The organism is Allobranchiibius sp. GilTou38, from assembly GCF_017565325.1.
GTDB lineage: Bacteria > Actinomycetota > Actinomycetes > Actinomycetales > Dermatophilaceae > Allobranchiibius > Allobranchiibius huperziae.
The window spans coordinates 223913-337544 of sequence record NZ_JAGEKN010000005.1; the positions used below are offsets into that span (position 1 = coordinate 223913).

The 113632-nt window shown below is 70.0% G+C and carries 108 protein-coding genes, 3 tRNA genes, 1 other RNA gene and 1 pseudogene (2 of these 113 cut by a window edge); 49 read left to right on the plus strand and 64 right to left on the minus strand.

Annotated elements, in window-relative coordinates; translation table 11 throughout:
- Window positions 1-142: the start of a CGNR zinc finger domain-containing protein gene (locus JOB34_RS04520; RefSeq protein WP_208051586.1), read on the minus strand. Its footprint begins 446 nt before the window's first position; only the first 142 of its 588 coding nucleotides appear in the window; it begins with the start codon at window positions 140-142; its stop codon lies beyond the left edge, outside the window.
- A gap of 106 nt (window positions 143-248) precedes the next feature.
- Between JOB34_RS04520 and JOB34_RS04525 the strand changes: the two genes are divergently transcribed.
- The gene (locus tag JOB34_RS04525; protein ID WP_243757607.1) at window positions 249-1220 is read left to right on the plus strand and encodes a DMT family transporter; all 972 of its coding nucleotides are present in this window, start codon (window positions 249-251) and stop codon (window positions 1218-1220) included.
- Window positions 1221-1224: 4 nt separating this feature from the next.
- A complete protein-coding gene (locus JOB34_RS04530) occupies window positions 1225-2385 on the plus strand; it encodes an NADH-quinone oxidoreductase subunit D (protein WP_208051588.1) in 1161 nt (386 codons plus the stop codon).
- A 57-nt stretch (window positions 2386-2442) separates the two neighbouring features.
- Here the strand turns inward: JOB34_RS04530 and JOB34_RS04535 are convergent, their stop codons facing one another.
- From JOB34_RS04535 to JOB34_RS04570, 8 genes are all read right to left on the minus strand, one after another.
- Window positions 2443-2940 carry a DUF3180 domain-containing protein gene (locus tag JOB34_RS04535; protein WP_208051589.1) on the minus strand — a complete coding sequence of 166 codons (498 nt, stop codon included), beginning with the start codon at window positions 2938-2940 and terminating at the stop codon, window positions 2443-2445.
- Window positions 2937-3839: a 2-amino-4-hydroxy-6-hydroxymethyldihydropteridine diphosphokinase gene (gene folK / locus JOB34_RS04540; protein WP_208051590.1), complete on the minus strand. Its 903-nt coding sequence runs from the start codon at window positions 3837-3839 to the stop codon at window positions 2937-2939. The genes JOB34_RS04535 and folK overlap by 4 nt, the downstream gene beginning before the upstream one ends.
- Window positions 3836-4666 carry a dihydropteroate synthase gene (gene folP / locus JOB34_RS04545; RefSeq protein WP_347813717.1) on the minus strand — a complete coding sequence of 277 codons (831 nt, stop codon included), beginning with the start codon at window positions 4664-4666 and terminating at the stop codon, window positions 3836-3838. The genes folK and folP overlap by 4 nt, the downstream gene beginning before the upstream one ends.
- Window positions 4663-5250, minus strand: a complete 588-nt coding sequence (gene folE / locus JOB34_RS04550; protein WP_179478746.1) for a GTP cyclohydrolase I FolE — start codon at window positions 5248-5250, stop codon at window positions 4663-4665. The genes folP and folE overlap by 4 nt, the downstream gene beginning before the upstream one ends.
- On the minus strand, window positions 5228-7264 hold the full coding sequence (ftsH, locus tag JOB34_RS04555) for an ATP-dependent zinc metalloprotease FtsH (RefSeq protein WP_208051704.1): 2037 nt from the start codon (window positions 7262-7264) through the stop codon (window positions 5228-5230). The genes folE and ftsH overlap by 23 nt, the downstream gene beginning before the upstream one ends.
- 176 nt (window positions 7265-7440) lie before the next feature.
- Window positions 7441-7992 carry a hypoxanthine phosphoribosyltransferase gene (gene hpt / locus JOB34_RS04560; RefSeq protein WP_179478744.1) on the minus strand — a complete coding sequence of 184 codons (552 nt, stop codon included), beginning with the start codon at window positions 7990-7992 and terminating at the stop codon, window positions 7441-7443.
- A gap of 4 nt (window positions 7993-7996) precedes the next feature.
- Window positions 7997-8983, minus strand: coding sequence for a tRNA lysidine(34) synthetase TilS (tilS, locus tag JOB34_RS04565; protein ID WP_208051591.1), 987 nt, complete (start codon window positions 8981-8983; stop codon window positions 7997-7999).
- 18 nt (window positions 8984-9001) lie between these two features.
- On the minus strand, window positions 9002-10054 hold the full coding sequence (locus tag JOB34_RS04570; RefSeq protein WP_208051592.1) for a zinc-dependent metalloprotease: 1053 nt from the start codon (window positions 10052-10054) through the stop codon (window positions 9002-9004).
- A 328-nt stretch (window positions 10055-10382) separates the two neighbouring features.
- On the opposite strand from JOB34_RS04570, the pseudogene JOB34_RS04580 reads away from it, so the two are divergent.
- A pseudogene (locus tag JOB34_RS04580) lies at window positions 10383-12053 on the plus strand (carboxylesterase family protein).
- Window positions 12054-12121: 68 nt separating this feature from the next.
- Here JOB34_RS04580 and JOB34_RS04585 read toward each other — a convergent pair.
- A complete protein-coding gene (locus JOB34_RS04585) occupies window positions 12122-13492 on the minus strand; it encodes an HNH endonuclease signature motif containing protein (RefSeq protein WP_208051595.1) in 1371 nt (456 codons plus the stop codon).
- Window positions 13493-13761: 269 nt separating this feature from the next.
- Complete coding sequence (gene dacB / locus JOB34_RS04590; RefSeq protein ID WP_208051596.1) at window positions 13762-15189, minus strand: D-alanyl-D-alanine carboxypeptidase/D-alanyl-D-alanine-endopeptidase; 1428 nt, start codon at window positions 15187-15189, stop codon at window positions 13762-13764.
- Window positions 15190-15288: 99 nt separating this feature from the next.
- Between dacB and JOB34_RS04595 the strand changes: the two genes are divergently transcribed.
- On the plus strand, window positions 15289-15879 hold the full coding sequence (locus JOB34_RS04595; protein ID WP_208051597.1) for an inorganic diphosphatase: 591 nt from the start codon (window positions 15289-15291) through the stop codon (window positions 15877-15879).
- Between the two features lie 73 nt (window positions 15880-15952).
- Here JOB34_RS04595 and JOB34_RS04600 read toward each other — a convergent pair whose 3' ends face one another.
- Entirely contained in the window at window positions 15953-17263 is a 1311-nt protein-coding gene (locus JOB34_RS04600) for an MFS transporter (RefSeq protein ID WP_347813718.1), read from the minus strand.
- Window positions 17264-17322: 59 nt separating this feature from the next.
- Here JOB34_RS04600 and JOB34_RS04605 point away from each other — a divergent pair, with 59 nt between their 5' ends.
- On the plus strand, window positions 17323-18192 hold the full coding sequence (locus JOB34_RS04605) for an alpha/beta fold hydrolase (RefSeq protein WP_208051598.1): 870 nt from the start codon (window positions 17323-17325) through the stop codon (window positions 18190-18192).
- A 24-nt stretch (window positions 18193-18216) separates the two neighbouring features.
- Here JOB34_RS04605 and JOB34_RS04610 read toward each other — a convergent pair whose 3' ends face one another.
- Window positions 18217-18465, minus strand: coding sequence for a hypothetical protein (locus JOB34_RS04610; RefSeq protein ID WP_179478734.1), 249 nt, complete (start codon window positions 18463-18465; stop codon window positions 18217-18219).
- A gap of 122 nt (window positions 18466-18587) precedes the next feature.
- On the opposite strand from JOB34_RS04610, the gene JOB34_RS18045 reads away from it, so the two are divergent.
- Window positions 18588-19586, plus strand: a complete 999-nt coding sequence (locus JOB34_RS18045; protein WP_347813719.1) for a helix-turn-helix transcriptional regulator — start codon at window positions 18588-18590, stop codon at window positions 19584-19586.
- 151 nt (window positions 19587-19737) lie between these two features.
- Here the strand turns inward: JOB34_RS18045 and JOB34_RS04620 are convergent, their stop codons facing one another.
- Window positions 19738-21189 (minus strand): NAD(P)/FAD-dependent oxidoreductase, encoded by a 1452-nt coding sequence (locus tag JOB34_RS04620; RefSeq protein WP_208051707.1) that lies wholly within the window; start codon window positions 21187-21189, stop codon window positions 19738-19740.
- A gap of 283 nt (window positions 21190-21472) precedes the next feature.
- On the opposite strand from JOB34_RS04620, the gene JOB34_RS04625 reads away from it, so the two are divergent.
- The 7 genes from JOB34_RS04625 to JOB34_RS04655 all read left to right on the plus strand — a co-directional run bounded on the left by JOB34_RS04625 (window position 21473) and on the right by JOB34_RS04655 (window position 28541).
- On the plus strand, window positions 21473-22954 hold the full coding sequence (locus tag JOB34_RS04625) for a DEAD/DEAH box helicase (protein WP_208051599.1): 1482 nt from the start codon (window positions 21473-21475) through the stop codon (window positions 22952-22954).
- Between the two features lie 43 nt (window positions 22955-22997).
- Window positions 22998-24083 carry a beta-eliminating lyase-related protein gene (locus tag JOB34_RS04630; protein WP_208051600.1) on the plus strand — a complete coding sequence of 362 codons (1086 nt, stop codon included), beginning with the start codon at window positions 22998-23000 and terminating at the stop codon, window positions 24081-24083.
- Window positions 24084-24133: 50 nt separating this feature from the next.
- Window positions 24134-24325, plus strand: coding sequence for a hypothetical protein (locus tag JOB34_RS04635; RefSeq protein ID WP_208051601.1), 192 nt, complete (start codon window positions 24134-24136; stop codon window positions 24323-24325).
- 86 nt (window positions 24326-24411) lie between these two features.
- Window positions 24412-25056 carry a molybdopterin-dependent oxidoreductase gene (locus JOB34_RS04640; RefSeq protein ID WP_208051602.1) on the plus strand — a complete coding sequence of 215 codons (645 nt, stop codon included), beginning with the start codon at window positions 24412-24414 and terminating at the stop codon, window positions 25054-25056.
- Window positions 25028-25732: a cytochrome b/b6 domain-containing protein gene (locus JOB34_RS04645; protein WP_208051603.1), complete on the plus strand. Its 705-nt coding sequence runs from the start codon at window positions 25028-25030 to the stop codon at window positions 25730-25732. Before JOB34_RS04640 ends, JOB34_RS04645 begins: the two co-directional genes overlap by 29 nt.
- 259 nt (window positions 25733-25991) lie before the next feature.
- On the plus strand, window positions 25992-27452 hold the full coding sequence (locus JOB34_RS04650) for an HNH endonuclease signature motif containing protein (protein WP_208051604.1): 1461 nt from the start codon (window positions 25992-25994) through the stop codon (window positions 27450-27452).
- 75 nt (window positions 27453-27527) lie between these two features.
- A complete protein-coding gene (locus tag JOB34_RS04655) occupies window positions 27528-28541 on the plus strand; it encodes an NADPH:quinone reductase (protein WP_208051605.1) in 1014 nt (337 codons plus the stop codon).
- Between the two features lie 93 nt (window positions 28542-28634).
- Here JOB34_RS04655 and JOB34_RS04660 read toward each other — a convergent pair whose 3' ends face one another.
- Window positions 28635-29255, minus strand: a complete 621-nt coding sequence (locus tag JOB34_RS04660; RefSeq protein WP_208051606.1) for a hypothetical protein — start codon at window positions 29253-29255, stop codon at window positions 28635-28637.
- A 177-nt stretch (window positions 29256-29432) separates the two neighbouring features.
- Here JOB34_RS04660 and JOB34_RS04665 point away from each other — a divergent pair, with 177 nt between their 5' ends.
- Window positions 29433-29984: a sigma-70 family RNA polymerase sigma factor gene (locus JOB34_RS04665; protein WP_347813720.1), complete on the plus strand. Its 552-nt coding sequence runs from the start codon at window positions 29433-29435 to the stop codon at window positions 29982-29984.
- Window positions 29971-30699: an anti-sigma factor gene (locus tag JOB34_RS04670; RefSeq protein ID WP_208051607.1), complete on the plus strand. Its 729-nt coding sequence runs from the start codon at window positions 29971-29973 to the stop codon at window positions 30697-30699. Before JOB34_RS04665 ends, JOB34_RS04670 begins: the two co-directional genes overlap by 14 nt.
- A 27-nt stretch (window positions 30700-30726) precedes the next feature.
- On the opposite strand, the gene JOB34_RS04675 is transcribed toward JOB34_RS04670, so the two are convergent.
- Window positions 30727-31734, minus strand: coding sequence for a LacI family DNA-binding transcriptional regulator (locus JOB34_RS04675; protein WP_243757608.1), 1008 nt, complete (start codon window positions 31732-31734; stop codon window positions 30727-30729).
- Between the two features lie 100 nt (window positions 31735-31834).
- Between JOB34_RS04675 and JOB34_RS04680 the strand changes: the two genes are divergently transcribed.
- Window positions 31835-32683: a phytanoyl-CoA dioxygenase family protein gene (locus tag JOB34_RS04680; protein WP_208051608.1), complete on the plus strand. Its 849-nt coding sequence runs from the start codon at window positions 31835-31837 to the stop codon at window positions 32681-32683.
- A 15-nt stretch (window positions 32684-32698) separates the two neighbouring features.
- On the opposite strand, the gene JOB34_RS04685 is transcribed toward JOB34_RS04680, so the two are convergent.
- Window positions 32699-34837, minus strand: a complete 2139-nt coding sequence (locus JOB34_RS04685; protein ID WP_208051609.1) for a hypothetical protein — start codon at window positions 34835-34837, stop codon at window positions 32699-32701.
- 217 nt (window positions 34838-35054) lie between these two features.
- Between JOB34_RS04685 and JOB34_RS04690 the strand changes: the two genes are divergently transcribed.
- The 3 genes from JOB34_RS04690 to JOB34_RS04700 all read left to right on the plus strand — a co-directional run bounded on the left by JOB34_RS04690 (window position 35055) and on the right by JOB34_RS04700 (window position 38289).
- A complete protein-coding gene (locus JOB34_RS04690; RefSeq protein ID WP_208051610.1) occupies window positions 35055-35954 on the plus strand; it encodes a LysR family transcriptional regulator in 900 nt (299 codons plus the stop codon).
- 598 nt (window positions 35955-36552) lie between these two features.
- Window positions 36553-37584: a hypothetical protein gene (locus JOB34_RS04695; RefSeq protein WP_208051611.1), complete on the plus strand. Its 1032-nt coding sequence runs from the start codon at window positions 36553-36555 to the stop codon at window positions 37582-37584.
- On the plus strand, window positions 37585-38289 hold the full coding sequence (locus JOB34_RS04700; RefSeq protein ID WP_208051612.1) for a hypothetical protein: 705 nt from the start codon (window positions 37585-37587) through the stop codon (window positions 38287-38289).
- 873 nt (window positions 38290-39162) lie between these two features.
- Here JOB34_RS04700 and JOB34_RS04705 read toward each other — a convergent pair.
- The gene (locus JOB34_RS04705) at window positions 39163-40281 is read right to left on the minus strand and encodes a hypothetical protein (protein ID WP_208051613.1); all 1119 of its coding nucleotides are present in this window, start codon (window positions 40279-40281) and stop codon (window positions 39163-39165) included.
- A gap of 209 nt (window positions 40282-40490) precedes the next feature.
- Here JOB34_RS04705 and JOB34_RS04710 point away from each other — a divergent pair, with 209 nt between their 5' ends.
- Complete coding sequence (locus JOB34_RS04710; protein ID WP_208051614.1) at window positions 40491-41651, plus strand: DNA cytosine methyltransferase; 1161 nt, start codon at window positions 40491-40493, stop codon at window positions 41649-41651.
- Between the two features lie 790 nt (window positions 41652-42441).
- Here the strand turns inward: JOB34_RS04710 and JOB34_RS04715 are convergent.
- The 9 genes from JOB34_RS04715 to JOB34_RS04755 form a co-directional block, all read right to left on the minus strand.
- Window positions 42442-42517, minus strand: a tRNA-Thr gene (locus JOB34_RS04715).
- 91 nt (window positions 42518-42608) lie between these two features.
- Entirely contained in the window at window positions 42609-44138 is a 1530-nt protein-coding gene (locus JOB34_RS04720) for an alpha/beta hydrolase (RefSeq protein ID WP_208051615.1), read from the minus strand.
- A complete protein-coding gene (locus JOB34_RS04725; protein ID WP_179478677.1) occupies window positions 44135-45283 on the minus strand; it encodes a DNA polymerase III subunit delta' in 1149 nt (382 codons plus the stop codon). The genes JOB34_RS04720 and JOB34_RS04725 overlap by 4 nt, the downstream gene beginning before the upstream one ends.
- Entirely contained in the window at window positions 45280-45906 is a 627-nt protein-coding gene (tmk, locus tag JOB34_RS04730) for a dTMP kinase (protein ID WP_208051616.1), read from the minus strand. The genes JOB34_RS04725 and tmk overlap by 4 nt, the downstream gene beginning before the upstream one ends.
- A gap of 33 nt (window positions 45907-45939) precedes the next feature.
- Window positions 45940-46653 carry a hypothetical protein gene (locus JOB34_RS04735; protein WP_208051617.1) on the minus strand — a complete coding sequence of 238 codons (714 nt, stop codon included), beginning with the start codon at window positions 46651-46653 and terminating at the stop codon, window positions 45940-45942.
- A 72-nt stretch (window positions 46654-46725) separates the two neighbouring features.
- Window positions 46726-47745, minus strand: a complete 1020-nt coding sequence (locus JOB34_RS04740; protein ID WP_208051618.1) for an alcohol dehydrogenase — start codon at window positions 47743-47745, stop codon at window positions 46726-46728.
- 77 nt (window positions 47746-47822) lie between these two features.
- On the minus strand, window positions 47823-50609 hold the full coding sequence (gene topA / locus JOB34_RS04745; protein ID WP_208051619.1) for a type I DNA topoisomerase: 2787 nt from the start codon (window positions 50607-50609) through the stop codon (window positions 47823-47825).
- 118 nt (window positions 50610-50727) lie between these two features.
- The gene (locus JOB34_RS04750; RefSeq protein ID WP_208051620.1) at window positions 50728-52221 is read right to left on the minus strand and encodes a methyltransferase; all 1494 of its coding nucleotides are present in this window, start codon (window positions 52219-52221) and stop codon (window positions 50728-50730) included.
- Window positions 52214-52555, minus strand: a complete 342-nt coding sequence (locus JOB34_RS04755) for an STAS domain-containing protein (protein ID WP_179478664.1) — start codon at window positions 52553-52555, stop codon at window positions 52214-52216. Before JOB34_RS04755 ends, JOB34_RS04750 begins: the two co-directional genes overlap by 8 nt.
- Before the next feature lie 247 nt (window positions 52556-52802).
- Here JOB34_RS04755 and JOB34_RS04760 point away from each other — a divergent pair, with 247 nt between their 5' ends.
- Window positions 52803-55037 (plus strand): DEAD/DEAH box helicase, encoded by a 2235-nt coding sequence (locus tag JOB34_RS04760; RefSeq protein ID WP_208051710.1) that lies wholly within the window; start codon window positions 52803-52805, stop codon window positions 55035-55037.
- A 341-nt stretch (window positions 55038-55378) separates the two neighbouring features.
- On the opposite strand, the gene JOB34_RS04770 is transcribed toward JOB34_RS04760, so the two are convergent.
- The 9 genes from JOB34_RS04770 to JOB34_RS04810 all read right to left on the minus strand — a co-directional run bounded on the left by JOB34_RS04770 (window position 55379) and on the right by JOB34_RS04810 (window position 62431).
- Window positions 55379-55744, minus strand: a complete 366-nt coding sequence (locus JOB34_RS04770) for a TadE family type IV pilus minor pilin (protein WP_208051622.1) — start codon at window positions 55742-55744, stop codon at window positions 55379-55381.
- On the minus strand, window positions 55741-55959 hold the full coding sequence (locus tag JOB34_RS04775) for a DUF4244 domain-containing protein (protein ID WP_208051623.1): 219 nt from the start codon (window positions 55957-55959) through the stop codon (window positions 55741-55743). The genes JOB34_RS04770 and JOB34_RS04775 overlap by 4 nt, the downstream gene beginning before the upstream one ends.
- Before the next feature lie 189 nt (window positions 55960-56148).
- Window positions 56149-56715, minus strand: coding sequence for a type II secretion system F family protein (locus JOB34_RS04780; RefSeq protein ID WP_208051624.1), 567 nt, complete (start codon window positions 56713-56715; stop codon window positions 56149-56151).
- A complete protein-coding gene (locus JOB34_RS04785) occupies window positions 56712-57413 on the minus strand; it encodes a type II secretion system F family protein (RefSeq protein ID WP_208051625.1) in 702 nt (233 codons plus the stop codon). Before JOB34_RS04785 ends, JOB34_RS04780 begins: the two co-directional genes overlap by 4 nt.
- Window positions 57410-58543: a TadA family conjugal transfer-associated ATPase gene (locus JOB34_RS04790; protein WP_347813721.1), complete on the minus strand. Its 1134-nt coding sequence runs from the start codon at window positions 58541-58543 to the stop codon at window positions 57410-57412. The genes JOB34_RS04785 and JOB34_RS04790 overlap by 4 nt, the downstream gene beginning before the upstream one ends.
- Window positions 58540-59268 carry a hypothetical protein gene (locus JOB34_RS04795; protein WP_208051626.1) on the minus strand — a complete coding sequence of 243 codons (729 nt, stop codon included), beginning with the start codon at window positions 59266-59268 and terminating at the stop codon, window positions 58540-58542. The genes JOB34_RS04790 and JOB34_RS04795 overlap by 4 nt, the downstream gene beginning before the upstream one ends.
- 568 nt (window positions 59269-59836) lie before the next feature.
- Window positions 59837-60670 (minus strand): Fic family protein, encoded by an 834-nt coding sequence (locus JOB34_RS04800; protein WP_347813722.1) that lies wholly within the window; start codon window positions 60668-60670, stop codon window positions 59837-59839.
- Between the two features lie 94 nt (window positions 60671-60764).
- A complete protein-coding gene (locus tag JOB34_RS04805; protein ID WP_208051628.1) occupies window positions 60765-61238 on the minus strand; it encodes a GNAT family N-acetyltransferase in 474 nt (157 codons plus the stop codon).
- Window positions 61235-62431, minus strand: a complete 1197-nt coding sequence (locus JOB34_RS04810) for a cation:proton antiporter (protein WP_208051629.1) — start codon at window positions 62429-62431, stop codon at window positions 61235-61237. The genes JOB34_RS04805 and JOB34_RS04810 overlap by 4 nt, the downstream gene beginning before the upstream one ends.
- 196 nt (window positions 62432-62627) lie before the next feature.
- Here JOB34_RS04810 and JOB34_RS04815 point away from each other — a divergent pair, with 196 nt between their 5' ends.
- A complete protein-coding gene (locus tag JOB34_RS04815; RefSeq protein ID WP_208051630.1) occupies window positions 62628-63065 on the plus strand; it encodes a phage holin family protein in 438 nt (145 codons plus the stop codon).
- Between the two features lie 29 nt (window positions 63066-63094).
- On the opposite strand, the gene JOB34_RS04820 is transcribed toward JOB34_RS04815, so the two are convergent.
- Both JOB34_RS04820 and nth read right to left on the minus strand, forming a co-directional pair.
- Window positions 63095-63739 (minus strand): CoA pyrophosphatase, encoded by a 645-nt coding sequence (locus JOB34_RS04820; RefSeq protein ID WP_347813723.1) that lies wholly within the window; start codon window positions 63737-63739, stop codon window positions 63095-63097.
- Window positions 63736-64395, minus strand: coding sequence for an endonuclease III (nth, locus tag JOB34_RS04825; RefSeq protein ID WP_208051712.1), 660 nt, complete (start codon window positions 64393-64395; stop codon window positions 63736-63738). Before nth ends, JOB34_RS04820 begins: the two co-directional genes overlap by 4 nt.
- Before the next feature lie 124 nt (window positions 64396-64519).
- Between nth and JOB34_RS04830 the strand changes: the two genes are divergently transcribed.
- A complete protein-coding gene (locus tag JOB34_RS04830; protein ID WP_208051631.1) occupies window positions 64520-65197 on the plus strand; it encodes a Crp/Fnr family transcriptional regulator in 678 nt (225 codons plus the stop codon).
- 18 nt (window positions 65198-65215) lie between these two features.
- Here JOB34_RS04830 and JOB34_RS04835 read toward each other — a convergent pair whose 3' ends face one another.
- Complete coding sequence (locus JOB34_RS04835; RefSeq protein WP_243757611.1) at window positions 65216-65926, minus strand: MBL fold metallo-hydrolase; 711 nt, start codon at window positions 65924-65926, stop codon at window positions 65216-65218.
- Window positions 65927-66088: 162 nt separating this feature from the next.
- On the opposite strand from JOB34_RS04835, the gene JOB34_RS04840 reads away from it, so the two are divergent.
- Entirely contained in the window at window positions 66089-66955 is an 867-nt protein-coding gene (locus JOB34_RS04840) for a GH25 family lysozyme (RefSeq protein WP_208051633.1), read from the plus strand.
- A 3-nt stretch (window positions 66956-66958) separates the two neighbouring features.
- Here the strand turns inward: JOB34_RS04840 and JOB34_RS04845 are convergent, their stop codons facing one another.
- Genes JOB34_RS04845 through JOB34_RS04855 form a run of 3 tightly spaced genes read right to left on the minus strand, consistent with a single transcriptional unit; the run spans window position 66959 to window position 68443 of the window.
- On the minus strand, window positions 66959-67831 hold the full coding sequence (locus JOB34_RS04845; RefSeq protein WP_347813724.1) for an NUDIX hydrolase: 873 nt from the start codon (window positions 67829-67831) through the stop codon (window positions 66959-66961).
- Window positions 67824-68285, minus strand: coding sequence for a RidA family protein (locus JOB34_RS04850; protein ID WP_208051635.1), 462 nt, complete (start codon window positions 68283-68285; stop codon window positions 67824-67826). The genes JOB34_RS04845 and JOB34_RS04850 overlap by 8 nt, the downstream gene beginning before the upstream one ends.
- Window positions 68285-68443 (minus strand): DUF4177 domain-containing protein, encoded by a 159-nt coding sequence (locus JOB34_RS04855; protein ID WP_208051636.1) that lies wholly within the window; start codon window positions 68441-68443, stop codon window positions 68285-68287. Before JOB34_RS04855 ends, JOB34_RS04850 begins: the two co-directional genes overlap by 1 nt.
- A 120-nt stretch (window positions 68444-68563) precedes the next feature.
- Between JOB34_RS04855 and JOB34_RS04860 the strand changes: the two genes are divergently transcribed.
- The 3 genes from JOB34_RS04860 to JOB34_RS04870 are packed head-to-tail and all read left to right on the plus strand — an operon-like array spanning window position 68564 to window position 71465.
- Window positions 68564-69331: an alpha/beta hydrolase gene (locus tag JOB34_RS04860; protein WP_208051637.1), complete on the plus strand. Its 768-nt coding sequence runs from the start codon at window positions 68564-68566 to the stop codon at window positions 69329-69331.
- A complete protein-coding gene (locus JOB34_RS04865) occupies window positions 69328-70302 on the plus strand; it encodes an ArsA-related P-loop ATPase (RefSeq protein ID WP_208051638.1) in 975 nt (324 codons plus the stop codon). The genes JOB34_RS04860 and JOB34_RS04865 overlap by 4 nt, the downstream gene beginning before the upstream one ends.
- Window positions 70302-71465: an ArsA-related P-loop ATPase gene (locus tag JOB34_RS04870; protein ID WP_208051639.1), complete on the plus strand. Its 1164-nt coding sequence runs from the start codon at window positions 70302-70304 to the stop codon at window positions 71463-71465. The genes JOB34_RS04865 and JOB34_RS04870 overlap by 1 nt, the downstream gene beginning before the upstream one ends.
- 37 nt (window positions 71466-71502) lie before the next feature.
- On the opposite strand, the gene JOB34_RS04875 is transcribed toward JOB34_RS04870, so the two are convergent.
- Window positions 71503-71805, minus strand: a complete 303-nt coding sequence (locus tag JOB34_RS04875; RefSeq protein WP_208051640.1) for a WhiB family transcriptional regulator — start codon at window positions 71803-71805, stop codon at window positions 71503-71505.
- A gap of 218 nt (window positions 71806-72023) precedes the next feature.
- Here JOB34_RS04875 and JOB34_RS04880 point away from each other — a divergent pair, with 218 nt between their 5' ends.
- Complete coding sequence (locus tag JOB34_RS04880) at window positions 72024-74375, plus strand: transglycosylase domain-containing protein (protein ID WP_208051641.1); 2352 nt, start codon at window positions 72024-72026, stop codon at window positions 74373-74375.
- A 3-nt stretch (window positions 74376-74378) separates the two neighbouring features.
- On the opposite strand, the gene JOB34_RS04885 is transcribed toward JOB34_RS04880, so the two are convergent.
- On the minus strand, window positions 74379-74834 hold the full coding sequence (locus JOB34_RS04885) for a GatB/YqeY domain-containing protein (protein ID WP_208051642.1): 456 nt from the start codon (window positions 74832-74834) through the stop codon (window positions 74379-74381).
- 43 nt (window positions 74835-74877) lie between these two features.
- Here JOB34_RS04885 and JOB34_RS04890 point away from each other — a divergent pair, with 43 nt between their 5' ends.
- Window positions 74878-75834 (plus strand): metallophosphoesterase, encoded by a 957-nt coding sequence (locus tag JOB34_RS04890; protein WP_208051643.1) that lies wholly within the window; start codon window positions 74878-74880, stop codon window positions 75832-75834.
- 119 nt (window positions 75835-75953) lie between these two features.
- Window positions 75954-76030 (plus strand) — tRNA-Pro (locus tag JOB34_RS04895).
- Between the two features lie 61 nt (window positions 76031-76091).
- Here the strand turns inward: JOB34_RS04895 and JOB34_RS04900 are convergent.
- Together JOB34_RS04900 and JOB34_RS04905 are read right to left on the minus strand one after the other, a co-directional pair.
- Window positions 76092-76979 (minus strand): YegS/Rv2252/BmrU family lipid kinase, encoded by an 888-nt coding sequence (locus JOB34_RS04900; RefSeq protein ID WP_279538842.1) that lies wholly within the window; start codon window positions 76977-76979, stop codon window positions 76092-76094.
- Complete coding sequence (locus JOB34_RS04905) at window positions 76976-78562, minus strand: FAD-binding oxidoreductase (protein ID WP_243757612.1); 1587 nt, start codon at window positions 78560-78562, stop codon at window positions 76976-76978. The genes JOB34_RS04900 and JOB34_RS04905 overlap by 4 nt, the downstream gene beginning before the upstream one ends.
- Before the next feature lie 103 nt (window positions 78563-78665).
- Here JOB34_RS04905 and JOB34_RS04910 point away from each other — a divergent pair, with 103 nt between their 5' ends.
- The 5 genes from JOB34_RS04910 to JOB34_RS04930 all read left to right on the plus strand — a co-directional run bounded on the left by JOB34_RS04910 (window position 78666) and on the right by JOB34_RS04930 (window position 83958).
- Entirely contained in the window at window positions 78666-80186 is a 1521-nt protein-coding gene (locus JOB34_RS04910) for a glycerol-3-phosphate dehydrogenase/oxidase (RefSeq protein ID WP_208051645.1), read from the plus strand.
- Window positions 80187-80294: 108 nt separating this feature from the next.
- On the plus strand, window positions 80295-81164 hold the full coding sequence (locus tag JOB34_RS04915) for an SDR family oxidoreductase (RefSeq protein ID WP_208051646.1): 870 nt from the start codon (window positions 80295-80297) through the stop codon (window positions 81162-81164).
- A gap of 112 nt (window positions 81165-81276) precedes the next feature.
- Window positions 81277-81516 carry a hypothetical protein gene (locus tag JOB34_RS04920; protein WP_179478609.1) on the plus strand — a complete coding sequence of 80 codons (240 nt, stop codon included), beginning with the start codon at window positions 81277-81279 and terminating at the stop codon, window positions 81514-81516.
- 65 nt (window positions 81517-81581) lie between these two features.
- A complete protein-coding gene (locus JOB34_RS04925) occupies window positions 81582-82754 on the plus strand; it encodes a flotillin family protein (protein WP_208051647.1) in 1173 nt (390 codons plus the stop codon).
- 31 nt (window positions 82755-82785) lie between these two features.
- Window positions 82786-83958, plus strand: a complete 1173-nt coding sequence (locus tag JOB34_RS04930) for an acyl-CoA dehydrogenase family protein (protein ID WP_347813725.1) — start codon at window positions 82786-82788, stop codon at window positions 83956-83958.
- Window positions 83959-83966: 8 nt separating this feature from the next.
- On the opposite strand, the gene JOB34_RS04935 is transcribed toward JOB34_RS04930, so the two are convergent.
- The 3 genes from JOB34_RS04935 to JOB34_RS04945 are packed head-to-tail and all read right to left on the minus strand — an operon-like array spanning window position 83967 to window position 88189.
- On the minus strand, window positions 83967-84749 hold the full coding sequence (locus JOB34_RS04935) for an amino acid ABC transporter ATP-binding protein (RefSeq protein ID WP_279538843.1): 783 nt from the start codon (window positions 84747-84749) through the stop codon (window positions 83967-83969).
- Window positions 84746-86227, minus strand: coding sequence for an ABC transporter substrate-binding protein/permease (locus JOB34_RS18050; protein ID WP_347813726.1), 1482 nt, complete (start codon window positions 86225-86227; stop codon window positions 84746-84748). The genes JOB34_RS04935 and JOB34_RS18050 overlap by 4 nt, the downstream gene beginning before the upstream one ends.
- Before the next feature lie 24 nt (window positions 86228-86251).
- Entirely contained in the window at window positions 86252-88189 is a 1938-nt protein-coding gene (locus JOB34_RS04945) for a penicillin-binding transpeptidase domain-containing protein (RefSeq protein WP_208051649.1), read from the minus strand.
- Window positions 88190-88305: 116 nt separating this feature from the next.
- Here JOB34_RS04945 and JOB34_RS04950 point away from each other — a divergent pair, with 116 nt between their 5' ends.
- The 5 genes from JOB34_RS04950 to JOB34_RS04970 all read left to right on the plus strand — a co-directional run bounded on the left by JOB34_RS04950 (window position 88306) and on the right by JOB34_RS04970 (window position 93579).
- Window positions 88306-89484, plus strand: a complete 1179-nt coding sequence (locus JOB34_RS04950) for a histidine kinase (protein ID WP_208051650.1) — start codon at window positions 88306-88308, stop codon at window positions 89482-89484.
- Complete coding sequence (locus tag JOB34_RS04955) at window positions 89481-90128, plus strand: response regulator transcription factor (protein ID WP_208051651.1); 648 nt, start codon at window positions 89481-89483, stop codon at window positions 90126-90128. Before JOB34_RS04950 ends, JOB34_RS04955 begins: the two co-directional genes overlap by 4 nt.
- A 174-nt stretch (window positions 90129-90302) precedes the next feature.
- The gene (locus tag JOB34_RS04960; protein WP_347813727.1) at window positions 90303-91343 is read left to right on the plus strand and encodes an NAD(P)/FAD-dependent oxidoreductase; all 1041 of its coding nucleotides are present in this window, start codon (window positions 90303-90305) and stop codon (window positions 91341-91343) included.
- 56 nt (window positions 91344-91399) lie between these two features.
- Window positions 91400-92182: an ABC transporter ATP-binding protein gene (locus tag JOB34_RS04965; protein WP_208051653.1), complete on the plus strand. Its 783-nt coding sequence runs from the start codon at window positions 91400-91402 to the stop codon at window positions 92180-92182.
- A complete protein-coding gene (locus JOB34_RS04970; protein WP_208051654.1) occupies window positions 92179-93579 on the plus strand; it encodes an ABC transporter permease in 1401 nt (466 codons plus the stop codon). The genes JOB34_RS04965 and JOB34_RS04970 overlap by 4 nt, the downstream gene beginning before the upstream one ends.
- A 44-nt stretch (window positions 93580-93623) precedes the next feature.
- On the opposite strand, the gene JOB34_RS04975 is transcribed toward JOB34_RS04970, so the two are convergent.
- Genes JOB34_RS04975 through JOB34_RS04985 form a run of 3 tightly spaced genes read right to left on the minus strand, consistent with a single transcriptional unit; the run spans window position 93624 to window position 97041 of the window.
- A complete protein-coding gene (locus JOB34_RS04975) occupies window positions 93624-94682 on the minus strand; it encodes an aspartate-semialdehyde dehydrogenase (protein WP_208051655.1) in 1059 nt (352 codons plus the stop codon).
- Window positions 94683-94702: 20 nt separating this feature from the next.
- Window positions 94703-95761: an aspartate-semialdehyde dehydrogenase gene (locus JOB34_RS04980; RefSeq protein ID WP_208051656.1), complete on the minus strand. Its 1059-nt coding sequence runs from the start codon at window positions 95759-95761 to the stop codon at window positions 94703-94705.
- A complete protein-coding gene (locus JOB34_RS04985; protein ID WP_208051657.1) occupies window positions 95758-97041 on the minus strand; it encodes an aspartate kinase in 1284 nt (427 codons plus the stop codon). Before JOB34_RS04985 ends, JOB34_RS04980 begins: the two co-directional genes overlap by 4 nt.
- A gap of 235 nt (window positions 97042-97276) precedes the next feature.
- Here JOB34_RS04985 and JOB34_RS04990 point away from each other — a divergent pair, with 235 nt between their 5' ends.
- On the plus strand, window positions 97277-98023 hold the full coding sequence (locus tag JOB34_RS04990) for a phosphatase PAP2 family protein (protein WP_179478585.1): 747 nt from the start codon (window positions 97277-97279) through the stop codon (window positions 98021-98023).
- On the opposite strand, the gene JOB34_RS04995 is transcribed toward JOB34_RS04990, so the two are convergent.
- Entirely contained in the window at window positions 97987-99552 is a 1566-nt protein-coding gene (locus JOB34_RS04995; RefSeq protein ID WP_208051658.1) for a hypothetical protein, read from the minus strand. The two genes, JOB34_RS04990 and JOB34_RS04995, sit on opposite strands and share 37 nt — an antisense overlap.
- Window positions 99545-100144, minus strand: a complete 600-nt coding sequence (recR, locus tag JOB34_RS05000) for a recombination mediator RecR (RefSeq protein WP_208051659.1) — start codon at window positions 100142-100144, stop codon at window positions 99545-99547. Before recR ends, JOB34_RS04995 begins: the two co-directional genes overlap by 8 nt.
- Before the next feature lie 150 nt (window positions 100145-100294).
- Between recR and JOB34_RS05005 the strand changes: the two genes are divergently transcribed.
- A complete protein-coding gene (locus JOB34_RS05005; protein ID WP_208051660.1) occupies window positions 100295-100516 on the plus strand; it encodes a hypothetical protein in 222 nt (73 codons plus the stop codon).
- On the opposite strand, the gene JOB34_RS05010 is transcribed toward JOB34_RS05005, so the two are convergent.
- From JOB34_RS05010 to arsM, 3 genes are read right to left on the minus strand one after another with little or no spacing between them, the layout of a single operon-like run.
- Entirely contained in the window at window positions 100517-100924 is a 408-nt protein-coding gene (locus tag JOB34_RS05010; protein WP_208051661.1) for a low molecular weight phosphatase family protein, read from the minus strand.
- On the minus strand, window positions 100917-102005 hold the full coding sequence (gene arsB / locus JOB34_RS05015; protein WP_208051662.1) for an ACR3 family arsenite efflux transporter: 1089 nt from the start codon (window positions 102003-102005) through the stop codon (window positions 100917-100919). The genes JOB34_RS05010 and arsB overlap by 8 nt, the downstream gene beginning before the upstream one ends.
- Complete coding sequence (gene arsM, locus JOB34_RS05020; protein ID WP_208051663.1) at window positions 102002-102760, minus strand: arsenite methyltransferase; 759 nt, start codon at window positions 102758-102760, stop codon at window positions 102002-102004. Before arsM ends, arsB begins: the two co-directional genes overlap by 4 nt.
- Before the next feature lie 77 nt (window positions 102761-102837).
- On the opposite strand from arsM, the gene JOB34_RS05025 reads away from it, so the two are divergent.
- Window positions 102838-103188 carry a metalloregulator ArsR/SmtB family transcription factor gene (locus JOB34_RS05025; protein WP_347813728.1) on the plus strand — a complete coding sequence of 117 codons (351 nt, stop codon included), beginning with the start codon at window positions 102838-102840 and terminating at the stop codon, window positions 103186-103188.
- A 10-nt stretch (window positions 103189-103198) separates the two neighbouring features.
- On the opposite strand, the gene JOB34_RS05030 is transcribed toward JOB34_RS05025, so the two are convergent.
- The 6 genes from JOB34_RS05030 to JOB34_RS05055 all read right to left on the minus strand — a co-directional run bounded on the left by JOB34_RS05030 (window position 103199) and on the right by JOB34_RS05055 (window position 108600).
- Window positions 103199-104053, minus strand: a complete 855-nt coding sequence (locus JOB34_RS05030) for a hypothetical protein (protein WP_208051664.1) — start codon at window positions 104051-104053, stop codon at window positions 103199-103201.
- The gene (locus tag JOB34_RS05035; protein WP_208051665.1) at window positions 104050-104373 is read right to left on the minus strand and encodes a helix-turn-helix transcriptional regulator; all 324 of its coding nucleotides are present in this window, start codon (window positions 104371-104373) and stop codon (window positions 104050-104052) included. The genes JOB34_RS05030 and JOB34_RS05035 overlap by 4 nt, the downstream gene beginning before the upstream one ends.
- A gap of 60 nt (window positions 104374-104433) precedes the next feature.
- Window positions 104434-105105: a lysophospholipid acyltransferase family protein gene (locus JOB34_RS05040; protein ID WP_179478565.1), complete on the minus strand. Its 672-nt coding sequence runs from the start codon at window positions 105103-105105 to the stop codon at window positions 104434-104436.
- A gap of 3 nt (window positions 105106-105108) precedes the next feature.
- A complete protein-coding gene (locus JOB34_RS05045) occupies window positions 105109-107364 on the minus strand; it encodes a DNA polymerase III subunit gamma and tau (RefSeq protein WP_208051666.1) in 2256 nt (751 codons plus the stop codon).
- 130 nt (window positions 107365-107494) lie between these two features.
- An RNA gene (gene ffs, locus JOB34_RS05050) (signal recognition particle sRNA small type) lies at window positions 107495-107591 on the minus strand.
- A 7-nt stretch (window positions 107592-107598) separates the two neighbouring features.
- Window positions 107599-108600 (minus strand): helix-turn-helix domain-containing protein, encoded by a 1002-nt coding sequence (locus tag JOB34_RS05055; protein ID WP_208051667.1) that lies wholly within the window; start codon window positions 108598-108600, stop codon window positions 107599-107601.
- A gap of 70 nt (window positions 108601-108670) precedes the next feature.
- Between JOB34_RS05055 and JOB34_RS05060 the strand changes: the two genes are divergently transcribed.
- The 6 genes from JOB34_RS05060 (at window position 108671) to JOB34_RS05085 (ending at window position 113515) form a co-directional block, all read left to right on the plus strand.
- Window positions 108671-109462, plus strand: a complete 792-nt coding sequence (locus tag JOB34_RS05060; RefSeq protein ID WP_208051668.1) for an alpha/beta hydrolase — start codon at window positions 108671-108673, stop codon at window positions 109460-109462.
- Window positions 109459-110013, plus strand: a complete 555-nt coding sequence (locus tag JOB34_RS05065) for a carbonic anhydrase (RefSeq protein ID WP_208051669.1) — start codon at window positions 109459-109461, stop codon at window positions 110011-110013. Before JOB34_RS05060 ends, JOB34_RS05065 begins: the two co-directional genes overlap by 4 nt.
- Window positions 110014-110076: 63 nt before the next feature.
- Window positions 110077-110166: transfer RNA gene (locus tag JOB34_RS05070), tRNA-Ser, on the plus strand.
- Between the two features lie 91 nt (window positions 110167-110257).
- Window positions 110258-110794 carry a hypothetical protein gene (locus tag JOB34_RS05075; RefSeq protein WP_208051670.1) on the plus strand — a complete coding sequence of 179 codons (537 nt, stop codon included), beginning with the start codon at window positions 110258-110260 and terminating at the stop codon, window positions 110792-110794.
- Complete coding sequence (gene speB, locus JOB34_RS05080; protein ID WP_208051671.1) at window positions 110775-111731, plus strand: agmatinase; 957 nt, start codon at window positions 110775-110777, stop codon at window positions 111729-111731. Before JOB34_RS05075 ends, speB begins: the two co-directional genes overlap by 20 nt.
- Window positions 111728-113515, plus strand: coding sequence for a gamma-glutamyltransferase family protein (locus JOB34_RS05085; protein ID WP_208051672.1), 1788 nt, complete (start codon window positions 111728-111730; stop codon window positions 113513-113515). The genes speB and JOB34_RS05085 overlap by 4 nt, the downstream gene beginning before the upstream one ends.
- Before the next feature lie 27 nt (window positions 113516-113542).
- On the opposite strand, the gene JOB34_RS05090 is transcribed toward JOB34_RS05085, so the two are convergent.
- On the minus strand, window positions 113543-113632 hold the end of the coding sequence (locus JOB34_RS05090) for an aldo/keto reductase (RefSeq protein WP_243757613.1). It continues 789 nt past the right edge of the window; the window shows 90 of its 879 coding nt (coding positions 790-879); its start codon lies beyond the right edge, outside the window; its stop codon occupies window positions 113543-113545.

The window sequence follows — 113632 nt, forward strand, 5'->3', positions numbered from 1 at the left end:
CGACGAACTCCTCGAACTCCTGCGGGTCGAGCAGCACGTCGTGTTCGGGGTCGGTCCGCCCGGCCGGACCCGTGGACGCCACGGAGTTCACCAGCGCGACCGCGGAGGTCAACGCATCCTCCGTGTCATGGGTGAACGGCATGTTGACTCCTGATCTGTAGGCCCCGTACGCTCGGATCCAGTCACGAGTCTAAATCATCTTGACTCATTACATGCGATACATGCGATCAGTAACGGAAGGGGCTTCCATGTCGGTCGACGTCGAGACCAATCACACCCTCACGACGACCGGGTCGCCCGCGGGCGCCACGTCGCGCGCCCTGATCATCGCGCTCGCGTCCGCCGCGGCGTTCGGTACGTCCGGACCGTTCGCCAAGGAGCTCTTCACCGCCGGCTGGTCCCCCGCGGCCGCGGTCACCATGCGGATCGGGATCGCCGCTCTGGTGCTCGCGATCCCCACGGCGTATGAGCTGCGGGGTCGCTGGCGCCTGTTGCGCACCAACGCGCGTGCCGTACTGCTCTACGGCCTCTTCGGGGTGGCCGGGTGTCAGTTGTTCTACTTCGTTGCGGTGCAGCACCTCTCGGTCGGCGTCGCGCTGCTGCTGGAGTACCTGTCCCCCACGCTGCTGGTGCTGCTCGCGTGGGCGCGGACCCGGCGGGCGCCCTCGCGCCTGACGCTGGCCGGCGCCGCGGTGGCGCTCCTCGGACTGGTGCTGGTGCTCGACGTCTTCGGATCGGTGAGTGTCGACGCGGTCGGCGTGCTCTTCGGGCTGGCAGCGGCGGTCTGCTCGGCGATGTACTTCATCGTGGCGTCCGACGAGCCGCAGGACGGCCTGTCGCCCCTCGCGCTCTCGGGCGCGGGTATGGCGGTCGGCCTCGTGCCGTTGCTCCTGCTCGGGATGGTGGGCGCGCTGCCGATGCACGCCTCGATGCACTCGGTGCCGCTCGGCCGGTGGCAGGTCAGCGTGCTGGTGCCGGTGCTCGGCATCTCGCTGGTCGCCGCGGCGTTCGCCTACGTCTCGGGCGTTGTCGCCGCGCGGATGCTCGGCACCCGGGTCGCGTCGTTCGTCGCCCTCGCCGAGGTGCTCTTCGCGGTCCTCTTCGCGTGGCTCCTGCTCGGTGAGCTGCCGCTGCCGGTCCAGTTGGCCGGCGGCGCACTGATCGTGCTCGGCGTGGTGCTCGTGCGCGCCGCGGACGGCAGAGGCTCCCTGGCAGACTGAGGCCATGGCCACCCGTGAACTGACCGTCGGTGTCGGCGCGGGTGAGCTCGCGACCGCGGACATGGTCCTCAACATCGGTCCGCAGCACCCCGCAACGCACGGCGTGCTCCGGCTGCGGGTGACCCTCGACGGCGAGCGCATCTCCCGCGCCGAGACCATCGTCGGCTACATGCACCGCGGCGCCGAGAAGCTCTTCGAGGTGCGCGACTACCGCCAGATCATGGTGCTGGCCAACCGGCACGACTGGCTGTCGGCGTTCAGCAGCGAGGTGGGTCTCGCGCTCACCGTCGAGCGGATGCTCGGCATGGAGGTGCCGGTCCGGGCGACCTGGACGCGGACCCTGCTGTCCGAGCTGAACCGGGTGCTCAACCACCTGATGTTCCTGGGTTCCTATCCTTTGGAGCTCGGCGCGATCACCCCGATCTTCTACTCCTTCCGCGAGCGCGAAGAGCTGCAGACGGTGATGGAGGAGATCTCCGGCGGCCGGATGCACTACATGTTCAACCGGGTCGGCGGCCTGCGCGAGGACATCCCGGCCGGGTGGCTGCAGCGCGTCCAGGCCGCGATCGACGGCGTGCGTGCCCGGATGCCCGAGCTGGAGAGCCTCCTGATCGGCAACGAGATCCTGCAGGCCCGCACCCGCGGCGTCGGTGTGCTCACCAGCGAGGCCGTCGCGTCGTACGGCGTCTCCGGACCCATTGCGCGCGCCAGCGGCTTCGACGTCGACCTGCGCCGCGACCAGCCCTACCTGGCGTACGACGAGCTGTTCGCCGCCGACGGCCCGGGCCGGGTCGTCACCCGGCAGGCCGGCGACTGCCTCGCGCGGCTGGAGGTGCTGCTGGAGCAGACCCACGTCAGCCTCGACCTCGCGCAGGCCTGCGTCGAACGACTGCTCGCGATGCCCGCGGGCCCGGTCAACCTCAAGCTGCCGAAGGTGCTGAAGGTGCCCGAGGGCAGCGACTACGTCGCCACGGAGAACCCGCTCGGTTTCAACGGCTACTACCTGGTCTCCCGGGGCGACAAGACGCCGTGGCGGCTGGCGCTGCGGTCTGCGTCGTTCAACAACGTCGCGGTCCTGGCCGAGCTGCTGCCGGGTAATCTGCTGGCCGAAATGGTCGCGATCCTCGGCTCCATGTTCTTCGTCGTCGGCGACATCGACAAGTAGCGGGGCCGCCCGCGTCGACGTGGGCGGAAACGAACGCGTGCTGTCGAGCGCGCGCGCTCAGACGACTTCGCCGGGAGGCCCCTTCGGGGTGCGCCGCTTCTTGTCCTCGTCGTCCTCGGGCAGCTTGCACCACCACTGCACGACCAGGCCGCTCGCCACCAGCGCGACGCACACCACGGTCAGCACGACGGCCAGCAGGAACGAGCCCGGGCCCGTCGTGGTCTGCATCCGCCCGGCATCGACCGCGGCGGTCCCGGCGTACCAGCCGGCGAACGCGGCACCGGCGAGGATGCACGCCTGCGCGGCCACCAGGGTGCTGCGCGACCGCTGCGGTGACGGAGGTCGGGTGGACTCGCCCTTGAGATAGATCCGGATCTCGTTGCCGGCGAAGAGCACCATGGCCGCCATGACGACCACGACTCCCACGGCGATCCAGGAGTTCTGCGGCATCGCGTGACCGTGCGCGTTCCACACGGCGAGGGCGGCGTACGCGACCACGAAGACCACGGCGGCGACACCGAGTGCGTGCTTCCAGGTCAGCTGTCCGGCGTTCACAGCGGATCCCACGCGGGTCCGGGACGGATGCCGTCGAGCGCAGCGGCCGGCAGCCCGTCGATCAGCTCGCGGATGTCCTCGGAGCCGACGGCGGTCCGCAGCTGAGCGGTGCCGTCGACCCGCGACCACGGCACGAGGACGAACGCCCGCTCGTGCGCGCGCGGGTGCGGCAGGGTCAGCTCCTCGGTCTCGAACCGCAGGTCGGAGTCATCCGTGGAGTCTCCGACCTGGATCAGGTCGAGGTCCAACGTCCGGGCACCCCAACGCACTTCGCGCACCCGGCCGTGGTTGCGCTCGATCCTGTGCAGCTCGTCGAGCAGGGTCCATGGCGCGAGGCGGCTGCGTGCGACGACGACCGCGTTCAGGTAGTCCGGCTGCTCCGGGCCGCCGACCGCACCCGTCTCGAGCAGCGGTGAGCACGCCACGACCTCCAGCCCGTCGACCGCCGTGAGAGCGCGTACGGCGTCCGCCATCGTGCCCGCGCGGTCGCCCATGTTGGCGCCGAGCGCGATCACGACCTCCCGGTCGTGCTCCCTGCGCACCGTCACGAACGGGCCGCCGGTCACCTCGTCCACGAACGGCACGCCGGCCGGTGCCTGCGGCTTGCGGATGGTCACCTCGACCGCCTCGACAGCGACCGGTGCGAGCGCGACGGCCGCGATCCGCTCGGCCAGCGTCTCGATCAGGTCGACGCTGTCACCGGTGAGGACGGCGTACGCGCCCTGGGCGATGTCGGCGTAGCTCACGGTGGAGGCCAACTCGTCGTCGGCACCCGCCCTGCGCAGATCGCACTCGAGCACGATGTCGGCGACGAACCGCTGCGGTGCGCGCTTCTCGTGCTCCAGCACCCCGTGACACGCCTCGGCCGCGATCCCGGTCAGCCCGATCCGGTCGCTCATTCGCTCGCCCCCATCGTCTCCAGCACCGCGAGCGCCGCCCGTGCCGCCGCCACGTCGTGCACCCGCACGCCCCACACACCGGCCTGCGCCAGCAGCACCGTCAGAGCGGTCGTCGCCCCTTCGCGCCGGTCCGGCGGCAGCGGGGCGTCGGATCCGACCCGGCCCAGGAACCCCTTGCGCGAGGCTCCTACGAGGACCGGCAGACGCAGTTCCTCGAACGCGGCGATGTCGCGCAGGATCGTCCAGTTCTGCTCAGCCGTCTTCGCGAAGCCCAGGCCGGGGTCGATGACCAGGGCATCGCGGGCGATCCCGGCGGACAGCAGCGCCTCCACCCGGGCGCCGAGCTCGCGGTGTACGTCGGCGACCACGTCGTCGTAGACCGCCCGGTCGGCCATCTGGTGGCTGTGGCCGCGCCAGTGCATGGCCACCATCCCCACCCCGAGGCTCGCGACCGTCGCGGCCATCTCGGGGTCGGCCAGGCCGCCGCTGACGTCATTGACGATGCTCGCCCCTGCCTCGACGGCACGGGCCGCCACCCCGGCGCGCATCGTGTCGATCGAGACGCGTACCCCGTCGGCGGTGAGCTGACGCACGACGGGCACGACCCGGCGCAGCTCCTCCCGCTCGTCCGGGCGGCGCGCACCCGGTCGGGTGGACTCACCACCCACGTCGACCAGGTCTGCGCCCTGTTCGTGCAGTTCGCGGCCGTGACGCACGGCAGCGTCCGCGGCGAACCAGCGGCCGCCGTCGGAGAAGGAGTCGGGGGTGACGTTGACGACCCCCATCACGAGCGGGCGGGTCGCGGGGCGGGCTGGGAGCGCCGTCACCGTCGGTGATCCGGCGCCATCAGGCTGATCGCCTCGGCGCGCGTCGTGGCGTCGCGCAGTTGCCCCCGCACCGCGGAGGTCGTGGTGAGGGCACCGGGTTTGCGGACGCCGCGCATCGACATGCACAGATGCTCGCAGGAGACCACGACGATCACACCCTGCGCGTGCAGATGGGTGACCAGTGCGTCCGCGATCTGGCTGGTGAGCCGCTCCTGCACCTGCGGGCGACGCGCGTACAGATCTACGAGCCGGGCGATCTTCGACAGACCGGGCACCCGGCCGTCCTTCGGCGGGAGGTACCCGACGTGCGCGACACCGTGGAAGGGCAGCAGGTGGTGCTCGCAGGTGCTGTAGACCTCGATGTCGCGGATCAGGACCATCTCGTCGTGAGCCACGTCGAAGGTGCGGCTCAGGACCTCGGCGGGATCCTTACCCAGGCCGGCGAAGATCTCGGCGTACGCGCGGGCCACCCGGTCCGGTGTGTCGAGCAGCCCTTCGCGGTCGGGATCCTCCCCGACCGCGAAGAGCAGCTCACGGACCGCTGCGGCGGCGCGCTGAAGATCAACCCTCGGTGGGGTCGACATACCCACCGTCCGGCACCTCGATGACCGCCTCCGGCGGGTGGGCATCGACCTGCTGGCGATCCTGCTTGTCGAGGTCGACGCCGCGGGCGACCGCCTCGCGCTCGGCCGGAGTCAGGACCGGGGGTCGGTCGCTGACGTTGCGGGCGTCGCTGGACAGCCACACCTGACGGCGCGGTCGCTTGTGCACCGTGGAGAAGAGCTCCGCCAGCGCCTCGGCGTTGAGCGTCTCCTTCTCCAGCAGCTCCAGCACCAACTGGTCCAGCAGGTCGCGGTTGTCGTTCAGCGCGTGCCAGGCCTCGTCGTGCGCGGCCTCGATCAGACGGCGCACCTCCTCGTCGACGACACCCGCGAGGTCCTCGGAATAGTCGCGCTCGTGACCCATGTCGCGGCCGAGGAAGACCTCACCGCCACCGGACCCGAGCTTGATGGCCCCGATGCGCTCGCTCATGCCGAACTGGGTGACCATCTTGCGGGCCAGCCCTGTCGCCTTCTCGATGTCGTTGGAGGCACCGGTGCTGGGGTCGTGGAAGACGATCTCCTCCGCCACCCGGCCACCGAGCGCGTACGCCAGCTGATCGAGCAGTTCGTTGCGGGTGGTGGAGTATTTGTCGTCGGCCGGCAGCACCATCGTGTAACCGAGGGCGCGACCGCGCGGCAGGATCGTGATCTTGCTGACCGGGTCGGTGTAGTTGAGCGCCGACGCGACCAGGGCGTGACCACCCTCGTGGTAGGCGGTGATCTTGCGCTCCTTGGCGCTCATCACCCGGGTCCGCTTCTGCGGACCTGCCATCACGCGGTCGATCGCCTCGTCCAGCGCGCGGTTGTCGATGATCTGCGCGTTGCTGCGGGCGGTCAGCAGCGCCGCCTCGTTGAGGACGTTGGCCAGGTCGGCACCGGAGAAGCCCGGCGTACGACGCGCGACGGTCAGCAGGTCGATGTCGTCGACCATCGGCTTGCCCTTGGCGTGCACCTGCAGGATGTGGTGACGGCCCGCCATGTCGGGGGCCTCCACCGCGATCTGCCGGTCGAAGCGGCCCGGGCGCAGCAGCGCCGGGTCGAGGATGTCCGGGCGGTTGGTCGCGGCGATCAGGATGACGTTGGTCTTGACGTCGAAGCCGTCCATCTCGACCAGCAGCTGGTTCAGGGTCTGCTCACGCTCGTCGTGGCCACCGCCGAGACCCGCACCGCGGTGCCGGCCGACGGCGTCGATCTCGTCGACGAAGATGATCGCCGGGGAGTTCGCCTTGGCCTGCTCGAACAGGTCGCGGACACGGGACGCACCCACACCGACGAACATCTCCACGAAGTCCGAACCGGAGATCGAGTAGAACGGCACACCTGCCTCACCCGCGACGGCGCGCGCCAGCAGCGTCTTACCGGTGCCGGGCGGGCCGTAGAGCAGCACGCCCTTGGGGATCTTCGCCCCGACGTCGAGGAACTTCTTCGGAGCCTGCAGGAAGTCCTTGATCTCCTCCAGCTCTTCGACGGCCTCGTCGGCACCGGCCACGTCGTGGAAGGTGACCTTGGGCATGTCCTTGGTCGCCAGCTTGGCGCGGGATTTGCCGAACTGCATGACCCGCGATCCGCCGCCCTGCATCTGGCTGAGGATCAACCAGAAGAGTCCGAGGACCAGGATGAACGGCAGGATCGACAGCAACAGGCTGACGAAGACGTTCTGCTTGCCGGGGTCGTCGGTGAAGCCCTGGCTCGGCGGGGTCTTCTCCAGCAGCTGGACGAGGTGGCTGCCGCGAGCGCTGACGTAGTTGGACTGCACGCGGGAGGCGTCCTTGACGCCGTCGCCGCTGAATTCGTCGCCCTTCTTCAGGGTGAGGTTGATCGCGTCGGGCGTGAGCTTGGCCGATTCCACCTTGCCGGTGGAGATCAGTGTCTCGGCGCGGGAGGTGTCGATCTGCTGATACCCGCCGACCTTGCCGAACGTGTAGATCATGAATCCGACGACCACGACCAGGACGATCCAGATGCCGGGGTTCTTGACGAGGCGCTTCATAGTCAACATGTGCCGGGGTGGTCCCCGTACCTCCTGCTCATGGGCGCTCGGCGGGCAAGGAGCCCGACAACCGAGGACCGAACGATCCTAAACCGCGCCCGCCCGAAGACTTGACACGGCATCGATACGTCCAACGCACGCTGTGCGTCATACGTTCCGCGGAGTATGCAGGGAATTTCGCCTCAGGAGTACACGTGCGGCGCGAGGGTGCCGATGTCGCGCAGGTTGCGGTAGCGCTCGTCGTAGTCGAGCCCGTAGCCCACGACGAACTCGTTGGGAATGTCGAATCCGACGTAGCGACAGTCGATCGCGACCTTGGCGGCGTCCGGTTTGCGCAGCAGCGTGCAGATCTCCAGGGACGCCGGATCGCGCGAGAGCAGGTTGCTGCGGATCCAGTTGAGGGTGAGGCCGGAGTCGATGATGTCCTCGACGATCAGCACGTGCTTGCCGGAGATGTCGGTGTCCAGATCCTTCAGGATCCGTACGACGCCGGAGGACTTGGTGCCCGATCCGTACGACGACACCGCCATCCAGTCCATCGGCGCTGAGCCGGGCAGCGTGCGCATCAGGTCGGCCATCACCAGGACCGCGCCCTTGAGGACCCCGACGAGCAACAGGTCCTTGTCCTTGTAGTCGGCCCAGATGCGGTCGCCCAGCTCCTGCAGCCTGTCGTGGATCTGAGCCTCCGTGAAGAGCACGTGGTCCAGGTCGGTGCCGGCGTCGGATGCATCCATGGCGCTATTCAACCGGACGGGGCGCGACCTCGATCAGCCGCTCACGTCGAGCCACCCGCAGGCCACCTGGTATGTCTACCGCTCCCTGTCCGCGCCACCGCGTCACCAACTCATCGAGCGACGCCACGTGCACGGCGGCCACATCCGCGGCGGTCGCGCCGGCGCGGGCCATCAGCAGCCGCCAGACGCGCGTGCGCAACGCGTCCGAGAGGGACTCCAGATCCTCTACGTGCCAGGGGGACTCACCGAGGCCCTGCGCTTCGACCGCCGCGAGCGCGTCGAGGTGGTCAGCGTCCTGCCGGGCCAGGATCGCGGTGCGGACCAGGTTGTCGGTCAGGCCCGGTCCGAGGTCGTCCTGCAGGAGCTGCAGCGCGCGGCGGGCCCGGACGCGGGTGAAGCGGGGGTCCTCATTGTGCGGGTCGTCCCACCACGGCAGGTCCAGGGCGGCACAGGCAGCGCGCGTCTGCGCCCTTCCCACGCTCAGGAGGAACGGCCGCCGGAGCGGCCCCGGCCCGTCGGCCGCCATCCCGGCGAGGGCGCGGGTGCCCGACCCGCGTGCCAGCCGCAGCAGCACGGTCTCGGCCTGGTCGTCGCGCGTGTGGCCGAGCAGCAGCCGGGTGGCGTCGTGGCGCAGGAGCGCGGCCCTGAACGCCGCGTGCCGGGCCACGCGGGCCGCCGCCTCAGGGCCGTCACCGTCGGCGGTCGCGACCTCGACGCGGATCACCTCGACCGGGTCGAGGCCCAGCGCATGGCAGTGGTCGGCCGCGCTCCGCACCACCTGGGCCGATTCGGCCTGCAGCCCGTGGTCGACCACCACGGCGCCGGCTCGCAGACCCTGCTTGGGCAGCTCGAACGCCGCCGCTGCCGCCAGCGACAGGGAATCGGCCCCACCGGAGCAGGCGACCAGCACCAGGCTCCCGGCGGGTGCGTCGGCGACGGCTCGTCGTACGGCGAGGCGGGTCGCGGCGACGGCGGGGTGCGGGCCGGGCATCTCGTGCGGGGGACGTGCTCAGCCGTGCACGCGGGCGACCCAGTCGGCGGGTGCCTCGATCTCGCGCGCGCTGGGCAGGGTGTCCGGCGAGGACCACACCGCGTTGAACCCGTCGACGCCGACCTTGTCGATGACCGCGCGACAGAAGACCGCGCCGTCGCGGTACTGGCGCATCTTGGCCTCCAGGCCGAGCAGACGGCGCAGCAGCCGGTCCACGCCGCCGGCACCCTTACGTCGCTGGTCGAACTTGCGGCGGATCTCGGCCACGCTCGGCACGACCTTCGGGCCGACGTCGTCCATCACCACGTCGGCGTGCCCCTCGAGCAGCGACATCACGGCGGTGAGCGAGGCCAACTGTTCGCGCTGCTCGGCCGTGGTGAACAGGTCCATCAGGCCGTTGCCGCCACCTCGCACGGCGTCGGGCAGTGCCTTCAGTGCGTGCTGCAACCGCTCCTGCAGGTCATCCGGGTCGGGCATCAGGTCGGTCATCAACCCGCGGGACCGGTCGATGACGTGCCCGCGCAACCAGGGCACCGCGGTGAACTGCACCCGGTGGGTCTCCTCGTGCAGGCACACCCAACTGCGGAAGTCGGTCGGGTCGACGTTCAGCTCACGCTCGACGGAGACGATGTTGGGCGCGACCAGCAGCAGGCTCGGGCGGCCGCCCGGCGCGAGGTCGAACTGGCCCAGGATCTTGGGTGCCACGAAGCCGAGCAGCGCCCCGATCTGGGCGCCGGTGATCTTCGCGCCGACCGCGATCGCGACGGGCCCGGCGGCCTTCTTGGCCGTGGCCTTCTCCAGCACCGGGGAGAGCAGCGCGGCGGTCGAGTCGACGTTCACGTCGATCCACCCGCCGCGGTCGACCACGTGGACGTCGGACCGGGCGGCCCCGCCGGTGTCCATCCGTGCGGTGTCGGCGACCGGCTGCGAGGCGTTCGCCGCGGCCTGGCGCAGATCCGCGACGACGGCCGCGGCGTCCTTCGCGGTGGTCTCGGGGCCGTCGCTCACCAGCCGTCGACCCGTCGTGCGCGCGAGATCCCAGTCGACGTACGAGCGTCCCGAAGTGGCCATGCCCTCAACCGTATGCCGCGGCTGCGCGGCGCGCGGCCACCCTGCCGGTGTTCGCGTCGGTCGACACGACAGTCCTCGAACGCCGTCGACCGTGCCGAGCGCCGTCACCGACGCGTCGCGTCGCGTCGCCGCGATCCGCTCCTCGGCCACACCACCGACCGCTCCGCTCCGCTCCGCGTGTGATCTTGACCACATCGTGGCGACCGGCGCAGAGTGGCGGGTTGAAAGATCGCTCACCGATCTTTCGCCGGGGGTGGCCGTCGGGCCGTCCCCTTTTTCGGTGCCGACCCGCCCCGAGCCGACACCTTGACCTCGAAGGAGTCACCCCATGAACACTCCAGCACGGTCGGTGCACGCCGCCCTGGCCGGTACGGCTGCGATCGCGGCCGCCGTGGCAATCACGGCAGCAGCTCCCGGTTCGCTGACGCCAGCGGCCACGGCAGCGACCAGTTCGCCCGCGTGCAGCTCGGGCACCCTGGTCCACACGACCAAGGGGGCCGTCTGCGGTACGACGGCCGACGGGGTGACGACGTACGAGGGCATCCCCTACGCCGCGGCGCCGGTGGGGAACCTGCGCTGGAAGGCTCCGGTGCCGCACAAGGCGTGAACCACGACCATCCGGTCGACGACTCCCGTGCAGGAGTGTCCGAGCCCGGGGTTCCCGCCCGGGTCGCCTCCCACGACGAACACCACCGAGGACTGCCTCAACGTCAAGGTGCAGATCCCGGCTGGCGCCAAGCCGGGCGAGCGGCTGCCGGTGATGTACGAGATCCACGGTGGCGGTTTCCTCGGCGAGGCCCGCACGGACGACGGCTCCAACCTGGTGCGCACCGGCAAGGTCGTCTACGTCTTCGTGAACTACCGACTCGGCATCCTGGGGTTCCTCGCCGACAAGGCGCTGGGCGCGCACTCCGGCGACTACGGGATCCAGGATCAGCAGGCGGGGCTGCGCTGGGTGAAGCAGAACATCTCCCGCTTCGGCGGCGACCCGGGCAACGTCACCGTGTTCGGGGAGTCGGCCGGCGGTGCCAGCACCTGCGATCAGGTCGCCTCACCGACCGCGAAGGGCCTCTTCCAGCACGCGATCAGCGTCAGCGGCTACTACAACTACCAGAACAACATCGTGTGGTCGAAGGCCGACTGCAAGTCGACGTACTACACCGAGGCGCAGGCCCAGAGGACCGGCGCGCAGTACGCGAAGAAGGTCGGCTGCGGCGATGTGGCGGACGTCGCCGCGTGCCTGCGCAAGGTCCCGGTCGACAAGCTGGTCTCCGCGGGCGGGCAGTTCGTCGAGCCCACCGCCGGAGGCACGATCGGCCCGATCGTCAACGGCACCACGCTGACCATGTCCCCGGCCAAGGCGTTCGCCACCGGTCACGTCAACAAGGTCGATCTCATCACCGACATCGGGCGGGACGAGTTCAACGGCGGCGTCTACACCAACACCCCCGGACTGCACCCGGTCGTGGCCGAGACGCCGGCCCAGTACCGGCTGCTCGTCCGTGAGCAGTTCGGCGGGCTCGCTGCGACGGTGGAGCGGCTCTACCCGCTGATCCGCTACACCTCGCCGTTCGTGGCCTACCGCACGATCATGGCCGACTCGGCGTCGGTGTGCCCGATGCTGCAGTCGGACGCGAAGGTGTCGCGCTACATCCCGACGTACGCCGACATCGACGACGACGCCGACAATCCGGCCGGCGAGGGACTGACCGAGATCCTCGGCGCCCAGCACAGCGAGACCAACGGACTGGTGCACTTCGACACCTCCAAGCTGGATCCCAACCAGAAGGCCCTGCAGACCCAGCTGCTGCTGGAGTGGACCTACTTCGCCCACACCGGCAACCCGATGGCGGACTACACCCCGGCGTGGCCGCTCTACCGGACGTACTCGAAGCCGGTGATGGAGCTGCGGCCCGCCGGGTCCAGCTCGGTGAGCCCGGCCGCGTCGATCGCATCCCTGCACCAGTGCGGCTTCTGGGACAAGGTCACGCACTACTGATCGCTTGATCGGTTGTAACGCACGCTGACGGCGTTCACATCCGTCGACGGATGTGAACACCGTCAGCGTCATGCGGCGGGTCCTTGGCCGGGTCGGGTGGGCATGAGGCCTGGGGTGAGGTCCCAGGTGACGCCGGTCTTCGTGACGGTGGCGGTCAGCAGGTCGCGGTGCACGATCGTGTGGTGCCTGGCGCACAGCAAGGCTGCGTTAGTCAGTGTTGTCTCGCCGCCGGCCCACCAGGGCCGCACATGATGCGCATCGCACCAGTCCGGTGGCCGGTCGCAACCGGGGAAGGTGCAGTGCTGATCCCGGTGAATGATCGCGGTCCGTAGGCCCCCGGTGAACAGGCGTTTGGCGCGGCCGACGTCCAAGGGTTCGGACTCGGTGCCGAGGACTGCGGGGATGAGATCCGCGTCGCACGCGAGTCGGCGCAGAGTGCCGGCGTCGAGGTGATCGCCGTCGGTAGTGCGCCCAATGCCCGGAAGGTACGTCGGGGCAAATCCGTCTTCGTCCGAACCGTGTTGGCCGAGCTGGCCCGCGTCCCGGAGCCCCTCGTACAGGGTGTTGTAATCCAGGGTGACCAGGATCTTGGCGGTCCCGCCGAACTCCCCGACGGGCCGCGGGCTGGTGCCGTCCAACACGCCGGCCGCGGTGTCGATCAGGCGCACCAAGGCATCCGCGCGCCGCTTGGCCGGGGTCCGGGTGTCGCGCTCGGGCGCACTGGTCGCGGTTTCCAGCAGCGTCCCGGTATTCGGCACGCCGTCAGGGTCGCCCGTGCCGGTGGCACAAGGCTGCGGTGCGGGCGCGGACAGCGCGCGCAGGGCCTGTTTGACCACCGCGGCGTGACCGCTTGAGAGTTCGGCGACGAACCGGGTCAGGCCGGACGGTAGGTCGGCCCAGAAGACCGACTCGCAGTCCTGCTGATGTTCCTCGTCCCGTACCAGCCGTTCGGGGGCGTACTGCCCCAAGATCCGGGTGCTGAACTGCCGCAGCGTCCGACACCCGTGATCCGACAGGCTCAGGTAGCGGCCGAGCAGGTCATCACGGTCCGCGGTCGGCAACCGGGGCAGGATCCGCGGCACTTCCCGCAGTGCCACGTCGGCGACCGGCACACTCGCCGCCCCGTTCGCCAACGCGTCAACCACGACGTGGTTGCGGGGATCGGCACAGTCCACCCCCACCCTCCCGACCCGACGGGTCACGGTCGGTTCCACACCCGCCGCCTGCCGGGCCACCCACGCAGGTGCCCCTGTCGCGGTGGAGTTCGCGACCGTCCCGCGGCCCAGCGCATCCGCGGTCGCCAACGCAGCGACGTTCTCCATCCGGCTGCCCATCCGCAGCATCGACCCGACCACCTCACCCAGCGCCGCTTCGTCCAGCTGCCACAGGGCAACCGGCCACTCCTCCAACGCGGTGGCGAACTCGCCCAGCAAAGCCATCAACCGAGCACCGGCACCCGGCGCAGCAGGCCGATGCGTATCGCTCGTCGACTGCGCCATGACCCCTCCTGCGCCGGTGATGGCACCCCTTGCCATCTACCCTGAATCATACGCCTGTTCGATACACTGCACAAGGGTTGCTGTGGCGAATATCCTTGCAGATAATGATGATTCAAGGAATTTCTATCCACATCCCCCTTGTTGAGGTGCATGCTCCAGGAGTTGTCCACACCCGTCTCTGGACCGCTCGACATGCGCCGCAGTCGGGCCTACGGGCAGCCGCATTCGTGGATGGCGGTGACCACCGTGTCGATGGCCGCCCTGGCCCCCGTGGGTCCCTGCGGCTGCGGACCGTTGCTGATGATCGCGAAGACCAGGAGCCGTCCCTGCACGTCGAGCACGGTGCCGGCGAGCGAGTTCACCGACGGCAGGCTGCCGGTCTTGGCGCGCACCCATCCGGCGCCGTCCCTCGTCGCGGGAGTGCCGTACCGGTTGCCCAGGGTGCCGCTCCAGCCGCCGACGGCCAGCCGGGTGAGCACCGGGGCGAACTGCGGGTCCTTGCCCGAGGTCGCCCCGACCAGCAGATCGCCGAGCAGCCGGGCCGTCAGGGTGGTGCCGTCGGAGAGGCCGCAGACGTCGGCGAGCTTCACTCCGGTCAGATCGAATCCGCCGGCGGCCAGGCGCGCCAACAGCCACCGGGTCAGCGCCGCCTCGGAGTCCGCCCGGGTGCCCGAGCGGTACGCCGCCTGGCGGGCGAGCGACTCGATCATCGCGTTGTCGCTCTCCTGCAGGGCGTAACCGAGCTGGTCGAGCAGCGGCGCCGACTGCACCGAGGCCACGGTGGCCGCGCCGACCGGAGCCGTCGCCGGCGTACCGACGGTCGCCGCGATTCCCTTGGCCCGCAGGGCTGTTGCGAGCGCGGCGGTCGTGCTGGCGTCGGGGTTCGCGACGGCGGGCCCGCTCTCCGCGTGCTGCGTCGACAGCCCGAGCATCGCGATCCGGGTGGTGAAACCCATGTCGAGCAGGTCCTGTCCCCACCCGGGTGCGGTCGCCGGCCCCGGGGCGTACGACGCGTCGTACGCAAGACGCACGGAGTTGAGTCCCTGCTTCTTCAGCCCGGCGGCGATCTGGGTCGCGAGATCCCCGACCCCGGCGCGACCGCACACGGCGTTCGGGTTGCCCGCCTTCGGGTTGAGGCAGGTGTCGCCGCCGGCCACCAGCACCATGGATCCGGGAGCGGCCGAGACGACCTTCGTGGTGAACGTCCCCTCGAGAGGGAGGGTGTGCGAGATCGCCCAGGCGGTCAGCAGCTTGGTCGTCGAGGCGGGCGTCATCGCGGTGCCCGCGCCCTGGTCGTAGAGGTCCGTGCCGGTCGTCGCGTCGCGCACGGTCATGGTGACCTTGGACGTGAGACCGACGGCCTTCTGTGCGGCCTGGATCCGTGCCTTCAAGGAGGCGGCGCCGGGCTCGGGTCCGGTGTCGAAGCCGGCGACGTCGGGTGCGGTCGGCGCGCGTGGCGGTGCGACCGACGGACCGACGGTCGAGTGCCCCGGCACGGGCACGGGCACGGCCGGTCGGGTCGCCGCGGCACGGGTGAGGACGCCGGGCACCACGTCGTACACGTCGAGGGTGGCGTACGCCGCCAACGCGGCCACGACTCCCCCTGCGGCGAGCCCGACCTTGCCGGAACGGCGCATCCTCACCCCCTCGTCACGCAGGCGTTTCGCGATCGGCCCGCGGGTGCGGGAGACTGCCTGCCGCAGACATCATCACACCCGAAGATTCGAGGAAGTCGCATGGAGTTCGACGTCACCATCGAGATCCCCCGTGGCACCCGTAACAAGTACGAGGTCGACCACGAGACGGGGCGCATCCGGCTGGACCGGTTGCTGTTCACCGCGATGAGTTACCCCTCGGACTACGGCTACATCGAGGACACCCTCGGCGAGGACGGCGACCCGCTCGACGCGCTCGTGCTGCTGGACCAGCCGACGTTCCCGGGGTGTGTCGTGCGCGCCCGCGCGATCGGCGTCTTCCGGATGGTCGACGAGGCCGGCGGCGACGACAAGATCCTCTGCGTGCCCGCGGGCGACCCGCGCCAGGACGGCGTCAAGGACCTGAGCGACGTCAGCGACTTCCTGCTGAAGGAGGTGCAGCACTTCTTCGAGACCTACAAGGCGCTCGAGCCCGGCAAGAGCGTCGAGGAGGGTGCGCACTGGATCGGCGTCGAGGAGGCCGACAAGGTCGTCCAGGGTGCGCTCGACAAGGCGAAGGCCGAGGGCGTGACGACCGCGCGCTGGGCGATGCCGGGCCACGCAGCGGGCGAGACCGCGCGCGGCATCGACCGCGCCGGCGACGGCTCGCAGGCGGCCCAGCCCGAGAGCTGACCCGCCGCGACATCGGGGGTACGTGCGCGCTCGATCGGGCGCGCGCGTACCCCCATTTTTTGCAGGTCGGGGTCTAGCGGTGGCGAGCGGGCAAGAGATGCGCCCACCGGTCCACGTCGCCGTGCACGACGGCGCGGGTCTTGCGGCGGTAGCGCACGATCATCGCGATCCCGAGCGCCCACCCCGCGTACTGCACCGACAGCGCACCTTGGAAACCGGCGGTCGTGTACGCCGACGGTCCGCCCGGACAGATCCGGTCCAGCACCAGCCCGACGGCGAAGACCGCGGCCAGTGAGGCTGCGAAACCGCCGACGTTGACGATGCCGGTGGCGCTGCCGATCCGCTCCAGTGGGTTGAAGCTGCGCGCGAGGTCGAAGCCGATCATCGAGCCGGGCGACCCGACGGCGGTCACCGCGACGAGCACGATCAGCAGCCACAGCGGCGCTCGCCCGTGCCACAGCAGCACCGCGGTCCACACCGCGACGATGGCGCCGAGCGCTCCCAGCACCAGCGTGGAGCGCGAGTAGGGGAACCGGCCGAGGTAGATCCCGAGCAGCGGACTGGTGATGAGCGACACGATCACCATCAGCGACAGCAGAAGGCTCGCCGCGCCGGAGCTGAGGCCTTCGCCGCGGGTGAGGAACGGGAATCCCCAGATCATCGTGAAGAGGTTGCTGGAGAACGGCAGCGTGAAGTGGCACCACAGGCCGAGACGGGTGCCCGGCTCACGCCACGACAGACGCACGGCCCGCGCCACCGCACGCAGCTTCAGCTCGGTGCGCTCCGCGGCGGCGTATGGCGTGTCCTTCACCACCAGGACCATCACCACCCCGAGGACGAGGCCGGTGGCCGAGGCGATGAGGAAGCTCGTCTCCCAGCCGTACCCGCGCAGGACGGCCACCAGCGGCGTCGCCGCCGCGAGCGCTCCGAGCTGACCGATGACGCCGGTCATCTGCGTTACCAGGGGTGTTCGCGCCGGCGGTATCCAGAGCGCGACCAGCCGCAGCACGGACACGAAGGTCATGGCGTCGCCCATGCCGACGAAGACCCGCGCGATGATCCCGACCGCGAAGGAGTGCGCGAAGGCGAACGCCAGCTGCGCCAGGCTCATCAGCACCACGCCGATCGACAGCAGCACCTTGGAGCCGACCCGGTCCAGCAGCGCGCCGACCGGCACCTGCATGGCGGCGTACACCCCGAGCTGCACCATCACGAAGGTCGCCAGCTGCGCGGAGCCGATGTGGAAGCGGTGCGCGGCGATCAGCCCGGCGACCCCGAGGGAGCTGCGGTTGAAGACGGCCAGCACGTAGATGGCGAGACCGCCCGCCCACACGGCGTACGCGCGACGTCCGCCGATCGGGTAGCGCAGCGTCGGGTCGGTCACGGGAGCGATTCTCGCAGCGCGTCTTTCCCACGACGCCGTCGAGGCGGTTGGGTGGGGGCATGGACACCTTCACCCATGACGGGTTGACCTTCGACGTCACCGACCGCGGCCCGGCCGACGGCCCGGTGGTGGTGCTGCTGCACGGCTTCCCGCAGGACCGCACCGCCTGGGACGAGGTGACCCCGCTACTGAACGACGCCGGCCTGCGCACCCTGGCGCCGGACCAGCGCGGCTACTCCCCGCGTGCGACCCCGGACGGCCGCTCGTCGTACACGCTGGAGAAGCTGCTCGGCGACACGCTCGCCCTGATCGACGCGAGCGGCGCCCAGCGCGTGCACCTGGTGGGCCACGACTGGGGCGGGGCGGTCGCGTGGGCGATGGCCGGGCGGCATCCCGACCGGCTGGAGTCCCTGACTGTCTGCTCGACCCCGCACCCGAAAGCGATGGCGTGGGCGTTTCGGCACGGCGACCAGGCGCGAAAGAGCCTCTACATGCTCGGCTTCCAGGTGCTGTGGCTCGCCGAACGCCTCACCCACAAGCGGCTCTTCGGCATCTACCGTGCGCTCGGGATGCCCAAGGAGCGCGCCGCGGCGTACGTCGCCCGCTTCCCGACGCCGCAGAGCCTCACCGGCCCGCTCGGCTGGTATCGCGCGATGCCGGCCAGCAAGGCGATGCGCCAGAGCATGCTGCCGGGGAAGAAGAAGGCGCCCTCGAGCGCGCCGCGACCCGACCGGCGGATCACCGTGCCGACGACGTTCGTCTGGGGTGCCCGTGATGCGGCGCTCGGGAGGGCCGCGGCGGAGAAGACGGCCGACTACGTCTCTGCCGACTACCGATTCGTCGAGGTGGACGAGAACCACTGGGTGCCCGAGCTGCAGCCGCAGGTCGTCGCCGACGCCGTCCTCGCGCGGGCCGGCAGCGCGTCCTAGCGGGACGCGTCGAGCCGGCTGGTCCTAGCGGGACGCGCCGGGGTGACGGTTCTTCGGGTCGTGCTCGTCGCCCGGCGTGCCCAGCACCGGCAGCGTCGGCCCAGGGCGCGGACCGCCGCGCCGCCGATCGCGCATCCGCCCGACCCACGCGATCAGCAGGAAGAGGATCACGAAGATCGCAGCGAGGCCGAAGAAGCCCAGTCCGATGCCGATGGCATGACCCGAGCCCTCGTCGAGCTTGGCGGAGTAGGCGGGGAGCGATGCGGTGACCACGAGGTCGATTGTCGCGCATCGGCCTGGGTCCCCTCTGCGAGCCGTCGCGATTCACGGCGACGCGCGAACGTTCCAGGGGAAGCGGAGCACCTGACCCGGCGCTCGATGTCAGTATCGGTGCCATGAGCACGGGGACACAGGTGGATTTCTCGCCGGCGACGGCGCAGGCGTTGCGGCGCGCAGGTCAGCTCATGCGACAGACCGAGCAGGGGGACGTGCACGGCCTGTACGAGGCGGCCCGCGGCGCTCTGATCCATGTGGCCGACGTCGACGCGTGCTACGTCGGCCACTATCGCGGCAGCAACCGGCTGGTGATCCCCTATCTCTACGACCGCGGCAAGCCCGGGGCACCCGACGTCATGTCGTTCGGGGAGTTCGGCCTGTCGCACTGGCTGCGCACCTGGGGCAAGACCTACACGTTCGCGCAGGACAGGGGCCGTCTCGTGCACTCCGGCAAGTCGTTCGGCGAGGACGGCGACCCCAGGACCGTCCAGGATGCGATCGTGGCGCCCTTGCTGGAGCCGGACGGCTCGGTGTCCGGCATGTTGGCCGCCCTCAGCTACACCTCCCGCCACTTCTCGCAGGAGAGCGTGGCTGTCGTGGAATGGCTGGCGCGGCAACTGCGCCGGGCCATCAGTCGGGACGCGGAGGACATCACCGATCTGGATCTGGTGACCACCGGGTCCGAGACCGCACTGGACCGCAGCGCCGACCTGGTGCATGCCATCTCCGATCGGCTGAGGAGGCTGCAGGCGAAGGTCGATCAGTCGACGTCGACCCTGGAGGGCAGCTCGTCGGGCGCGGAGGTGGAACACGTGGCCGATCAGTTGCGCTCGATCAGCTTGCTGTGCGGCCGCTTCGATACCGAGTTGGCACTGTTGGCAACGGAGCCGGGTGCAGCCGCGGGACCGCACGCGCCCCTCACCGACCGCGAGGCGGCCGTCGCGCGGCTGGTCGTGCAGGAGGGCCTGTCCAACTCAGAGATCGCGGCCCGACTCGTCATCAGCGAGAAGACCGTCAAGACGCATCTGTCCCATGTCTTCCAGAAGGTAGGCGTCAGCCAACGTTCGGAGCTGCGATATGTCGCCTCATCCACGGTCCTAGGACTATCCGAGGCGTAAACCTAGGCCTCAGTCCTATGGGTCGGGGCGTGACAGCACTCCAAGATGGAGCCCGGGAAGGCCGCACCGGCCCGAGCCAGGGGGAGCACCCACCGTGTGCCGTAGGGGGAGCGCGGGTGTGCGAGTAGGTATTGGGCCGGTGCTGCGTTCCTCATTCGATGCCCAGCTCGGGTGCGCCCAGGCCGTAGCGGTCACGCAGAGCCGTGCGGGCGGCGTACCAGCCGCTCAGGCCGTGCACCGACGGGCCGGGTGACGTCGCCGAGGAGGCGAGGTAGAGCCCGCCGATCGGGGTGCGCCACGGGGTGCGGGACACCACGGGCCGCTTGATCAACTGGGCCATCGTGACAGCACCCGTCGCGAAGTCGCCGCCGGCGAAGTTGGGGCTCACGTCGCCGAATCTGCTTGCCGGTGTTGCGGATCGGGCCAGGATGAGATCACGGATGCCGGGTGCGTGCTCCTGCACCATGTCGAGCATGACCTCCGTGCGGTCGACCGGGCAGTCGTACGGCACGTGGGTGTAGGCCCACAGCGTGGCCTTGCCCTCCGGCGCGCGGGTGGGATCGATGGCGCTCGGCTGCACGAGCAGCACGTAGGGCCGGTCCGGCAGACGCCCTCTCGCGACGTCCCGTTCGCTCGCGGCGATCTGCTGGCGGGTGCCGCCGAGGTGGATGGTCGGCGTACGCCGCAGCTCCGCATCGGTCCACGGCACCGGCCCGTCCAGGGCGAGGTCCATCTTGGCCACGCCGTTGCCGTGCCGGAAGCGGCGCAGCGCGCCCAGATACCTGGCCGGCAGGCGGTCTCGCCCGATGCTCGCCAGCAGCCTGGTCGACACGTCGAGTACGACCGTGTCGTAGTCGGCCAGCACACTCAGGTCGCGCACCCGCGTGCCGGTGACGACGCGTCCGCCGTGCGCCTCGAAGTCCGCAGCGAGCGCGTCGGCGATCGCCTGGCTCCCGCCGATCGGCACCGGCCACCCGGCAGCATGCGCGTGGGTGCCGAGCGCCAGCCCGGCGCCGGCCATCGCGAGCCGTGGGTGGGACCCGATGGTGTGCGCGGCCGCGCCGGTGAGAATCGCGGGGGCGACCTCCTCATGGAAACGCAGTCGCCATGCAGGAGAGCCCTGTTCGAGCGCTCGTAGGCCGTATTCGAGTGTCACCGCAGGTTCGATCGGGAGCTGCAGCAGGGACTCCCCGGTGAACCGCGTCAGCTGCTCCACCCGTCGGACCAGGGGGGCGAAGAGCCGCCGGTACGCCGCACCGTCACGCCCCAGCGCGTCCGCCGTGCGGTCCAGGTCGCGGTAAGCGATGCCGCTGCGCCCGTGCGGAAGCGGGTGGCCGAAGGAGATCTCCGGCACTCGCAGGTCGACCCGGCGTTCGATCTGGAACTGCCGGAAGAACGGCGATGCGAGCGCCATCGGATGCACCGCGGACGCGACGTCGTGATGGAAGCCCGGCAGCGTCAGTTCGCGCGTGCCCGCTCCTCCGCCGATCCGGTCGGCCTGTTCCAGCAGGTCGACCCGCAGCCCGGCACGCGCCAAGGTGACCGCCGCGGCGAGCCCATTGGGGCCCGCTCCCACGACGACTGCGTCCCGCTCCCCCACCATGTCGTCGAGTCTTGCAGCACCCTCCTCCCGAGTGGCATAGCCATGTCTCGAATGCACCTCCTGCAGGTATGCCACTCGACGCAGATCCCTGCCACTCGGGGTCCAGACACTCCGCATGCACGCGCCGATTCGGCTCACAGCGTTCGCGCCGGTATCGTGAGGTCCATCAGTTCGGCGTCTGTCTCACCCACGAATTGATCCGCATGTCGAGTTCGCTCCATGCGCGGCCCTCCAGCCTGGAGAACCGGTCGGTCCGGGGAGACTTCTTCTAGATCGCGATTTGATGACCTCAACTTTCACTGACTTCGGTGTGCCCACTGTCCTGGTCGACGTACTGACCGGCCAAGGCATCGCCGAGCCCACTCCCATCCAGGCCGCGACCCTGCGCGACTCCCTCGCCGGCCGCGACGTCCTCGGCCGCGGCCGTACGGGCTCCGGCAAGACGCTGGCCTTCTCCCTCCCGCTGGTGGCGCGCCTCGCCGAGTCCAAGCGCCCCCGCGTGGCCCGCAAACCGCACGCGCTGATCCTGGCCCCGACGCGCGAACTGGTTACCCAGATCGACGCCGTGATCAAGCCGCTGGCCCGCACGATGGGCCTGAACACCCTGACCGTCTTCGGCGGGGTCGGCCAGAACCCGCAGGTGCGCGGCCTGCAGGCCGGTGTCGACATCCTCATCGCCTGTCCCGGTCGCCTCGAAGACCTTATTTCTCAAGGGTTCTGCCGCTTGGACGACGTGCAGGTCACCATCCTCGACGAGGCCGACCACATGGCCGACCTCGGCTTCCTGCCCGGCGTACGCCGGCTGCTGCGCCAGACGCCGAAGGACGGCCAGCGGCTGCTCTTCTCGGCCACCCTGGACAAGGCGATCGACGTCCTGGTCCGTGAGTTCCTGCGCAAGCCGGTGACGCACGAGGCCGATTCGGCCCAATCCCCCGTCGCCGCGATGTCCCATCACGTCCTCGGGCTCGAGAAGGACCTGCGGGTGCCGGTGCTGGTCGACCTGACGTCGGCACCGGGCCGGACCATCGTCTTCACCCGCACCAAGCACGGCGCGAAAGCCCTTGCGCGACAGCTGAACAGCCGTGGCGTTCCGGCGGTTGACCTGCACGGCAACCTCGGCCAGAACGCGCGCACCCGCAACATGGAGGCCTTCAGCTCCGGTGCTGTGCATACCCTCGTCGCCACGGACGTCGCCGCGCGCGGCATCCACGTCGACGACGTCGCGTTGGTCATCCACGCCGACCCGCCGTCGGAGCACAAGGCGTACCTGCACCGTTCGGGTCGTACCGCGCGGGCCGGCGCCGCGGGCTCCGTCATCACCTTGATGACCCCCGATCAGCGCGGCGACGTCCGCAGCCTCACCCGGGCCGCGGGCATCCACCCGACGACCACGCAGGTCACCAACACCGAGCACCCGGTGCTGCGCGAACTCGCCCCGGGCGAGCGCGTCCTGGTCGAGGGCTACGTTCCGCCGGCCGCCCCACAGCAGCAGCGTCAGCCGAAGAAGCCCGCTACCGGCCAGGCGGGCGGTCGCGGACGCGGTCGCGGTGCCGGCTCCGGTGCGGGACGACCCGCGAGTGGCTCGGGCGGCGGTCCTCGTCGCAACGGGTCCGGTTCCGGTTCCGGCGGTACGACGTCGGGTTCGGGTCCTCGCCGCTCCGGCGGAGGCTCCGGCTCCCGCACTGCGGGTTCAGGCTCTCGCGGCGCGGGTGCGGCGTCGGGCGGCAACCACTCGGCGGCGAACTTCAGCCGCCGCTCGCGCTGACCCGACAGCGGTCTCTGTTTCCGGCGGGGTGTTCGATGGGCGAGTGACGACCACTCCCCACGAACCCCCGGCGACCGACGCACCCCCCACCCGGTACCTCAACGGTGACGGCCCCAAATCCGCCACGGACCTGCTGGCCACCATCCCGGCGGACACGCAGACCGACCTGTACGGCAACGGCGGCGCGGTGGAGGAGCTCGAGCGGTACACCGCCGAGTTGCTCGGCAAGCCTGCGGCGGTCTTCTTTCCCAGCGGCATCATGGGCCAGGGCGCAGCACTCACCGTGCACGCCGCCCGGCACGAATCGTCCACCGTCGCGTGGCATCCGACCGCGCATCCGCAGGTGCACGAACTGGACACAATTACTCGTCTGCACCGCCTCACGACGCGCACGGTCGGCGATCCGGCCCGCCTGCTGCAGCTGTCCGACCTGGAAGCCGTCCCCGAGCAACTCGCCGTCCTGCTGCTGGAACTCCCGCAGCGGGAGATCGGTGGCCAGCTGCCGACCTGGGATGAGCTGACCTCGCACGTGCAGTGGGCGCGCGAGCACGACGTGTATCTGCACCTGGACGGCGCTCGCCTCTGGGAGGCGTCGGCGTCGTACGACCGCTCCCCAGCGGTCATCGCGGCGCTCTTCGACACCGTCTACGTGTCGTTCTACAAGGGCATCGGCGCGCTGTCCGGATGCTGCGTCGCAGGCGAGTCGGACATCGCGGACGAACTGCGCGAATGGCGCCGGCGGCTGGGCGGCACCCTGTACGGGCTGTGGCCGCTCGCCGCGTCTGCCCTCGCGCTGCTCCCGGAACGGTTGCCGGATATGCCTGCCCGGCTGGCGCACGCCCGCGCGATCGCCGACGCGCTGCGCCCGGTCGCCGGCGTGACAGTCGTCCCCGATCCGCCGCACACCTCGATGATGCATCTGCTGCTGCAGGTCGACTCGGACACGTTGACTGCCAACGCCGCCCGCATCCTGGAGCGCGATGGACTGCAGACCTTCCGCGGGGCACAGAGCACGATCGACCGGCACGTCATGAAAGTGGAGTTGAACGTCGGCCGAGCCACCCTGCAGCTCTCCCCCGACGAGATCGCCGCCGCGATCGCAGAACTGATCACGCACGCCCCCGCGTAGCATCGATCGAGCAGCTATCGAACGACACCGTCGACGCAGGAGTGGATGCCTTGAAGAAGCCGGCATGGGTCGTTCTCGGAGTCGTGGTGGCACTGCTCGGGTTGGTGTTCACCCTGCAGGGCATCGGGGTGATGAAGGGGTCCTCGATGAGCAACAACACGTTCTGGGCCGTAGCCGGCCCGATCATTATCATCGTCGGCCTCGCAGTGGCCGCGGCGGGCGCGAGGGGCCGATTCCGCTGAGCAGCTTGCGGATTCACCGTCATCACGCGTCGCGAGACTCTCGAGCGTCCAACGTCGACGAGGGCGCCCCTGTCGGTCGGCGGGTCATGCTCGGTGTGCTGGGGCTCGGCGCCGTGGGCATCGTCACCGGCAGCCGGGTGTCGAACGGACTGTCCAGCCTCCTCGGGCCGGTCGAACAACGTGACCCCACCGGGCTGCTTTCCCTCATCCCCCTCGGGGATACCTTCCGCTACTACTCGGTGACCGGCGCGGTCCGCACCGAGCCGGCGCAGACCTACCGCCTTCCCGTATCCGGGCTGGTCGAGGCACCGCACACCTATTCGTACGCCGACCTGCAGGCGCTGCCGCGCACCGCGTTCGTGCAGACCTTCCAGTGTGTGACGGGATGGCAGGTGCCGGAAGTTCATTGGGCCGGCGTGCGATTGGCCGAATTGATCGAACGCGCTCAACCCAGCAAGCAGGCACGAGCAGTGCGCTTCCGATCCTTCGACGGCACCTACACCGAGTCGCTGACCCTGGATGAGGCGCGCGCCGATGACGTTCTGGTGGCGACGGAGATGCTGGGAGCACCGGTGACCCACGACCACGGCGGGCCGGTGCGCATGTACGTCGGCTCCAACTACGGCTACAAGAGCACGAAGTGGCTCTCGGGCATCGAGCTGACCGACCACCAGATACCGGGCTACTGGGAACCGAGGGGCTATGCCATCGACGGACGACTCCCCACGTAGCGGGTCGACGTCCTTCGATTCCACATCGGAGGGCGACGGCGAACGCATCCACCGGTTCAGCCTGGCCGAGCGGATCGTGCACCGCGTGACGGCGGTCCTCATGATCGTCTGCATCCTGACGGCCGTCGTCCTCTACAACGGCTCGCTCTCGATCGCGATCGGGCACCGTCACCTCGTCGAGCTGATCCACGTCTACTGCGGTTTCGCGCTGCCGGTGCCCATGCTGCTGGGCGTGGTCTCCGTCGCGTATCGCGCTGACCTGCACCGCCTCGGGCGGTTCTCGACCGCCGACCGCCGCTGGCTGCGCTCCCGTACGCGGCGCGACGGCACGATCCGGGTCGGCAAGTTCAACGCCGGGCAGAAGCTGAACGGCGCACTCACCTCCAGCTCGATCCTGGTCCTACTCGCCACCGGCATCATCATGTACTTCGTCACGCTGGCGCCCCTGCCCTGGCGGACCGGCGCGACGTTCGTCCACGACTGGTTCTCGATCGCCGTGGGACTGCTCGTGATCGGCCACATCACCTTCGCGATGAAGGACCCCGAGGCGCGCGAGGGGATGCGCACGGGTTGGGTGTCTCGACACTGGGCGCGCCGCGAGCATGCCGCGTGGCTGGGCGAGACGACCGACGCCGACGAGGATGGGCGACCCGCACACGGCTCGAGCCGTAGGTAGCTCCGCCGGCGGATTGCGGGATGCATGAACGAGCGCGCTCGATGAGCCGCGTTCATTCAGACGCGGTCAACCAGCCCGGAGCTATGTGTGGATAACCCCATCGGCTCAGACTATACGGAATGGGGGATGTGGAAAAAATTGCTCCAATCATCAGCAACATCAACGTAATTCGACATCTCATTCCCTTGTGTGAAAGTTCGAACGGGCGTACGATGTGTACATCAGTCCGAATATCATGAATTCAGGAAAGGGGCAGGTCGTGGGCAATCCCATTGACGACAACAGCCTGCCGCAGCCGGCAGAGATTGTCCCCGCGCATCCAGGGGTGGGTGCCGGATTGATGGAGCTGTTGTCGGCTTTCGCGGCATCGATGGATGCCTGGCCGGGGGCGCTGTTCCAGCTGAGCGAAGCAGATCTGGGCACGGTGGTCTCCACGATGTTGACCGTCGTGGGTCGCGCGGAGAACGTCGCGGCGTTGGCTACCTCGGATGCTCTGACCCGCGGGACGGTCACCGGCTCCACGGCGACGGGTGCGCCCGGGTGGGTCGCCCAGGTCGCGCGCGGGGTGGATCCGATGGTTGTGCACCGGGTCGGGGGTGTCGGTCGCGATTGCGCGGACCCGAAGAACCGCGTGGTGGCGCAGTGTTTGGCGGAGGGATCCGCGTCGGTGCCGGCGGCCGCGGTCGCGTTGCGGGAGGTGCCGAGAGTGGTCCGTCAGTTGCCGTGCGCTGACCGGGATGACATGTTCCTGCGGTATCTGAGCCTGTCCCATTTCGGTCCGCGAGCGTTGAAAGAATTGAGTACCCGAATCATCGGTCAGTTCGCTCCCGAGCAGCTGATACGGGACGAAGAGACTCAACAACACTGCGAGGCCGCGCGCTGGTACGACCTGCCCGGTGGGATGGTCCGGTTCGAAGCAGACCTGTCCGCGGCCCACGCGGCGACGGTGAAACACGCCCTGCAGTTCCTCTCGGCGCCGACACCACAGACCTGCCCCGACAACCCCGCCCACAGCGGCGACACGGCTGAGGAGAAGGGCGGCAACCGGGGCGGCAACGCCGAAAAGCCGGCGCTGGGACCCATGGTCAATCCGCTCGACCGCGATCCGCGGACCCCGGCCAAGCGTCGCGCGGACGCCCTGCTGCGGCTGATCGAAACCGCGGCCGGCGTGCTGGACGGCACCTCTCCGCGACCGGTCGGGGAGATCACCGGCGTCGCGAAAATCGTGGTCACGCTGGACTACAACACCCTCCTGGCCGGGCTGCAGCACTCTGGTCGCCTCGGCGGGACCGGCGCCATGACCGACCCCATCTACTCGCCTGGCATCGGACGCACCGCCGACGGTGACTATCTCGACGCCGGGACGCTACGGCGGCTGGCATGTGACGCGGATCTGATCCCGATGGTGCTCGGTGGGGCATCCGAACCGATGGACGTCGGACGAGCCAAACGTCTGTTCACCGGCGGATTACGAGCGGCGATCATCCACCGAGATCGAGGATGCACGTTCCCCGACTGTGATCGGCCACCGGACTTCTGCGACGCCCACCACGTCGATCCGTGGTGGACCGGTGGCGAGACGACCCTGACCAACGCGGCCCTGCTCTGCACGCGCCACCACACCATCGTTCATCGCGACCTGCTCACTGCGGCGGTCACCGCCACCGGAGTCACCTGGGACCTGACGCCCGGATTGATGCCGCACCAACGGGCCGGCTGACGCCCCGACCCGGCATAACACGAGCCGGTCCCGACGTTGCACCCGTCGTACACCGTTGTCGACGAAGGGATCCTCATGCGCGCCGTGGTCTACACCGAAGGCGGCGACGCCTCCGTCCTGCACCTGGTCGAACGCGAGGCCGCCGACCCCGGACGCGGCGAGGTGCGCGTACGCATCGAGCGCGCCGGGGTCAACCCGACCGACTGGAAGTTCCGCGCCGGCAGTGAGCTGGCCTTCCCCGAGATCGTCCCGGGTCAGGACGGCGCGGGCACCATCGACGCGGTCGGCCCCGAGGTCGACGGGCTGCACGTCGGCGACCGGGTGTGGACAATGCTCGCCCAGCACCAGCGCCCCGGTGGCACCGCCCAGGAGCAGGTCGTGCTGCCGGCGGCCAACGTGACCGCACTGCCGGACAACGCATCGTACGACGTGGGCGCGGCGCTCGGCGTACCCGCCGTCACTGCCCACCGCGCACTGACCACCTCCGAGGGTGGACCGGACCGGCTCTACCGCGGCGCCATGGACGGGCTGACGGTGCTCGTCGCCGGTGGTGCCGGCGCGGTCGGCAACGCCGCGATTCAGCTCGCGCGGTGGGCGGGAGCCACGGTGATCAGCACCGTCAGCGGGGACGAGAAGGCAGCCCTGGCGACGGCGGCCGGCGCGCAGCACGTCGTCAACTACCGGGAGGGCGACACCGCCGCCGCGATCCGCGAGATCGCGCCCGAGGGCGTGCACATCGTGGTCGAGGTGGCACCCGCGCAGAACCTCGCGCTCGACCTGCAGGTCATCCGGCCCCGCGGCACCATCGCGGTCTACGCCAACAACGGTGGCGACGAGGTGACGTTGAACGTCCGGGAGACGTTCTCGACCAACGCCCGGATCCAGTGGGTGCTGCTCTACACCGTCGGTCAGGACGCTCTGCGCGCCGCTGCCGACGACGTCACCGCCGCGGTGGCCGACGGCGGTTTCGCGATCGGGGACGAGCACGGCCTGCCGCTGCACCACTACCCGTTGGAGCGCACGGCCGAGGCCCACTCGGCTGTCGAGGATGGGGCCGTCGGCAAGGTGCTGCTCGACGTCACCGACTGACCAACGTTGACGTTTTGCGTCCGTGGCCAGTGCTGCAGCACTGGCCACGAACGCAAAACCCGCGTACCGCCTCGAGCCGGTCTCCGTGGGCGGTCAGCTCTTCAGCGTGACCTTCACCGACCCGAACACGAGACTGCCGTCGGCCGGGAGTGCGGTGCCGAACGTGCTGTTGAGCGCCCCGGCGGCGGCCGGGTCGAGACGCGCTGTGATGCCGGAGAGATTGGTGGTGCCGTTGCGCTGCTTGACGACCAGGCCGGAGAAGTCGAGGTCGAGCACGGGGATGCGCGCCGCGGCGAAGTTCACCTGTGTCGCGTAGACCTTCTTGTCCGCGAGCGACACGTCGAACTTGCCGATCTCCAGGGACTTACCGCGCAGCGAGACGAAGTCGATGCCGCCCCGGTGCAGGATGTCGCCGCTCGGACCCGACAGGTTCGGGTTGCCGCCGGTGATCGGGAAGCCGTAACTGACTGCCAGGTACGGGAATAGGCGCAGGCCGAGACGGGTGTCGGGCACGGGCAACGGCAGGATGCCCGCCTTCAGCAGCGTGGGCGCGATGCCCTGTGCGGTGGTCACGGTGGTGGTGCCGGACAGACTCGCCGCGGCGGGTCGAGCGCGGTGGGCGGCGCTCGCCTCGGCCGGGCCCGCGAGCGCGACAGAGGCCGTGGTTGCGGCGAAAGCGATGGCGAGCGTGGCGGTGATGACGCGTGATCGCATGAACATGCCTTTCGTGGGTGTTGCCCGTGAACGGATGACACCTGCTCTACGGGCGCGAGGGCCGTTGCGGATGCACTGCGGGCGTTCCCCCGCCGTCGCGCACCGTCCGGTGTCAGACTCGTCCTGCCGGCACGCCGCGGTGCCGGACGGCAGGCTCCCGACCGGACGGACGACGCAGTGGACCCCGACGACGACGCACGTGTCGCCGCGCTGTTCGTGGCGGGCGAGCAGGCGGCGCTGCGGGTGATGTACGACCGCTACGGCCCGCTCGTCTTCCGCATCGCGCTGGCGATCGTGGGCTCCGTGCCGGACGCCGAGGACGTCACGCAGGACACCTTCGTCTCGGCGTGGCGCGGCCGGTCCACGTTCGACCCGGAGGCGGGTTCGCTGCCCGCGTGGCTCGTGGGCATCGTGCGCCGCCGGTCGGTCGACCAGCTGCGCGACATCGGCCGCCAGCGCCGCGCGTGGACCTCGGTGGCGCAGCACTTCGCCGCGATGGACAGCTCGGCGTCGGTGGACAATGTGGTGGAGCGCACCCTGGTGTCGGATGAATTGGCCCGGCTCCCCGAGACCCAGCGACGCGTGCTGGAACTAGCGTTCTACGACGGCCTCACCCACACGCAGATCGCCGCGGCCACCGGGATGCCGGTCGGGACGGTCAAGAGTCACGTACGGCGCGGTCTGATCCGGTTACGACGACGATGGGAGCAGGACAGTGCCTTCGCCTGACCATCGCGCCCATCACGGACCGGGCGAGGACTCCGCCCGGCTCGAGGCCCTCAGCCTGCTCGCGCTCGGCGAGCCCTCGGAGCTCGAGCGCCACGTCGAAGGCTGCGCGGAGTGCCGCAGTGAGCTGTCGTCACTGCGTCGTACGGTCGAGCTCGGCCGCACCAGCGGAGCCGGGTACGGCGACGGTCCCGCACCGTCCGAGGCGGTCTGGGCCGGTATCTCCGCCGAGCTCGGCCTCGAGGAGCCAGCGGTCTCAGCGCGCCGTACGCCGCGCCCCCCGCCCTGGCGTCGCCGCGCAGGCCTCGCGGCTGCCGCCGTCCTGATCGCCGCGGCGGGACTCGGTGGCGGTTACGCGATCGCCCGGCACCAAGGCTCACCCGCCGTCGCCGCGTCGGCGACGCTTGCGCAGATCGCCGGCGGTCCGACCGGCGTGCACGGCAGCGCCACCGTGCACCGCACGTCCACCGGACAACAACTGTCCGTGCGCACCAGCAACCTGCCGTTGCGCAACGGCTACTACGAGGTCTGGCTGTTCGACCCGGTTGCGAACAAGATGGTCGCGGTCGGCACCCTGCCGCGGACGGGCACCGCGACGTACCCGGTGCCGCCGGGGCTGGACGTGACCAGCTACCACCTCGTGGACGTGTCCGCCCAGGACTACAACGGCAACCCCGCCCACCAGCAGAGCGTGCTGCGCGGCGGTCTCACCTGGTAGCCGAGTCGGCTTGGCCCTCTGAGGTGTTCAGGTGCTCTCTCGGACGATCAGCTGATGGGGCACCACCAGGTCGAGCGGGCCGTCGTCATCGGACTCGGCCGGACTGCTGATTCGGGCCGCGAGCCGGTCGATGGCGACCCGGACGATCTGGGGCTTGTCCGGCGCGATGGTGGTCAGCGTTGGGGTGCTGTAGCGGCCGTCCTCGATGTCGTCGAAGCCGACCACCGCGATGTCCTCCGGCACCCGTCGGCCCTGCTCGAGCAGGCTGCGCAGCGCGCCGAGGGCGAGCTCGTCGCTGAAGCAGAAGACCGCGTCGAGGTGCGGCTCCACCTCCATAAGCCGTTTGACGGCGGCGGCCCCGTCCGGCCGGTGCAGGGACCGGACGGGGATGACGAGCTCCTCGCGGAACGGCAGCCCCGCCGACTCCAACGCCTGCCGGTAGCCCTCGACACGCAGCTCCGCCGTGCCGTTCTGCAGATGCGGTTGCGCACCGATCGCCCCGATCACGCGGTCCCCGCGGGCGACGAGGTGCTGCGTCGCCTCCCGGCTCGCCCGCACGTTGTCGATCGCGACGTGGTCCAGGACGCCGTCGGTCTCGCGCGCACCGAGCAGCACGACCGGACCGGCTGCGAGCTCGACCAGCTCGGCGGGCGACACCGCCCACGGGCTGCACAGCACGCCGTCCACGCTGCGACCGGCCGGGCCGAGGATCATCCGACGCTCCTGGTCGGCGTCGCCGTCGGTCTGGTCGATGTGCACGGTCCATCCGCGCTCGGCCGCGACCCGCACGGTGATCGCGGCGAGCTCGCTGAAATAGGGCGAACTGATCTCGGGGACGACGAGGCTGATGACCTCGGTGCTGCCACGGCGCAGCTGCCGAGCTGCGGTGTTGGGGCGGTAGCGCATGTCGTCGATCGCAGCCTGGACGCGCTGCCGGGTCTCGGGCGCCACGTGCGGGAAGTCGTTGGCCACGTTGGAGGCCGTGCGCACCGACACCCCTGCGCGTTCGGCGACCTCTCGCAGACCGACCACCATGCACCTCTTCCGCTGAACCTACCGCCGAGCTAGGTTGCAGCGTACAGTTGCAACGTTGCAAACCAACCGCTATGTGCGGTGCACGAGAGGAAACCCGACCATGAGCGAGACCACCACGCAGCGCCCCGACGTGACCGAGGCCGACGTACAGGCAGCGGTCGATGCGCTGAGCACCGACGGCATCATCGGACGCAAGGGCGCGTTGGAGCGCGACTTCGTGGCCGGGATGCGCGTCGACGTCGAGGAGGCGTTTCGCGAGGCGCGGTCGCGGGAGAACGGCGCCGTCGGCCGCGGCCCGAACCGGTGGTACGCCGAGATGCACCCCCAGGCTCTGTGCGGCTTCGTCGAACTGGTGGATCACCCGTGGGTGCGCGCGGTGAGCGAGGCGATCCTCGGCCCGGACTACGAGATCGTCGAGGTCGGCTTCGACATCCCGTTCGCCGGTGCGCACAACCAGCCCTGGCACCGGGACTTCCCCTCCCCCGCCGTGACGCGCACCGACAGGCGACTCACGAGCCTGGCGTTCAACGTGACGCTCGTCGACACCGAGGAGGACATGGGGCCGTTCGAGATCGCACCGGGCACCCAGTGGGAGACCGGCGAGGACTTCGCGCACGAGATGTTCCCCGACCGCTCGACGTGGTCGCGCTACGAGGACCGCGCGGTGCGCAAGTACCCGCAGATGGGCGACATGTCGGTGCGCTCGGCGCTGACGATCCACCGGGGCACCACGAACAACTCCCAGAAGTCGCGGCCTGTCCTGGTCCTCGGGATGGACGCACCGGGAGCGGGCAACGCCGAGCACCACGACATGGCCGTCACCGAGGACTACTGGGCCGAGCTACCCGAGCGCGTGCGCCAGCACCTGCACTGCCCGGTCGTCGACCACCTCACCCCGATCGTGCAGAAGCACACCATCGAGGGCCTGGTCATGGGCGAGGCCGAGTAGGAAGCGGACACCTCGTCAGAGGCTGAACCACTGACCTGCCCAGCCGCCCGCGGCGGTCCAGTACGTCGAGTAGACGTGCTCGTCCTTGCCGGTGACGAACAGGTCGATGATGTCCCGGTCGCGCGACTGCGCTGTGACGCGCGCTCCCGGCGGGATGGTGAATTTGTCACCGAACCGGTCGTCGCCGAGCCAGAACCACTGCCCGCTCCACCCGCTGCTGGCGTCCCAGTACGTGCTGTAGACGTGCCCGTCGCGCCCGCTGACGAACAGGTCGATGTGGCCCTCGAAGCGGGAGATCGCGGTCACCGGCGAGCCCGGCGGGACGGTGAACCCGTCACCGAAGCGGGCGTCCGCAAGTCGGAACCAGTGGTTGTTCCAGCCGGTGCCTGCGTTCCAGAACGTGCTGTAGACGCCACCGTCGAGGCCACTGACGAACAGGTCGATCTGATCGCGGAAGCGCGACAACGCGGTCACCGGCGCACCGACCGGGATCTGGAATTTGTCGGCGAAGTTGTCGTCGCCGAGCCAGAACCACTGCCCGCTCCAGCCACTGCCGGCGTCCCAGTACGTGCTGTAGACGTGGCCGTCGCGGCCGGTGGCGAAGAGGTCGAGGTGCTCGGTGTAGCGCGAGAGGACGCCGACCGGCGTACCGGGCGCCACGGTGAACCCGTCGCCGAAGCGGCCGTCAGCGAGCCGGAACCAGTGGTTGTTCCAGCCACCGCCGGCGTTCCAGAACGTGCTGTAGACGCCTCCGTCGAGGCCCACGGCGAACAGGTCGATCAGATCCGGTGCGCGGTTGACGCAACTGATCTGGCTGCCGACCGGAATCTTGAACTGGTCGGCGAAGTTGTCGTCACCCAGCCAGAACCACTGTCCGCTCCAGCCGCTGGAGGCGTCCCAGTACGTGCTGTAGACGTGGCCGTCGCGGCCGGTCGCGAAGAGATCGAGGTGGGTGGGGTAGCGACTGAGCACGCCGATGGGTGAGCCGGGAGCGATCGTGAAGTCGTCCCCGAAGCGGCCGTCCGCGAGCCGGAACCAGGTGCGCAGCCAGCCGCCGGCCGGGTTCCAGAAGGTGGAGTCGACGCTGCCGTCGGTCCCGACGGCGAAGAGATCGATCTGATCCTGGGTGCGACTGATGGACGCCACCGGCGCGGGCGCCAGGCTCAGGAACTGCCGCGAGTAGTTCAGGTCGATCTGCCCTGCCCCCGCGGTGTTGCTGACCACGTCGGTGTGCTGACCGCAGTCCGTAATGGCGTCGTAGGCCGCGAAAGCCGTTGTCAACGCACCGGTGTCGGTGTTGACGCTGATGTCGCGCATGCTGGTCATCAGCGTCGGAGGGTAGTCACGACACTGGGCGACCGTGTACGTCTCGAGCGTCTGCACCGGCATCACCAACTGCCCGGTGACGTTCACCGACAGGACCGTGTCAGGGAAGCCGACGAACTCACACGTCCAGAAGTCGAAGGTCGTGTGCCGAGACACCAGCTTCATCACGCCGGTCAGCACGTCGCCCGGTTGCACCGTGACCAGGGTCTGGGTGCGGAACGCGTTCGTGCCGACGACCAGCCAACTGGCCAACGCCCAGCTGTTCCCACCGCCGGCCGGGGACACGCCCCACTGCAGCACCGGCTGCAGGATCTGGGTCACGGGGCTGTCCTGCAGCCCGTTGAACAGGTAGAGCAGCTGCCCGTCCTCCGCGATCGGCTCGGGCGGCACGGTCCACGTCGTGGTCATCGACCTGATGACGTTCGTGGACGCCTCGGTGTACGCGGCGTACGTGATCCATCCGCTGCCCAGGCCCGGCAGCTCCGCGATCTCCGCGGTGGTCTCGGGTGGTTCGACGAACGTCTCGGTGCGCGTGTTGAAGCGCTTCATCCGCCCACTGTCGGGGCGCACGATCTCGTCGGGCCCAACGAGATGAATCATCGACTTCGGTCGCAGACCGCCGGGAGTGATGGCGTAGTCGCCGGTCGCGAGCAGCGCGCGGGTGCGCCGCAGCGTCAGGGGCGGCCTCTTCGCCACCCGGTACCTGCCGCCCTCGTCGGCTGCGACGACCTCGCCCGGGGCGACGGTGTGCACGTCATCCGCGGGTCGTGGCCCGCCGGGCGTGTGGACGGTCTCTGACGTTGACCCCGGCTCCTGCGGTGTCGCCATGTCGTTCCTCCGTGTCGTTGTCGCGTCCACGGAACGTCGTGAACGGTGGCGGTGGCCTCGCCGATTTCCTCCCTGATCGCCCTCAAACTAGATGCGACGGACGATATTCTTTGCAGGGTGTTTCCAGATCGGACACAGTTTTCCGCGGGCCCCGATCAGCCGGAAATGGCTCGCACCAGATTGCTTTGATGAGGCGAAGCCTGGAGCCGATGACAGCGTGGAACTCAATCTCACCGAGGTCCTGAGCTGGACCGTCCTGGCCCGTGAGGGTCACTACGGTCGAGCTGCCGACGAGCTGCACGTGTCGACGTCGTGCCTCACCAAACGGATCCAGCGCTTGGAGAGCCAGCTGGGGACGGTCCTGGTCGAGCGGGGACCAGGAGGGGTGCTCGCCATCACCGGCACCGGACGGCTGTTCGCCGTCCGGGCAGAGCGACTGCTCGACGACGCGCGCCGCCTCGCCACCTCAGCACACGAGCCGGCAGCGCCGGTGGTCGTCGGGGTGCCCGGTTTCGATGGCGCCCGGGTCTTCGAGCACTGGGCTCGCAACCAACCGCCCACCGTCCGCGAGACGCTCGCGACATTCGTGTGCTGGGTCGGCATCGCCTTCGATCACCTCGACCTTGCTCTGACGAGCCAGCGCGTCGACATCATGCTGACCGCCGGTGCGTCCACTCAGCCGGGGATCCGCTCAACTCGCCTGTGGCCCCTGGAGCGCATCGGGCTGGTGGCCCGATCACACCCGCTCAGCGGTCGTCGTACCGTGCCGGTGGAGCAGTTCGCGACCCTGCCGTTCCTGCGATCGGCCGCCGCTCCGCCCGACTGGATGTCGCTGTGGTGCCTGGGCGACGTGCGGCCCATGAGCGAGGCCCGCATGGTCGAGGTCGCACCCCGGTCCATGTCCGACGTCCTGGGCAGCGTCGCACGCGGGTCTGTCGTGGCGGTCAGCCCCACTCTCGTCGGCCCGGTCCTGCCTCCGCCCGTGTCATACGTGAAGCTCGACGGTGCCCCGCCTGCCTGGTACTTCGCCCACACGCGGCGCGACGAGCCACGGCGCGTCGTGGCCGAGGTTTTGCACCTTCTTGACGCAATACCCGCCGAGGAGGTGTCTGCCTGACTCGATCAAGAAGGATTTGCGGGCGCCGGCGCTGGTGTAGCTGCGCGCGACCTAGGTCGGGGCAATGCATCCTCAACATGCAGGCCTTCTCGGTTGCGCCTTCGTGAACACCACGTCGCCCCCACCCCACCGCGCGGCATCAACGTCGACGACGTCGCCGCTGGCATGCACGCTCACCGGTTGTGAAGCCGTCCCTCCCCGGCGTATGTGGACCAGCACCTTGACAGCGGTTGGGTGCCGCACTCCGGCACTGTCAACTCCCCGAGGCCGACCGCGGATCAACTGCGCCGGTCTCGCGGCACCGACAGAGTTACGCCGCCGCTCAGGCGGACCAGACCGTGGTGTGACGGCCGAACCCGTCAAGGTGACGCGCTCCAGGCGAACAGCAGAATACGGATAGAGTTGATGGTATGAGTACAGACACTGGCGAACCGACCAATGTAGCGGCCGAAGCGTTCGAGCAACCTTTTATTCACGCCATTCATGACACGCGAACTGACTGCTTCTCAGTCATGACCGAGATGTCTGTGGGTCGTTACTTGGAGTTAGTTCGTGAGGCGCATGCGAACCAGGGGGAATCGAGGGCCAGCGTGCGGTGTTGGGAACCACCACCGCACGCCGCATTCGCGAGCGGATGATTTCGGACTTAAGCCAGGGCGCTGTCCTACCCCCAATTGTAATAGGACTCGTAGTCGAGGATGCCCAGTTTGAGTCAATGCCACCGGCCAATGGAGACGAACTCGCCCATCTGTTGTCTACCGTGAAAGCAGATGACGTCTCGATCATTGACGGCATGCAACGTACATCTGCTTTGGTCGCTGCCGGCGAGGTAGATGAGTCCGTGTTCAGGCGGCCAGTCCGGGTCGAGTTTTGGATAACCAGCAGCGTCCGCGCCCTGATCTATCGGATGCTCGTGCTCAATACGGGTCAAGTCCCATGGACCCTCGACCGCCAAATCTCAGTCGTCTTCGCCTCCATGCTGGAGGAACTCCGCAGCCGGGTGCCTACAATAGAGAAGTTGATCACACCCGATGATCCAGGCCGGCGCGTCGGGCCAGCTCAGCTCCGGTTCGATGCAGTCGTGGAAATGTATATGGCATTCTCTCTTCGTAAGACAGCAGTCGACGCTAAGGAGCAGGTGTCGGACGAATTCTCCCGTCTCGATTTTGTGGAAAACTTGGATGATGTCAACTTTCAAGACCAATTCTATGACGTCCTGTCGATGCTCATTGCGTTCGATAAGGCATTTTCTCGCGCTACCACAACGGATGCTTCCAAATTAAGCAATGGACGTCAGGTATTTGACCGCCAACCGGCTCGAATTGGCTATGTTGTGGCTCTCGGGATGAAGATCCTAGGTAGACCCGGCGAGGAGCGAAGGACTGAGCAAAAGCAGGACGCGCTGTCGGATATCAGGTCTCAGCACGATGCGCTGATACGGCGACTCCACCAATTCTCCGATGCAGAATTGGTCGATTTTCTTCGACTCAATGTCCTGAGCGAGGTGCTTGACCGGCGCGTCGGCCAGGTCGGTCGCTACGAGCGCGGCGTATTCCTCGAGGCCTTCAAAGTACTCATTGACGAGCATTTCGATGTGAAGTCAATGGAGATCTGCTGGCGGGCGGCATAGGTGTCACGCACAGCTAAAGAAGCTAACGCCAAGATCTTCACGCGGCTGTCCGCTTATGCCGCTAATCATGATGTCTTGATACCCACCGGCGAACGGCGCGTCTTTCTTGCTGAGCATGACTACGGCTTGCTTATCGACTCGAGGCTCATCGCTCATTTCCCAATTGGCCGAAACCAAGCAGCAATTCTTCTTGAAACATCGGAACGGAACATCCTTGCCGTGGCTGGCTTCGAAGCTGAAGCAGTGCGGCCGTCGGTCTATATCAGTGAACTCGAGATCTCACCAGGTATCGCCGTTGCGGCCCTCGCCGACCTTGCTGTCGATCCGACGGGCAGTCCATTAGCAGTGCTCGACGTCGTCGCTGCAGGTAAGGTAGGGGATATCGATTATGAAGGCCATGACTTACTAAGGGTGCAGACCCTTTTCCCCCGCTTGCGGGCTTTCGAGATCGACGCTGAGGCAGGTGGCTCGGACAAGTTTTTTGCAAATTTGCTCACAATCTGCGCAGCCGAGAGTGTGGGCGGAAATGGCTGGATCACTCCATCGCTAGCAGAGGAACTCGTTTGGCTTGCTGAACAGCGGATCTCGGGTTTTCATATGAATTTCTCGTCATGGCAGCCCTGGAGCTTGACCCGAGAAACCTATTCCTTGCGTTGTACCGGTGCCTTGAGGCAACTTATGCATTCACTCGAGCGTCCGAACTAGCGGTCAACCTAGGCGTCACCGATCGTTCGTGGTTCGAGATCGCGAAAGCCTTGGGAGAATCCCTCAATTGGTATCCACGCCATGACCAGTCACTTGCGTCCGTAATGTCGCTGACCGCCGTAGACCCAGATGACATTCGTGCGCTGGCCGTGTCGCTAGGCAAGAACCCTGACGGCACCGACGTAGCTGCACACGTCGCAACCGGCATGCGCGAGTTACGGAACAGCCTTGTCCACTATGGGCCAACAACACGCGCAGTTGCAGTCCCAGACGGCGACTGGAATCGCCTTTGCACTCCGCTGGCGCGGATTGTCGGCAGCGTTTTTGCGCATACCTATGGCGGCGGCGGAACACGTCCATCCATGCCCGATGTTTCGGAGTCGGCATTAATTAGCCACACACTAAAACCCAACCGCTCACTCATTCGACGCCATGTCAACAACCTGGCACGTCTCGTTCGAGTCATCTACTCGAAAACCCCGTGAGCATTGGCCCCCCAACGATCCTGAGTATCTTGTCTCTTCATTGCCAATCTCGATATTTCGAAATGTGCCGTGCATGCCTCGAGTGCCAGTTGCAGCACCCGCGATGCGTGCTACTGCGCGCGGCGACACGAATTTTCGCTGACCCGCAAAGGCACCAGCCGGCCACCATGCATCTGACCGTACCCGTCTTACGATTGTTGGGGCATGGCGCAGTCAATGGACCAACGGCCCGCTCTTACTCCGTCCGATATCCGTTCAACCAACGCGACGCCTACCGTATTGTCGCCCGGGTCGCTGAAACGGCCCAGCTCCTGCGACACCTCAGCCGACAGACCGCCGGGCATGGTCGAAGCGCATCGCAGACCAGGTATGCGCGCCCGTTCGGACGTCAGTGCCTAATTGCTGGAAGGCAGTCAGTCCAGTCGCCGGTGATGGTCTGAATCGGGGTAAGCCGGTCGGGGAATTCCCTATGGCGGGCCATGTCCGCCGTCCGGCCGAAGCGGAACTCCCACCGCCCGGTTGCCGAGAACAGGCATGCGGCGACGATGTCGAACCCGTCGACCGCGTAGAAGCGCGACGCCGGATCACCCTTAGAAGCACGCGTTTTCTGCACCTCAACTTTGAACGCTCCACTGGCGAAGGTCTTGGGACTGGCGTTCTTGCACTCGACCCGGAGGAACGTGCCATCGTCGAGGGTCACGTCGAAGTCGTGCATCGCGTCGACGTCGAGCCTCCGTAGTGAGGCGATACCTGGCGCTCCGGTGAGCTTTCGCTCTAGGTGATATTCGGCAACTCCGCCGCGCACTGCGACCGACAGCCGGTTGCGGCCTCCGATGATATCGAGGATTTGCTCGCTGCTCAGCGCGAACTGCTCCTCAAGGACATGCCTACGCTGGGGCTCGTCCGAGAGGGCATGCTCGCCAATAGAGGTCGCGGCAGCAAAACGCAATGGCGGATCGAGGCGCAACGAGGTTGCGCGCCGTTCCAGCCGGGCGTAGTCGATGAGCCTCTCAGGAGTGAACGCGACGACGGTCTCCAGGTTCGTGGGCGAACGTGCCTCGGTGCGCTTCGTGCCTCCTCGGTTGATCTTCTCCCAGACATGCCAGCCAGATTCCTTGGCCTGCTCAATCTCGGCGTCTTTGGCGTAGAACGAGATTCCCATCGGGAGCGGATCCCACAGGTTCGCGTCCAGCCCAACCAGCACTCCGCCAGCCAAATCAATGCCTATGATAGTTGTTACGTCTACACCCGCGATGTCACGACCGACTGGATGTTCGCGCTTCCAGCTGTCCTCAGAGCCGTAGCGGAGCTGACCTCGGACCTCGTCGTCGGGGCGGTTCCTTATGTGGTTGCGCGTGATTCGGAACGGGTACACGAGCAGTCCGATCCGCTCATCAGACTCCAGCTGGACGCCGAGATAGACAGGTGCGCGCCCGGGGTCACTGGCGTAAAGAACACGGCCACCGGATGCCTCGACGGCATGCACGAGGAAGTCGTGCAGATCCAACCGACCTTGAACCCGGTAGACCTGGCCGAACACACGCCCAGCGAACGACTCGTCGCCCACAGGCCTCCCCTCGTCGTCAGCTATCTCAGCAAGCCTGGCGGCTGCACGGCCTGTCGGTGGTCTGCAGCAGACTAGCCCCGACGATACTGATAGAACTCGCCATGCCCGCGGATGACGGGCCATGCGGGCATCAAGAATTGAGGTGGCAGATGGGCGAGCAGCTCTCCGTGGTGAGCCTGTTCTCTGGAGCAGGAGGGCTCGACCTTGCCGTCGAACGGGCCGACGCCGAGCCCCTAGCATCCGGCGACTTCGGCAACGGTCTGTTGCGCGTCTCGGTCGCGACCGACTACAACGAGCCGGCCCTCCAGACCCTCAAGGCCAACTTTCACGATGCAAGCACCCTCGCCGGTGACATCCGCGCCGTACCAACCGAGGACATTCTCACCAAAGCAGGTCTGCGCTCCACAGAGCCCGTCCTCGTGATCGGCGGCCCGCCCTGCACCCCGTTCAGCAAGTCTGGGTTTTGGCTGGAGCAGAAGCGCGAGAGCCGCGACCCCAACGCTTCCCTGCTCGACGAGTACGTACGTGTCGTGCGCGAGGCCCAGCCAGAGGCGTTCATTCTGGAGAACGTCCAGGGCCTGACCTACAAGACCCACAAAGCGCAGTTCGAGCGTCTCCTCAGGGGCCTCGGCGAGCTGGGGTACAACCCGCAGTGGAAGGTTTTGCTCGCCGCTGACTACGGTGTCCCGCAGCTGCGCCGCCGGGTATTCGTCGTCGGACGCCGCGACGGGGAGAAGTTCGAGTTTCCCGAGCCGACCCACTCCGGCTGGAGCGAGCACACCCGTACTGTCGATGCCAGCAAAACCCCGCACGTCACAGCAGGTCAAGCATTCGAAGGCCTGCCCCTGATGACTCAGGCCTCCGACGACGAGATTGTCGACGGCACCTACGGCGAGCTAGCCGCAGAGATCCCGCCCGGCCAAAACTACCTCTGGCACACCGAGCGCTACGGCGGGCGCAACCACTTCGAATGGCGCAGCCGCTACTGGACCTTTCTCCTCCGCCTCGACCCGAACCGCCCCTCCACCACGCTTCAGGCCCAACCCGGTCCGTGGGTCGGTCCATTCCATTGGGAGAACGTCCGCACCGGATCCGGCCAGGAGCGGGCCCGCAGGCTGCGCGTCAACGAGATGATCCGTCTGATGTCGTTCCCCGATGACTTCAAGATCGGCGGCTCCCGCGCGAACGTGCAGCGCCAGCTCGGTAACGCCGTTCCGCCGGAGCTAGGTAAAGCAGTTGTCCGCGCGCTCATGACGCAGCTCGGGTATCTGAATCCGGTGAGCCCCAGCCACGTGGTGGCCTTCGGCTGATTGACTATGAAGCCACGGCGCCCGGAGGGCAGTGCCGTTGCTAGTCTTCCCTTTCCCATCGGGCGGACCCATATCGAGGCCGCTCGCGCTGGTCATCCAGCCCTCACCGACCGCAGCTTGGATGAGGTCGGCATGCAGGCTCGGCCGATCCATTTCGGGCGCACCTGTTGGATTCCCAGTCCGCCATCGACCGTGGCTATCACCTCTCGTATCTGGGCGATCAGTTGCGGGTCAACCGCGTTCATCGGGCGCGCGCTTGTGCGCGACGACGGAGCGCGGCGCACTAAGCGTCGCTGTCGCGATGGGGAGATCGACGGTCACTTCGGCCCATGGGAGCCCGGCCCCGATGTACGTCTCGGGTTGAGCTGGCAATGGTCGCGTTGAACGTCCTGGAAGCGCGTGTACTCAAGCACGCGATCCGCGGTGACGTCCTGCGGGCTGACTAACCCATCCAGTTCTCCGGGACGGTACGCAAGTTGGATCACTCACACGTCTTCCAGCGCGATCGACAGAGGTTACTCCGCGCCAAAAGCGATCAGGACATCGCCGACACCCAACGTCGCACCCAATACTTAATTAGCCCCGACCTAATTGCGAGAAGGAACCAGAATTGATTCATCTACGGGGTCCATGACCGCCAACCTAGGCGCGCCGAGCTGCCATCGCTATGACGCCCGGCCAGCTTGGATGCATGAATTCGCCTAATAAGACATCAGAACTCAAAGGAGACTCGACGGTCAGCCCGGCTGGTTCGCGACGGGACAGCCCTAGGTCAGATGGTTTTGACAACTGGAGCCGCTTATCGGAGTCGAACCGATGACCTATTCATTACGAGTGAATTGCTCTACCGACTGAGCTAAAGCGGCGTGCGCCCCAGCAGCCAGGCCGCTTGAGCGCGCCGCCGAGTATACGCAGGGACCGGGCGTGCGCCCGAATCGGGCGCCAGGATGGACGAGCTCAGCAGCGCTTGCCCTCCGTGGGTACCGTTCCCTTGAGCAGGTACGCGTCCACCGTGTCGTCGACGCAGCCGGACTGGCCGTACGCCGTGTGGCCGTCACCGTCGTACGTCAGCAGGTGGCCGTTCGACAGCTCGGACGCGAGTCGCTGGCTCCAGGCGTACGGCGTCGCGGGGTCGCGCGTCGTGCCCACCACGAGGACCGGGCCCGAGCCGGCGGCGGAGATGCGGTGCGCGGTGCCGGTCGCCTTGATCGGCCACTCGGCGCAGGTCAACCCCGACCAGGCCAGGAACGGCCCCCACGTCGGCGCACTCTTGGAGAACGACGTTACGTCGGCCTCATAGGTGGAGGCGCTCGTACTGGAGGGCTGGTCGAGGCAGTTCACCGCGTTGCCCACCTGCATGATGTTGCCGTCGTACGTGCCGTCACTGCTGCGGTCGGCGTACTGGTCGGCCAGCGCCATCAGCCGGTCGCCCTTGCCGTCGAACGCCTGCTTCATTGCCTTCGTGAGCGTCGACCACGACCCCTTGTCGTACATCGCCTCTGCGATGCCGAGCGAGGCCCAGCCTTCCGTCAGCTGCTTCACGTCGCCCTGGCCGGAGACCGGCAGCGGCTGCGCGTCGACCTGCTTCAGGAACGACCGGATCCGCGCCATCCCTGCGTCGACGGAGGAACCCAGCGGGCAATCCCCCGATGACACGCAGTTCGCGACGTACGAGCGGGTGGCCAACTCGAAACCGCCGGCCTGCCCCTGCGCGACCTGCTCGGAGGTCAGGTCCGGAGGCACCACCCCGTCGAGGACCATGCGACCGACGTTGTGCGGAAAGAGGCCGGCGTACGTCGAGCCGATGAGCGTGCCGTAGGACTTGCCCAGGTAGTCCAGCTTCGGGCTGCCGAGTGCGGCACGCAGCACGTCGAGATCCCGGGCCACCTCGACGGTCGACACGTGCCCGAGCAGCGGCCCGGCGTTCGCCTTGCAGGCCGCGCCGAAGCCCTTGGCCGTGGCGGTGGCAGCCGCCACCTCGGCTGCGTCGTCCGGCGTGGGGTCGGAGCCCAGGATGCTGTCGAGCTGCGAACCGCTCACGCACTCGATCGGATCCGAGCGCTGCACCCCACGCGGATCGAAACCAACCACGTCGTACGCCTTGCGGATCGAGCCGGTCACGATCTGGTCGGCTGCCGCCGCGTAGTCGTAGCCTGACCCGCCCGGGCCGCCCGGGTTGACGACCAGCGACCCCTTGCGCGACCCCGTGGCCGGCACTCTGTCGATCGCCAGCTGGATCGTCGCGCCGGTCGGGTTCGCGTAGTCCAGCGGCACCGTCAGCTTCGCGCACTGCACGCCGTCGCAGTCCTTCCACGCGATCTTCTGGCTGTAGAACTTCGCGAGCGTCGGAGTCGGCGCGCGGGTCACCGACGGGGGCACCGGCGTCGAGGACGAAGGGGTGGACGAGCCCACGAGACTGCACCCCGACAGCGCCAGCGACGCACCCACCAGAACGGCGGACGCGGCATGGAACGACCGGCGCCTCATACGCGAACTCCCTTGACCTGCAACGAGATGGTCATCGACTCCAACGCCAGCAACGGCGGCACCGCGGCCTCGATCCGCTCCCGCGCCACCCCGATCGCGTCCATCGCGTTGAGTAGCTGCTCGGCGCTGTGGCTCTGGGCGACGTCGCGCACCTGATCGCCCAGGTCGGCGTTCACCAGGTCGACCGGCGCACCCGAGCGCACCATCAGCGCGTCCCGGTAGAGCGACAGCAGATCGACCAACGCCCGGTCGACCACGTCGCGCCCGAAACGGGTCGCGCGGGTCTTCTGCTCCTTCTCCAACGCGGCCACCTGCGAGCGGATGTGCGGCGGCTGCGTGCGGGCCGCGGGGTCGGCACCCAGCTGCTCCATCAGTCGCGTTCGCTCCGCAGCGTCGCGCTCGCCGGATGCCGCCGACGTCTCGTCCCCCGCGATGGAGGCCAGCGTCGCCGCAGCGGTCATCGCCTCGCCCAGGTTGTGGATGCCGCCGGCGAAGCGCAGTGTCTCCCGGCGGCGTTCGCGCGCGCCCTCGTCGCGCGCCAACCGCAGCGCGAGTCCCACGTGGGACTGCGCCGCGCGGGCGCTGTCGAGCGCCAGCTGCGGGTCGATGCCGTTACGCCGGGTCAGCAGCTGCGCGACCGCCTCCGCGGACGGCGTACGCAGCCGCACGTGCCGCGAGCGGCTACGGATGGTGATGATGACGTCCTCCAGCGACGGCGCGCACAGCACCCACACCGTGCGCGACACCGGCTCCTCCAGCGCCTTCAGCAGCGCGTCGGCCGCGCGCTCGGTCAGCCGGTCGACGTCCTCGACCACGATGACCCGCCACGCGCCCACCGACGGCCGCGCCTGGGCCAGCAGGGCCAGCTCGCGCGCCTGCCGCACCGGGATCGACAGGCCCGCCGTGGCGACGATCTCGACGTCGGCATGGCTGCCGTCGAGCGCCGTACGGCACTCGTGGCACTCCCCGCAGCCGTGCCTGGGGCATTCCAAGGCGGCGGCGAAAGCCCGTGCGGCAGTTGATCTTCCGGACCCGGGCGGCCCGGTCAGCAACCACCCGTGCGTCATCGCGGTCTGGTCGCGCACCGCCCGGTCGAGCGTGGTGACGACCGTGGGCTGGTCGATCACGTCGTCCCAGACGCTCATGGCGCGCACTCCACCATCGGCGCCACCCGGTCGCGCACCAGCGCCGTGACCTCTTCGGCCGGCAGCGTGGCGTCGACCACGAGGTAACGGTGCGACGCGGCAGCGGCGAGCGCGAGGAATCCCGCGCGTACCCGTTCGTGGAAGTCGGCCTTCTCCTGCTCTAGCCGGTCGCCCCCGGGCCCGCGCCGGGCCAGGCCGACGGCAGGGTCGAGGTCGAGCAGGATCGTCACGTCCGGCACCAGCCCCTGGGTGGCCCACCGCGAGACTTCGGCGATCTCCTTAGCGTCCAGCGTGCGGCCGGCGCCCTGGTAGGCAATCGAGGAGTCCTGGTAGCGGTCGGCGATGACGACCGCGCCGCGCGCCAGCGCCGGGCGCACCACCGTCTCCACGTGGTGGGCCCGGTCCGCAGCGAAGATCAGCGCCTCCGCGCGGGGTGCGACGTGGTCGCCGTGCAGCAGCAGGTCCCGCAGCTGCAGCCCGAGCTTCGTGCCGCCCGGCTCCCGGGTGACCACGACCTCCTGCTCACCCGCGGCCAGCCACGCCCGCAGCGCCTCGATCTGGGTGGTCTTGCCGGCGCCGTCGCCGCCCTCGAAGACGACGAAGGGGGCGGTGGCGGTCGGCATACGGCGAGCCTAGGTCACGGGCCCGACGGGGCCTCATTTCCAGGTGTAGCGCAGCGTGTAGTTGTCGTAGACCGACGAGGTCACCGTGGCGCCGGTGATCTGGTAGGCGATGCAGGTGTCGCGCGACTGCCCGGCGGGGATGGGGGTGTAGTCGGAGTCGTTGTCGCATCCCGGCACGGAGGAGTAGAGCGTCTTGCCGGTCTGGGACTCGCTGAAGATCGGGTGCAGCTCTAGCTGGTTCATGTCACCGGTTTCCACCTGCTTGGTACCGCCGGTGACGTTCGCGTAGTTGACGGTCATGTAGTAGAGCGTGCCGTTGGCCTTGGAGACCGTGCCGCCGTACGCCGACTCCGGCGCGACCGTCAGCTTCTTGACCGTCATGCACACCGTCGTGCCGTTGTCGTCCTTGTAGACCGCGGGCTGGCCGTAGCGCAGAGCCGCCATCTGCGGGCTCAGCTTCGTGCTGCAGCCGGCGGGCAGCGCGGTGCCGGCCGGAGCCGAGGTGCTGTCCGATGACGAGGACGTCGTGGTGGACGGGGTCGCGGGGCTGGACGGAGACGTCGAGCTCGTGGAGGGGGTCGACGGCGAGGACGGGCTGGTCGGCGCGGCGGACGAGGACGAGGAGGTCGAGCCGCCGCTGGTGGGCGCGCCCACCGAGGGCGCTCCGCCCGGCCCGCAGGCGGCGATGCCGACGACGGCCGTGGCGCTCAGAGAGGCGACGGCGATCCGGGTGAGGGTGGTACGCATGAGCATTCCCTTCGTAGGTGACGTTGGGAATACGACGGGCGCACCGCCGGAGCGGTTCCACGCCTCACCTGATCAGTTGCCGGTGGTCAGCACCATCCGGTAGCGCGCCTCGCCGCTCATCATCTTCGCGAAGGCGTCGTTGACGTCGCTCAGCGGCGCTTCCTCGGTCATCACGCGTACGCCGTGTGCCTGGGCGAACTCCATCGTCTCCTGCACCTCCTGGGCGGTGCCCGACGGATGCCCGTGCACGGTCTTGCTGCCCATGATCAGCTGCGTCGGGCTGACCTGGATGGCCTCGGGGACGGCGCCGATCGCGATCAGCTCGCCGCGGTGGGTCAACCCGTCGATGGTGGCCGACATGGCGTCGGCGTTCGCGGCGGTGGCGAGCACGACCTTGGCGCCGCCGAGCTTCTGCAGTGCCTCCGCGACGTTCTCGGAGTTGCTGTCGATGTAGTGCTTCGCGCCGAGCTCCAGCGCGGAGTCCTTCTTGTCGGCGCCGCGGGCGATGGCCACGGTCTCGAAGCCGAGATTCGCCGCGAACTGCACGCCGAGGTGACCGAGACCGCCGATCCCCAGGATGGCCACCAGGTCGCCCGGCTTGGCGATGCTGGAGCGCAGCGCGGAGTACGTCGTCACGCCGGCGCACCCCATCGGCGCGGCCTGCACAGCGGTCATGCCCTCCGGGATGCGCGCGAGCGCGGTCGCCGGCACGATCACCGAGTCGGCGTACCCGCCGGGGTAGGCCCAGCCGGGCACCTGCAGCTCGGCGCAGTTGATGAAGTCGCCCTCGCGGCAGGCCAGGCAGTGTCCGCAGTTGCCGCCGAACCAGCCGACCTCCACCCGGTCGCCGACCTCCCAGCCCTCGACGTCCTCGCCCAGCGCGTCGATCCGGCCCGCGATCTCGTGGCCGGTGACCAGGGGGAACTGCACGTTGGGGAACGCCGCGTGCACGAAGGCGGCGTCGGAATGGCATACGCCGCAGGCCTCGACGGTGATCCGCACCTGTCGGCGGCCCGGCTCCCGCACGTCGTTATCGACGATGCGGAAGTCCCCGCCCTTGGAATCGACCTGCGCTGCACGAACGGTGGCCATCACGGTGTCCTCATCGGTCAGTAGGGGGTACCGATCGATGATGTCAGGACGACCCGACTGCGGTCACCCTCGGCGAATCAGCTGCTCTTGGCCGCCGACTTCTTCGCCGTGGTCTTCTTCGCGGTGCTCTTCTTGGCCGTCGACTTCTTCGCGGTCTTCTTCACCGCGCGCTTGCGGGTCGTCGGACCCTTCGCGCGCTTCTCGGCGAGCAGCTCGAAGCCGCGCTCCGGCGTGATCGACTCCGGGTCGTCGTCCTTGCGCAGTGTCGCGTTGCTCTCGCCGTCGGTCACATACGGGCCGAACCGGCCGTCCTTGACCACCACCGGCTTGCCGGACACCGGGTCCTCGCCCAGCTCCTTCAGCGGCGGCGTCGCGGCGCGACCCCGGCGCTTGGGCTCGGCGTAGATCGCGACGGCCTCCTCGAGCGTGATGTCGAAGAGCTGCTGCTCGGTGACGAGCGAGCGCGAGTCGGTGCCCTTCTTCAGGTAGGGCCCGTAGCGACCGTTCTGCGCGGTGATCTCGACCTGTGTGGCCTCGTCGCCCTCGCCCTCGGTGACCGTGCCGACAACCCGGGGCAGGCTGAGCAGCTTCAGCGCGGCGTCCAGCTCGATCGTCGCCAGGTCCATGTCCTTGAAGAGCGACGCGGTCCGCGGCTTGGCCTTGGCGGCCTTCTTCTTGCCCTTGGCGGGCTTCTCGGCCGCCGGCTCCTCCTGCAGCACCTCGGTCACGTACGGCCCGTAGCGGCCTGCGCGGGCGATGATGTCGTGCCCCGTCTCCGGGTCCTTGCCCAGCACCCGACCGTCGTCGTCGGCGGTCGCGAGCAGCTCGCGCGCCTTCTCCGGCGACATCTCGTCGGGGGCGACGTCGTCGCCGATGGTGGCGCGGCGCGGCTTGGCGTCCGGGTCGGGCGCCTCGCCGGTGACCTCGCCGGTCGCGGGGTCGACGCCGACGGGCACGACCTGCTCGACGTACGGGCCGTAGCGGCCGACGCGCACGACCATGCCGTCGCCGAGGTCGATGGTGGAGATCTCGCGAGCGTCGATCTCACCGAGGTGCTCGACCATCTCGCGAAGCCCCTCGACGGTCTGCCCGGCGGCACCGAAGTAGAACTTGTTGAGCCACTCCACCCGGCCGCGATCGCCGGAGGCGATCAGGTCCAGGCCCTCCTCCATGGAGGCGGTGAAGTCGTAGTCGACCAGGGAGGGGAAGTGCTCCTCCAGCAGCCGGGTGACGGCGAACGCCAGCCACGTCGGCACCAGCGCGGTGCCCTTGGTGCGCACGTAGCCGCGGTCCTGGATCGTGCCCACCGTCGCGGCGTACGTCGACGGGCGGCCGATCCCGCGCTCCTCCATCGCCTTGACCAGGCTGGCCTCGGTGTAGCGGGCGGGCGGGCTCGTCTCGTGGCCGTCGGCCTCGGCACGCTCGACGTCGAGCAGCGCGCCCTCGGTCAGCTGCGGCAGGCGGCGCTCCTGCTCGGAGGCGTCTGTCGCGTCGCCGGCGTCGCGGCCCTCCTCGTACGCCGCGAGGAAGCCGCGGAAGGTGATGACGGTGCCGCTGGCGCTGAACTCGACCTGCTCGGCCACGCCGCTGCTCGCCACCGGCACGCTGAGGCGCACGGTCGCGGTCGAGCCGCGGGCGTCGGTCATCTGCGAGGCGACGGTGCGCTTCCAGATCAGTTCGTACAGGGAGAAGTCCTCGCCGCGCAGCTCACCGGCGACCTGCGCCGGCGTCCGGAAGCGGTCACCGGCGGGCCGGATCGCCTCGTGCGCCTCCTGGGCGCCCTTGGCCTTCTTCTCGTAACGACGCGGGGTGTCGGTGATGTACTCCGCGCCGTACATGTCGCTGGCCTGCGCACGCGCCGCCGTCATGGCCGACTCCGACAGCGTCGTGGAGTCGGTACGCATGTAGGTGATGTAGCCGTTCTCGTACAGCCGTTGAGCGACGCGCATCGCGTTCTTGCTCGACAGGCGCAGCTTGCGGCTGGCCTCCTGCTGCAGCGTCGAGGTCGTGAACGGCGCGGACGGCCTGCGGGTGTACGGCTTCTCCTGCACCGAGCTGACCGTGGCGGTGGCCGCGGCGACGGCGTTCGCGATGGAGGTCGCGCGGGACTGGTCCAGGTGCACGACGTTGCTGGCACGCAGCTCGCCGCTGTCGGCGAAGTCGCGGCCGGTGGCGACGCGTACGCCGTCCACCGAGCTCAGCCGCGCCGCGAACGACTGACCGGCCTCCTGCGGGGCGAAGTCGCCTTCGACGTCCCAGTACGACGCGGACCGGAACGCCATCCGCTCGCGCTCGCGCTGCACCACCAGGCGGGTCGCGACGGACTGCACGCGCCCGGCGGACAGGCCCTGGCGGATCTTGCGCCACAGCACGGGGCTGACCTCGTAGCCGTAGAGGCGGTCGAGGATGCGGCGGGTCTCCTGAGCGTCGACGAGGTCGGTGTCCAGCTCGCGGGTGTCCTGCGCGGCGCGGACGATCGCCTCCTTGGTGATCTCGTGGAAGACCATCCGGCGCACCGGCACCTTGGGCTTGAGGACCTCCAGCAGGTGCCACGCGATGGCCTCGCCCTCGCGGTCCTCATCGGTCGCGAGCAGCAGCTCGTCGGAGTCCTTCAGCAGGCGCTTGAGCTCGGCGACCTTCTTGCGCTTGTCCGGGTCGACCACGTAATACGCGTCGAAACCGTTGTCCACGTCGACGGCGAACTTGCCGTACGGGCCCTTCTTCATGTCCGCGGGCATCTCCGACGGGGTCGGCAGGTCGCGGATGTGGCCGACGCTGGCGTCGACGACGTAGTCGGAGCCGAGATATCCGCCGATCTTCTTGGCCTTGGCGGGGGACTCGACGATGACGAGCTTTCGTGGCACTACTGGACTCTCCTTGCGTAGTCACCCTGGTGCGGTGGATTCGTCACCGCCTCGACCTCGGGCGCTTAGACGGTAACCGGTCAAGGCTGGACGTGGGCTGCAGGGCCCACCGCCGTCCTCAGACGAGCAGGCCGTCGGCCACCAGCTCGTGCAGCCGCAGCAGCAGCGTGGCGCGCAGGTCGACGGCGTCCTGCCCCAGCAGGTCCGCGATCGCGTCGATCGCCGCCCCGGCGGGCAGCTCGCCGTCGCACACCGAGACGAACGCCGCGAGCGCGGTGTCCATCGTGACGGCCCTCCGAAGCCCGCCTCCCTGGCGCAGCAGGATGACGTTCGGATCGTCGGCGCCCGGCAGTCCGTACCGCTCCTCGGTGACGTCCGATGCTGTGCGCCAACGGTTCTCGAGCAGGTACGCGTTCCCACCCTCCGCCAGTGCGGTGCGAGCGCGCAGGCCGGCGTCGACCACCGCGCCCATCGCGTCGCCCACCGTGCCGTGCGCCTCGACCAGATCCACGAACGGCGTCCGTGCGGTCAGCGGACGCTGCAGAGTGACGACCCCGAAACCGATCTGCTCCACGTCGCGAGCGGCGAAGTCGTCGAGCCACGCGTCGTACATCGCGTCGTACGAAGGGTGGCCGAAGGTGTGACCACCGTCACCTGACCACAGCTCGGCGTACTGCGCCGGATCCTGCACGTCGCGCTGCACCACCCAGGCGTCCAGGCCGGTGCCGGCCACCCACCGGGTGACGACCTCGCGCCAGTCCTGCCCGCGCGGCACCTCCCAGTTGGCGAGCAGCTGGGCGATCCCGCCCGGCGCCAGCACGTCCGGCAGACCTTCGATCAGGCTGCGGACGAGGGCGTCCCCGGTCATCCCGCCGTCGCGGTACTCGTACTGCGGCATCGCCGCGGCGCGCGGGGTGATCACGAACGGCGGGTTGCTGACCACCAGGTCGAACGTCTCGCCCCGCACCGGCTCCAGCATCGAACCGCGCCGCAGGTCGAGGTCCACGCCGTTCAGGGCCGCGTTGAAGCGGGCGTAGGCAAGGGCTCGCTCGGAGGTGTCCGTGGCGACGACCTCCTCGGCATGCGTCAGCAGATGCAGCGACTGCACGCCGCATCCGGTGCCCACGTCGAGAGCGCGGCCAACAGCGCGACGCGGCGTCCAGAACGCCAACGTGGTGGAGGCACCGCCGATGCCGAGCACGTGGTCGGGCGGCAGGATCGTGCCGGTCACGACCTGGGAGAGGTCTGAGGCGACCCACCAGCTGTGGCCCTCGTCGCCGTACGGGCGCAGATCGCACGTGGAGCGCAGCAGCCCGTCCTGCTGCTCGGCGACCAGGCCGAGCGTCCTCAGGCCGCCGACACCGCAGGTGGGCAGCGCGTCCTGCACCTCGGCCGCCGCGATCGGTCGGCCCAGACAGAAGAGGCGCACCAGCGTGGCCAGGACTCCCCCGCCCCCGGTGGCCCGGACCGCCGCCGTCGGCTGGTCGCGGTGCAGGGCGAGAGTCGCAACAGCGCCGAGAAGCTCGCCGATCGCATCGGTCGTGAAGTCGGCCGCGGCCAGGTCGGCGCGCAGAGCGCTGACCGGCCCCGCGGAGACCGACGGCTCAGCCAAGGGTCGTCAGGGCCTCGTCGCGGCTGCTGAAGATCTGGAACACCTTGTTCAGACCGGTGATCGCAAAGTTGCGCAGCACGCGCTCATTGTCGATGACCAGCACCAGGTCGCCGCCGGCGAGCCGGATGGAGCGCAGGCGGCCGACCAGCACGCCGAGGCCGGTGGAGTCCAGAAACGGCACGCCCCGCAGATCCAGGACCACACGGGCGTTGCGGGCCGCCATCAGACGGGCGAGTTCCGCGCGCAGAACCGGCGAGGTGGTCGCGTCCAGGTCACCCTGGACATTGAGAACCAATGGATCGGTTTCGGGCGAGCCGAGCACCGAGACCTGCATGAAACCGCCTTTCCGCGGACATCGTCGTGATACCCGGGACAGGGATGTCGTCCGGTGATGCGACAGTGATGATGATGGTCACAATCAGACCAGGTCGGTAGACCGGCCACATTGTGTCATGGCCCTCACCAGCCACTCGGACACCACACGGAGGGACGGAGCGATCATCACGTCCAGCGCCTGCCGACCCGACGTCGCATCGGCACTCGACGCTCAGACCGGTGCCGGCACGGGCCGGCTGCTGCACATGCGCACCGACCCGGACCGGCCGGCATCCTCCGCGCCGTGGCCGACCTGGGTGCACGCCCCCGTCCGCGCCGCCATCGAGGGCACGGGGGTGCGCGAGCTGTGGACCCACCAACGGCATGTCGCGGACCTGGCCCACGAAGGCGTGGACGTCGGCATCTGCACCGGCACGGCGTCCGGGAAGAGCCTGGCCTATCTGCTGCCTGTGCTGTCCGCCCTCTCCGAGGGCGTGTCGGCGCCGACCGGACGCGGGGCGACCGCCATCTATCTGGCGCCGACCAAGGCGCTCGGCGCCGACCAGGAGGCCCGGATCGCCTCGTACGCCATCCCCGGCATCCGCGCGGCGACCCTCGATGGCGACACCCCCACCGACGAACGCCGCTGGATCCGCGAGCACGCCCACCTCGTGCTCACCAACCCCGACCTGCTGCACCACACCCTGCTGCCGCAGCACGAGCGGTGGGCCTCCTTCCTACGACGGTTGCGGTACGTCGTCGTCGACGAGTCGCACGTCTACAAAGGCGTCTTCGGCGCGCACGTCGCGCTGATCCTGCGCCGGTTGCAGCGGATCGCGGCGAGGTACTCCGCCTCCCCCACGTTCGTGCTGGCATCCGCGACCTCGGCCGCGCCGTCCGAGCAGCTGGGGCGCCTCGTGGGCCGACCGGTGCAGGTGGTCGACGAGGACGGCTCGCCGCACGGCGCCACGACGTACGCGCTGTGGGAGCCGGGCAGCGCGCCCTCGGATCCCACGGGCGAGAGCCGCCGCAGTGCGGTCGCGGAGTCGGCGGACCTGATGACCGCGCTCGTACGCCGGGGGGTACAGACGCTGACCTTCGCCCGCTCCCGTGTCGGCGTCGAGGTGGTGGCGGAGATGACGCGAGCGGCGCTGGGATCGGACGGGTCCACCGTGGCGGCGTACCGCGGGGGGTACCTGCCGGAGGAGCGCCGCGAGCTGGAGGCGGCGCTGCGCAGCGGCGCGTTGCGGGGTCTCGCGGCGACCAACGCCCTCGAGCTCGGCATCGACATCAGCGGACTGGACGCCGTCGTGATGGCCGGCTGGCCGGGGACGGTCGCGTCGTTCCGCCAGCAGGCCGGCCGCGCCGGGCGCGGCGCAGCGCCGTCGCTGGTCGTGATGGTCGCGGCCGACGACCCGCTGGACACGTTCGTCACCCACCATCCCGCGGCGATCTTCGACCGCCCGGTCGAACAGGCGGTCTGTGACCCGGCCAACCCCTACGTCCTCGCGCCGCACCTGGCCGCCGCGGCGGCCGAGCTCCCAGTGACCGTGGCAGACAGCGCCTATTTCGGTGACGACATGGTGGGTCTGCTGGCCGCGCTCGTGGCGCGCGGTGTGCTGCGACGCCGCCCTCGCGGGTGGTTCTGGGCACGCGAGGACCGCCCCGCCGACCACTTCTCGCTACGCGGCTCCGGTGAGGACGTCGTGCGCATCGTCGAGACGCGCACCGCGCGGGTGCTCGGCACGGTCGACGGTGCCCGGTCGCACACCACGGTGCACACCGGTGCCGTCTACACCCACCAGGGAGCACCGTTCGTGGTGACCGCGCTCGACCTGGACGACGGCAGCGCGCACGTCGTGCCGGGCGATCCCGGGTGGTCGACGATGGCGCGGTCGGTCAGCTCGTTCGACATCGTCAGCTCGCACCGGCACGAGGTGTGGGGCGACTGCGAGTTGCATTTCGGGACCATCCGGGTGCGCAGTCAGGTGACCTCCTTCCTGCGCCGGCTGCCGTCCGGCGAGGTGCTGGGCGAGCACCCCCTCGACCTGCCCGAGCGCGAACTGGTGACCAGAGGCGTGTGGTGGACGATGCCCGAATCCGTCGCCCTCGCAACGGGTCTGGACCCGGCCGACCTGCCCGGTGCGCTGCACGCGGCCGAGCACGCCTCCATCGGGATGCTGCCGCTCGTGGCCCAGTCCGACCGGTGGGACATCGGCGGGGTGTCGACCGCGCTGCACCCGGACACCGGCGTGCCGACGGTGGTGGTCTACGACGGCCACCCGGGCGGCGCCGGTTTCACCGAGCGCGCGTACGCCGCGGCGCGCACCTGGCTGGCGGCCACCCGATCGGCGATCGCGGACTGCAGCTGCGCGCACGGATGTCCGTCATGCGTGCAGTCGCCCAAGTGCGGCAACGGCAACGAGCCCCTGGACAAGCCCGGCGCCGTGCTGCTGCTGGACCGGCTGCTGCGCGATGCCCCTGTCGACGGGGAGGGGTGAGGCGCCCGCTCGGGATCGGGCGCTCGCCGCGCCCAGGCCCAGCCGGGCGGTTGCGCGCGTCACCACGGTGACATCGACCGTCACGCTGTCACCGGTCGGGATGCACGTCCGCAGCGTGGCTCCGCCGGCCGACGCCACCCGCGCGGCAGCCGCGCACGGGTCCACCCCGCCTTTCAGCAGGGCTGATTCGCCGGCAAGAGCGGCCATGTCCGCTGCCGTCCGCGCCCGCATGCTGGCCTGCACCGCTGACACCAGCGCGAGTCCGCCGCCCAGCACGCACAGCACAACCGCGATGACTCCCACCATGAGCACCGTGCCGGACCCACGATCACGCGCCCACCTCACGGCGGTGCCGCCTCCTCCTGCGCCACCCCGGTCGCGTGCAGAGAGCCGCTGCCCGCGACCCACCCGAACGGACCCCGCACCGGGGTGGTGACCGTCACCCGCACCAGGTCGCCGTCCGGCTGCACGGCGACGGACGACCCGGGAGGTGCCGCGCGTGTGCCGTCCCGCCGTACGGCGTCGACGGGATCACCGCGGGCGGCGGCTCGGGTAGCCACCCGGGCGGCGTCGGTGCAGCGGATCTGGTCGACGCCGACCATGAGCGCACCGAGCGCCACCAGCATCACGAAGACCACCGCCGGCAGGGCGACCGCGAGCTCGGCGGAGACCATGCCGGCATCCGCCCGCCGAGCTCGCGGGGTCACGACGCCACGCTCAGCGCATGCTGGATGATCGAGGTCAGGGCCGTCTTCACCGCTCCCGACTTCACCACCCCGATCAGCACCACCGCGAACGCGACGGCCGCCAGGGTGCCCACCGCGTACTCGGCCGTCGACATCCCGGCTTGTCGTCCGGCGGAGGTCACCGCGGACCAGCGCCTGGTCCACCACCGGCGCATCCGCACCATGAGTCGTGTCATCTGTTGCTGCCTCTCTCTATGGCGTGCCGGCCCTCGCCGTCGTCGCCTCTCTGCCCATCCACCGATCGGGGGATGACGTGGTGCGCTGGGCGTGGGGTGCCGCGCCCAGGTGGGCGGTTTGCGTCGGCGGCCAGGACTGCAGCACTGGCCAACGACGCAAACCGCGCACGTGGTGGTCCGGGGGGCCGCTCACGACGTGCCGGCCAGGACGCTGCGGGCGATCGTCATCACCACGGGCACCACCGTCAGCAGCGCGAACGCCGGCAGGAAGCACAGCCCGAGCGGCACCACGGTCAGCACGGAGACCCGACCGATCGCCTCGTCGAGGCGTTGGCGTTCGCCGCGACGGATGTCATCGGCCGCGCGCCGCAGCAGGGCGCCCGGCGGCACTCCGGCGGTCACCGCGAGCGCCAGCGATGCCGCAGCCGGCTTCCACACTGCGGGCAGCCCATCCCAGGCGCGCACCTCGTCCACACCCCACCGCATCGCCGCCGCCACCTGCCGCAGGTGCCGCGAGACCTTCTCGCCGGCGTCCTCTGCAACGGCTTCGACGGCCGTCACCAGAGGCACCCCGCTGCCGAGCGCGAGAGCGAGCAGATCCAGCGAAGCGGCGACCGCACGCACGTCCTCGGCCACCACCGGTGGCGGGACGGACGATGTGGGTCGGGACGCCGGCAACGCCCGTGGCCACACCAGCGGGGTCACCGCCACGAGCAGGACCGCGCACCACCACGCTCCCGGCGCGGACGGGTTCATCGCAGGGGCCCCGGCGCACACGATCGCGCGATCATCGCTCGGATCATCCGGCGGCCCGCCCACAGCAGCAGCACTCCGAGCAGCAGGGCGACCAGGCCCGGCGTCCCGGCGTAGAGACGGACCGGGTTCACCCCGATGAACGCCGAGATGGCGATCCCCGCGATCGGCAGCAGCGTGAGCAACTGCATGGTGGCGCGCGGACCGGCGGTGGCCGCGGCGACCCTGCGACGGTGGTCCTCCTGTTCGCGCATCGAGGTGACGGCCGTGCTCAAGGCCTCGCTCAGTCCGCAGCCGATCCGGTCGGACAGGGACCACGCACGGGCCACGGCTTCGAGACCGGCGCCCGGATGCCGCGCGGCCAGATCCGCCCACGCCTGAGCGAGGGGCGCTCCGCTCCGAGCGAGGGACGACAGGTCCGCGAGTTCTGCTGCCAGCTCGGGCATCTCGACGGTGCGGGCGGCGACCGACGCGGCCGTGGCGACCGCGACGGGCGGTGGGACCCCGGCCTCGACCGCAGGAGCGATGCCCTCGACCAGGGTGGTCAAGACTGCCCGGACCGGGTCCTGCGCCCTGCCGCGCCGCAACCGCCCGATCGCGACCCGGCGAAACCTTGCGGTCCTGGCCGGCAGGTCCGGTCGAGGATGGCGCAGCGGCCAGCACAGCACCGCGATGCACAGGCAGACCAGCGCGGTGATCACGGTGCGTCGCCCAGCATGCGGTCGAGCACCGGCCAGGCGGCCTCACGGTGCATGGTGCCGTCCCGGCGGGCCAGGGCGGGCCGCACGCACAACGCGTCGCCGTCCCAGCCGATGACCGCGATCTCGCTCACCACCCGATCGGCCCCTTCGCGGCGCAGGTGGACCACGACCTTGACCGCGCTCACGAGCTGGCTGCGGACGGCGTGCTGGGACATCCCGGCGAGGGCGCCGAGTGCCTCGAACCGGGCGAGGACGTCGGCGGCGGTGTTGGCGTGCACCGTGCCGCATCCGCCGTCGTGGCCGGTGTTGAGGGCGCTCAGGAGTTCGCGCACCTCCGCGCCGCGCACCTCGCCGACGACCAGCCGATCGGGACGCATCCGCAGCGACTGGCGCACCAGCACCTCCAGCGGGACGGCGCCGGCGCCCTCGACGTTCGGGGTGCGTCCCTGCAGCGCCACCACGTGCGGGTGCTCGATCCGCAGCTCACGGACGTCCTCGACCACGACGATCCGCTCGCCCGCGGGCACCTGCGACAGCAGCGCCCCGAGCAGGGTGGTCTTGCCGGAACCGGTGCCGCCGGTCACCACGAACGCGATCCGGGAGCGCACCAGCCGGTCGAGCACCTGCGCCCCGACCGCGCAGATCGTCGAGTTCGCCTGCAACTCCTGCAGCGTCGGGGTATGTCGCCGCGGCACCCGGAGGCTGATGTGGGCAGCGTCGGGCACCAGGGGCGGCAGCACCGCGTGCAGGCGCACTCCACCGGTCAGCAGTCCGTCGACGTACGGGCTCGTCTCGTCCAGCCGTCGACCGGCGTTCGTCGCCAGCCGGACCGCGAGCCGGCGCACCGCGGCCGCATCACCAACGTCGCAGGTCGTGGGTTCGAGGCCTTCGCCCCGGTCGATCCACACCCCGTCGGTCCCGTTGACCAGCACATCGGTGACGCCGGGCAGGGCAAGCAGCTCCTCGAGCGGTCCGGCGCCGAAGACCTCCGCGCTGAGCCGGGACTGCAGCTGCTGCACCCGACCGGCGCCCAGGGTGACCCGGTCGAGTGACGCCAGCTCGCCCACGGACTCCGGCGTAGGAGCGGAGCCCTCGCGGATCCGGCCCCACATCGCCTCCCCGATGCTCACGCTGCCGCCTCGGACCGCTGCGCGAGTAGCCGCTCGAGCAGCTCATCGCACACCTTGGCCAGATCGCCCTGGGCCCCCGGCCGCTCGCCGCGGGCCAGGTCGCTGCGCACGCGCCGCTCGGAGCCCATCTGGGCCACCACCTGCACCTCGACCGCATCGGACAGCTCCTCCGCCAGCCGATCCGAGGCGTCCCGCAGCACGACGACCGGGTCCCGCCCCGCGGACCGCAGTCGCTCCACCGCGACGCCGACTGCCGCGGTGCCGCGTACCGAACCGTGCGCCACCAGCACCGGCACCGCGTCGGCCGGCAGGTCCTGCGGGTCGATGTCCCGTGGCGCGTCGATCAAGAGCAGGTCGCAGCATCCCGCCAGCGCGGTCACCGCCTCTGCCACCACCTGAGCCGGCGCTGCTGTGCCCTCCCGGCCGTAGGACAGCACGGCGGGGCCTGCAGCGGGGAGGGCGTCGTACAGCGCAGCACCGTCCAGCGCGCCCAGGGATCCGGCCACCTGGGCCCACCGCACCCCGTCGGCGCGTTCGATGCCGAAGACGACGTCGAGCCCTCCGGCGTACGCGTCGAGATCGAGCGCGACCACTCGCAGCCCGCGGCGATCGGCCGCACCGGCCAGTCCCGTGACCAGCACGGACGCCCCGGCGCCGCCTCCGCACCCGATCACCACCACGGCGTCCGCCGTGCCGGCCCCGCGCCGGTCGCCCTTCGTTCGCATGTCCCACATGGAAGCGGTGCGGGAACCGGGCGGCCCACCGGTGCGTCAGCGCCTGTGGATGCCGAGGCTGCTTCTCGGGGGGATGTGGATGAGGGGCCCTGAGAATCGGCCTCGGCTCCTCAGATGAAGAGACGAAGAGACGTAGAAAGACCCCCGCCAGGGGGGTGGCGGGGGCCTTTCTGGTGGATCGCCCTGGGGGAGGGCAACCGACCCAGGCGCTGCAACCCGAAGGGAGCGCCGTTCTTCAAGTGTGGAGGGTCGCGGCTTTCCGGGCAAGCGTCTCGCGTGATATCCGTGCGGCGGCCCGAGGAGGGGACAACGAAGACGCCCCCACAAGAGTCGGTGGAGGCGTCTTCGCCAACGCGCGTGACCTGGTTACCAAGCGTGCACTCGGCGTTGTGTCGGCCCGGCCGTCAGATGGTCCGGTAAAACCGATCGCGTTCATCAGTGAACTGCCTGCGCGTGGGTACCTGTCGTTCGCGTGGTCTGGAGTTGTGACCACAGGTCTACTCCTCCCCCGCCCGTCACACAAGGCCTCGCGGACGGCCCCGAACAGGAGGACAATCCGTTAGCTGAGCCGCCCAGCGAGCACCGCGTCGCAGATCCGGCCGCCCTCCTGGGCGCCGGCCGCGACGGCCTCGGCGCAGTGGATCAGCCAGAGCCGCACCCCGTCCGTGCTCCCCGTCGCGTACGCCGACAGCGCACCGAGGTAGTCCACGGCTCCCTGCCTGCCGTGACCCCACTCCGGCACGGCCACACCTGTCGGGTCCACACCACCATCGATGAGGATTGCGCGTTCGAAAGCCCTTGCCACCACAGCGTTTCCGCGTACGAATGGGCGGGCGGTCGCGATCTCCGCGTGCGCGACGGCGGCGAGCACCAGGACGGGCGCACCCTGCGGGTCGGCCACCAGCGACGCCACCGCGCGCATCCGCTCGGCGGCGTGGCCGGCCTCGGGCGCCGGGCTCAACTCGACCAGTTCGCGGCTGTCCTGCCCTGCGACCCGTGGCCGCCCGACGTCGTCGGGATCGGCGACGCCGGCGGACGCGGCCACGTGCAGCCGGGCGAGCGCCCCGGCGGGCGACGACCGCACCTGGGAGCCCATCCGCTCGGTCTCCGCGGTCGCGAGCACGGAGGACCGCAGCCCCTGCTCCAGCGGACCGATCGGATCCGGCCACGCCACGGCCCCGCGCATGAGGTCACGCACCAGGTCGACGGCGAACTCCGCGCCGTCCAGCGCCGCGCTCGCCCGCGCGCCACGCACCCGCGACTCGGTGGCCGCCTCCGGGATCCGGCGGCGCAGGGCAGGGTGCCAGCGCAGCGCCGTACAGGTCTCCCGCGCGTCGTCGACGGCCGCGGACACCCCGGGCAGAGCGATGAGGGTGTCAAGAGGTCCGGCCACGTCGCACCAACCTAGGACAGGGCCCGCGGCGGACGTCGCCCGCCTGCGATGGGAATCGTCGCGCGCCGTATGGAGCGCGCCACGACTCCAACGACTAGATGGCTCCCCGCCACCGCATCGCGAACTCCAGCTCGTCCTCGGGGTTCTCACCGGCCAGGACGAACCCGTGCCGCTCGTAGAGCCCGATGGCGGGCGCGTTGTGCTTGCGCACCTGCAACGCGACGCGCACGTCGGGATGACGGTCGGTCACCCAGCGCAGCGCGTACTCGATCAGGGCGCCGCCCACCGCCCGTCCACGCGCGAACGGCGCGACCCACATCGAGATCAACTCGACCTGTCCGCTCCCGTCCGGCGCGGTGACGCTGACGACACCCGCCGGTACGTCGTCCAGGCGAGCGAGCGCGTGCAGCGGCATGTCCGTCAACCGCCCTCGCCAGCGCGACTCGTCGGCGTTCTTCCAGTCCGCGGAGGTCGACCCGAACGCCTCCGGCGCGTCCCGCAACGCCGCCAGTCGGATGTCGCGCCACACCCGCCAGTCGTCCGGTCCGAGCTCGACGACGTCGATCACGATGCCGGCTCCGTCACACCGAGGCGCTCGGCCACCGAGGGCGTGAAGCTGCCCTGCACCAGCACGGAGACCACGACCACGACGATGACGATCCCGTACAGCCGCTCGGCCTCCGGCGCGTGGCTGGACAGGATGAAGGTTCCGAGAAGGATCGGCACGGCACCCTTCAATCCGGCGAACATGACGAACGCCTGCTCGGCCCGGCCCAGCCCGGCGCGCGACAGGCAGAGCGCGACCGCGATCGGCCGCACCACGACGGCGAGCACGATGCCGATGACCACCCCGGGCAGCCAGACGTCCAGGTGCGCGAGCTCCGGCAGCTTCACCGTCAGTCCCAGCACCAGGAAGGCCACGACCTCCGCCAGGCTGGCCAACGCCGAGTGGAAGCGCACGATCTCGCGCTTGTGCGGCCCTTCGACGTCGCCCAGCAGGATGCCCGCGACGAACACCGCGAGAAATCCCGAGCCGTGCGCGACGGTGGCGACGCCGAACACGATGAAGGCGCACGCTGTCGTCCTCAAGGGGTAGAGGCTCTCGCTCGGCAGCGTCACCGATCGCAGGAACCACGCGAGCGCGTACGCCGAGACCGCCCCCACGAGGGCGCCGACCCCCATCTGCAGTGCGAACGCTCCCGCGATGTGCGCGAACGCTCCCGCGCCGACGCCGCCCGCCGCGATCAGACTCGCCATGAGCGCAATACCCACCGGGTCGTTCGCTCCGGATTCGCCCTCGAGGATCGTGCCGCTGCGACCGGATATCTCCCGCTGCCCGAGCACCGAGAAGACCACCGCGGGGTCGGTGGGCGAGATCGCGGTGGCCACGAGCAGCGCCAGGTACCAGCTGAGCCCGATCGCCACATGGATGAAGAGGCCGATCCCGGCGACGGTGAGGAACGTTCCGACCACGCCGACCACCGTGATCGGCGCCGCCGTCCTGCGGAACTTGGACCACCCCATGCCGATGCCGCCGTCGAACAGGATGCAGACGAGGGCCAGGGTGACCACCCGCTCGACGGTCTGCTCGGACGGCGCGTCCCAACTCGGGATCACCTGCACCCCGATCGCCGCCGCACTCAGCACGAGCAGGGGGGCGGGGATCTTGATGCGCGCGGTCAACCGGCCCGCCAGAAGGGCCAACAGGATCACCAGAGCTGCGAGAAGGACGAGTCGGCCGAAGGGGATGGTGTCGGTCATGGGTCTCCCATTAGTAGGCACGGAAAAGACTGTGCCGACCAGACTTCCCGGCGCTCCGAGGGAAATCCTACTGGCGGGAGCACCGGGGTCGCCCCCTCCGCAGATCGGGACGACCACGTGCGCGGGGGCGAGGTGTGGATAGTCTCTCCACAGACGTCATGGGTGAGAACCCGATCCGCACCGAAGGAGACACCCGATGGCTCAGAGCACCAAGGACGCCGGGACAACCCGTCTGAACGGCCGCGCAGCCGGCACCGAGCGCACCCTCGGCCAGTTGGTCGCCGACGCCCAGACCGACGTCAAGGACATCGTCAAGGGTGAGATCGCCCTGGCGAAGCTGGAGATCAAGGCGGACGTCGCCAAGGGCGGCAAGGGCGCAGGTCTGCTCGCCGGCGCCGGCCTCTTCGGTCTCTACGCCCTCGGATTTCTGCTCACCGCGGCCGCCTGGGCGCTGGCCCTCGTCGTGCCGACCTGGGCGGGATTCCTGATCATCGGGGGCGTGCTCCTGCTGATCACCATCGTGCTGGCACTGCTCGGCATCAGCGCCCTAAAAAAGATCAAGGGCAAGCCCGAGCGCACCATCGACACCAGCCAGAAGGCCATCGCCGCCGTCAAGCCCCCCAAGGCCTCGTAGGGCACACCCACCGGTCGCCCGCCGCCACTTCAGCGGCGGCGGTACCTCTCGGGCACGACGCGTTCGTCGCTCTCGTCCCACGGCAGCGTGTGGCCGGTGAGGGTGAGCAGCGCGTCCAGCACGATCGCGGTGAACCCCCAGATGTAGAGCCCGTCCACCTCGAACGCCGGGGCCGCGAACCGGCGTGCCGGCGCGATCGCGGTGAACCTGTTCGCCGGGTCCATCAGATCGGCGATCGGCACCCGCTCCACCCTCGCGACCTCCGCCTCCGCCGCGTGCACCGGCGACGGCGACTCCCACCAGGCCACCACCGGTGTCACGTGAAAGCCGGTGACGCTCAAGGGCAGTGCCGGCAGCGTGCCGAGCACCCGCACCCCCGCGCGGTCCAGTCCGATCTCCTCGTGCGCTTCGCGCAGCGCCGTCTCCTGCGGCGAGGCATCCTGCGGATCCACGCCGCCCCCGGGAAACGACACCTGACCGGCGTGCTGGCGCAACGTGTCGGCCCGCTGGGTCAGCACGATGTCCTCACCGCCGCCGTCGCGCGGACCGAACAGCATCAGCACCGCGGACCGGCGGCCCTCGCCGTCCTCGCCGACGGGGAAGGTCGGCATCCGGCCGGCGGCCTGCTCCTCGATGCCCGTCAACCAGGACGGCACCGGATGGATGTCAGTCACGCAGGCGCCATCTCGTACTTCAGCAGTTTGCGCGCCTTCTCCGGATCGGTCTCGCCGTCGCCGTACGACGGACACCACCGGGCGATCGGGCACACCCCGCAGGCAGGCTTCTTGGCGTGACACATCCGGCGCCCGTGGAAGATCAGGACGTTGCTGAGCATGGTCCAGTCCTTGCGGGGGAACAGCGCGCCGATCTCCTGCTCGACCTTGACCGGGTCGTCCAGCACGGTCCAGCCGAAGCGTCGTACGAGCCGCCCGAAGTGGGTGTCCACGGTGAGACCCGGGATGCCGAAAGCGTTGCCCAGCACCACGTTCGCGGTCTTTCGGCCCACGCCCGGCAGTGTCACCAGGTCCTTCAGGCGGGGCGGCACCTCGCCGTCGTACCGCTCGACCAGCGTCTGGCCCAGGGTCATCACGGCGTTGGTCTTGGCCCGGAAGAAACCGGTCGGTCTGAGGAGCTGTTCCAGCTGTTCGCGGTCCGCTCCGGCGTACGCCGCGGCGTCCGGATAGCGCGCGAAGAGGGTCGGCGTGACCTTGTTGACGCCGACATCGGTGGTCTGTGCGGACAGGATCGTCGCGACCAGCAACTCCAGCGGCGTGCTGAAGTCCAGCTCGCACCGGGCGTAGGGGTAGGTGTCGTGCAGGACGCGGTACATCTTGCGAGCGCGGCGCGTGCGCGACACGGCGCTCTCGGCGGTGACATCGAGACGTTTCACCCGACCGAGACTAAGGGGGTCCGGACGACGCGCCGACGCGATGGTGACGTGGCACACTAACCCCGTGGAAACCGAGGCCGTACGCAAGGCGCCATTGTTCGCCGCACTCGACGACAGCGCTGCTGAGGCTCTCCTCGAGTCGATGTCGCGCACCAAGGTCGCTCGCGGACGAGAGCTGTTCAAAGAGGGCGACCAGGGCGACACGCTCTATGTCATCACCGCCGGCAAGGTGAAGCTCGGCCGCCGTTCGATGGACGGCCGGGAGAACCTCCTCGCGATCCTCGGCATGGGCGAGATGCTCGGCGAACTCAGCCTTTTCGACCCCGGCGCCCGCACGGCGACCGCAACGGCCGTCGCCGACACCGAGCTGGCCGGCCTCGCCCACGCGGACATGACCGAGTTTCTCAAGGACCGGCCCGAGGTCGCGATGACCATGCTCGGCGCCTTGGCTCGCCGGCTTCGCCGCACCAACGAGGCGCTCGGCGACCTGGTCTTCTCCGACGTGCCCGGTCGTGTCGCGAAGGCGCTGCTCGACCTGTCGTCCCGGTTCGGTCAGCCGGCCGAGGACGGGGTGCTCGTCGCGCACGACCTGACCCAGGAGGAGCTCGCCCAGCTGGTCGGCGCCTCCCGCGAGACGGTCAACAAGGCCCTGGCCGACTTCAGCTCCCGCGGCTGGATCAAGCTGGAGGCGCGGGCCGTCACGCTGATCGACGTCGAACGCCTGCAGCACCGCGCGCGCTGACCCACTGACGCGCCGGCGTCAGCCTCTCGCGGCCAGATAGTCCAGCTGCGCCTGCACGGTCTTGTGCGCCGCGGGCCACACCTCGCGCGGCACGTCCGCGTAGACCTGCTCCACGACGGCCTGCGCGACGTCGTCCGCATCACCGGCTCCGGCCGCCAGCGCTGCCCGCACCTGATCCAGCCGCTGCAGCCGGTGCCGGGCGTACTGCGCGATGACCGCCGCGGCGTCGGCGTGCGTCGGCCCGTGGCCGGGACCGAGCGTCACACCCCCGGCGACGCCGGCGAGCCGGTCGAGCGAGGCGAGGTACGCCGCGAGCTCCCCGTCGGGGTGCGCGACCACGCTCGTCCCGCGGCCGAGCACCGTGTCGCCGGTCAGCAGCAACTGCTGGTCGGGCACCAGGAACGACACCGAGTCCTTCGTGTGCCCAGGCGTGAGCAGCACCTGGATGCGCAGATCCCCCACCGTGATCCACTCATCATCAGTGAACGCGCGCCCGTGCCCGGCGCCGCGCACCGGCGCCCCGGTCAGCTCCGCCCAGCGGTCCGCGGACTCCGCGTGATCGAAGTGACCGTGGGTGAGCAGGGTGAGCGCCACCCGCGCCCCGGCGGCCCGGACGACCTCGAGGACCGCCTGCAGATGCCCCTCCTCCAGAGGCCCCGGATCGACCACCACGGCCTCGTCGCCACCCGGCGTGTGCAGCACCCAGGTGTTGGTTCCGTCCAGTGTCATCGGGCCCGGGTTGGGGCAGAGAATCACTTCTGCCCCGTGCGTAACAGCACCACCACGCCATATCGTGTCTGCCATTGGTACATCTTGACGGAGAACTGGAGAACTCCTGGGCTACGCCGCACCCGTTGTTCACCTGTGTCGGTGACGCTCGCCTCTCCCCCGATGAACGGACCCCCCACCATGAAGAACGTGCTGCGTGCCCTGTGTGGCACCTCCATCGTGACGCTCGGGATGGCGGCTGCCATGCCGATGGCGCAGGCCCACGCCAAGCCCGCGCTCCCGACACCCACCGCTGCGGCGCGCGCCGCGGGAATCACCACCGCCGGCGGTGCCTACCCCGGCTGGGAGTCCAAGAAGGCATCCTCCACCCGGCAGGCCTCGCAGCAGATGGCCCCGATGTACACCAGCGGCAACGCCTACGGGGTGGACGTCTCCGCGTACCAGGGCTCGGTGGCCTGGGGGACGCTGCGGGCCGAGGGCTTCCAGTTCGCCTACGTCAAAGCGACCGAGGGCACCAACTACACCAGCTCCCGGTTCGGGTCGCAGTACTCCGGTTCCTACTCCTCGGGGATGATCCGTGGCGCCTACCACTTCGCGCTGCCCAACCAGTCGAGCGGCAGTTACCAGGCCGACTACTTCATCGCACACGGCGGCGGCTGGTCCCGGGACGGCCGCACCCTGCCGGGCGCGCTCGACATCGAGTACAACCCGTACGGCTCGTCCTGCTACGGCTACGGCTGGTCCGGGATGACGTCCTGGATCAAGTCGTTCGTGAATCGCTACCACTACCGCACCGGCCGTTACCCCGTCGTCTACACGACGTACGACTGGTGGGCGACCTGCACCGGCAACACCTCGGCGCTTGCCGGGCTGACGCCGTTCTGGATCGCTCAGTACAGCCACGTGCCGACGCAGCTCCCGGCCGGCACGAAGTCCTCCTACATCTGGCAGTACAGCCAGAGCGGTGGCCTGGACAAGAACCGGTTCAACGGCACCATCGCCGGTCTGCGGTCGCTCGCCCTGCGCTGAAGCTCAGCGGATCGGCAGTCGCGCCCGCAGCACTACGCGCGCCCCGTCGTACTCGGCCACGGGCATCACGGGTACGACGGGCGGCGTGGAGGCGATGACGTCCTCCGGACCGCTCGCCTGATCGAGGCGTTCGAGGTTGGTGACGGTGGGCGCCAGCATCGATGCCTCGCCGGATGCGACGTCGGCGATCAGATCAGCGGGTGCGACCCAGCGCGAGATGTCCGCCTCGCTGGTCTGGTCGTCGGCGCGCTGACCTTCGGGCAGGAGCGCGGCGAAGAAGTAGGTGTCGTAGCGCCGCTTCTCGAACTCCGGTGTCAGCCAATGGTCCTGGAACGACAGCAGATCCGAGCGCAGCACCAGCCCCTCATGGGACAGCAGCTGCGACATGGACAGCTCCTTGGCGAGCAGCGCCGCCCGGTGCCCCTGCCAGGTCGGGCCGGTCACGTCGGCCAGCACCTCGTCGGCAGCGCGCCCGGCGAGTAGGACGCCGCATTCCTCGAAGACCTCGCGGACGGCGGCGCACACCAGCTCGACCGCCTCCTCGCGCGGCACTCCGAGACGCACCGCCCACTCCTGCGGGGTCGGACCCGCCCAGGGGACATCGACATCAGCGTCGCGTGGATCGACCCCGCCGCCGGGGAAGACCCACATCGAGGGCGCGAAGGCCATCGACGCGACCCGGCGCAGCATGAACACCTCCGGGCCGCCGTCGGACCGGCCGTGCCGCAGCACCATCACCGTCGAGGCGCGCCGCGGCGGCACGCCGGCCGGCGATCCGGCGTCCAGCCACAGACGGGCCGACTCCCCGACCGGCCCACCGGCCACGAAGACCTGCTCGCGGGTGGGGACCGCGGAACCGGTCACGCGCTCAGCCACGCACGACGACGGTGATCTCGACCTCGACGGGGGCATCGAGCGGCAGCACGGCCACCCCCACCGCGGATCGGGCGTGCACGCCGTCCTCGCCGAACGCCGCGCCGAGCAGCTCGCTCGCGCCGCTGACCACCGCGGGCTGCCCGGTGAAGGACGGGTCGCTGGCGACGAACCCGACGACCTTGACCACCCGCACGGTGTCGAGGTCGGGGACCAGCGACTTCACCGCGGCGATGGCGTTGAGCGCGCAGATGCGCGCCAGATCCGCCGCTTCCTGCGGACTGACCTGCGCGCCCACCTTGCCGGTGGTCACGAGCGACCCGTCGACCATCGGCAGCTGGCCCGAGGTCTGCACGGTGTCGGCGTACCGCACCGCCGGCGCGTACGCCGCCAGGGGCGCGACCACGTCGGGTACCCGCAGTCCCATGGCCGCGAGCCGGTCCTCGACCTGCGACATCAGACGGTCTTGGGCCGCTTCAGGTAGGCGACCAGGTTGCCGCCGTCCGGGCTCTGCAGCACCTGCACGAGCTCCCACCCGTCCTCGCCCCACTGATCCAGGATCTGCTTGGTCGCGTGCACGATCAGCGGAACGGTGGCGTACTCCCAGGTGGTCACGGGTTCTCCTCGTCGTCGTTCGGGTCTGGTCCGCTCGTGGAGCGGACGGATTCCATCGCAGTCTGGCAGGGCACGACCGGTCGGTGCGAACCCGACAGTGGGCTGCGTAGGCTTCCCAGCATGGCTTCCGTGCTGGACCGCGCCGCGGCGCCTCCCGACGAGACCACCGCGTACGGCGTCGAGCCGGACCAGGTCTACGACGTACGCCGACCGGCCGGGCCGGCCCGCGGGGTGACCGTGATCGTCGTGCACGGCGGATTCTGGCGACCTGCCACCGACCGTTCCCACACGGGCAGCGAGGCCGAGGCCTTCAGGCAGGACGGCTTCCACGTGGTGGTGCCGGAGTATCGGCGGGCGCCGCGCGGCGGGTGGCCGGACATGCGGGCCGACCTGCTGAGGGTGTTGGCCGCCGCGAGCGCACGCACCGATCTGCCGGATCCAGTCGTCCTGGTGGGGCATTCGGCCGGCGGGCACCTGGTCTCCTGGCTCGCGGCGCAGCCCGACGCGAGCGCCGTGATCGGCACAGTCGCTCTGGCGGGCTGCGTGGACCTGCACCTGGTGCACGAGCTCGGCCTGGGCGGGGGCGCCGCGGAGGCCCTGATGGGCAGCACGCCGCAGGAGGACCCCGCCGCGTGGGAGCAGGCGGATCCGGCCCGGCTCGGCGCGCCCGCGGCCCCGGTGGTCGCGATCCACGGCACGCGTGACGAGCAGGTGCCGCTGGAGATCTCGCGGAGCTACGCGGACGCCGTACCCGATGCTCGGCTGCGGGTGGTCGACGACGCCGACCACTTCGACGTCATCGACCCGCAGTCCGCGGCGTTCGCGATCGTTCGCGAGACCGTCGCCGACCTGGCCGCACTGGCCGACACCGGCGGGCGCGACCGGTGACCGCACAGCTGCACATCGTCTCGGGCAAGGGCGGCACCGGTAAGACGACGGTCGCCGCCGCCCTGGCGCTCGCCCTGGCGCACGACGGCCGGCGGGTCCTGCTGGTCGAGGTCGAGGGGCGCGGCGGCATCAGCCAGGTCTTCGACGTCGCACCGCTCGGCGACGAGGAGACCCACGTGGCGCGCGGACTGGAGGGCGGCGAGGTGCGCGGGCTCGCCATCGATCCGAAGGCCGCACTGCTCGAATACCTGCAGATGTTCTACAAGTTGGGCCGGGCCGGTGGCCTGCTGGAGAAGTTCGGTGCCATCGACTTCGCGACCACCATCGCGCCGGGCATGCGCGACGTCCTGGTCATCGGAAAGGTCTACGAGGTCGTACGCCGCGACGAGCACCACGCGCGGCGCGGTTTCCAGCAGTACGACGCCGTCGTCGTCGATGCTCCCCCGACCGGTCGGATCGGTAAGTTCCTCGCCGTCAACCGGGAGTTGTCGGGGCTGGCGAAGATGGGTCCGATCAAGAAGCAGGCCGACTCGATCATGCAGATGCTGACCTCCGGCCGCAGCCGGGTGCACCTGGTGGCGGTCGCCGAGGAGATGCCGGTGCAGGAGACGATCGACGCCACGGCCGAGCTGCGGGCCGAGGGGTTGCCGATGGGGTCGATCATCGTCAATCAGGAACGCGCGGCGCTGCTCGGCAAACGGTCCCGCGCTCTGCTGCAGGGCGCCGACTTCGACGTGGAGCCGCTGAGCGCCGACCTTGCCGCCGGCGGACTGCGGGTGGGGCCCACGCTCGTCGACGGGCTCGTGGAGTCCGGCCGCCGCCTGGACGAGCGGCTCTCCCTGGAGGAGCGCGAACGCGCGCGGCTCACCTCCCTCGACCTGCCGATCGTGCGGCTGCCCGCGCTGCTGGACGGCATGGATGCAGGCGGGCTGCGCCAGCTCGCCGCCGACCTGCACCGGCAGGGGGTGTGATGACGACTCCGAAGCTGGACGTCGACGACCTGATCGACGACCCCACGATTCGCACCGTGATCTGCTGCGGGTCCGGAGGCGTGGGCAAGACCACGACCGCGGCCGCCGTGGCGATCCGTGCCGCGGAGGCCGGCCGGTCGGTCGTCGTCCTCACCATCGATCCGGCGCGCCGTCTGGCGCAGGCGCTCGGCCTGGAGCATCTGGACAACGATCCGGCGCCCGTGCACACCATCGACGCCTCGGCCGGTGGGTCGCTCGACGCGATGATGCTGGACATGAAGCGGACCTTCGACGAGGTCGTGATGTCGCACTCCACGCCGGAGAAGGCCGCCGCGATCATGGCCAACCCGTTCTACGAGGCCGTGTCCAGCTCGTTCGCCGGCACCCAGGAGTACATGGCGATGGAGCGGCTGGGTCAGCTGCAGCAGGAGATGGTCGACGGCGACCGGCGGTGGGACCTGATCGTCGTGGACACCCCTCCCTCGCGGTCGGCCATGGACTTCCTGGACGCGCCCAAGAAGCTCGGCTCCTTCCTCGACGGGCGATTCATCCGGTTGATGACCGCACCCGCCAAGGTGGGCGGCCGGGCGTACCTGAAGGTCGTGTCGGTGGGGGTGAGCGGTGTCACCGGGGTGATGTCGAAGATCCTCGGCGCGCAGATGCTGAAGGACGCGCAGACGTTCATCGCGGCGCTGGACACCATGTTCGGCGGTTTCCGGGAGCGTGCCGAGGTGACGTACGCGGCGCTCAGCGATGCGAGCACGGCGTTCCTCGTCGTCGCGTCCCCCGAGCGGGACGCCCTGCGCGAGGCGTCGTTCTTCGTGGATCGCCTCGCGTCGGAGGGGATGCCACTGGCCGGGCTCGTGGTCAACCGGTTGCAGTCGATCACCATCCCGTCGCTGTCCGCGGCGCGGGCGACGGAGACGGCGCAGGCCATTCGGGACCTACCGGCCCGCGCCGAGGGATGGCGGCCGGCGGACACCGCGGCCCTGCTGCAGGTGCACGCTGAGGCTGCCGACCAGGCGGCACGACACCGTGCAGCGGTCGCGCGGTTCACAGCCGCTCACGAGGACATTCCCCAGGTCCACGTGCCGACATCCGGCAGCGACGTGAACGACGTCGACCAGCTCCGGGAAATCGGGGCGGCGCTCAGCAGTGGCTAGCCGGAGCCGTCCGGGCGCGGAGCGCGTCCTGCGTAGGTCAGGCGCCTTCGCGGGCGCGGGCCGCCTTGAAGAGTGCGGTCCAGGACTGCACGTCCGGTCGCCGGCGCAGCAGCGCACGGCGCTCACGCTCGGTCATACCGCCCCACACGCCGTACTCGGTGCGGTTGTCCAACGCGTCGGCCAGGCACTCGGCCACGACGGGACAGCCCTGACAGACCAGCTTGGCGCTCTGCTGAGCAGCGCCCCTGGCGAAGAGTTCGTCCGGAGCTCCCCCACGGCACGCGGCGCGAGCCGCCCAGCTCTGATCCCAGCCGGTCTGCTCCGGAGCCACTGCAGTCATCGAATGAATCCTTCCCCATCGTGTCGTGCTTTCCCCTAAGTTGTGTCAGAAGGGTAAGTAAATGGTAATTGATCCGGTAGGCCTACCGAGGACCATTTAAACGTAGCTCTTTATAACTATTTCAACCGTACCGACGATTGGGTAAGTTACAACGCCCTCGCGCACGGATCAGCGCGGCATCAAGGCCTCCCACAGTCGACCTGGTTACCCTCGTGCCCATGCGTGCCACCCGCCGGCTCGGCTCCGTGCTCTCCCTGCTCATCGCCCTGCTCGCCACCGCGATGGTGATGGGCCTGCTCGCCGCCGGCCTGCTGATCCCCGCCGTCGGCGGGGCCGGTCTCGCCACCAACAAGAGCATCGACCTCTTCAACGGTCTGCCGTCGACGTTCGCGATGAACCCGCTGGCGCAGCAGTCGCGGATCCTCGCGGCGGACGGGTCGACCATCGCCACGCCGTTCAACGAGAACCGCATCGTGGTGCCGCTGAACAAGGTCGCGCCGATCATGCAGAAGGCGCAGGTGGCGATCGAGGACGAGCGGTTCTTCCAGCACGGCGGCATCGACCCCAAGGGCCTGTTGCGCGCGCTCACCAGCAACGCGCAGGGTGGCGGAGTCCAGGGAGCGTCCACGCTGACCCAGCAGTACGTCAAGGTGTCGTTGCAGAACGAGGCGCTCAGCTCCGGCAACACCACGGCCGCGAGGAACGCCGTGGCGCGCGAGGGGCTGCAGGGCTACGTCCGCAAGCTGCAGGAGCTGAAGTACGCCACCGCGCTCGAGCAGAAGTACAGCAAGGACCAGATCCTGGATGGCTACCTGAATCTCGTCTACTACGGCGACCAGCAGTACGGCATCGAGGCCGCCGCGGAGCACTACTTCAGCGTGCCCGCCTCGAAGCTGAACCTGCCGCAGGCCGCCCTGCTCGCCGGCGTGGTCAACCAGCCGACCGCGTACGACCCGGTGAACAACCCCAACGACTCCAAGGCGCGGCGCAACATCGTGCTGCAGAAGATGTACCAGCAGAAGATCATCACCTTCAAGCAGTACTCCGACGCGTCGGTCTCCCCGATCTCGCTGAAGCTGAAGAACATCAGCGGCAACTGCGCATCCTCGAAGTACCCCTACTTCTGCAACTACGTCGAGAACTGGCTGAGCCAGCAACCCTCCCTCGGCAAGACCGTCAAGGCACGCCAGGCAGCGCTGGAGAGCGGCGGACTCACGATCAAGACGTCGTTCCAGCCCAAGATGGCCGCGATCCTCGACGCGAAGCTGCGCGCCCGGGTGCCCTCGAACAACAAGTACGGCATCAATGACGCCGCCGCGATGATCAAGCCGGGCACCGGGCAGATCATCGCGACCGGACAGAACACCTCGTACAGCACCACTGCCGGCCTCGGGAAGTCGGGCATCAACCTCGCCAACAGCGGCTTCACCTTCGGATCCTCGACGAAGTTCTTCCAGATCGTGACGGCGCTGGAGCGCAACGCGTCGCCCGACATGACCATCGACGTGGCGCCGCAGACTGCGAAGAATGCCGACAACGAGCTCGGCACCTCGTTCAGGTACGCGGACTTTCAGGGGCCGTGCTACCAGAACGCCAGGGGTTCGTTCGTCATCGGTAACGACTTCGTGGTGCCGACCGGGAAGATGACGTATGCGCGCGCGACCGCCTGGTCGGTCAACACGGCGTTCACCAAGCTCACCGAAGACGTCGGCATGTGCAACGTCGTCGACACGATGGTCAAACTCGGCCTGAACCGCAAAGACCTGCAGATCACTCCCGCATCGGTCGTGCTGGGCGTGGGCCTGACCTCGCCCATCGGCTTGGCGAGCGCTTATGCCACGGCCGCCGCCGGCGGCATGTACTGCCCGCCGCGGCCGGTCGACTCCATGATCGACGGCAACGGCAAGAAGCTCGCCATCTCGGTCGGCAAGTGCAAGCGGGTGATGTCCCAGCAGGTCGCGGCCGAGACAACCCAGATCTTCCGGGCCGTGCTCAATCCGGACGACCACAAGGCCACCGGTTACAAGGCCGCGCTTGCGAACAACCGCCCGGCTGCCGGCAAGACCGGGACCGTGTCGGGAGCGAACAACATCTGGTTCGTCGGGTACACCCCGCAGCTCGCCACAGCGGTGTGGGTCGGCCATGGCTCGGGCAGCGACCGGCCGCTCCGCAACGTCCCGATCAACGGGCAGAAGATCGGGAGCGGCAACTACATCTTCGCCGGAGACCTCGCGGCCCCGATGTGGAAGGACATCATGGATGCCGCACTCAAGGGCCAGCCCATCAAGCAGTTCCCCACGGTGCCCGGCATGAACACGGGCACTGACACACCCAGCTCCGGCCCGTCGTCGCCCTCGTCCTCATCGACCTCGACCCAGATCTCCGTGCCGAACGTCGTGGGGCAGGACATCAACTCGGCGATCGCCACGCTGCAGGCCGCCGGTTTCCATGTCCAGGTCGGTCCCAACCGTCCCGGTCCGCAGCCGCGGGGTCAGATCACCGCCATGTCCGCATCCGGCGGCTCGGCCAGCCAGGGCACGACGATCTTCATCTACCCCAGCTCGGGCTGAGCCTCAGCTCGCGCTGAGCGCCTGGCGCACCGCGGCGGCGACCTTGCTGCCGTCCGCACGGCCGGCTATCTGCGGCTGCAGGACCTTCATGACCTGGCCCATGCCGGACATCCCGGACGCGCCGGTCGATGAGATCGCTTGCTGGATCATCGTGGTCAGGTCCTCATCGCTGAGCTGGGCCGGGAGGTAGTGCTCCAGGACGGCCAGCTCGGCGCGCTCGGCGTCGGCCAGCTCGGGCCGCCCGGCATCGTCGTACGCCGTCGCCGCCTCGCGCCGCTTCTTGGCCTCCTTGGTCACGCAGGCCAGCACCTCGTCGTCGGTCAGCTCGTGCTTGGTGTCGCCGCTGACCTCGGAGTTGCGCACTGCCGCCAGCGCCATCCGCAGGGTCTGGGTGCGCACGGTGTCCTTGGCGCGCATCGCCGCGGTGAGGTCGGTCTGCAGGGTGTCCTTGAGGCTCATGCGGGGCAGTCTTTCACTCACCCTCGCGTGTGAGGATGTGCGGATGCATCCCGCCGCCCGCGCCGCCACCGCGGTGACCGCCGCCGGAGCGGGAGCGCTCGCCTGGGCCTCGCTCGTCGAGCGCAACTGGTACGCCGTCCGCCGCGCCACGCTGCCGGTGCTGCCCCCCGGCGCCCCGCCGGTGCGGGTGCTGCACGTCTCCGACCTGCACCTCGTCCCCCGCCAGGAGCGGCGCATCGCGTGGGTGCGCGGGCTGGCCTCCCTCGAGCCGGACTTCGTGGTCAACACCGGCGACAACTGCTCCGACCTCAACGCAGTGCCGGCCGTGCTGCGCGCCATGGAGCCGCTGATGCACCTGCCGGGGGCGTTCGTGCTCGGCTCCAACGACTACTTCGCTCCGACCGCCAAGAACCCGCTCCTCTATTTCAACCGCTCGCATCCGCGCGGGTCGGAGTCGCAGGCCGACGAACTGCCGTGGCGCGAGCTCGTCGCGGGCTTCACCTCCGGCGGATGGACCGACCTGACCAACGCACGCCGGTCCGTCACGGTGCGCGGTCTCGACCTGGAGCTGGTCGGGGTCGACGACCCGCACCTCGGCTACGACCGCTACCCCGCCGTGGCCGGGCCTGCCGATCCCGCGGCCGATCTCACGATGGGGGTGCTGCACGCGCCGTACACGCACGTCCTGGACGCCATGGCGGCCGACGGGGCACGCGTGCTGCTCGCCGGGCACACCCACGGCGGACAGCTGTGCGTGCCGGGATACGGCGCGCTGGTCACCAACTGCGATCTGGACCGGCGCCGCGCCAAGGGGGTCTCGCGCTGGTGGCCCGTCGCCAACGGCCAGCGGTCCACCAGCGCGCCCTGCGACGCGGCCTGGCTGGAGGTCTCGGCGGGCCTCGGCCACAACAAGTACACGCCGGTGCGCTTCGCTTGCCGCCCCGAGGCCACCCTGCTCACCCTGGCGCCCGCCTCGTGGGACTCCGGCCGCACGCTCTGATCGCGGCGCTGCACATCGCCTGACGCGCCTACCGATTGGGAGATGCGCGAGCCTTACCGGTAACGTATGCCGCGCTGCATCCGGCTCGTGCGCGATCCGCACGACGGGTGCAGCAGCCACGGGGTGTGGCGCAGCTTGGTAGCGCGCGTCGTTCGGGACGACGAGGCCGCAGGTTCAAATCCTGTCACCCCGACCAGCTCACAGAACGGCCCTGACCTGCGGAAACGCGGATCAGGGCCGTTCTTCGTGCATAGTGCTCAGCGCGTTACGGCCGAGGGGTCGGGCGAGATGATCCGCAGCGCGCCCGGCAGCACCGTCGCCGTGATCGGTAGCGGAGCGAGAGGGTCGCCGTCGGCGTACGCCTGGACGCCGTCGGCCTCGATGCGCACCTCGCGCCCGCGCAGCACGACGATCTCCGCGTTGGCGGTGTGGGTGCCGCGGTAGACCTGCGGCAGCTTGCGGATGAAGCTCGCCCGGCTGCCCGCTCCGAGGAGCAGGACGTCGAGCAGCCCGTCGCGCGGGTCGGCGTCCGGTGCGATGTGCATGCCCTTGCCGTAGTAGCCGGAGTTGGCGGCCACGACGGTGAACCCCTCGAAGGTGTGCTCGGCGCCGTCGACCGTGACCCGGTACGTCGTGACCGGGAACGTCGCCATCGCACGGAGTGCCCCCAGCGGGTACTGCAGAGCTCCCGGCACCCGCTTCATCTCGTTCACGAGCTGCGACGCGAGGGAGTCGACACCGGCGTAGACGCTGCCGACCACGACCCTGTCGCCCACACCGATCGCGTCGACGGGACGCACGTCGCCGTCGCGCAGAAGCGACGCGAGCAGCTCCCCGTGCCTCGGTATGCCCAGTTGGCGGGCGAAGTCGTTCCCCCGGCCCGCGGGCGCGATCCCGAGCGTGACCCCATGACGGACCGCGGCGGCGGCCACGGAGCTCACCATCCCGTCACCACCGACCGCAACGCACACCTCGCCCTCGCCGGTGTCGGCGACCAGGTCGTCGGCCGCCTCGACGCCGGGACTCACTGTGGACCGCACCTCGGCACCCCGCGCCCGAAGGGCTGCACCGACCTCGGCAGCCATGCGGGCGCCGCGTCCCGCTCCCGAGTTCGGATTCACGAGGAGATGGAAGGCCCGCGTCATGGGATCAGTACACCTGGGTTCAGGACCCCGGCAGGGTCGACGCTCCGCTTCACCGCGCGCAGCACGTCTGTGCCGATGGGGCCGATCTCCTGGGCGTACCAGGGCCTGTGATCCCGGCCGACTGCGTGGTGGTGGGTGATCGTCCCGCCGGCCGCGACGATCGCGTCGGACGCGGCCTGCTTGGCGACGTACCACTGGGCGCGCGGGTCATCGGTCTCCCGGCATGCCACCGTGAAGTAGAGCGAGGCACCCGTGCGGTAGACGTGCGAGATGTGGCACAACACGATCGGGTTCGTCCCCTGAGCGCTCAGCGCGCCCTCGAGCGCCGCCTTCACCTCGGCGTACAGGCGGTCGAGGTCGCCCCAGAACGTCGCCGTTTCCAGCGTCTCGACCAGGACGCCCTCGTCGAGCAGCGCGTCGCGCAGGTAGGGCGCGTTGAACCGGCCCTCGGCCCACTGCTCGCCGTCCTCGGCCCCGAGCGGGGTGCCGCCCAGACCCAGCAGCACCTCGCCGACCTCACGGCGCATCCGCTCCACCCGGTCGTCCGTGCCCTCGTATCCGCAGACCATCAGCGCACCGCCGCCCGATTCGGCGCCGATGCTCTCCGGCTTCGCGAGATTCAACGACGTCTCGGTCTCATCGGACAACCGCAGCACTGTGGGGTTGATGCCGTCCTGGGTCAGGGTGCGCATCGCGGTCGCCCCGTCGACGAACGTCGGGAAGCGCCAGGTCTCGTAGACCGCGGTCGCGGGTTTCGTCCGCACGGCGAGTCGCACCTCGGTGACGATCCCGAGCGTGCCTTCGGAGCCGAGCACGAGCTGACGCAGATCGGGCCCCGCGGCGCTCGCCGGCGCGACGCCGAGCTCCCAGGTGCCGAGCGGCGTCGCGATCTTGAGTCCGACCACCATCGCGTCGAATCTGCCGTATCCCGAGGAGGACTGGCCGCTCGAGCGGGTCGCTGCGAAGCCGCCGACGGTCGCGAACTCGAACGACTGGGGGAAATGGCCGAGCGTCATCCCGTGCTCGCCTAGCAGCTGCTCGGCGCGTGGCCCGGACACCCCGGCCTGGAGTACCGCCGTGCTGGACAGGTCGTCCACGTCGGCTAGCCGGTCGAGCCGGCCGAGGTCGACCGCCACCACCGCGACGAGCCCGCTCTTCGAGGCGGTGAGGCCGCCGACGACGGACGTGCCGCCACCGTACGGCACGACGGCGATCCGCCGCTCGGAGCAGAGGGTCACGAGCGCCTGCACCTCGTCGTGGTCGGCGGGTCGCAGCACCGCGTCCGGGGCGGCTGCGGCGTCGCCACCGCGCAGTGCCAGCAGGTCAGGGGTGGACTTGCCACCTGTGTGCAGCAGCCGCGCCTCATCGCTCGTGTCGACGTGCTCGGCACCGATCGCGTCCCGCAGGGCTTCGAGGACGTCGTCCGGCAGTCCGACGGCTGGGAGCTGCACGGCCTGCTGATCCACGGCGGGCCGCGGCGCGGGCGGCCCGAACGCGAGCTCGAGCATTGCCAGGGCGTTCGCGGGAAGGGTCGTCGTGCGAGCCGGGTCTCCCCAGCGGGACCAGTGCATCCGATCACTCATGGGCTAGAGTGTGACACAGTGCTTTGACCCGTAACATTGCAACGTCAATGCTCTCAGCCACTCGACAGCATCCGCCTGCGAAGGGCACTCTCGGAAGGCATCCATGTCCGGCGACACCGCCCTCAACCGCCCCCGTCGGGCGCGCGAGCTCGCCGAGGCCACCGACGGACGCCAGGTCGACCTCCTGGTGATCGGACTCGGCGCCACCGGCGCGGGTGTGGCGCTCGACGCGGCGTCCAGGGGGCTGAGCGCGGTGGCCGTCGACGCACACGACCTGGCGTTCGGCACGTCGCGGTGGAGTTCGAAGCTCGCCCACGGTGGGTTGCGCTATCTCGCCCACGGCCAGGTCGGCATCGCCCACGAGAGCGCGGCCGAGCGAGGGATCCTGTTGCGCCGCACGGCGCCCCACCTCGTGCGGCCCTCCCGGTGGCTGGTGCCGCTCACCCCGGACATCTCCCGCGGCACCGCCGCGGTCATCGGCGCCGGTTTCGTCGCGGGTGACGTCCTGCGCCGGGTCGTCCGTACGCCGAGCGGCCTGCTGCCCCGGCCGGGCCGCGTCGGTGCCGCCCGCGCCCGCGAACTCGCACCCGCGCTTCGACACGACGTGCGGGGTGGGATCACCGCCTGGGACGCCCGCATCGAGGACGACGCCCGGCTCGTCATCGCGCTGGCCCGCACCGCAGCAGGTCGTGGAGCCCGCGTGCTGACCCGCGTCCGCGCCCTGGACGTGGCCGGCGACGGAGCCCGGGTGCGCGACGAACTGACCGGCACCGCCTACGACATCACGGCACGGGCGGTGGTGAACGCCACCGGCGTCTGGGCCGGCGGCCTCGTGCCAGGGGTCAGCCTCCGGCCGTCGCGCGGCACCCACCTCGTCCTGCGCTCGGAGACGCTCGGCGGGAGCGGGGTCATCCTCAACGCGCCGGTCCCCGGCTCTGTGGGCCGTTTCGTCTTCTCGCTGCCGCAGCCGGACGGCCGCACCTACCTCGGACTCACCGACGAGGCCGCCGACGGCCCCGTGCCGGATGTGCCGGTCGCCACCGATGGTGAGATCGCCTTCCTGCTCGAGACCTTCAGCCGGGTGCTCGCGCGACCGCTGACCCGAGCCGACGTCGTGGGCTCGTACGCCGGTCTGCGCCCGCTGCTGGACGCCGGCGGATCGACCGCCGACATCTCCCGGCGGCACGCGGTGCTCACCTCGCCGGACGGGGTGGTGACCGTCATCGGCGGCAAGCTGACGACGTACCGCCGGATGGCCCAGGACGCGGTCGACGCTGCGGTCCGCGAACGCCGACTGGTCGCGGGCCCGTGCCGCACCCATGACCTGCCGCTCGTCGGCGCCGCCGCACCCGCTGTGCTCGACCGGCTCGCTGCACCCGCCCGGCTCGTCCACAAGTACGGCACCGAGGCGCCGTCGCTCACCGCCGACCCCGACCTGCTCGCCCCGATTGACGGGCGCCAACTCGTCACCCGCGCGGAACTGGCCTTCGGCGTCACCCACGAGGGTGCCCTCGACGTCGATGACCTGCTCGACCGTCGCACCCGGATCGGGCTGGTCCCAGCCGACCGGGCCGCCGCCCTGCCCGTAGCCACCGAGGTACTGGTCTCCCCCGGGCTCGACTGACATCCCGAATGGCGTACGTCGCGCGGTATGGATCGAGCCCGCTGCGGTGTTGCCACCGGAGACACGACGCGCCCGCGTCGGGCCAGGCTCCGTACCAGGAGGATCCCCATGCCCACGTACACCGTCACCGCCGCCAGCGGCCAGTTAGGGCGCCTCGCCGTCGAGGAGTTGCTCGCCCGGGGCGTGGCGGCCCAGGACGTCGTGGCTGTCGTCCGGACACCGAGCAAGGCAGCCGATCTCGCCGACCGCGGGGTCCAGGTCCGCGAGGGCGACTACGACCGGTCGGAGACCATGACCGCCGCTCTGCACGACGCCGACCGTGTGCTGATGATCTCGGGTCCGACAGCCGGTCAGCGGATCCCCCAGCACACCAACGTCATCGAGGCGGCGAAGGCGGGGGGCGCGAAGCGCATCGTCTATACGAGCATCCTCAACGCCGACGACACCACCAACCCGCTGGCCGGCGAGCACCAGGAGACCGAGCGCCTGCTGCGCGCGTCCGGAGTGCCGGTCGTGCTGCTGCGCAACGGGTGGTACGACGAGAACTACACCGGGCAGTTGGACCAGTACCTCGAGCACGGCGAGATCGTCGGCGCCGCGGCCGACGGCCGGATCTCCGCGGCCGCCCGCCAGGACTACGCCGTCGCGGCCGTGGCCACGTTGCTGCAGGACGAGTCCGGCGACCGCACCTACGAGCTGGGCGGGTCGTCGTTCGACATGTCCGAGTTGGCCGCCGTGATCAGCGAGGTGTCCGGCAGGACCGTCGCCTACCGGGACGTCCCCGCGGCCGAGTACGTCGCGGTGCTGCGCAGCAACGGCCTCGATGAAGGGACCGCGGAGTTCGTCGCGAACATCGACAGCTCCATCGCCCACGGCGACCTGGAGACCCACAGCGACGCCCTGGCCGAGCTGATCGGGCGACCCGTCACTCCGCTCGCCGACGTCGTCCGGGCCGCGTGGTCGCAGCGCACCCCCTGAACGCAGCCGCAGTCGTGCTCCCGATCGACCGGTACGCCGTCGTACTTCGGTGCGCAGGTGTAGTTTTCACGGAGTACGGCGGCCGAGGGAGCCGCCCGATCGGGAAGTCCGGATGAGCACGTCTGATCTGTCGCCGGTCGGCCTGATCGGCCACCTCACGGTGGCGACGCAGGGTGACGACGGACCGGGGGAAGCGGTGTTCCGCATCAGGGGTGGCACCGAGGCGTTCATCGCGCGCTCCCCCGAACCCCTGCGCCGCGGGCAGCAGGTCGTCTGCACCGGCGAGATCGGGCCGCGCACCGTCGAGGTCGCCCCTTGGGGGGAACGCCTGGACTCCCTGCTGCGTCTCTAGATCGTCCCTCACCCCCGATCCTTCGCCGACGTTCGGCGCGTACCACCCACTCATCAAGGAGAGAAATGTTCGGTTACCGGGTCCCTCGCGCTGACGAGGCCATGCTCATCTCGGGCGGCAAGGGCTCAGGCGTGTCCCCGTTCCGCGTCGTCACCGGCCACGGCGCGTTCGTGCTGCCTGTCTTCCGGAAGGTGCAGTTCCTCACGCTCTCGCTCTTCGAGGCCGAGGTCGAGGAGCCCTGCGTCACCAAGCAGGGCATCGCGCTCACCGTGAAGGCGGTCATCGCCGCCAAGATCGGCTCCGACAACGACTCGATCGTGAACGCCGGCCAGCGCTTCCTGTCCGACCAGACCCAGATGGCCACGCTCACCGGGCGGATCTTCGCCGGGCACCTGCGCAGCATCATCGGCTCGATGACCGTCGAGGAGATCATCACCGAGCGGCAGAAACTCGCCGGCGAGGTGCTCGAGGGCTCCAAGGAGGAGATGGCGCGGATGGGTCTGCTCGTCGACGCGCTGCAGATCCAGAACATCGACGACGGCGGACTCGGCTACATCAAGGCGATGGCCGCGCCGCACAACGCGCGCATCCAGCAGCAGGCGCAGATCGCCCAGGCGAACGCCAACCAGGCCGCGGCCGAGGCCGAGCAGCAGTCGCTGCGCGCGCAGTCCCAGTTCCAGCGCGACACCGCCGTCACCCAGGCCGGATACACCGCTGAAACCCAGGCGGCACAGGCGAAGTCGGCGCAGGCCGGGCCCCTCGCGCAGGCGCAGGCCCAGCGCGAGGTCATCGCCGCGCAGACCGAGCTGGCCCAGCGCAACGCCGAGCTGCGCCAGCAGCAGCTCGTCGCCGAAGTGGTCAAGCCGGCCGAGGCTGACGCCGAGCGCGTGCGGATCCTGGCGCGCGCGGACGCCGAGAAGGTGCAGATCCAGGCGGCCGCAGCAGCCTCCAGCAACCGGGTCGCACTGGACCAGGCGCTCATCGCGCAGCTACCGCAGATCGTCGAGAAGGCCGCCGCCGGTCTGGCGGGGGCGAACATGACGGTGGTCAACGGTTCGGACGGGCTGTCCGACCTGGTCACCGGTCTCGCCGGGCAGGGTGTGGCGATCTTCAACGCGCTGAAGGGCGATGTCGGCTCCGACCACGACAAGAACAACCGGTCCCAGGACTCGGGGCGCGCCGGCGCCAGCGCCGACCCGAAGAGCATCGAGGGGCGCGAGCAGGGCCCGCGGACCTGACGCCGTCCGAGCGGGGCGTCATGATGGAGGGGTGACCGCGCACCCCGCCCTGGACAAGCTGACCGCCTTCGACTCGCTCCTCTCCGAGGAGGAACGCGACCTAGCCACGACGGTCCGGTCCTTCGCGGACGACAAGCTGCGCCCCTACCTGGCCGACTGGTTCGAGGCCGGCGAGATCCCGGTGCGCGAGATCGCCCAGCAGCTGGGGGCGCTCGGCGTACTCGGCATGCACCTGGACGGCTACGAGTGCGCCGGCGCCTCCGCCACGATGTACGGCCTGGCGTGCCAGGAGCTGGAAGCCGCCGACTCCGGGCTGCGCAGCCTGATGTCGGTGCAGGGCTCGCTCGCGATGACGGCGATCCACCACTTCGGCAGCGAGGAGCAGAAGCAGGAGTGGCTGCCCCGGATGGCCGCCGGTGAGGCGCTCGGCTGCTTCGGGCTCACCGAGCCGGACTTCGGCTCCGACCCGGCCGGCATGCGCACCCGCGCCAGGCGCGATGGCGACGACTGGGTCATCAACGGCAGCAAGATGTGGATCACCAACGGCACCGTCGCCGACGTCGCCGTCGTCTGGGCGCAGACCGACGAGAAGATCCGCGGCTTCGTCGTCCCGACCGACACCAAGGGCTTCTCCGCGACCGAGATCAAGCACAAGCTGTCCCTTCGGGCATCCAAGACCGCAGGGCTGGCGTTCGAGGACATGCGACTGCCGAACGACGCCTTGCTGCCGGAGGTCTCGGGTCTGCGCGGCCCGCTCACCTGCCTGTCCGAGGCCCGCTTCGGCATCATCTTCGGCGCCATGGGAGCGGCTCGCGACTGCCTGGAGACCGCGCTGGAGTACGCCGACTCGCGCGTCATCTACGACAAGCCGCTCGCCGGTTACCAGCTCACCCAGGCCAAGCTGGCCGACATGACGCTCGAGCTGATGAAGGGTCAACTGCTGGCCCTGCACATCGGCCGCCTCAAGGACGCCGGCACCCTGCTTCCCGCCCAAGTCAGCGTCGGCAAGCTCAACAGTTGTCGCGAGGCGATCAAGATCGCCCGTGAGTGCCGCACCATCCTGGCGGCCGCCGGCATCACGCTGGACTATCCCGTGATGCGGCACGCCAACAACCTGGAGTCGGTGATGACCTACGAGGGCACCTCCGAGGTGCACCAGCTGATCGTCGGTCAGGCACTCACCGGCGAGACAGCCTTCCGCTGATCCTCAGGTCAGAGCGGGTCGAGGATGCGGCGCAGGAAGGTGCGGGTGCGCTCCTGCTGAGGATCGGCGATGACCTGACTCGGCGGTCCGGACTCCACGACGCTGCCGCCGTCGATGAAGAGCACCTGGTCGGCGACCTGCTGGGCGAAGCGCACCTCGTGGGTCACCACGATCATCGTGCGGCCCTCCTCCGCCAGATCCCGCATGACGCCGAGCACGTCCCCCACCAGCTCCGGGTCGAGGGCCGAGGTGGGCTCGTCGAAGAGCAGCAGCTCGGGGCGCAGCGCCAGCGCGCGGGCGATGCCGACCCGCTGCTGCTGCCCGCCGGACAGCTCGAAGGGGTGCTTGTCGGCCTGATCGGCGAGACCCACCTTCGCCAGCAGCTCCCTGGCCGACGCTGTCGCCTCGGCCGTCGGCCGCTTCTGCACCACGACCGGACCCTCGGTGAGGTTCTGCAGCACCGTGCGGTGGGGGAAGAGGTTGTGACTCTGGAAGACCATCCCGCTCTGCGCGCGGTACCGGGCCAGCAGCCGTGCCTGTTGCTTCGGCACCCGCCCGCCGCGACCGGGGGTGATCTTGGAGAAGTCCACCTCGACGTCTGCGATCCGGACCGTGCCGGAGTCGGGGATCTCCAGCGCGTTCAGCGCCCGCAGCAGCGTGGTCTTGCCGGAACCTGACGGTCCCAGCACCACCGTCACAGATCCCGCAGGCACCCTGAGGGCGATGTCCTTGAGCACCATGTGGTCGCCGAACGACTTGGCCAGACCGCTGACCTGCACCAGATCACTCATCGCGCCACGAACCTGCCCAGTCGTCCTTCGAGTCGGTCCTGGATGAACGCCAGGATCAGGCAGACCACCAAGTAGTAGACCGCCGCCGTGGAGTAGAGCTCCAGATACTTCCCACTCGTCGCCGCGGCGGTCTGCGCCCTGCGGAAGACCTCGGTCACCAGGATCGTGGATGCCAGTGACGTGTCCTTGACCAGCGAGATGAGTTCGTTGGAGAGCGGTGGTACGGCGGTCCGGGCGGCCTGCGGGATGATCACCCGCCGTAACGACGTCCGATAGTCCATCCCGACGGTCGACGCTGCCTCCCACTGCCCGCGCGGGATGCTCTGGATGGCAGCTCGGATCGTCTCGGCGGCATACCCGCCGACGTTGAGGCTGAAGGCGATCACCGCCGCCGGGAACGGGTTGAACTTCACACCGAGCTCGGGCAGGCCGAAGAAGATGATGAACAGCTGCACCAGCAGCGGTGTGCCGCGGATCAGTCCGATGTACGCGCGGGCGACACCGGACAGCACCAGCCGGTTGGACATCCGGGCCATGGCCACGCCGAGCGCGATGACCAGCCCGACCACGAAGCTGATCGCGGTGAGCGGCAGGGTGCCGGTCACCAGGCTCTTCAGCATCGGCACCAGGTTGGTGCGAATGTTGTCCCAGGTGCTCGGCACCTTCGGCGCGACCGTGAAGTACTTGTCGTAGGTCCTCTTCAGGCTGCCGTCGGCCTTCATGGCCGCGATCTGGGAGTCGATCTGGGTCATGAACCCGCTGCCCTTGCGGGCCGCGAACGCCGACTGGCTCGCATCGGACGTCGTGCCGACGATCTTCAGATCGTTCGCGCCTGTGACGCGCAGGGCGTACTTGACGGCCAGCTGGTCGTTGACCAGCACGTCGATGCGCTTCTCCTGCAACAACTTCAGCGACTGGTCGAGCCCCTCCACCGTCTGAATGCTGGCGCCCGCCTTGCGGGCGATGTCGCCCCAGTTGCTGGTGCTGCTCTCGGCGGCCTTCCGGCCCTTGATGTCCGCGAGGGAGTGGATGTCGTTCTCGCTCTTGCGGGTGACGATGACCCCGGTGGTGTCGACGTACGGCGAGGACAGGTCGTAGAGGGACTGCCGCTCGGGGTTGATCGTGATCTGGTCGGCGATCATGTCGATGCGCCCGGCCCTGAGAGCCGCGAAGAGGGAGTCGAAGGGCACCTGGACGAACTGCACCTTCACACCGAGGCGCTGGGCGATCTGCTTGACCACCTCGACGTCGAAGCCGGTGAGCTTGCCGTCCTGGTTGAAGTCGAACGGCGGGTAGGTGCCCTCGGTGCCGACCCGCAGCACCTTGGGGACCGATGCCGTCGAGGCCCGCCCGACACTCTGGGGGTGACCGACGGACGTGGCGGCTCCTGCCGCGGGCAGCGCGACCATGGCTCCGAAGAGGAGGACGATCAGCGCGCCCAGCCATCGAGCAGTCGGTAAGCGAAGGTTATGGAGCACGCCCGAAACCCTAATGGTCCCGGGTCAGGCCTTCGCAGCCGCGGTGAGGAAGCTCTTCACGATCGGCAGGCAGGTCACGCCGCCGTAGCCACCGGTCTCGACGAAGACGGCGAGCGCGAGGTCGCCCTGGATCGCGATCATCCACGAGTGGGTCTGGGGTGGGTTGCCGGTGCCGTACTCGGCGGTGCCGGTCTTGGCCATCACCGGCCCGCCGGGCACCGACTGCAGGCCCGTCGCGCCGCCTTCGGTCACGACGGCGCGCATCAGCGCGCGCAGGGACGTCGTCTCCGCAGCCGTGAGCGGAGTGGCCGGTTGCTCGGACACGGTCGGTTTGTGGTCGGGCAGCAGGAACGGCGTGACGCGAGCGCCGTGCGCGACCGAGGCTGCGACGGTCGCCATCCCGAGTGGTGACGCGAGCACCTTGCCCTGCCCGATCATCGACACCTGATGGTCGGCTCCGGTGTCCCCGGGCGGCACGCTGCCGAAGAACGGACCGTCGGACGGGTTCTGCGTCAGGCCGAGCGAATCCGCAGCCACCGCAAGGGAACTCTGCGATACCCGGTCGGCTCCGCGAATCATCACGGTGTTGCACGAGTTGGCCACAGCGGTCTTGAAGGGGATCATCCCGAGCTTGTCCTTGGGATAGTCCGGGAAGTTCTTCACGATCCGGCCCTGCACCGAGATCGTCGGGGTGCAGTCGACGGTGTCGGTGATCTTCAGCCCGGACCGCAGCAGCGCCAGCGACGAGACCACCTTGAAGGTCGACCCCGGGGCGTAGCGGCCGAGGAACGCCGTGTCGTATCCCTGCGAGCCCGCGCCGGACGCCGCGACCAGCACCTCGCCGGTCGACGGTCGGATCGCCACGAGTGCCGACGGGCTCTTCTGGCCCTGCAGCAAGGACTCCGCGGTGGACTGCAGGTCCTGACGCAGCGTGGTCCGGAGCGGCTTCGGCGCGACCGCGCCGAGCGAGGCGAGGGTGCGCACCGACTGCGGTCCGCTGGCGCCGGGCAGCACAGCGCTGATCTGCAACGCGGCGGTCCCCCGCAGCTGCGCGTCGTACTGCTGCTGCAGGCCGCCGATGCCCACCAGGTCGGTCGCGGTCACCGGGTCCTTGGCGCCCTTGCTGTTCTTGATGATCTCCGCGGTCGCCGGGCCGACCGTGCCGAGCACCGCGCGGGCGAAGGTCGCGGACGGCGCGAGCGGGCGCCGGTCGGAGATCAGCACCGCCCCCGGGATCGCCCGGATCCGGGACTGCTCCGCGGCCGACGCCGCCTGCGTCCGCAGCACGATGGCCTCGACGAACGCCGAGGGACCGCTCGCCGCAACACTCTTCGCGTACGACGCGGCGTCCACGCCGACGACCGCAGCGAGTTTCGTCGCCGAGACCGTCGCGGTCGCGGCAGCCGTCTTGGTCTTGTCGATGCCGACCCGGTAGACGGGCCGGTAGGTCACGATGGCGTCGCCGTTGTCGTCGGTGATGTCGCCGCGATCCTGCGCGACCGATGCCGCCGTCAGGTGCTCGCCCGTGCGCAGCTGCGGATGGACCAGGGTGGAGGACCACGGCGTCGTCCACTTCTTGTCCGCGGACGTCATGGTGACCTGCTGCTCGTAGGACCATCGACGGCCGCCGGCGAGCGTCCACTGCGTCGCGAGCGTCACCGTCTTCGACGACTTCGCAGCTCCTGCAACCGTTTTGACGACCCGCACGGTGTGCGCGGTGGCGCCCAGCCCGCGGACGACCGCGGCGTACGACGTGTCGACGTCCTGGCCGGTCACCGGGCTGCCCGTGAAGTGCCCCGACTGCAGCGCCGCGGCCAGCTTCGCGGCGGCGTCCTTCGAGCCGTCACCACCGCTGCCGGAGCCGGTGCAGCTCGCGAGCGCGGTGATCGGCACGACGACCCCCGCCGCCAGCACCGCCCGACGGCTCGATCGATACATCACACCGGCGTCCCAGGTCCCCATCCGCACACGCTAACCCGGTGCACCGACCCGGGTGCCCCACCGCGCTGCTCGCGTACGGTCGTACCTCGCAGGGCGACCGCGTCGTGCCGAGACCATCGAGGAACGGGAAGCGATCCATGAGCACGGCCGACGTGTGGGGAGACGGCGGGGTGTCTCCACGGCGCGTGCAGGCCGACCTCCTGACGGCCGCCCTCTTCGTCGTCGTCTGCGCGGCCGCAGCCGGCACCTACGGCGCCTCGGCGTGGGCCACGGTCGTTGTGATGGCCCTTGCCCTGGTGACCCGCCGACTGTCCCTGCCACTCATGATCGGCTTCGCGGTGCTGGGAGCTGTCATCCAGTTGGGGAGAGCGGAGCTCGTCCCGCTCGCCGACCTGGCGTACGCGCCCCTCTACTTCACACTCGGCGCGGACCGTCGTGCGGTGTTCCGGCGCACAGGTCTCGTCGGTTCGGCCGTCGCCCCCGTGGTGGCCGGCATCGCCGCCCCGCTCATGCGCTTCGGGAGCGGCACCCGGCTCGGTCTCGAACCCGTCGCGGTCCTCGCGATCGCCATGTCGGCCGCCGTGGTCTGCGGAGGCGGCTGGATCGTCGGCTTCCTGCGTTTCCAGGGCCGGCAGAGGGTGCAGGCCCGGATCGACGCCCGGCTGGAGGAGTCCGAGCGGCTGCGTCTGGCCGAGGCGCTGGACCAACAGCAGGAACGGGCGCGGATCGCCGCCGATATGCACGATGTGGTGGCGCACTCGTGGGCCGTGGTGGCGGCGCAGTCGGACGGTGCGCGGTACACGATGAAGTCCTCTCCGGAGGAGGCCGCACGGGCCCTGGAGGTCATCGGGGAGACGGCCCGGTCGGCGATGGCCGACGTGCGCACCATCCTCACCGAGCTGCGCAACCGCGAGGCGCCCGGCGCCCAGCTCGGATACGGCCAGCAGGAGGATCTGTTCGAGCGCATGCGGGCCTCCGGGATGCGGCTGCAGGTGCGCGAGACGGGCGTGCGCCGGCCCTCGGAGCTCATCGCGCTGACGGCCTATCGGATCCTCAGCGAATGCCTGACGAACGCGCTCAAGCACGGAGATCTGTCCCGCCCCGTGCTGGTGGAGCAGGACTGGTCGACTGACTACCGATTGCGCGTCTCCAACGCGATCCGCCCCGACGCCGGTCCCCCGTCGCAGACCGGCCACGGCATCATCGGGATGTCCGAACGCACAGGCCTTGCCGGCGGCACGCTCACCATCGACCATTCAGGCGGCGTGCACCGGGTCGTGGCGCACATCCCGGCACAGCAGAAGGAGAGCCGGTGACCATCAAGGTCGCACTGGTCGACGACCAGGTGCTGTTCCGGGCAGGCATCGCCATGGTGGTGCGCAGCCAGCCGGACCTGGAGCTGGTCGGCGAAGCGGGTGACGGCGCGGACGCGATCGACCTCGTCCGACGTGCCCGGCCCGACGTGGTGCTGATGGACGTGCGGATGCCCCGAGTCGACGGAGTCGCCGCGACCCGGCGCATCCGTGTGAACGCCACCGAGCACTCCCCGCGGGTGCTGGTGCTGACCACCTTCGACCTCGACGAGTCCGCGGCCGACGCGATCGACGCCGGCGCGAGCGGTTTCATCCTCAAGGACACCCAGCCGGAGCTGCTGCTCGCGGCCATCCGTGCCGTGGCGGACGGCAGCCAGGTGGTCGCGGCGGGTGCCACGCGCTCTCTCTTCGACCGGTTCAAGACCAGGACGGCCGCCGCGCCCGGCCCGGAGTACGACGCCCTCACCGCCCGCGAGCGGGAGATCCTCCTGCGGGCGGCCACCGGTCTGTCGAACGCCGAGATCGCCTCTGTCGAAACACTGTCCGAGGCGACCGTCAAGACGCACGTCTCCCGGATCCTGGCCAAACTGCAGCTGCGCGACCGCGTGCAACTGGTGGTCTACGCCTACGAGCACGGCCTGCTCTGACGCTGCACGTCAGGTCGCCGCGGCGTGGTGAGCAACGGCGCTACGGGACGACCGTAGCGCGCTCTGCTCTTTGCCGTAGTGGCAAACCACCTTGCTCTTACGGCCGGGCGGCTTCCATGCTGGCGATACCGGATGCGACACCCGCTCCGGCACCCTTCGCCGAGGAGTCCCCGCGTGACCGCATCCTTCGATCAGACCGATGTCCTCGACCTCGTGGTGGTCGGTGGCGGAGCCGCAGGGCTGAGCGGTGCCAAGATCGCGGCGCGCGCCCGGCGTACGGTGCTGCTGGTCGATGCCGGCGCTCCGCGCAACGGTCCGGCCGCGGGAGTGCACAACTACCTCTACGCCGAGGGCGCGGCACCGGCCCGGCTCGGTGAGATCGGACGCGCCGAGGCAGCGGGATACGGGGTGCAGATCATCAACGGCACGGCCGTCTCGGCTGCGGTCGTGCCAGCGTCGGGGGCGGGTGGTCCGCGCTTCACCGTCACCGTCGACGTGCAGGACTGCGGCACCAGGACCGTGTCGGCCCGCAGACTGCTCCTGGCCACGGGCGTCGTGGACGTACTGCCCGATATCGCCGGCCTGCGGGAGCGGTGGGGCAGAGACGTGCTGCACTGCCCGTTCTGCCACGGATGGGAGGTACGCGACCAGGCGATCGGTGTGATCGGATCCGGTCCGACCGCGCTGCACGCGGTACAGCTCTTCCGCACCCTCACAGACGATGTCGTCTACTTCCAGCACACCGCACCGGACCCCACCGAGGAGCAGCTGGAGCTGCTGGCGGCCCTCTCGGTGCCTCATGTGGTGGGCTCCGTCGAGCGCGTCGAGACCGCTGACGACGCCCTGACGGGAGTGCGCCTGGCCACCGGGGACGTCGTGGCCCGCGACGCACTCGCGGTGGCTCCGTTCGTGCGCGGTCGCAGCGATCTGCTGGCGGATCTCGACCTACGGACGAGCGACTTGGACATGGGCGGGGTGTCGGTGGGTACCTACGTGCCCACCGACCCGACGGGACTGACCGGGGCTCCCGGTGTGTGGGCGGCGGGCAACCTGGCGAATCTCATGGCCCAGGTCGTCACCTCCGCCTCGGCTGGCTCGGCGGCAGGGGCCGCCATCCACATGGACCTGATGGTCGAGGACAGTGCGGCCGCGGTCGCGGCGTACCGCGAGCGTCACGCGTCCCGCGGCTCGTCCGAGATACCTCCGCAGATGTAGACAGATAGCCCGTCAGGCGGATGTCCGCGGCCGGCGGCTGCGGCAGGGTCGTCGTCATGAACCCGACCCGGTCGATCCACCCCGTCACCCAGCCACGCCGAGCCGTCGTCTCCTTCCGCGGCGTCGACAAGCACTACGGCACCGGCCCGGACGCCGTGCGCGCTCTGGACCAGGTCACCGTCGACATCTTCGACGGCGACTTCACCGCGATCATGGGACCCTCGGGCTCGGGCAAGTCCACCTTCATGAACGTGGCCGCCGGCCTGGACGACATCACCTCGGGGGAGGTGTACCTCGCCGGCGAGGCACTGCACGCGATGGACGACGCGGGTCGGACCGTCCTGCGGCGCGACCGGGTCGGGTTCGTCTTCCAGGCGTTCAACCTGGTGCCCACGCTGTCCGTGGTCGAGAACGTCGAACTGCCGTTCCGTCTCGCGCAACGCACCATCGACGGTGACCAGCGGGAGTGGATCGCCCACCTGCTGACCACCCTCGGTCTGAGGGAGCGCACCTCCCACCGCCCGGCGCAGCTGTCCGGCGGACAGCAGCAGCGCGTCGCGATCGCTCGTGCGCTCGCTTCACGACCGCAGGTGATCTTCGCCGACGAGCCGACCGGCAACCTGGACTCCCGCAGCTCACGCGAGGTGCTCGCGCTGTTGCGCACCGCAGCACGGGAGTACGGGCAGACGATCGCCATGGTCACCCACGACCCGCTCGCCGCGTCGTACGCCGACCGCATCCTGGTGATCGCCGACGGTTGCATCATCGCCGACCACGCGGCCCTGTCCCCGCAGCAGATCTCGCAGCTGCTGATCGACGTCGAAGAGGGTGTGGCATGACCCGGGTGCCGCCGGTGCTGGGCTCGGTGCGCGAGCTGGGCACGGTCACCCTGGTGGCCGGTCTCAGCGGGTGCTACGCGGCCACGCTGATCATGACCTCCTCGATCCTGGCCTCGATCAGCTCGACCCAGGGCGACGGAGACGTCGCCATGCTGCTCGGGATCGTCTCGCCGGTCTTCATCGGGATCGCGCTCTACGTCGCCGCCGTCGTCATCACAGGGTGCGTGACCACCGTCATCGCCGGGCGGCTGCAGCACATCGCGCTGCTGCGGTTGCTGGGCGCCGACGGCCTCAGCCTGCGCCGGTCGGTACGCCGCAGCACGGCGCGCGCCGGGGCTATCGGCGCCTGCCTCGGGGTGCTGGCCGGTGTGCTGCTGACCGACGTCGTCCGCGTCGTGCTCGTGCACCGCGGAGCACTTCCGGACCTGCCCTACCGGTGGGCCGTACCCCCGCTGGCGCTGCCGATCGCCGCGGTCGCGTTGTGCTCGGTCGGCGCCGGCTGGATCGGGTCGCGAGCCGTGCTGCACGTCGCTCCGGTCCAGGCGCTGAGCGCGGTCCAGGCACAGGTGGACCCGGCACGCCGTACGACGGTCGTGCGGGCCGCGCTCGCCGTGACCCTGATCGGCGTGGGCGTCGTCCTCCTGATGATGGCCGTGGCACTGGGCGATCGGATGTCGACGTCCGGGTTCCTCTGCGCCTTCCTCGGCGCGGCAGTGTCGGGCACGGGCGTGATCGTCGGCGCCCGCTTCCTCATCCCGTGGGTGGTCACCGCCCTCGGCCGGCTGCTCGGCGGCGGACCGCCCAGCCTCATCGCCCGGCGCAACGCCGTCGCCGACCCGTCGCGCACCACCCGCTCGACGATCGGGCTGATCGTCGGGGTCGTGCTGATCACCACGATCGCCTCCGGCATGTCGGCACTGCGTGCTGCGATGGATGCCGCGTCGGGCCTGAGCGCCGCGCAACGGCATCACACCGACCAGGTCATGGCGATCATCACGGCCGTGCTCGTCTGCCTGGTGGTGATCTCCTCGATCATCGCGGCGGTCGGTTTCGTCAGCACGATGTCGCTGACCGTGATCCAGCGACGTCGCGAGATCGGTCTGCTGAGGTCGCTGGGGTTCACCGCCGTGCAGGTACGCGCGATGATCACCCGCGAGTCGATCGCCCTGTCCGCGACCGCCGTCATCCTCGGCGCGGCGATCGGGGTCGTCTACGGATCCGTGGGGGCGCAGTCCCTGGTCGGTGCGATGAGCAGCGGCTTCGTCTGGGGTGTCCCGTGGGTGGCGCTCGCGGCCGTGGCCGTCGCCGGGGGTGCCCTGGTGCTGGTCGCGTCGCGCCCGCCGGCCCGACGGGCGGTCTCGGTGCCGCCGGTGGTGGCGCTGCGGGCGACCGACTGACATCGCAGCCACCGCCGGGTTCAGGGGGCCCGGCGGTGGACCCGTCAGCTGACGACGAGCTCGGCGATCTCCAGGAGATTGAGCGCAGACCCCCGGCGCAGGTTGTCGCCGCACACGAAGAACTGCACCGACCGCGGGAAGTCCTCCAGCTGACGCACCCGACCGACGAAGACGGGATCGGCACCGACCACGTCGACCGGCGTGGGCCACTCCTCGGAGCGCGGGTCGTCGAGCACGACGACGGAGTTGGCGTCCTGGGTGAGGGCCTGGACGACGTCCTCCCGGTGCACCCGCTGCTCGAACGTCGCGTGCACCGTCATCGAGTGGGTCGTGGTGACCGGCACCTGCACGCATGTGGTCGCGATCTTGAGCGCGGGCGTCTCCAGCAGCGCCCGCAGCTCGGCGCGTACGGCGAGCTCCTGCGCCGAGGACTCGCCGTCGCCCTGCCCGCCGACCCACGGGATGACGTTGAACGCGACCGGCGCGGGGAACGGGCTCGCGCCGGACAGGTCGGACAGCTTGCGGCGTACGTCGCCCGGGTACTGCCCGACACTGCGGTCGCCACCGAGAGCGTTCGCCTCGTCGTAGAGCCGCTGCACGCCGAGCGACCCCGCGTCGGACACGGCCTGGTAGGTGGAGACGACCAGCTCCTGCAGGCGCCACCTGCGGTGCAGCGACGCGAGGACCCCGATCATCGTCAGGGTCGTCGCGCACGGGCTGGCGAGGATGCGCGCGCCCGTGCGTTTGGTGGCGGCCGGGTTGAGCTCCGGGACCACCAGCGGCACGTTGTCGTGGTCGATGAAGGCGCCGGAGCTGTCGACCACCACGGCACCGGCCGCCACGGCGCGGGGCGCCCATTCGAGGGCGACCTCCGGCGGTGCGGCGAATACCGCGACGTCCACACCGTCGAACGCGTGGTCGTCCAGGCCGCGCACCTGCAGCTCGCGACCGGCGGCGTCGACGGTGCGCCCGGAGGAACGCGACGAGGCGAGCAGCCGCACCTCGCCCCACACGTCGCGGCCCATCGGCAGGACGCCGAGCAGTGTCTGGCCGACCAGTCCGGTGGCCCCGACCACGGCAAGGGTCGCTCCGTCGCGCGTCATGTCAGACGTGCCCTCCCCCGTCACTGCGCCGCGGCGATGACCTCGGCGATCTGCACCGTGTTGAGGGCGGCTCCCTTGCGCAGGTTGTCGCCGGACACGAAGAACACGAGCCCGCGCCCGTCCTCCACTGCCTGATCCTGCCGGATGCGACCGACATATGTGGCGTCTCGACCTGCCGCGTCCAACGGTGTCGGCGCCTGGGCGAGAGCCACCCCCGGGGCCTTCGCGAGCAGTTCGGTCGCGCGGGCCGGGCTGATCGGCCGTTCGAACTCGGCATGCACGGCCAACGAGTGTCCGGTGAAGACCGGGACGCGCACACAGGTGCCCGAGACCCGCAGGTCGGGAAGCTCGAGGATCTTGCGCGACTCGTTGCGCAGCTTCTGCTCCTCGTCGGTCTCCAGCGACCCGTCGTCGACGAGCGAGCCGGCCATCGGCAGCACGTTGTAGGCGATCGGCGCGACGTACGTCTGGGCCGGCCCGAGCTCGACGGCACCGCCGTCCAGCGCGAGACCCTCGATGTCGCCGGCCTGCACGCCCTGCCGGATCTGGCCGGCCAGCTCCTCTACGCCGGCGAGTCCGGATCCGGACACCGCTTGGTACGTCGCGACGGTCAGCCGCTGCAGGCCCGCCTCGTCGGAGAGCACCTTGAGCGCAGGCATCGCGGCCATGGTGGTGCAGTTCGGGTTGGCGATGATGCCCTTGGCAGGGCCCGCGATCCGGGCCGGGTTGACCTCGCTCACCACCAGCGGCACCTGCGGGTCGCCGCGCCAGGCGGAGGAGTTGTCGATGACCACGACGCCGGCCGCGGCGAACTTCGGCGCCAGTGCCTTGGACGTCGATCCGCCGGCGGAGAAGATCGCGATGTCCAGTCCGCTCGGGTCGGCCTCGGAGGCGTCCTCCACGACGTACTCGCGTCCCTGCCAGGTGAGCGACCTGCCGGCCGAACGCGCCGAGGCGAAGAGGCGCAGGGAGGCGACGGGGAAATCGCGCTCGGCGAGCAGCCGCAGGACGACCGCCCCGACCTGACCGGTGGCCCCGACGACCCCGACGTGCAGTGCGCGCTGCGGTGCGGCGCTCATCGTCCGCTCCCCCCGTAGACGACGGCCCCGCCGTCGGCGTCGTCCAGCCCGAACGCCGTGTGCACCGCCCGGACCGCGTCGTCCAGTTGGTCGTCGCGGGTCACCACCGACACCCGGATCTCCGAGGTCGAGATCATCTCGATGTTGATGCCGTTGTCGGCGAGAGCCTGGAAGAGGGTGGCGCTGACCCCCGGGTGGCTGCGCATGCCGGACCCGACCAGGGACAGCTTGCCGACCTGGTCGTCGTACTGCAGCGACTCGAAGCCGATGTGCTCACGGGCCGCCTGCAGGACCTGCACGGCACGCTGGCCGTCGGTCTTGGGCAGGGTGAAGGACACGTCGGTCTGACCGGTCGCGAGCGCGGAGACGTTCTGCACGATCATGTCGATGTTGATCTGCTGGGCGGCGATCGCCTGGAAGATCTGAGCGGCCTTGCCCGGGGAGTCGGCGACCCCGACGACGGTGATCTTGGCCTCGCTGCGGTCGTGCGCGACGCCGGCGATGATCGGGTCTTCCACGGGTGCTCCTTCTGACTCTGGGGCGGAGGACGGGTCGACGACCCAGGTGCCTTCGCGGTGGCTGAACGAGGACCGCACGTGGATCGGCAGACCGAAGCGCCGCGCGTACTCCACGCACCGCAGCATCAGCACCTTGGCGCCCGAGGCTGCCATCTCCTGCATCTCCTCGTTGGTGATGCGGTCGATCTTGCGCGCCGTGGGCACGATCCGCGGATCGGCGGTGAAGATGCCGTCGACGTCGGTGTAGATCTCGCAGACGTCCGCCTTCAACGCGGCGGCGAGCGCGACGGCGGTGGTGTCGGAGCCCCCGCGACCGAGCGTGGTGATCTCGTTGCTGCCCTGGCTCACGCCCTGGAAGCCGGCGACGATGACGATGTGCCCGTCGCCCAGGGCCTCCTCGATGCGGCCGGGGGTCACGTCGATGATGCGGGCCTTGCCGTGCACGTCGTCGGTGATGACACCGGCCTGCGAACCGGTGAACGAGCGCGCCGAGTCGCCGAGATTGGCGATGGCCATCGACACCAGCGCCATCGACATCCGCTCACCGGCCGTCAGCAGCATGTCGAGCTCGCGGGACGGCGGAGCGGGCGAGACGGCGTCGGCCAGTTCGAGCAGGTCGTCGGTCGTGTCGCCCATCGCGGAGACGACCACGCAGACTTGGTTGCCGGCCTTGCGGGTGTCGACGATGCGGCGCGCCACGCGCTTGATGCTGTCGGCGTCGGCCAGCGACGACCCGCCGTACTTCTGGACCACGAGACTCACGCTCCACAAGGGTAGTGAGCCCAGAATCCGAGACGCGCGATGCCCGAATGGCGGGACGGCACCCCCCTACGCCGACCACCCTGAGGCAGGCGTGACACGGCTCACAGCGCACTTATAACACGCTGACGGTTGGGGCAAAGGTGCGTTCGTCGGCCGCCGGTGGCATCCTTGTCGGATGTCAAGTCGCACCCCGGGGTTGGTGACCACTGTGCCTGAAGTCGGGCATCGTGCATTGTTGCCTGCTTCGCTGCGCACTTTCAGGGCGCCCGTCTGGTGGCACGAGATCGCGATCCTGGTCATCCTGGACATGATCTACGAGCGTCTGCGCAACCTCGTGCCCGACCACGAGACGGCGGCGATCGACCGCGGTCTGCGGGTGCTACACCTGACCCAGAAGCTGCACATCAACTTCGAGTTGTCCCTCAACCACTTCGTCGCCGCGCACGATGAGATCGCCCGCCTCGCCAACGGCTACTATTCCTTCCTACATCTGCCGATGACCGGCGGAGTCCTGATCTGGCTCTTCTTCTGGCAGCGACGCGTCTACCGCTCGGCGCGCACGGTGCTGGTGACCACGACCGTGCTGGGGCTGTGCGGCTTCTACCTCGTCCCGATGGCGCCCCCGCGTCTGCTGGGCGCGGGTTTCGTGGACACCCTGGTGCAGTTCCACACCTTCGGATCCTGGGGGCACGCCTCCGTCGCCGCCGTGACCAACCAGTACGCGGCGATGCCGAGCCTGCACTGCGCGTGGGCACTCTGGTGCGGCCTGACGGTCTTCAACCTGGCCAAGCGTCGGATCGTGCGGTACGCCGCGATGCTCTACCCGCTGCTGACCTTCACCGTGGTCATCGGCACGGCCAACCACTTCGCGATCGACGGCGTCGCCGGCGCCGCGGTGCTCGGCCTCGCCTACGGCATCCACCGCACGCTGCAGGGCCGCGGAGCCTACGAACCGGCTCCGTTGTTGCCCGAGTACTCCTGACGCAACCGGTAGATCGTCACACCGTTCACCCGGGCCGCCAGCGTGTAGTAGGTGTCCACGAAGTACTTCAGCTGCGGGAAGACCGACAGCGGGTACTTGCCGTCGTAGTACTGCCCGCCGTACGCGCGCAGGTCGGCGGTCGAGGTGTCGAGCACCAGCTGTGGCGGGTGGGTGTATACCGAGCGCAGCACGGCCTTGTAGGCGCCGGGCGTGGTCGCCGGCACCGTGCTCGGGTCGGCGGTCCGGTTGCCCGACACCCCCGTGACGAAGTCGGAGTGCACCAACGCCCCGCCGAGCGGCCGGTCGGACTCCCACTGCGCCTGTGGCAGGTTGCCCCAGACGAGGATCGGCTGGTCGGGACGGGAGTGGGCCGCGACGTACTTGGCCAGCGGCGTCGTGTTGGGCAGGGTGCGGAAGGTGCCAGGGGTGAATCCGGCCACCACGGCGGCCGTGGTGACCACCACGAGCAACGCGAGGATCCAGGTGCGCAGGCGGCCGGTGATGCGGGCCGCGGTGGGCGCGGCCAGTAGCACCAGCGGCGGTAGCGACTGGATCCAGTAGTGGGCGAAGAAGCGGAAGCCGGAGATCCAGGCGACCGTCGCCGTCGCCCACCAGATCCACAGGTCCCGATCCACCTGCACCGCCTGTCGCAGGGAGCCGGCCGCCCTGATGCGCAGCGCCACGGGGATCAGCAGCGGTAGATGCAGTCCCACCAGCAGGGCCAGGCCACCGAAGAAGCTGACGGCCACCATGGACCAGTTCGGACCGGTCAGCAGGAATCCCTCGTTGGAGGCGAACACCCAGTGCCACACATCGGCCGTCGGCAGCCAGGCGACGACGACGCCGATGCCGACCGCGAACCCACCGAACATCCACCCCAGGTGGGACCAGCGGCGCGAACGAGCCACGGCCATGCCTGCCGGGAGCAACCCGATGAGCCAGGTCTGGCGACACAGGACCGCGACCGCGAGCGCCAGCCCGGCGAGGGCCGCTGCGCGCTTGGAACGCCGCCGGGCCAGGACCATCGCCACCGCTCCGGGCGCGAGCGCGAAGTGGGCGTAGTTGGCCGCCTGGCCGGCGTCGGGAAGGAACGCGACCGCGGCGGTGATCATCAGCACCCCGGCCCACACACGTTGCGCACGGGTGCGGAGGCTGACGTCGGCGGCGACGGCGCAGGCCGCCACGGCCAGCAGGAGGGCCGCCACGAGGTGCACGGGGCGTAGGTCGACGTTGCCGAAGATCGCGAACGCCGCGTGGTAGAGGTAGGTCGGCAGGGGCGGCTTGCGGTCGATGGCGTCGATGTAGAGCCGCCCACCGTGCTGCAGGGTGATCGCCTGGTCGGCGATCGTGGCCTCGTCGGGGTCGTAGAGCTGGTGGAAGTAGCCGGGCACGTGCACCAGGAGGGCGAAGACGAAGAACCCGCCGGCCATCCCGGCGTACCGCCGCGCGATCTCCCGCCACTGGTCGGACGCCTGTGCCCCCTGGCCGGCGTCGACTTCCGCCCGGGTCCGGGCGTCTACCTCAGCCACCGATCAACCGGCGACCTTCGAAGGCGCGGCCCAGCGTCACTTCGTCGGCGTACTCCAGGTCACCGCCCACCGGCAGCCCCGAGGCCAGGCGCGAGACCGGCATGCCCAGCGGCGCCAGCAGCCGCGACAGATAGGTCGCGGTCGCCTCGCCGTTGAGGTTGGGGTTGGTGGCGATGATGACTTCCTCGATCGGCTCGGCGCCGAGACGTCGCATCAACTCGGTGATGCGCAGATCGTCCGGGCCGATACCGTCGATCGGGCTGATGGCCCCGCCGAGCACGTGGTAGCGGCCCCGGAACTCGCGGGTGCGCTCCATGGCCATGATGTCCTTGGGCTCTTCCACGACGCAGATCAGGCTCATCGAGCGTCGGGAGTCGCCGCAGATGCGGCACAGGGTGTCCTCGGAGACGTTGAAGCACAGGTCGCAGAAGCGGACCTTGTCCTTGACCACGGCCAGCACCTCGCTGAGACGTTGCACGTCGGCGCGGTCGGCCTGCAGCAGATGGAACGCGATGCGCTGCGCCGACTTCGGACCGACGCCCGGCAGCCTGCCGAGCTCGTCGATCAGGTCCTGGACCACACCTTCGTACACAACCGGACAGCCTACGGGCTCACGCTGACACCGCCTCGCCGTTCATCAGGACTCCCTTCCTCCCGGGCGTCGACCGATCCGACGGTGTCGCGCCGGGGCACTCCGAGAAGGGACGGTCCGGGCCGGTCGCAGGTGCCTACCCTGGAGGGTATGGCACGCGACTGGACCGTGGTGCAGTGCTCCGGCGGTGACTACTACGAGACCGTCTGGAGACGACGGGTGTCGTTCAAGGCCGTCCGGCTGGGACGAAGGCGCCTGCAGCGCTGCCCGATCCACCACAGGTGGGAGATGGCGGTGCGGGTCCCCGAGGCGGATCTGACGCCGCAGGTCCGGGAGTCCGCCGCCCGTCACCGCGACTCCGGGATCATCTGATCAGATATCGGCCAGCAGCCGTCGGACCCGCTCGGCCATCTCGTCGCGCAGGAGGCGCATTCGCTCGATCCCGTCGACGCCGCGGGCGCCCGGATCGTCGAGTTCCCATGTGGTGATCGAAGCGCGCATGCCGCCGACCGGGGGCAGGCGCGCCTCCGAGCCCACGACGATGACGTGGTCGGCGCGTCGCAGCAGGTCCGGATCGACCGGCTTGGTCGACTCGCCGTCCATGGAGGCGCCCACCTCCTCGACGACCTGCCGGGACAGGTCGTTGAGCCCGCCGCCGGGTCGGGTGCCCGCGGAGTGCACCTCGACGCGACCCTCGGCCAGCTGCCGCAGCAGCGCGGCCGCCATCTGGGACTTGCCCGCGTTCTTCACGCACACGAACAGCACACAGGGGTCAGGCATCGGCGAGCTCCACCCGGAACCGCGAGCGCAGGGCCAGCGAGACGTAGACGAGTCCCACGAGGACCGGCACCTCGATGAGCGGCCCGACGACACCCGCCAGCGCCTGCCCGGAGGTGACGCCGAAGGTGGCGATCGCCACCGCGATCGCCAGCTCGAAGTTGTTGCCGGCCGCGGTGAACGCCAGCGTCGTCGTCCGGGCGTAGCCCATTCCCAGGGAGCGTCCGAGGAGGTAGCCGCCGCCCCACATCAGCGCGAAGTAGACCAGCAGCGGCAGCGCGATGCGGGCGACGTCCAGCGGTCGTGACGTGACCTGGTGCCCCTGGAGGGCGAAGAGCAGCACGATGGTGAAGAGCAGCCCGTAGAGCGCCCACGGTCCGATCCGCGGCAGATACGCCGCTTCGTACCGCACACGGCCCCAACGGCGTTCGCCGATGCGGCGCGAGAGGAAACCAGCGAGCAACGGCACGCCGAGGAAGACCAGGACCGACCCGGCGATGTGCCACACCGACACCTGCAGCCGGGTCTGCTGCAGCCCGAGCCACCCCGGCAGCACCGAGAGGTAGAACCAGCCCAGCACCGCGAACATGACGACCTGGAAGACGGAGTTCAGGGCGACGAGCACGGCGGCGGCCTCCCGGTCCCCGCATGCCAGGTCGTTCCAGATGACGACCATGGCGATGCAGCGGGCCAGCCCGACGATGATCAGTCCGGTCCGGTAGGTCGGCAGGTCCGCGAGGAACACCCACGCGAGCACGAACATCAGCGCGGGTCCCACGAGCCAGTTCAGGACCAGCGAGCTGATCAGCATGCGCCGATCCCCTGTGACCTGGTCGAGGCGGTCGTAGCGGACCTTCGCCAGGACCGGATACATCATCACCAGCAGCCCGATCGCGATCGGCAGCGAGACGCCCTGCACCTCGACCGCCGACAGCACCCCGGACAGACCGGGGACGAGCCGCCCGAGCAGCAGGCCGATCGCCATGGCGGCGACGATCCAGGCAGGGAGCCACCGGTCGAGTGTCGACAGCTGGGCGACGACGCCGCGGTCGGCGTCGGCGCAGGGCGCGGTGGCGACGCTCACGTGCGCACCGCCCGCACGATGGCCGCCTGCGCGTGCTCGTGGACCGCGTGGGTGTAGCGGATCTCGACCTCGCCCCAGCCGTTCCCGGTGAGCAGGTCCCGGTACTGCTGCTCGGTCAGCGCTCCGGCGATGCAGCCGGTGTAGGCCGCCACGTCGGCGCGAGTTGCTTCGTCCATGTCCGTGTCGGCGACGACGTCGGAGACCGCGAACCGGCCGCCTGGCCGGGTCACGCGGGCTGCCTCGGCCAGCACGACGCCCTTGTCGGCGGCCAGGTTGATGACGCAGTTGGAGATCACCACGTCCACCGAGGCGTCCGGCAGCGGGATCTCCTCCAGGTAGCCGTGCAGGAACTCCACATTGGTGACGCCCGCGTCGGCGGCGTTGCGGCGGGCGAGATCGAGCATCTCCTGCGTCATGTCCAGCCCGATCGCCCGACCGGTGGGCCCGACCCGCCGCGCGGAGATCAACACGTCGCCCCCGGCACCCGCGCCCAGGTCGAGGACGATCTCACCGGCCGCGAGGTCGGCCACCGCCGTGGGGACGCCGCATCCGAGCGACGCCTCGACCGCAGCGCCCGAGGCCCCGGTGTCCGCGCCCGCGTACAGGCCGGCACCGAAGACCGCACGACCGTCCGGGGTGACGTTCTGGTCGTAGAGGCTGGTGCCGCAACAGGAAGTGGTCCCCTCGGCCGCGGCTCGGGCGGACTCGGCGTACCTGCGTCGGACCTCCTCGCGGATGACGATCGGATCACTCATGAGGCCTGCTCCTTGCTTCGATACACGTCGATGCAGAGAGGGTGGCGCGTTGGTTCGATATTTGTCAATATAAGGCGGTGACCTTCATCCCGGTACGCAGTGTGACGACCCCTCGGACGCGCGTGGCGCCCGGCGAGGCGCCCCTCACGGCGGACCGCTGCGAGGACGTGGCGAACGTCTTGAAGGGGTTGGCCGACCCGATCCGGCTGCTGCTCTTCAGCCACATCACGGCGCATCCGAACCCGGTCTGCGTCTGCGACATTCCCGACGCCGGCGTCTCTCAGCCGACGGTCTCCCACCACCTGCGCAAGCTGCGCGATACCGGCCTGGTCGACTGCGAGCGCCGAGGCACCTGGGTCTACTACTGGGCGACTCCGTTGGGCGTGGCCTGCGTGCCGTTCCTGTCCCGGCTGGCAGGCGATCGCTGAGCGCTCGGCGTCAGAGGTGATGCCATCGCGCGCGCAGGCCGAGCGCCGGCCCGAGCAGCGCCATCCCGAGGACCACCAGCACGATCTCGACCCCCGCCGTCGTGAGAGCGGCGGGCATCGCCGAGTGCTCGGCCCGGTCGCGCGCGAAGGCCGCCACGGCCGCGACGAACGCGGTCGGCACGAGCAAACGACCGGGGCCCACCTCCGGAAGTGAGAGGTGGGTGAACGCACCGAGGTCGGTGAGTGGCGACCGCACCGGCCGATCCCCCGGTCGCCGGTAGCCACGGATGACCGATCGGGCCCGCAGGACGCTCGTGGCCGCCAGGGCGGCGAGGACGGGCCCGCCGAGGATGAGGACCGCCGCGCCGTGCCCCGGCACCGCGCCGGCGGCCGCGAACAGGGTGACCGACGCGGCGAGCAGCGCGCAGCCGTTCCGGGCGCAGAGCAGCGACACCTCCCCGGCGCTCGCCGGCCGACCGCGCAGGGCGCCCGCCTGCACCACCGCCAGCACGAGGGACACGACGGCGACCTGTGCGGCGGCGAAGAAGGTCACCGCCCAGCCGATCGACCCGGTCGTCGCGGCGGTCGTGGAGTTCAGCACGACCAGCGTCGAACCGCCGACCGCGATGACCCCGACCGCGGAGGCGAGAGTCGCACGCTGGGCTCGCCGCGTGGCGACCTCCGCGTCGAGCGACGCCGCGATCTCGGCGGCGTCGCCGAAGCGGCGTACGGCCTCTGTCGGCCCCACCGCGGCAGCGGACTCCTCGAGGTGGTCGCGGCACTCCCCCAACAGCCGGCGTCGGACGGATCCGCGCACCTGCAGCAGGCGCCGCAGCTCGTCCAGGTAGTCCTCGACGGCGCTCACGCGAGTCCCCCGATCACGCGGTCCACCGCCGCCGAGAAGGCCTGCCATTCCTGTGCGGAACGGGTCGCCGCCCGGCGCCCGGCCGGGCTGAGTCGATAGACGCGCCGGCGCCGGCCGTCGGTGACGCTCCACGCACTCGTCACCAGATCGGCGCGCTCGAGGCGCTGCAGTGCCGGGTAGAGCGACCCCTCCGGCACCGAGAGCGTGCCGCCGCTGCGCTCGCCGAGCCGCTGGCTGAGCGCGTATCCGTGACCGGGCGCGTCGCCCAGGACGGCCAGCAGGAGCCCTTCCAGGTGCCCCCGCAGAAGTTCGGTTCCCATGCTCGGACCATACCCAGATCGTCTAGGTATCGACAAGGCTCTGCCGGCAACGATGGTGAATCACGCGACGGTGGAGGGCCGTTCGTTGTACGCCGTGGCGCGCGGTTGCCCGGACAACCGGGCGATGGCGTCCATGACCTCGTCGGTCAGCTCACGTCGGGCCCGGCCGGCGGGCACACCGGACCACCGGCCCGCCGGATCGATCGGCGTGCCGAATCGCACCGTGAACCGTTCCCGGTGCACCCGGTTGTCGCCGACGGGCTGCACCTTGTCGGTGCCGATCAGACCCACCGGCACCACCGGCACACCTGCTGTCATGGCCAGGTGGGCGACACCGGTGTGCCCGCGGTAGAGACGTCCGTCCCGCGAGCGGGTGCCCTCGGGGTAGATGCCGAACGCATCCCCGGCGGCCAGCACCCGCAGGGCGAGTTCGAGCGACTTGGCGGCGGCCTGGGAGTCGTCGCGCTCGACCGGGATCATCCCCATCGTCTCGAACCAGAGGCGTGAGGCCGTGCCCTTCGCGCCGGTGCCGGTGAAGTAGTCCGACTTCGCCAGGAAGCGGACCTGGCGCGGGGCGACCAACGGGATCACCACGCTGTCGATGAAGGACAGGTGATTGCTCGCCAGAAGGACTCCCCCCTGGCGGGGCACGTTGTCGGCGCCCTCGACCTGCGGGCGCCACAGCGCGCGTACGACGGGGGAGACGGTGCCTTTGGCGGCGCGGTAGAGCACAGGTCAGTCCCGCTGGTCCTCGATGACCACGCCACCGAGGATCGAGGTCACCACGGGGATGCCGACCTCACCGGCGTCCTCGACGTCCTCGTCGTCTCGTGACCCCTCGTCCTCATCGGTCATCGGGACGGCGGTCGCGGAAACTCCGGCCGCTGGTTGCTGCGCGGCCGGCTCGCTGGCCCAGCTCGGCGCCGGAGCACTGCTCGCGCCCCATCCGCCCGGCTCGACCTCGGGCTCGGACCGCTTGCGCGGCGCGGAGCGCTGGGGGCGGCGCGCGGCCACGGGTGCCGCGGGCTGCGGGTCCGACGTCTCCGCGCCGGTGTCATTCGCGGCCGGTTGCACGTCCTGCTGTCCGCCGGGATCGGCACGCTCGGCAGGCGGCCGCGCCGGGGCGAGGTCGTCCGGCTGCGGCGTCCCGGTCGGTGCGCCGCTGTCGGTGCGGGCCGTCACCGTCACGGTCACGCCGAGGGCCTCCTGCAGCGCCTGGCGTACGACGTCGCGGTGCGACCCCCGCTCGAAGGTCTGCGCCAACCCGGGACTGCTCACCCCGAGCACGAGCTGCGGCGGGTCGTACTCCAGCACGTGGGCGTGCTGACTCAGCAGGGCCCAGGTCACCCGCTTGATCCGCGCGATGGCGTTGAGCACATCCGGCCAGGCCCGGCGTATCGCGTCGGTGTCGAGCCCTCCCCCGACAGCCGACTGCTGGGCCGACGGCGCCCCACCCGGTCCCTGGCCCGCACCGCCCGGTGCGACGCCCACGGGGTCGGCCACCTCCGGGATGTCGCGCCCCTCGGACCGCACATCGACGGGCCCGCCGCCTGCTCCCGCCTCGTCCGGTTCGTCCGGCATGTCCGGATCGGGCGCGGGACTCGGATGCGGGACGGTCGTGGGGTCGGGCACGGGCGACGGCTCGGGGTCGGGCGTCGGCTCCGGGGTGGGTGTATGCGCCGGAGCCGGCTCTGCCGGTCCGGCGGGTGGTGCCGGCTGATCCAGCGGCGGGTGGGGCACCGGGACTTCAGGGTTCGACGGCTCCGGTGCGGATGCCGAGGGCTGCGCAGTGATCGATTCGGACGCGGTGGGCCGGGCGCCCGGCACGGCGCCGATCGCGAGGCGGCGTTCGAGACGGTCCAGCCGCGCGGCGTACCCCTCCTCGCCGCTCGCCCCCGGCAGCAGCACGCGGGCGCAGATCAGCTCCAGCTGCAGCCGCGGGGCAGTGGCCCCGGTCATCTCCGTCAGGCCGGCGTTGACGATGGTCGCGGCCCGGGCCAGGGTCTCGGCGCCGAATGCGGCGGCCTGCTGGCGCATCCGTTCGAGCTGGTCCTCCGGCACTCCGCGCAGCACCTGCGCGACCCCGTCCGGGACGGCAGCGACGATGATCAGGTCGCGCAGCCGCTCGAGCAGGTCCTCCACGAATCGTCGCGGATCGTGGCCGGATTCGATGACCCGGCCGATCTGACGGAAGGTCGCGGCGGGATCGGACACCGCGAGCGCGTCGATGGTGGCGTCGAGCAGCTCGCCATCGGTGAATCCCAGCAGCGCGGCCGCCCCGGCGTAGGTGAGGCCGCCGTCCTGCGATCCGGAGATCAACTGGTCGAGCACGGACAGCGAGTCGCGCACCGATCCACCGCCGGCGCGGGTCACGAAGGACAGCACGCCCGGCTCGACCTGCACGCCCTCGGAGACGCAGAGCTGCTCCATGTACTCGGTCAGCCGCTGCGGCGGGACCAGCCGGAAGGGGTAGTGGTGGGTGCGCGACCGGATCGTGCCGATGACCTTCTCCGGCTCGGTGGTCGCGAAGACGAACTTCACGTGCTCCGGCGGCTCCTCGACGACCTTCAGCAGGGCATTGAAGCCCTGCGTGGTCACCATGTGGGCCTCGTCGATGATGTACACCTTGAAACGGCTGCTGGCCGGGCCGTACGCCGCCCGCTCACGCAGGTCGCGCGCGTCGTCGACGCCACCGTGACTGGCCGCGTCGATCTCGATCACGTCGACCGTGCCCGCGCCGCCGCGGGACAGCGCGACACACGAGTCGCACACGCCGCACGGGGTCGGGGTGGGGCCCTGCTCGCAGTTGAGGCAGCGCGCGAGGATCCGGGCGCTCGTGGTCTTGCCGCAGCCTCGCGGCCCGCTGAAGAGGTAGGCGTGGTTGACCCGGCTGGTCTCGAGGGCGCGCATCAGGGGCACGGTCACGTGCTCCTGGCCGATGACGTCGGCGAACGTCTCGGGGCGGTATCGGCGGTACAACGCGGTGCTCACCAGGGGAACTCTATGCGCCGGGACCGTCAGTGCGACCAGCTCGTGCAGGTGGCATCGGTTGTCCGCAGATTCGTGCACCCGTCGACCCGGATCTGCGGACAATCGTGACCCTGTCAGCCTCGGGCCGGACGTGAAGGACCCCCCACGCACCTGGAAGAGCACGCCTGCCCTTGCTGCATTCCTGCCCTGGGGGAGTTCGGCGCGGTACCACCGCGTGGGGGATCGGCGAACAGTCTAGGACACCGCAGCGGGTACGTCGGCCGCGCCGGTATGAGGCTCCTCCCCGGCGCCCAGCCCGCCGCCGAAGACCCGGCGATAGCGCGCGGGCGCGAGGCTCGTCTCGCGGCGGAAGTGGGTCCGCAGGTTGGCCGGCGAGCCGAGCCCGACCTGCTCGGCGATCTGCTCGACCGACAGACCGGTGCCCTCCAGCAGCTCCTTGGTACGGGCGATCCGCTGCTGCAGAAGCCAGGCCAGCGGGGTCATCGAGGTGCGCTCGGCGAATCGGCGGTGGAACGTGCGCGTCGACATCCGTGCCCGCCGGGCCATCTGCGCTACCGTGATCTGCTCGCCCAGCCGCGCCAGCATCCACTGCTGGGCCGCTGCGAGGTAGTCGTCGCCGGGGGCGATGGGCGGCATCTCGATGAACTGAGCCTGCTCCCCCTCGCGACTCGGCGCCATCACGATCCGCTTCGCGACGTGGGTGGCGACGGCAGGCCCCAGGTCCTTGCGCAACAGGTGCAGCGCGAGGTCGACACCAGTCGTCACGCCGCCAGAGGTGAGGATCGGCCCGTTGTCGACGAAGAGCGGGTTCGGATCGACCTCGAGCGACGGGTGCTGACGCGCCAGATCGGCGCACATCGACCAGTGGGTGGTGACGGTCAGCCCGTCCAGAAGACCGGCCTGCGCGAGAGCGAAGGTGCCCGAGCAGATCGAGACCATTCGCGCGCCACGCTGGGCCGCCGACCGCAGAGCCGCCAAGCCGGGTTCGGCGACGCGCTCCGTCGCGGCACCGCCGTAGCCGGGCACGATCACCGTCTCGGCGCGCCGCAGGAGGCGCAGGTCACCGTCCGGCACGAGGTGCATGCCCCCGGCCACCGCGACCGGACTACCGTCGAGCGAGGCGGTTCGCACGTCGTAGAACTCCGGCGCCTCCCGGGCGAAGACGTGCATCGGGATGGCCACATCCAGCGGCAGGACCTGATCCATCAGCAGCACGACCATCCGATGACGCGTCATGGCACGATTCTATCGACGAACGGCAGTACTGCCACTTCCTGCGTCGAGGGCGAACGACGACGCTGAAGTCATGACCAATGAGACGAACTCTCCGACAACCGATTCCGGTCCGCTCACCGTCGTGCTCGTCCACGGCGCCCTCACCGACGCCTCCGTCTGGCACGAGGTCATTGCCGAGCTGCAGGACCGAGGTCACATCGCCCTCGCGCCCGCTCTGGCCATGCGCAGCCTGGCCGGGGACGCCGCGGACCTGCACGCCTTCCTACGCACCGTCGACGGCCCGATCCTGGTGGTCGCGCACTCCTACGCCGGATCCGTCATCTCCCACCCGGGCGCGCTCACCCCCTCGGTGAGTGGGCTGGTCTTCGTGGCGGCGTTCCAGCCGGAGGCCGGTGAGAGCGCGGGCGAGCTCAACGACCGGTTCCCGGGGAGCGGCCTCACGCCCCAGAACGTCGTGCTGCGCGAAGAACCCGACGGGAAGGGCATGTACCTGCGCGCCGAGCGCTTCGCGCAGGTGTACGCCGCCGACGTCGCCCCGCGGACCGCGGCGGTGATGGCCGCGGCGCAGCACCCGATCGACCCGGTGGCGCTCGCGGAGACTTTCGCGCAGCCGGCCACGTGGCACTCACTGCCGTCGTGGGCGCTGGTGGCGACCGCGGACCACTCGATCCCCACCCAGGCGCTGCGGTTCATGGCCGACCGGGCCGGCTCGAACGTCGTGGAGATCGACTCCTCGCACGCAATCCCGGTCGCGCACCCCGCCGAGACCGCGAGGGTGATCGCCGACGCCGTGACCGCACTGACCAACTCGACCACCTCGACCACCTCGACCACCTCAACCACTGCGGGAGCTACCCGATGAGCAACCTGACGAATCTGCAGGACCGCAATGCGGCGTTCGCCCGGTCCGGAGCCCACCGAGAGGTGCCGGCGATCCCGTTCATCCCCCGCGAGCACCTCTACGTGATCACCTGCATCGACCCGCGGGTGGACCCGGCCGCCTTCCTCGGGCTGCAGCTGGGCGACGCGATCGTGGCGCGTGATGTCGGCGGCCGGGTGACTCCTGAGGTGATCCGCGACGTCTCCTACATCAGCCATCTCGTGCAGACGAAGGCTACGGACGGACCGTGGTTCGAGGTGGCGGTCATCCATCACACCGACTGCGGATCGGGGTTGCTCGCCGACGACACGCTGCGGCACGACTTCGGTCACCGGATGGGGCTCGACGAACGCACCCTGACCGACACCGCGGTGCTGGATCCTGAGCGCACCGTGCGTACCGACGTGGCCCGGCTGCGGTGGGCACCGACGATCTCTCCCGCCGTACGCGTCTCCGGGCACGTGTACGACGTAGGCACCGGCCTGGTCCACACGGTCGTCGACGCCGCCGGAGCGGATGCGATCGAGGGCTGAGGGTATAGCCGCATGACGCTGATTTATGCAGTCCCGCCGGGACCGGGTAGCCTCTGCTCGCCTGGAGGATTCGCATAGTGGCCTAGTGCGCACGATTGGAAATCGTGTTGGGGATGAAACCCCTCGCGGGTTCAAATCCCGCATCCTCCGCCAGCACCGGATGGCCGGTCCCGTACGACGAGGGGCCGGCCATTCCTCGTCCGGACGCCCATGAGGTCATGCAGAGCATGGAAGGCTCCCCTCCATGCACGAAGTGACGGCGTGGTGCGCCTTCCTCGGAGCGTGGCTCCTGGTGGCCGGCCCGATCCTGCAGGCGTCGCTGGAGTTGCAGGAGCTGGACGTCGACGTCGCGCGGTCGGCGATGAAGGGCGCGGCGGATCGGGTCGACGAACCGGACGTCTCGCCGTGGTGGTGGTTGATCCCACCCGTCGGCTACGTGCTGCACCGACGGGCCTCGGGCGCGTACCGGCAGGAGGTCATGCGCCGGTTGCAGCCCGCGGAGCTGGAGGTGGTCTTCGCCTTCACCAACCGCGCGACGGGCTGGGCGATGGTGGCCGGCGGCGCGAGCCTGATCGGCATCCACGAGACGTTCGAGCTGGTCGAGACCCTCGAACGCCCCGGCTGGTGGACGTGGCCGATCTCGGTCGCGATGCTCGCCGTCGCGGCGGCCTACACGGTCGAACGCTCCCGACGTGGTGAAAGCATCCTGCAGAGAGCGGCCGGGTCCGATCCGGTCGTCACGACCCCGCAGGAGAGCCCCGATGCCCGTCGGTCCGACTGACGCCAGCAAGACCCCCCGGTACGCCGGGCTCACCACCTTCGCGCGGCTGCCGCGCCGCGAGGACCTGGAGGACGTCGAGGACTACGACGTCGCGGTGGTCGGGGTGCCGTTCGACAGCGGCGTGAGTTACCGGCCCGGCGCCCGCTTCGGGCCCTCGCACATCCGGGAGAGCTCGCGGCTGCTGAGGCCGTGGAATCCCGAGCTCGACGTCGCGCCGTTCGACCTGCAGCAGGTGGTGGACGCCGGCGACATCGCGGCCAACCCGTTCGACATCGAGGACGCGATCGGGCAGATAGAGCGCGGCGCGGCGGAGCTGACCGCCGGTGGACGACGACTGCTCACGCTCGGCGGCGACCACACGATCACCCTGCCGTTGCTGCGGGTGATGCACGCGGCGTACGGCCCGATCGCGGTGCTGCACTTCGATGCCCACCTCGACACGTGGGACACCTACTTCGGCGCCCCGCACACCCACGGCACGACGTTCCGGCGGGCCTCCGAGGAGGGGCTGCTCGACCGGGACCACTGCCTGCACATCGGGATCCGCGGCCCGCTCTACGACGCGCGCGACCTGCCGGAGTCGGCCGACCTCGGTTTCGCCACCATCCACGCCACCCAGTTCGACGAGCTCGGTACGCGCGGGGTCATCGAGGCGATGCTCGCGCGGCTCGGCGATGCGCCCGTCTACGTCTCGATCGACATCGACGTGCTCGATCCGGGGCACGCGCCGGGCACCGGCACCCCGGAGGCCGGCGGCCTGACGAGTCGGGAGCTGCTCGCGATCCTGCGAGCGCTGGAGGCCACGAACGTCGTCTCGGCCGACATCGTCGAGGTGGCGCCGGCGTACGACCACGCGCAGATCACCGGCATCGTCGCCTCGCACGTCGGCTACGAGCTGCTGAGCGTCATGAAGCCGAACGCCGCTGTGAACGCATGACGTTCACCACGCGCCCCACGCTCGTGGGCACCTTCGGCATGGTCTCCTCCACCCACTGGATCGCGTCGCAGTCGGCGATGAGCGTGCTCGAACGCGGCGGCAACGCCTTCGACGCGGCCGCCTGCGCCGGCTTCGTGCTGCACGTGGTCGAGCCGCACCTCAACGGCCCCGGCGGCGACATGCCCGCCATCGTCGCCACCGCCGACGACCCGACCCCGCGCGTGCTCTGCGGCCAGGGCCCGGCGCCGGCGGGAGCCACCATCGAGCACTACCGCGCCGAGGGCCTGGACCAGGTGCCCGGCTCCGGCCTCCTGGCCGCGGCCATCCCCGGCGCGGTCGACGCCTGGCTGGTGCTGCTGCGCGACCACGGCACCTGGGAGCTGTCCGATGTGCTGGAGCCGGCCATCGGGTACGCCGAGGCCGGCCATCCCGTGCTCCCCGCCGTCAGCGCCACGATCGAACGCGTGGCGGGCATGTTCACCGAGCACTGGCCCACCTCCGCGAGCACCTGGCTGCCGCGCGGCAAGGCACCCACACCGGGCTCGTTGGTAACGAACCCCGCGTACGCCGCGACCCTGCGCCGCCTGCTGGCCGAGGGTGCCGCAGCCGGCGCCGACCGGGTGAGCCGGATCGAGGGCGCCCGGCGTGCGTGGTCGCACGGTTTCGTCGCCGACGCGGTCGACCGCTTCGCCCGCGGGTCCTTCCTGGACTCCAGCGGCGCGGCCCACGCCGGCGTCATCACCGGTGAAGACCTCGGTGGGTTCGAGGCCACCTGGGAGTCCGCCGTCACCCTCGACCGGGCGGGCGCGACCGTCGCCAAGACCGGTGCGTGGGGCCAGGGGCCGGTGCTGCTGCAGTCGCTGCAGATGATGGACGCGCTCGGGGACCCGTCCGAGCTGGATCTGCTCGGCGCCGAGGGCGTGCACACCACGACCGAGGTCATGAAGCTTGCCTTCGCCGACCGCGAGGCGTTCTACGGCGACGTCGACGTCCCGCTCGCCGACCTGCTCGACCCGGCGTACGCCGCTCAGCGCGCCGCGCTCGTCGGCGCGGACGCCTCGATGGAGATCCGGCCGGGCTCCCCCGGCGGCCGGACCCCGGTGCTCCCCCACGGTTTGGGGGAAACCGCCTCTGCGGCAGACGATTCCACCGTCGGTGAGCCCACTGTGTCCGATCGGGCAGCTCCCACCGCGCAACGCGGCGACACCTGCCACGTCGACGTGGTCGACCGCTTCGGCAACATGATCTCGGCGACGCCGAGCGGCGGGTGGTTGCAGAGCTCGCCCACCATCCCCGAGCTCGGCTTCTGCCTCGGCACCCGCGCACAGATGTTCCGGCTGCAGGAGGGCCTTCCGGCGTCTCTCGCGCCCGGCCGCCGGCCGCGGACCACCCTCAGTCCCACCCTGGTGCTGCGCGACGGTGCGCCCTCCATGGCCTGCGGTACGCCGGGCGGGGACCAACAGGATCAGTGGCAGTTGCTCTTCCTACTGCGAGTCCTAGCTCAGGGCAACGCATTACAGGACGCCATCGACGCACCCGCCTGGCACAGCGAGGCGGTCCCCAGCTCGTTCTACCCGCGGGGCATGCAGCCGGGTGTGCTCGTGATCGAGGACCGGATCGACCCGGCCGTGGCGCGCGAGCTGTCGGCCCGCGGTCACGGCGTACAGCTCGGACCCGCGTGGAGCGAGGGACGGCTGTGCGCCGTCACCCGCGACCCCGCCACGGGAGTGCTGCGCGCCGGCGCCAACCCCCGCGGCATGCAGGGGTACGCCGTCGGACGGTGACGGCGTCCGGGCGCAACAACGGGCCGGTCAAGCCTCGGGGATGTCGCGGCCGAAGCTCTGCAGCGTGATGGCGGTCGGCTCGGGACCGCCGCGCCGATCGGTGTCCAGGGCGTCGAT

Excerpts from the sequence above, each read along its gene's own strand:
- JOB34_RS04755 (WP_179478664.1), bottom strand. The coding sequence starts at position 52,555 with ATGCAGGTCTCGGTGCTCGGCTCGCCCGAAACCGATCCATTGGTTCTC.
- JOB34_RS04885 (WP_208051642.1), bottom strand. The coding sequence starts at position 74,834 with ATGAGCCTCAAGGACACCCTGCAGACCGACCTCACCGCGGCGATGCGC.
- JOB34_RS04870 (WP_208051639.1), top strand. The coding sequence starts at position 70,302 with ATGACGACTCCGAAGCTGGACGTCGACGACCTGATCGACGACCCCACG.
- JOB34_RS04980 (WP_208051656.1), bottom strand. The coding sequence starts at position 95,761 with ATGAGCGCCGCACCGCAGCGCGCACTGCACGTCGGGGTCGTCGGGGCC.
- JOB34_RS04760 (WP_208051710.1), top strand. The coding sequence starts at position 52,803 with ATGCGCACCGACCCGGACCGGCCGGCATCCTCCGCGCCGTGGCCGACC.
- JOB34_RS04775 (WP_208051623.1), bottom strand. The coding sequence starts at position 55,959 with ATGACACGACTCATGGTGCGGATGCGCCGGTGGTGGACCAGGCGCTGG.
- JOB34_RS04810 (WP_208051629.1), bottom strand. The coding sequence starts at position 62,431 with ATGACCGACACCATCCCCTTCGGCCGACTCGTCCTTCTCGCAGCTCTG.
- JOB34_RS04970 (WP_208051654.1), top strand. The coding sequence starts at position 92,179 with ATGACCCGGGTGCCGCCGGTGCTGGGCTCGGTGCGCGAGCTGGGCACG.
- JOB34_RS05010 (WP_208051661.1), bottom strand. The coding sequence starts at position 100,924 with ATGCCTGACCCCTGTGTGCTGTTCGTGTGCGTGAAGAACGCGGGCAAG.
- speB (WP_208051671.1), top strand. The coding sequence starts at position 110,775 with ATGCCCGTCGGTCCGACTGACGCCAGCAAGACCCCCCGGTACGCCGGG.
- JOB34_RS04655 (WP_208051605.1), top strand. The coding sequence starts at position 27,528 with ATGCGCGCCGTGGTCTACACCGAAGGCGGCGACGCCTCCGTCCTGCAC.
- JOB34_RS05055 (WP_208051667.1), bottom strand. The coding sequence starts at position 108,600 with ATGACGCGTCATCGGATGGTCGTGCTGCTGATGGATCAGGTCCTGCCG.
- arsM (WP_208051663.1), bottom strand. The coding sequence starts at position 102,760 with ATGAGTGATCCGATCGTCATCCGCGAGGAGGTCCGACGCAGGTACGCC.
- JOB34_RS05065 (WP_208051669.1), top strand. The coding sequence starts at position 109,459 with ATGAGCAACCTGACGAATCTGCAGGACCGCAATGCGGCGTTCGCCCGG.
- tmk (WP_208051616.1), bottom strand. The coding sequence starts at position 45,906 with ATGCCGACCGCCACCGCCCCCTTCGTCGTCTTCGAGGGCGGCGACGGC.
- JOB34_RS04735 (WP_208051617.1), bottom strand. The coding sequence starts at position 46,653 with ATGCGTACCACCCTCACCCGGATCGCCGTCGCCTCTCTGAGCGCCACG.
- JOB34_RS04780 (WP_208051624.1), bottom strand. The coding sequence starts at position 56,715 with ATGAACCCGTCCGCGCCGGGAGCGTGGTGGTGCGCGGTCCTGCTCGTG.
- JOB34_RS04850 (WP_208051635.1), bottom strand. The coding sequence starts at position 68,285 with ATGTCGCAGGTCGAGGACCGGCTCGCGGCCATGGGACTGCGGGTACCC.
- JOB34_RS04710 (WP_208051614.1), top strand. The coding sequence starts at position 40,491 with ATGGGCGAGCAGCTCTCCGTGGTGAGCCTGTTCTCTGGAGCAGGAGGG.
- JOB34_RS04620 (WP_208051707.1), bottom strand. The coding sequence starts at position 21,189 with ATGGTGGGGGAGCGGGACGCAGTCGTCGTGGGAGCGGGCCCCAATGGG.
- JOB34_RS04915 (WP_208051646.1), top strand. The coding sequence starts at position 80,295 with ATGCCCACGTACACCGTCACCGCCGCCAGCGGCCAGTTAGGGCGCCTC.
- JOB34_RS04525 (WP_243757607.1), top strand. The coding sequence starts at position 249 with ATGTCGGTCGACGTCGAGACCAATCACACCCTCACGACGACCGGGTCG.
- JOB34_RS04945 (WP_208051649.1), bottom strand. The coding sequence starts at position 88,189 with ATGGGGACCTGGGACGCCGGTGTGATGTATCGATCGAGCCGTCGGGCG.
- JOB34_RS04570 (WP_208051592.1), bottom strand. The coding sequence starts at position 10,054 with ATGGCCACTTCGGGACGCTCGTACGTCGACTGGGATCTCGCGCGCACG.
- folE (WP_179478746.1), bottom strand. The coding sequence starts at position 5,250 with ATGTCGACCCCACCGAGGGTTGATCTTCAGCGCGCCGCCGCAGCGGTC.
- JOB34_RS04965 (WP_208051653.1), top strand. The coding sequence starts at position 91,400 with ATGAACCCGACCCGGTCGATCCACCCCGTCACCCAGCCACGCCGAGCC.
- JOB34_RS04835 (WP_243757611.1), bottom strand. The coding sequence starts at position 65,926 with ATGACACTGGACGGAACCAACACCTGGGTGCTGCACACGCCGGGTGGC.
- tilS (WP_208051591.1), bottom strand. The coding sequence starts at position 8,983 with ATGCCCGGCCCGCACCCCGCCGTCGCCGCGACCCGCCTCGCCGTACGA.
- JOB34_RS04680 (WP_208051608.1), top strand. The coding sequence starts at position 31,835 with ATGAGCGAGACCACCACGCAGCGCCCCGACGTGACCGAGGCCGACGTA.
- dacB (WP_208051596.1), bottom strand. The coding sequence starts at position 15,189 with ATGCGCCGTTCCGGCAAGGTCGGGCTCGCCGCAGGGGGAGTCGTGGCC.
- JOB34_RS04725 (WP_179478677.1), bottom strand. The coding sequence starts at position 45,283 with ATGAGCGTCTGGGACGACGTGATCGACCAGCCCACGGTCGTCACCACG.
- JOB34_RS04900 (WP_279538842.1), bottom strand. The coding sequence starts at position 76,979 with ATGACGCGGGCCTTCCATCTCCTCGTGAATCCGAACTCGGGAGCGGGA.
- JOB34_RS05075 (WP_208051670.1), top strand. The coding sequence starts at position 110,258 with ATGCACGAAGTGACGGCGTGGTGCGCCTTCCTCGGAGCGTGGCTCCTG.
- nth (WP_208051712.1), bottom strand. The coding sequence starts at position 64,395 with ATGTACCGCGTCCTGCACGACACCTACCCCTACGCCCGGTGCGAGCTG.
- JOB34_RS04920 (WP_179478609.1), top strand. The coding sequence starts at position 81,277 with ATGAGCACGTCTGATCTGTCGCCGGTCGGCCTGATCGGCCACCTCACG.
- JOB34_RS05060 (WP_208051668.1), top strand. The coding sequence starts at position 108,671 with ATGACCAATGAGACGAACTCTCCGACAACCGATTCCGGTCCGCTCACC.
- JOB34_RS04880 (WP_208051641.1), top strand. The coding sequence starts at position 72,024 with ATGCGTGCCACCCGCCGGCTCGGCTCCGTGCTCTCCCTGCTCATCGCC.
- JOB34_RS04605 (WP_208051598.1), top strand. The coding sequence starts at position 17,323 with ATGGACACCTTCACCCATGACGGGTTGACCTTCGACGTCACCGACCGC.
- JOB34_RS04890 (WP_208051643.1), top strand. The coding sequence starts at position 74,878 with ATGCATCCCGCCGCCCGCGCCGCCACCGCGGTGACCGCCGCCGGAGCG.
- JOB34_RS04815 (WP_208051630.1), top strand. The coding sequence starts at position 62,628 with ATGGCTCAGAGCACCAAGGACGCCGGGACAACCCGTCTGAACGGCCGC.
- JOB34_RS05005 (WP_208051660.1), top strand. The coding sequence starts at position 100,295 with ATGGCACGCGACTGGACCGTGGTGCAGTGCTCCGGCGGTGACTACTAC.
- JOB34_RS05085 (WP_208051672.1), top strand. The coding sequence starts at position 111,728 with ATGACGTTCACCACGCGCCCCACGCTCGTGGGCACCTTCGGCATGGTC.
- JOB34_RS04595 (WP_208051597.1), top strand. The coding sequence starts at position 15,289 with ATGGAGTTCGACGTCACCATCGAGATCCCCCGTGGCACCCGTAACAAG.
- JOB34_RS04910 (WP_208051645.1), top strand. The coding sequence starts at position 78,666 with ATGTCCGGCGACACCGCCCTCAACCGCCCCCGTCGGGCGCGCGAGCTC.
- JOB34_RS04950 (WP_208051650.1), top strand. The coding sequence starts at position 88,306 with ATGAGCACGGCCGACGTGTGGGGAGACGGCGGGGTGTCTCCACGGCGC.
- JOB34_RS04660 (WP_208051606.1), bottom strand. The coding sequence starts at position 29,255 with ATGCGATCACGCGTCATCACCGCCACGCTCGCCATCGCTTTCGCCGCA.
- JOB34_RS04530 (WP_208051588.1), top strand. The coding sequence starts at position 1,225 with ATGGCCACCCGTGAACTGACCGTCGGTGTCGGCGCGGGTGAGCTCGCG.
- JOB34_RS04935 (WP_279538843.1), bottom strand. The coding sequence starts at position 84,749 with ATGAGTGATCTGGTGCAGGTCAGCGGTCTGGCCAAGTCGTTCGGCGAC.
- hpt (WP_179478744.1), bottom strand. The coding sequence starts at position 7,992 with ATGGATGCATCCGACGCCGGCACCGACCTGGACCACGTGCTCTTCACG.
- JOB34_RS04840 (WP_208051633.1), top strand. The coding sequence starts at position 66,089 with ATGAACGGACCCCCCACCATGAAGAACGTGCTGCGTGCCCTGTGTGGC.
- JOB34_RS04640 (WP_208051602.1), top strand. The coding sequence starts at position 24,412 with ATGCTCGGTGTGCTGGGGCTCGGCGCCGTGGGCATCGTCACCGGCAGC.
- JOB34_RS04585 (WP_208051595.1), bottom strand. The coding sequence starts at position 13,492 with ATGGCTTTGCTGGGCGAGTTCGCCACCGCGTTGGAGGAGTGGCCGGTT.
- folK (WP_208051590.1), bottom strand. The coding sequence starts at position 3,839 with ATGAGCGACCGGATCGGGCTGACCGGGATCGCGGCCGAGGCGTGTCAC.
- JOB34_RS04685 (WP_208051609.1), bottom strand. The coding sequence starts at position 34,837 with ATGGCGACACCGCAGGAGCCGGGGTCAACGTCAGAGACCGTCCACACG.
- JOB34_RS04625 (WP_208051599.1), top strand. The coding sequence starts at position 21,473 with ATGACCTCAACTTTCACTGACTTCGGTGTGCCCACTGTCCTGGTCGAC.
- JOB34_RS04860 (WP_208051637.1), top strand. The coding sequence starts at position 68,564 with ATGGCTTCCGTGCTGGACCGCGCCGCGGCGCCTCCCGACGAGACCACC.
- JOB34_RS04905 (WP_243757612.1), bottom strand. The coding sequence starts at position 78,562 with ATGAGTGATCGGATGCACTGGTCCCGCTGGGGAGACCCGGCTCGCACG.
- JOB34_RS04875 (WP_208051640.1), bottom strand. The coding sequence starts at position 71,805 with ATGACTGCAGTGGCTCCGGAGCAGACCGGCTGGGATCAGAGCTGGGCG.
- JOB34_RS04925 (WP_208051647.1), top strand. The coding sequence starts at position 81,582 with ATGTTCGGTTACCGGGTCCCTCGCGCTGACGAGGCCATGCTCATCTCG.
- JOB34_RS04740 (WP_208051618.1), bottom strand. The coding sequence starts at position 47,745 with ATGGCCACCGTTCGTGCAGCGCAGGTCGATTCCAAGGGCGGGGACTTC.
- JOB34_RS04675 (WP_243757608.1), bottom strand. The coding sequence starts at position 31,734 with ATGGTGGTCGGTCTGCGAGAGGTCGCCGAACGCGCAGGGGTGTCGGTG.
- JOB34_RS04720 (WP_208051615.1), bottom strand. The coding sequence starts at position 44,138 with ATGAGGCGCCGGTCGTTCCATGCCGCGTCCGCCGTTCTGGTGGGTGCG.
- JOB34_RS18045 (WP_347813719.1), top strand. The coding sequence starts at position 18,588 with ATGAGCACGGGGACACAGGTGGATTTCTCGCCGGCGACGGCGCAGGCG.
- JOB34_RS04975 (WP_208051655.1), bottom strand. The coding sequence starts at position 94,682 with ATGACGCGCGACGGAGCGACCCTTGCCGTGGTCGGGGCCACCGGACTG.
- JOB34_RS04795 (WP_208051626.1), bottom strand. The coding sequence starts at position 59,268 with ATGCGAACGAAGGGCGACCGGCGCGGGGCCGGCACGGCGGACGCCGTG.
- JOB34_RS04645 (WP_208051603.1), top strand. The coding sequence starts at position 25,028 with ATGCCATCGACGGACGACTCCCCACGTAGCGGGTCGACGTCCTTCGAT.
- JOB34_RS05035 (WP_208051665.1), bottom strand. The coding sequence starts at position 104,373 with ATGGGAACCGAACTTCTGCGGGGGCACCTGGAAGGGCTCCTGCTGGCC.